This window comes from Collinsella sp. OM07-12 (genome assembly GCF_003438275.1).
Classification (GTDB): Bacteria; Actinomycetota; Coriobacteriia; order Coriobacteriales; family Coriobacteriaceae; genus Collinsella.
In genome coordinates this window covers 1-115,343 of the sequence record NZ_QSTQ01000005.1, presented here as the reverse complement: position 1 = coordinate 115,343, position 115,343 = coordinate 1, and the positions used below count along the sequence as shown (strand labels likewise).

General features: G+C 59.9%; 100 protein-coding genes, 6 tRNA genes and 2 pseudogenes (1 of these 108 running past the window's edge). 87 read left to right on the top strand and 21 right to left on the bottom strand.

Annotated features, from left to right (window positions below):
- The 16 genes from asnB to DXB98_RS02990 all read left to right on the top strand — a co-directional run.
- Nucleotides 1-1,226, top strand: the 3' portion of a protein-coding gene (asnB, locus tag DXB98_RS03065) for an asparagine synthase (glutamine-hydrolyzing) (protein WP_117743108.1). It extends 655 nt beyond the left edge of the window; only the last 1,226 of its 1,881 coding nucleotides appear in the window; its start codon lies beyond the left edge, outside the window; its stop codon occupies nt 1,224-1,226.
- Between the two features lie 112 nt (nt 1,227-1,338).
- Nucleotides 1,339-2,901, top strand: coding sequence for a Mur ligase family protein (locus DXB98_RS03060; RefSeq protein WP_117743107.1), 1,563 nt, complete (start codon nt 1,339-1,341; stop codon nt 2,899-2,901).
- A gap of 107 nt (nt 2,902-3,008) precedes the next feature.
- Nucleotides 3,009-3,920 (top strand): HAD family hydrolase, encoded by a 912-nt coding sequence (locus DXB98_RS03055; protein ID WP_117743106.1) that lies wholly within the window; start codon nt 3,009-3,011, stop codon nt 3,918-3,920.
- Between the two features lie 51 nt (nt 3,921-3,971).
- The gene (murI, locus tag DXB98_RS03050) at nt 3,972-4,856 is read left to right on the top strand and encodes a glutamate racemase (RefSeq protein WP_117743105.1); all 885 of its coding nucleotides are present in this window, start codon (nt 3,972-3,974) and stop codon (nt 4,854-4,856) included.
- A gap of 55 nt (nt 4,857-4,911) precedes the next feature.
- Nucleotides 4,912-5,637, top strand: coding sequence for a ribonuclease PH (gene rph / locus DXB98_RS03045; protein ID WP_117743104.1), 726 nt, complete (start codon nt 4,912-4,914; stop codon nt 5,635-5,637).
- A 143-nt stretch (nt 5,638-5,780) separates the two neighbouring features.
- Nucleotides 5,781-6,422, top strand: a complete 642-nt coding sequence (rdgB, locus tag DXB98_RS03040) for an RdgB/HAM1 family non-canonical purine NTP pyrophosphatase (protein ID WP_117743103.1) — start codon at nt 5,781-5,783, stop codon at nt 6,420-6,422.
- A gap of 3 nt (nt 6,423-6,425) precedes the next feature.
- Nucleotides 6,426-6,872, top strand: a complete 447-nt coding sequence (gene dtd / locus DXB98_RS03035; protein ID WP_117734288.1) for a D-aminoacyl-tRNA deacylase — start codon at nt 6,426-6,428, stop codon at nt 6,870-6,872.
- A 183-nt stretch (nt 6,873-7,055) separates the two neighbouring features.
- Nucleotides 7,056-7,352: a Veg family protein gene (locus tag DXB98_RS03030; protein ID WP_006234957.1), complete on the top strand. Its 297-nt coding sequence runs from the start codon at nt 7,056-7,058 to the stop codon at nt 7,350-7,352.
- 2 nt (nt 7,353-7,354) lie between these two features.
- A complete protein-coding gene (gene ispE / locus DXB98_RS03025; RefSeq protein WP_233505071.1) occupies nt 7,355-8,251 on the top strand; it encodes a 4-(cytidine 5'-diphospho)-2-C-methyl-D-erythritol kinase in 897 nt (298 codons plus the stop codon).
- A 49-nt stretch (nt 8,252-8,300) separates the two neighbouring features.
- A tRNA-Pro gene (locus DXB98_RS03020) sits at nt 8,301-8,377 on the top strand.
- 112 nt (nt 8,378-8,489) lie between these two features.
- The gene (tatA, locus tag DXB98_RS03015; protein WP_022094895.1) at nt 8,490-8,765 is read left to right on the top strand and encodes a twin-arginine translocase TatA/TatE family subunit; all 276 of its coding nucleotides are present in this window, start codon (nt 8,490-8,492) and stop codon (nt 8,763-8,765) included.
- Between the two features lie 106 nt (nt 8,766-8,871).
- The gene (gene greA / locus DXB98_RS03010) at nt 8,872-9,342 is read left to right on the top strand and encodes a transcription elongation factor GreA (protein WP_006234960.1); all 471 of its coding nucleotides are present in this window, start codon (nt 8,872-8,874) and stop codon (nt 9,340-9,342) included.
- Between the two features lie 79 nt (nt 9,343-9,421).
- On the top strand, nt 9,422-11,386 hold the full coding sequence (lysS, locus tag DXB98_RS03005) for a lysine--tRNA ligase (RefSeq protein WP_117743102.1): 1,965 nt from the start codon (nt 9,422-9,424) through the stop codon (nt 11,384-11,386).
- A gap of 566 nt (nt 11,387-11,952) precedes the next feature.
- A complete protein-coding gene (locus tag DXB98_RS03000) occupies nt 11,953-12,546 on the top strand; it encodes a DUF2798 domain-containing protein (protein WP_117743101.1) in 594 nt (197 codons plus the stop codon).
- Nucleotides 12,547-12,731: 185 nt separating this feature from the next.
- Nucleotides 12,732-15,374, top strand: a complete 2,643-nt coding sequence (locus DXB98_RS02995; RefSeq protein WP_117743100.1) for an ATP-dependent Clp protease ATP-binding subunit — start codon at nt 12,732-12,734, stop codon at nt 15,372-15,374.
- Between the two features lie 326 nt (nt 15,375-15,700).
- Nucleotides 15,701-17,158: an aminoacyl-histidine dipeptidase gene (locus tag DXB98_RS02990; protein WP_117743099.1), complete on the top strand. Its 1,458-nt coding sequence runs from the start codon at nt 15,701-15,703 to the stop codon at nt 17,156-17,158.
- Nucleotides 17,159-17,284: 126 nt separating this feature from the next.
- On the opposite strand, the gene DXB98_RS02985 is transcribed toward DXB98_RS02990, so the two are convergent.
- From DXB98_RS02985 to DXB98_RS02975, 3 genes are all read right to left on the bottom strand, one after another.
- Nucleotides 17,285-18,589, bottom strand: a complete 1,305-nt coding sequence (locus DXB98_RS02985) for a type II toxin-antitoxin system HipA family toxin (protein WP_117743098.1) — start codon at nt 18,587-18,589, stop codon at nt 17,285-17,287.
- A complete protein-coding gene (locus DXB98_RS02980; RefSeq protein WP_158553132.1) occupies nt 18,590-19,021 on the bottom strand; it encodes a helix-turn-helix domain-containing protein in 432 nt (143 codons plus the stop codon). It abuts the gene before it with no gap.
- A 124-nt stretch (nt 19,022-19,145) separates the two neighbouring features.
- The gene (locus tag DXB98_RS02975) at nt 19,146-19,724 is read right to left on the bottom strand and encodes a manganese efflux pump MntP family protein (protein WP_117743096.1); all 579 of its coding nucleotides are present in this window, start codon (nt 19,722-19,724) and stop codon (nt 19,146-19,148) included.
- A 248-nt stretch (nt 19,725-19,972) separates the two neighbouring features.
- On the opposite strand from DXB98_RS02975, the gene disA reads away from it, so the two are divergent.
- The 6 genes from disA (at nt 19,973) to DXB98_RS02945 (ending at nt 25,440) form a co-directional block, all read left to right on the top strand.
- Entirely contained in the window at nt 19,973-21,013 is a 1,041-nt protein-coding gene (gene disA / locus DXB98_RS02970; protein ID WP_369796797.1) for a DNA integrity scanning diadenylate cyclase DisA, read from the top strand.
- Nucleotides 21,013-21,741: a 2-C-methyl-D-erythritol 4-phosphate cytidylyltransferase gene (ispD, locus tag DXB98_RS02965; protein WP_117629251.1), complete on the top strand. Its 729-nt coding sequence runs from the start codon at nt 21,013-21,015 to the stop codon at nt 21,739-21,741. The genes disA and ispD overlap by 1 nt, the downstream gene beginning before the upstream one ends.
- Complete coding sequence (ispF, locus tag DXB98_RS02960; RefSeq protein WP_006234975.1) at nt 21,731-22,225, top strand: 2-C-methyl-D-erythritol 2,4-cyclodiphosphate synthase; 495 nt, start codon at nt 21,731-21,733, stop codon at nt 22,223-22,225. The genes ispD and ispF overlap by 11 nt, the downstream gene beginning before the upstream one ends.
- 3 nt (nt 22,226-22,228) lie before the next feature.
- Nucleotides 22,229-23,695, top strand: a complete 1,467-nt coding sequence (gene cysS / locus DXB98_RS02955) for a cysteine--tRNA ligase (protein ID WP_117743095.1) — start codon at nt 22,229-22,231, stop codon at nt 23,693-23,695.
- A gap of 143 nt (nt 23,696-23,838) precedes the next feature.
- On the top strand, nt 23,839-24,759 hold the full coding sequence (rlmB, locus tag DXB98_RS02950) for a 23S rRNA (guanosine(2251)-2'-O)-methyltransferase RlmB (RefSeq protein ID WP_117743094.1): 921 nt from the start codon (nt 23,839-23,841) through the stop codon (nt 24,757-24,759).
- Between the two features lie 3 nt (nt 24,760-24,762).
- Nucleotides 24,763-25,440 (top strand): NYN domain-containing protein, encoded by a 678-nt coding sequence (locus tag DXB98_RS02945; protein WP_006234978.1) that lies wholly within the window; start codon nt 24,763-24,765, stop codon nt 25,438-25,440.
- 27 nt (nt 25,441-25,467) lie between these two features.
- Here DXB98_RS02945 and DXB98_RS02940 read toward each other — a convergent pair whose 3' ends face one another.
- Nucleotides 25,468-26,808, bottom strand: a complete 1,341-nt coding sequence (locus DXB98_RS02940; protein ID WP_117743093.1) for a DNA-binding protein — start codon at nt 26,806-26,808, stop codon at nt 25,468-25,470.
- A 223-nt stretch (nt 26,809-27,031) separates the two neighbouring features.
- Here DXB98_RS02940 and DXB98_RS02935 point away from each other — a divergent pair.
- From DXB98_RS02935 to DXB98_RS02875, 13 genes and pseudogenes are all read left to right on the top strand, one after another.
- A tRNA-Thr gene (locus DXB98_RS02935) sits at nt 27,032-27,106 on the top strand.
- Nucleotides 27,107-27,676: 570 nt separating this feature from the next.
- Nucleotides 27,677-27,758: transfer RNA gene (locus tag DXB98_RS02930), tRNA-Tyr, on the top strand.
- 10 nt (nt 27,759-27,768) lie between these two features.
- A tRNA-Thr gene (locus DXB98_RS02925) sits at nt 27,769-27,844 on the top strand.
- Between the two features lie 3 nt (nt 27,845-27,847).
- A tRNA-Met gene (locus DXB98_RS02920) sits at nt 27,848-27,924 on the top strand.
- A gap of 96 nt (nt 27,925-28,020) precedes the next feature.
- Complete coding sequence (tuf, locus tag DXB98_RS02915; protein ID WP_117563790.1) at nt 28,021-29,211, top strand: elongation factor Tu; 1,191 nt, start codon at nt 28,021-28,023, stop codon at nt 29,209-29,211.
- A 279-nt stretch (nt 29,212-29,490) separates the two neighbouring features.
- On the top strand, nt 29,491-29,640 hold the full coding sequence (gene rpmG / locus DXB98_RS02910) for a 50S ribosomal protein L33 (RefSeq protein ID WP_102372646.1): 150 nt from the start codon (nt 29,491-29,493) through the stop codon (nt 29,638-29,640).
- Nucleotides 29,641-29,653: 13 nt separating this feature from the next.
- Nucleotides 29,654-29,729: transfer RNA gene (locus DXB98_RS02905), tRNA-Trp, on the top strand.
- 75 nt (nt 29,730-29,804) lie between these two features.
- A complete protein-coding gene (gene secE / locus DXB98_RS02900; protein WP_117583102.1) occupies nt 29,805-30,143 on the top strand; it encodes a preprotein translocase subunit SecE in 339 nt (112 codons plus the stop codon).
- 3 nt (nt 30,144-30,146) lie between these two features.
- Nucleotides 30,147-30,683: a transcription termination/antitermination protein NusG gene (nusG, locus tag DXB98_RS02895; RefSeq protein ID WP_099432095.1), complete on the top strand. Its 537-nt coding sequence runs from the start codon at nt 30,147-30,149 to the stop codon at nt 30,681-30,683.
- A 120-nt stretch (nt 30,684-30,803) separates the two neighbouring features.
- Nucleotides 30,804-31,232, top strand: a complete 429-nt coding sequence (rplK, locus tag DXB98_RS02890) for a 50S ribosomal protein L11 (RefSeq protein ID WP_022093893.1) — start codon at nt 30,804-30,806, stop codon at nt 31,230-31,232.
- A 117-nt stretch (nt 31,233-31,349) separates the two neighbouring features.
- Entirely contained in the window at nt 31,350-32,057 is a 708-nt protein-coding gene (gene rplA, locus DXB98_RS02885) for a 50S ribosomal protein L1 (RefSeq protein ID WP_117734301.1), read from the top strand.
- A gap of 435 nt (nt 32,058-32,492) precedes the next feature.
- Nucleotides 32,493-32,732, top strand: a complete 240-nt coding sequence (locus DXB98_RS02880) for a hypothetical protein (protein WP_233505070.1) — start codon at nt 32,493-32,495, stop codon at nt 32,730-32,732.
- 108 nt (nt 32,733-32,840) lie between these two features.
- A pseudogene (locus DXB98_RS02875) lies at nt 32,841-33,602 on the top strand (isocitrate/isopropylmalate family dehydrogenase).
- 49 nt (nt 33,603-33,651) lie between these two features.
- On the opposite strand, the gene DXB98_RS02870 reads toward DXB98_RS02875, so the two are convergent.
- The 10 genes from DXB98_RS02870 to DXB98_RS02825 form a co-directional block, all read right to left on the bottom strand.
- Complete coding sequence (locus DXB98_RS02870) at nt 33,652-34,362, bottom strand: metallophosphoesterase (protein WP_117743092.1); 711 nt, start codon at nt 34,360-34,362, stop codon at nt 33,652-33,654.
- The gene (locus DXB98_RS02865; RefSeq protein ID WP_117743091.1) at nt 34,359-36,275 is read right to left on the bottom strand and encodes a BMP family ABC transporter substrate-binding protein; all 1,917 of its coding nucleotides are present in this window, start codon (nt 36,273-36,275) and stop codon (nt 34,359-34,361) included. Before DXB98_RS02865 ends, DXB98_RS02870 begins: the two co-directional genes overlap by 4 nt.
- A gap of 93 nt (nt 36,276-36,368) precedes the next feature.
- Nucleotides 36,369-37,136: a mechanosensitive ion channel family protein gene (locus DXB98_RS02860; RefSeq protein ID WP_117743090.1), complete on the bottom strand. Its 768-nt coding sequence runs from the start codon at nt 37,134-37,136 to the stop codon at nt 36,369-36,371.
- 128 nt (nt 37,137-37,264) lie between these two features.
- Nucleotides 37,265-39,298, bottom strand: coding sequence for a bifunctional UDP-sugar hydrolase/5'-nucleotidase (locus DXB98_RS02855; protein WP_117743089.1), 2,034 nt, complete (start codon nt 39,296-39,298; stop codon nt 37,265-37,267).
- A 72-nt stretch (nt 39,299-39,370) separates the two neighbouring features.
- Complete coding sequence (locus tag DXB98_RS02850; RefSeq protein WP_117743088.1) at nt 39,371-40,165, bottom strand: ABC transporter ATP-binding protein; 795 nt, start codon at nt 40,163-40,165, stop codon at nt 39,371-39,373.
- Entirely contained in the window at nt 40,158-41,081 is a 924-nt protein-coding gene (locus DXB98_RS02845) for an ABC transporter permease (RefSeq protein ID WP_117743087.1), read from the bottom strand. The genes DXB98_RS02850 and DXB98_RS02845 overlap by 8 nt, the downstream gene beginning before the upstream one ends.
- Before the next feature lie 204 nt (nt 41,082-41,285).
- Nucleotides 41,286-42,266: an ABC transporter substrate-binding protein gene (locus tag DXB98_RS02840; RefSeq protein WP_117743086.1), complete on the bottom strand. Its 981-nt coding sequence runs from the start codon at nt 42,264-42,266 to the stop codon at nt 41,286-41,288.
- Nucleotides 42,267-42,426: 160 nt separating this feature from the next.
- Nucleotides 42,427-43,215 (bottom strand): hypothetical protein, encoded by a 789-nt coding sequence (locus DXB98_RS02835; protein ID WP_117743085.1) that lies wholly within the window; start codon nt 43,213-43,215, stop codon nt 42,427-42,429.
- 249 nt (nt 43,216-43,464) lie between these two features.
- Nucleotides 43,465-44,868 (bottom strand): asparagine--tRNA ligase, encoded by a 1,404-nt coding sequence (gene asnS / locus DXB98_RS02830; protein WP_117743084.1) that lies wholly within the window; start codon nt 44,866-44,868, stop codon nt 43,465-43,467.
- A 181-nt stretch (nt 44,869-45,049) separates the two neighbouring features.
- Complete coding sequence (locus DXB98_RS02825; protein WP_117743083.1) at nt 45,050-45,613, bottom strand: PTS glucose transporter subunit IIA; 564 nt, start codon at nt 45,611-45,613, stop codon at nt 45,050-45,052.
- Between the two features lie 248 nt (nt 45,614-45,861).
- Between DXB98_RS02825 and DXB98_RS02820 the strand changes: the two genes are divergently transcribed.
- Nucleotides 45,862-46,764: an alpha/beta hydrolase gene (locus DXB98_RS02820; protein ID WP_117743082.1), complete on the top strand. Its 903-nt coding sequence runs from the start codon at nt 45,862-45,864 to the stop codon at nt 46,762-46,764.
- Between the two features lie 113 nt (nt 46,765-46,877).
- Here DXB98_RS02820 and DXB98_RS02815 read toward each other — a convergent pair whose 3' ends face one another.
- Nucleotides 46,878-47,528: a GntR family transcriptional regulator gene (locus DXB98_RS02815; RefSeq protein ID WP_117635365.1), complete on the bottom strand. Its 651-nt coding sequence runs from the start codon at nt 47,526-47,528 to the stop codon at nt 46,878-46,880.
- Between the two features lie 254 nt (nt 47,529-47,782).
- Between DXB98_RS02815 and DXB98_RS02810 the strand changes: the two genes are divergently transcribed.
- The 6 genes from DXB98_RS02810 to DXB98_RS02785 all read left to right on the top strand — a co-directional run bounded on the left by DXB98_RS02810 (nt 47,783) and on the right by DXB98_RS02785 (nt 56,205).
- Complete coding sequence (locus tag DXB98_RS02810) at nt 47,783-48,559, top strand: dimethylarginine dimethylaminohydrolase family protein (protein ID WP_117635364.1); 777 nt, start codon at nt 47,783-47,785, stop codon at nt 48,557-48,559.
- A gap of 108 nt (nt 48,560-48,667) precedes the next feature.
- On the top strand, nt 48,668-50,131 hold the full coding sequence (locus DXB98_RS02805) for a basic amino acid/polyamine antiporter (RefSeq protein WP_117743081.1): 1,464 nt from the start codon (nt 48,668-48,670) through the stop codon (nt 50,129-50,131).
- A gap of 269 nt (nt 50,132-50,400) precedes the next feature.
- Complete coding sequence (gene feoB, locus DXB98_RS02800; protein ID WP_117743080.1) at nt 50,401-52,812, top strand: ferrous iron transport protein B; 2,412 nt, start codon at nt 50,401-50,403, stop codon at nt 52,810-52,812.
- Nucleotides 52,813-52,936: 124 nt separating this feature from the next.
- Complete coding sequence (locus DXB98_RS02795; RefSeq protein WP_117743079.1) at nt 52,937-54,133, top strand: MFS transporter; 1,197 nt, start codon at nt 52,937-52,939, stop codon at nt 54,131-54,133.
- Between the two features lie 128 nt (nt 54,134-54,261).
- Nucleotides 54,262-55,638 (top strand): alpha-amylase family glycosyl hydrolase, encoded by a 1,377-nt coding sequence (locus tag DXB98_RS02790; protein ID WP_117743078.1) that lies wholly within the window; start codon nt 54,262-54,264, stop codon nt 55,636-55,638.
- A gap of 3 nt (nt 55,639-55,641) precedes the next feature.
- Nucleotides 55,642-56,205, top strand: coding sequence for a uracil-DNA glycosylase family protein (locus DXB98_RS02785; RefSeq protein ID WP_117743077.1), 564 nt, complete (start codon nt 55,642-55,644; stop codon nt 56,203-56,205).
- Nucleotide 56,206: 1 nt separating this feature from the next.
- Here DXB98_RS02785 and DXB98_RS02780 read toward each other — a convergent pair whose 3' ends face one another.
- Nucleotides 56,207-56,869, bottom strand: coding sequence for a hypothetical protein (locus DXB98_RS02780; RefSeq protein ID WP_117743076.1), 663 nt, complete (start codon nt 56,867-56,869; stop codon nt 56,207-56,209).
- A gap of 93 nt (nt 56,870-56,962) precedes the next feature.
- Between DXB98_RS02780 and DXB98_RS02775 the strand changes: the two genes are divergently transcribed.
- The 27 genes from DXB98_RS02775 to DXB98_RS02645 all read left to right on the top strand — a co-directional run bounded on the left by DXB98_RS02775 (nt 56,963) and on the right by DXB98_RS02645 (nt 85,035).
- Nucleotides 56,963-58,099 (top strand): pyridoxal phosphate-dependent aminotransferase, encoded by a 1,137-nt coding sequence (locus DXB98_RS02775; RefSeq protein ID WP_117743075.1) that lies wholly within the window; start codon nt 56,963-56,965, stop codon nt 58,097-58,099.
- A 504-nt stretch (nt 58,100-58,603) separates the two neighbouring features.
- Nucleotides 58,604-59,125: a 50S ribosomal protein L10 gene (rplJ, locus tag DXB98_RS02770; protein WP_089572500.1), complete on the top strand. Its 522-nt coding sequence runs from the start codon at nt 58,604-58,606 to the stop codon at nt 59,123-59,125.
- Nucleotides 59,126-59,227: 102 nt separating this feature from the next.
- A complete protein-coding gene (gene rplL, locus DXB98_RS02765) occupies nt 59,228-59,605 on the top strand; it encodes a 50S ribosomal protein L7/L12 (protein WP_006235005.1) in 378 nt (125 codons plus the stop codon).
- A gap of 314 nt (nt 59,606-59,919) precedes the next feature.
- The gene (locus DXB98_RS02760; protein WP_117734321.1) at nt 59,920-60,828 is read left to right on the top strand and encodes a UTP--glucose-1-phosphate uridylyltransferase; all 909 of its coding nucleotides are present in this window, start codon (nt 59,920-59,922) and stop codon (nt 60,826-60,828) included.
- 370 nt (nt 60,829-61,198) lie between these two features.
- On the top strand, nt 61,199-64,627 hold the full coding sequence (locus DXB98_RS02755) for a DNA-directed RNA polymerase subunit beta (protein ID WP_233505072.1): 3,429 nt from the start codon (nt 61,199-61,201) through the stop codon (nt 64,625-64,627).
- A 6-nt stretch (nt 64,628-64,633) separates the two neighbouring features.
- Entirely contained in the window at nt 64,634-69,109 is a 4,476-nt protein-coding gene (locus tag DXB98_RS02750; protein ID WP_199407100.1) for a DNA-directed RNA polymerase subunit beta', read from the top strand.
- 438 nt (nt 69,110-69,547) lie between these two features.
- Nucleotides 69,548-69,925 (top strand): 30S ribosomal protein S12, encoded by a 378-nt coding sequence (gene rpsL / locus DXB98_RS02745; protein ID WP_006235012.1) that lies wholly within the window; start codon nt 69,548-69,550, stop codon nt 69,923-69,925.
- Between the two features lie 74 nt (nt 69,926-69,999).
- Nucleotides 70,000-70,473, top strand: a complete 474-nt coding sequence (rpsG, locus tag DXB98_RS02740) for a 30S ribosomal protein S7 (RefSeq protein WP_006235013.1) — start codon at nt 70,000-70,002, stop codon at nt 70,471-70,473.
- 20 nt (nt 70,474-70,493) lie between these two features.
- Nucleotides 70,494-72,593: an elongation factor G gene (gene fusA, locus DXB98_RS02735; RefSeq protein ID WP_117743072.1), complete on the top strand. Its 2,100-nt coding sequence runs from the start codon at nt 70,494-70,496 to the stop codon at nt 72,591-72,593.
- Nucleotides 72,594-72,653: 60 nt separating this feature from the next.
- Complete coding sequence (gene rpsJ, locus DXB98_RS02730; protein WP_022094184.1) at nt 72,654-72,962, top strand: 30S ribosomal protein S10; 309 nt, start codon at nt 72,654-72,656, stop codon at nt 72,960-72,962.
- A 139-nt stretch (nt 72,963-73,101) separates the two neighbouring features.
- Nucleotides 73,102-74,256, top strand: coding sequence for a cation diffusion facilitator family transporter (locus DXB98_RS02725; RefSeq protein ID WP_117743071.1), 1,155 nt, complete (start codon nt 73,102-73,104; stop codon nt 74,254-74,256).
- A 39-nt stretch (nt 74,257-74,295) separates the two neighbouring features.
- A complete protein-coding gene (locus tag DXB98_RS02720) occupies nt 74,296-74,922 on the top strand; it encodes a histidine phosphatase family protein (RefSeq protein ID WP_158553131.1) in 627 nt (208 codons plus the stop codon).
- A 456-nt stretch (nt 74,923-75,378) separates the two neighbouring features.
- Complete coding sequence (gene rplC, locus DXB98_RS02715) at nt 75,379-75,999, top strand: 50S ribosomal protein L3 (RefSeq protein WP_089572481.1); 621 nt, start codon at nt 75,379-75,381, stop codon at nt 75,997-75,999.
- Nucleotides 76,000-76,045: 46 nt separating this feature from the next.
- Nucleotides 76,046-76,672: a 50S ribosomal protein L4 gene (rplD, locus tag DXB98_RS02710; RefSeq protein WP_006235032.1), complete on the top strand. Its 627-nt coding sequence runs from the start codon at nt 76,046-76,048 to the stop codon at nt 76,670-76,672.
- Nucleotides 76,673-76,960, top strand: coding sequence for a 50S ribosomal protein L23 (gene rplW, locus DXB98_RS02705; protein WP_006235033.1), 288 nt, complete (start codon nt 76,673-76,675; stop codon nt 76,958-76,960).
- Nucleotides 76,961-77,139: 179 nt separating this feature from the next.
- Nucleotides 77,140-77,970 carry a 50S ribosomal protein L2 gene (rplB, locus tag DXB98_RS02700; protein WP_055250219.1) on the top strand — a complete coding sequence of 277 codons (831 nt, stop codon included), beginning with the start codon at nt 77,140-77,142 and terminating at the stop codon, nt 77,968-77,970.
- A gap of 32 nt (nt 77,971-78,002) precedes the next feature.
- Nucleotides 78,003-78,263, top strand: coding sequence for a 30S ribosomal protein S19 (gene rpsS, locus DXB98_RS02695; RefSeq protein WP_006235035.1), 261 nt, complete (start codon nt 78,003-78,005; stop codon nt 78,261-78,263).
- Nucleotides 78,264-78,277: 14 nt separating this feature from the next.
- The gene (gene rplV, locus DXB98_RS02690) at nt 78,278-78,649 is read left to right on the top strand and encodes a 50S ribosomal protein L22 (RefSeq protein ID WP_006235036.1); all 372 of its coding nucleotides are present in this window, start codon (nt 78,278-78,280) and stop codon (nt 78,647-78,649) included.
- Between the two features lie 6 nt (nt 78,650-78,655).
- Entirely contained in the window at nt 78,656-79,366 is a 711-nt protein-coding gene (gene rpsC / locus DXB98_RS02685) for a 30S ribosomal protein S3 (RefSeq protein ID WP_006235037.1), read from the top strand.
- Entirely contained in the window at nt 79,366-79,803 is a 438-nt protein-coding gene (rplP, locus tag DXB98_RS02680; RefSeq protein ID WP_117734329.1) for a 50S ribosomal protein L16, read from the top strand. The genes rpsC and rplP overlap by 1 nt, the downstream gene beginning before the upstream one ends.
- Entirely contained in the window at nt 79,803-80,018 is a 216-nt protein-coding gene (gene rpmC / locus DXB98_RS02675) for a 50S ribosomal protein L29 (protein ID WP_006235039.1), read from the top strand. The genes rplP and rpmC overlap by 1 nt, the downstream gene beginning before the upstream one ends.
- Before the next feature lie 16 nt (nt 80,019-80,034).
- Nucleotides 80,035-80,295, top strand: a complete 261-nt coding sequence (gene rpsQ, locus DXB98_RS02670; protein ID WP_117734330.1) for a 30S ribosomal protein S17 — start codon at nt 80,035-80,037, stop codon at nt 80,293-80,295.
- Between the two features lie 118 nt (nt 80,296-80,413).
- Nucleotides 80,414-80,782, top strand: a complete 369-nt coding sequence (gene rplN, locus DXB98_RS02665) for a 50S ribosomal protein L14 (protein WP_117743069.1) — start codon at nt 80,414-80,416, stop codon at nt 80,780-80,782.
- 13 nt (nt 80,783-80,795) lie between these two features.
- Complete coding sequence (rplX, locus tag DXB98_RS02660; RefSeq protein ID WP_099432059.1) at nt 80,796-81,101, top strand: 50S ribosomal protein L24; 306 nt, start codon at nt 80,796-80,798, stop codon at nt 81,099-81,101.
- 358 nt (nt 81,102-81,459) lie between these two features.
- Nucleotides 81,460-82,539, top strand: coding sequence for a Gfo/Idh/MocA family protein (locus DXB98_RS02655; protein WP_117743068.1), 1,080 nt, complete (start codon nt 81,460-81,462; stop codon nt 82,537-82,539).
- Between the two features lie 3 nt (nt 82,540-82,542).
- Nucleotides 82,543-83,289: a DeoR/GlpR family DNA-binding transcription regulator gene (locus tag DXB98_RS02650; RefSeq protein ID WP_117743067.1), complete on the top strand. Its 747-nt coding sequence runs from the start codon at nt 82,543-82,545 to the stop codon at nt 83,287-83,289.
- Between the two features lie 255 nt (nt 83,290-83,544).
- A complete protein-coding gene (locus tag DXB98_RS02645) occupies nt 83,545-85,035 on the top strand; it encodes a PTS fructose transporter subunit IIC (RefSeq protein WP_117743066.1) in 1,491 nt (496 codons plus the stop codon).
- Nucleotides 85,036-85,479: 444 nt separating this feature from the next.
- Here the strand turns inward: DXB98_RS02645 and DXB98_RS02640 are convergent, their stop codons facing one another.
- Together DXB98_RS02640 and DXB98_RS02635 are read right to left on the bottom strand one after the other, a co-directional pair.
- A complete protein-coding gene (locus tag DXB98_RS02640; RefSeq protein ID WP_226798422.1) occupies nt 85,480-86,139 on the bottom strand; it encodes an RluA family pseudouridine synthase in 660 nt (219 codons plus the stop codon).
- Between the two features lie 15 nt (nt 86,140-86,154).
- On the bottom strand, nt 86,155-88,650 hold the full coding sequence (locus tag DXB98_RS02635; protein ID WP_117743064.1) for a U32 family peptidase: 2,496 nt from the start codon (nt 88,648-88,650) through the stop codon (nt 86,155-86,157).
- 297 nt (nt 88,651-88,947) lie between these two features.
- Here DXB98_RS02635 and DXB98_RS02630 point away from each other — a divergent pair, with 297 nt between their 5' ends.
- Nucleotides 88,948-89,325, top strand: coding sequence for a RidA family protein (locus DXB98_RS02630; protein ID WP_117743063.1), 378 nt, complete (start codon nt 88,948-88,950; stop codon nt 89,323-89,325).
- Between the two features lie 220 nt (nt 89,326-89,545).
- Here DXB98_RS02630 and DXB98_RS02625 read toward each other — a convergent pair whose 3' ends face one another.
- On the bottom strand, nt 89,546-90,202 hold the full coding sequence (locus DXB98_RS02625; protein ID WP_233505069.1) for a transcriptional regulator: 657 nt from the start codon (nt 90,200-90,202) through the stop codon (nt 89,546-89,548).
- 580 nt (nt 90,203-90,782) lie between these two features.
- Here DXB98_RS02625 and DXB98_RS02620 point away from each other — a divergent pair.
- The 6 genes and pseudogenes from DXB98_RS02620 (at nt 90,783) to DXB98_RS10570 (ending at nt 98,147) form a co-directional block, all read left to right on the top strand.
- Nucleotides 90,783-91,688 carry a uracil-xanthine permease family protein gene (locus tag DXB98_RS02620; RefSeq protein ID WP_233505068.1) on the top strand — a complete coding sequence of 302 codons (906 nt, stop codon included), beginning with the start codon at nt 90,783-90,785 and terminating at the stop codon, nt 91,686-91,688.
- A gap of 195 nt (nt 91,689-91,883) precedes the next feature.
- Entirely contained in the window at nt 91,884-92,813 is a 930-nt protein-coding gene (locus DXB98_RS02615; protein ID WP_117743062.1) for an amidohydrolase family protein, read from the top strand.
- A gap of 148 nt (nt 92,814-92,961) precedes the next feature.
- Nucleotides 92,962-95,961: a putative selenate reductase subunit YgfK gene (gene ygfK / locus DXB98_RS02610; protein ID WP_117743061.1), complete on the top strand. Its 3,000-nt coding sequence runs from the start codon at nt 92,962-92,964 to the stop codon at nt 95,959-95,961.
- An 11-nt stretch (nt 95,962-95,972) separates the two neighbouring features.
- Nucleotides 95,973-96,452: a 4Fe-4S binding protein gene (locus DXB98_RS02605; RefSeq protein ID WP_117743060.1), complete on the top strand. Its 480-nt coding sequence runs from the start codon at nt 95,973-95,975 to the stop codon at nt 96,450-96,452.
- A gap of 12 nt (nt 96,453-96,464) precedes the next feature.
- Nucleotides 96,465-97,043 (top strand): annotated as a pseudogene (locus DXB98_RS10575) (molybdopterin cofactor-binding domain-containing protein); the annotation flags it as partial.
- Between the two features lie 30 nt (nt 97,044-97,073).
- Complete coding sequence (locus DXB98_RS10570) at nt 97,074-98,147, top strand: xanthine dehydrogenase family protein molybdopterin-binding subunit (protein ID WP_369831382.1); 1,074 nt, start codon at nt 97,074-97,076, stop codon at nt 98,145-98,147.
- Between the two features lie 209 nt (nt 98,148-98,356).
- On the opposite strand, the gene DXB98_RS02590 is transcribed toward DXB98_RS10570, so the two are convergent.
- Nucleotides 98,357-99,094, bottom strand: a complete 738-nt coding sequence (locus DXB98_RS02590; RefSeq protein ID WP_117734339.1) for an SDR family NAD(P)-dependent oxidoreductase — start codon at nt 99,092-99,094, stop codon at nt 98,357-98,359.
- 156 nt (nt 99,095-99,250) lie between these two features.
- Between DXB98_RS02590 and DXB98_RS02585 the strand changes: the two genes are divergently transcribed.
- The 5 genes from DXB98_RS02585 (at nt 99,251) to DXB98_RS02565 (ending at nt 103,446) form a co-directional block, all read left to right on the top strand.
- Nucleotides 99,251-99,871: a TetR/AcrR family transcriptional regulator gene (locus DXB98_RS02585; RefSeq protein ID WP_117743059.1), complete on the top strand. Its 621-nt coding sequence runs from the start codon at nt 99,251-99,253 to the stop codon at nt 99,869-99,871.
- Nucleotides 99,872-100,185: 314 nt separating this feature from the next.
- On the top strand, nt 100,186-101,565 hold the full coding sequence (locus DXB98_RS02580; protein ID WP_117743058.1) for an ATP-binding protein: 1,380 nt from the start codon (nt 100,186-100,188) through the stop codon (nt 101,563-101,565).
- Nucleotides 101,566-101,647: 82 nt separating this feature from the next.
- Nucleotides 101,648-101,824, top strand: a complete 177-nt coding sequence (locus DXB98_RS02575; protein ID WP_158553130.1) for a hypothetical protein — start codon at nt 101,648-101,650, stop codon at nt 101,822-101,824.
- A gap of 102 nt (nt 101,825-101,926) precedes the next feature.
- Entirely contained in the window at nt 101,927-102,538 is a 612-nt protein-coding gene (locus tag DXB98_RS02570) for an ATP-binding protein (RefSeq protein WP_233505067.1), read from the top strand.
- A gap of 143 nt (nt 102,539-102,681) precedes the next feature.
- Nucleotides 102,682-103,446, top strand: a complete 765-nt coding sequence (locus DXB98_RS02565) for an Abi family protein (protein ID WP_117743056.1) — start codon at nt 102,682-102,684, stop codon at nt 103,444-103,446.
- Nucleotides 103,447-104,012: 566 nt separating this feature from the next.
- Here DXB98_RS02565 and DXB98_RS02560 read toward each other — a convergent pair.
- Entirely contained in the window at nt 104,013-105,869 is a 1,857-nt protein-coding gene (locus DXB98_RS02560; RefSeq protein WP_117743055.1) for a hypothetical protein, read from the bottom strand.
- 309 nt (nt 105,870-106,178) lie between these two features.
- Between DXB98_RS02560 and DXB98_RS02555 the strand changes: the two genes are divergently transcribed.
- The 6 genes from DXB98_RS02555 to pglX are packed head-to-tail and all read left to right on the top strand — an operon-like array spanning nt 106,179 to nt 115,315.
- On the top strand, nt 106,179-106,382 hold the full coding sequence (locus DXB98_RS02555; RefSeq protein WP_117743054.1) for a YlcI/YnfO family protein: 204 nt from the start codon (nt 106,179-106,181) through the stop codon (nt 106,380-106,382).
- Nucleotides 106,372-106,980, top strand: a complete 609-nt coding sequence (locus DXB98_RS02550; RefSeq protein WP_117743053.1) for a DUF1819 family protein — start codon at nt 106,372-106,374, stop codon at nt 106,978-106,980. Before DXB98_RS02555 ends, DXB98_RS02550 begins: the two co-directional genes overlap by 11 nt.
- Complete coding sequence (locus DXB98_RS02545; RefSeq protein ID WP_117743052.1) at nt 106,977-107,582, top strand: DUF1788 domain-containing protein; 606 nt, start codon at nt 106,977-106,979, stop codon at nt 107,580-107,582. The genes DXB98_RS02550 and DXB98_RS02545 overlap by 4 nt, the downstream gene beginning before the upstream one ends.
- 11 nt (nt 107,583-107,593) lie before the next feature.
- Nucleotides 107,594-111,163 carry a BREX system P-loop protein BrxC gene (gene brxC, locus DXB98_RS02540; RefSeq protein ID WP_117743051.1) on the top strand — a complete coding sequence of 1,190 codons (3,570 nt, stop codon included), beginning with the start codon at nt 107,594-107,596 and terminating at the stop codon, nt 111,161-111,163.
- Nucleotides 111,164-111,168: 5 nt separating this feature from the next.
- Nucleotides 111,169-113,748: a BREX-1 system phosphatase PglZ type A gene (pglZ, locus tag DXB98_RS02535; protein WP_117743050.1), complete on the top strand. Its 2,580-nt coding sequence runs from the start codon at nt 111,169-111,171 to the stop codon at nt 113,746-113,748.
- A gap of 10 nt (nt 113,749-113,758) precedes the next feature.
- The gene (gene pglX / locus DXB98_RS02530; protein WP_117743049.1) at nt 113,759-115,315 is read left to right on the top strand and encodes a BREX-1 system adenine-specific DNA-methyltransferase PglX; all 1,557 of its coding nucleotides are present in this window, start codon (nt 113,759-113,761) and stop codon (nt 115,313-115,315) included.
- Nucleotides 115,316-115,343 lie beyond the last annotated feature (28 nt).

Here is a 115,343-nt window from a genome sequence, read left to right as displayed (position 1 = left end):
GCAAGATGAACATCGAGCGCTACTGGGATTGCGATTACTCTGCCGTCGAGAAGCCGTTCGAAGAGTATGTCGATGAGCTGGACGAAGTCGTGCACGAGAGCGTCGAGGCCCATCGCATCGCCGACGTCAAGGTCGCGTCGTTCCTCTCCGGTGGCGTCGACTCCAGCTACATCGCCGCTTGCCTCATGCCCGACAAGACCTTCTCGGTGGGCTTTGACTACAAGAACTTCAACGAGACCAACTACGCCAAGGAGCTTTCCGATAAGCTCGGCGTCGAAAACGTTCGCAAGATGATTACCGCCGACGAGTTCTTCGGTGCGCTCGAGGACATCCAGTATCACATGGACGAGCCGCAGTCCAACCTGTCTTCCGTGCCGCTGTGGTTCTTGGCCGAGATGGCCCGCAAGGACGTCACCGTCGTGCTTTCGGGCGAAGGCGCCGACGAGCTCTTTGGCGGCTACGCCTACTACGAGGACACGGTCCCGGTGCGCAAGTACAAAAAGATGGTGCCGCTGCCCATCCGTCGCGCGCTCGGTAACCTGGCGCTGCATATGCCGTACTTCAAGGGACATAACTTCCTGGTCAAGGGTGCCGAGATCCCCGAGAAGTCGTTCCTGGGACAGGCTCTGGTATGGCCGGAGCGCGAGGTCGACGGCGTGCTCAAGCCCGAGTACAACACCGGCGATGGCGCCTTCGAGCTTGCCGCTCCCATCTATGCGCGCGTGAAGGGTCAGCCCGAGCTGGTCAAGAAGCAGTACCTGGACATGAACATGTGGCTCCCGGGCGACATTCTGCTCAAGGCCGACAAGATGTGCATGGCGCACTCGCTGGAGCTGCGCGTGCCCTTCCTGGACCGCAAAGTCATGGAGTTCGCCGAGCACATTCCCGACCGCTACCGCATCAACGAGAACGGCAACAAACAGGTACTCCGCCACGCTGCCAACAAGTCGCTGCCCGATGAGTGGGCCACCCGTCCCAAGGTGGGCTTCCCGGTGCCGATTATCTACTGGCTGCGCGAGCAAAAGTGGTACGACTATGTCAAGGAGTACTTCACCGCGCCGTGGGCAAGCGAGTTCTTCGATACCGACGAGCTCATGCACCTACTCGATCTGCACTTTGCGGGCAAGGGCGATTTCCAGCGCAAGATCTATACGCCGCTCGTGTTCTTGGTGTGGTACAAGCGCTTCTTTATCGACGAGGACCAGCCCACTGTTCAGGCTGCCTAGCCTCGGCTTACGAACGCCTGCGCGTAACGGCTCCTCCGGGAGCCGTTTTTGCGTGGGTGCGTTTCAGTTACTATAAAAACCGTCCCTGCCAAATGGCTGAGAAAGGTGAAAGATGCACCATTCGGATTCCGCGACCGTGACCACGGTCGATACGCTTGCCAAGCTTCTCGATGTGTGCGGCGAGCTGCGCGCATCAGAGCAGGTTGACGAGCGTGCCGTGACCGGCTGCTCGTTTGATTCGCGCGCGGTCTCGGCAGGTGACGTGTTCTTCTGCAAAGGTGCTGCCTTTAAGCCCGCGTTTTTGAGCATGGCGCTCGATGCTGGCGCCGTCGCATTTGTGTGCGAGGAGTCGCTGGTCGAGTCTCTGGAGCCGCTGGCGAAGGAGAGCGGTGCTGCGATGCTGGTTGTTGATAGCGTCCGCACGGCCATGGCCCTGTTGCCGCCGGAGGTCTACGACCGTCCCGACCACGACGTCAAGATCGTGGGCATCACCGGCACCAAGGGAAAGACCACGGCCGCTTTTATGCTCCAGTCCATCATCAAGGCGGCGGGCGAGTCCTGCGGCATGATCGGCTCGGTGAGTACCGACGATGGTATCGAGTGCTACGAGAGCACCAATACTACGCCCGAGGCCCCCGAGGTCTGGCGCCATATCGCCAACTGCCGCACGTCCGGTCGCCAGTCCATGGTCATGGAGGTCTCGAGCCAGGCGCTCAAGTACCAGCGCGTCGAGAACCTGCCGTTTGACGTGGCGTGCTTCCTCAACATCGGCCGCGACCACATCTCGCCGATCGAGCACCCGACCTTCGAGGATTATTTTGAGAGCAAACTCAGGATCTTTGACCAGGCAAAGACCGCCGTGGTGAATCTGGGCACCGAAGAGGTCGACCGTGTGCTGGAGGCAGCGTCGACGGCCGAGCGCTTGGTGACCGTTGGCGTCGAGCATCCCGAGGCAAGCCTGTGGGCGAGCGACGTACGCATGGTCGGCTTTAGCATCGAGTTCAACTTGCATGGCCTGTGTGCCGACGAGTCCGAGGCGGGGGAGAAGGTCCTGCTGGGTATCGCGGGAGACTTTAACGTGGAGAACGCGCTGGTCGCTATCGCCGCTGCGCGCGAGATCGGCATCGGTATCGATGCCATCAAGAAGGGCCTCTCCAAACTGCGTGTGCCGGGCCGTATGGAGGTCGTGGAGTCGAAGGACGGCCGCGTGATCTGCGTCGTTGACTATGCGCACAACCAGCTTTCGTTCCGTTCGCTTTTCTCGTCGGTCAAGCGCGCGTTTCCCGCCAGCCCCGTCATTGCGCTGTTTGGCGCCGCCGGCGGCAAGGCTCAGGAGCGCCGCGAGCAATTGCCACGCGAGGCCGCACCATATTCCGACCTGATGATCTTTACGAACGAGGATCCAGCTCACGAGGACCCGATGAAGGTCTGTCGCGAGCTTGCCGAACATGTTCCCGACGATACGCCGAACAAGATCATCCTCGATCGCGAAGCCGCTGTGCATGCGGCGTTCAAGGCGGCGCGCGAGGAGTACGTCAACCCCGATGCTCCCACCATTGTCTTGCTGCTGGCAAAGGGTGACGAGGAGCTCATGCACGTGGGCGACGAATTCGTGCCCATCGAGAGCGACCTTTCGCTGGCCAATCGCCTGATCGATGTTACCCAGTTTGACTAATGAACCATGATGGCGGCGGCGCCCTGAGTACGCTGTCGCCATAAGCGTGTTCCCTCAATCAAAACATGCCGTCCAAGTCCAAACCCTTCTACGTAAACGGAGTAACCATGTCCCACAACACCCTGCCGACCGTTGCCGAGCTTTCGGGCGAGATGCGCGAGCGCTTGGCCAAGGTTAAGTACGTCTTTACCGACCTGGACGCCACCATGCTCGCGCCCGGCTCGTGCGTGCTGCGCGACAACGACGGCAACCCCTCGACCAAACTCGTCGAGGCCGTCGTGGCGCTCGCTCGCGCTGGTATTCAGGTGGTTCCTACCTCGGGCCGCAACCGTACCATGATCCACGAGGACGCGCGCGTGCTTGGCCTCAACTCCTACATTGGTGAGATGGGCGGCCTGGTCATGTACGACCTCAAAGCCAACGATTGGGAGTATCTGACCGGCGACATGCCTTACGACCCCGCCTGTGGCCTTACTCCGCACCAGGTGATCGAGCAGACCGGCGTGTGCGAGAAGATCCTTGCCCGCTGGCCGCACAAGATCGAGTACCACAACGACATGTCGACCGGCTACAAATACCGTGAGGTCACCGTCGGCATGCGCGGCGATGTGCCCGACGATGAGGTCCAGGCCATCCTGGACGAGGCCGGCTGCGGTCTGATCTGGGCTTGCAACGGCCATCTGACTCACCTGTCCAAGCCGACGACGCTCGAGCTCGATCGCGTCGAGGACGGCCGGGCATTCAACATCAATCCCGCGGGCCTCAACAAAGGCGTCGCTATTGCGCGCTTCTGCGAGCACCTAGGGATCGAGCGCGAGGAGACGTTGGCGCTCGGCGATTCCGAGTCCGACTTTTACATGGCCGATCACGTGGGCACGTTCTGCCTGGTCGAGAATGGCCTGACGAGCGCCGGCGCGCCCGAGTTCCTGGCTGCTTGCGAGAACGCTTTCGTTACGCGCGGCAAGATTGTCGACGGCTGGGTGGCAACGGCTGAGCTGCTTGTTGCGGCCCGTTCATAGCGCGACGCATCACGCGTGGCCGCATTTTTCGAGAGAGAATCTGGTGAGGTAATGTCCGATATCGAGAATCTGGCCGGGGACACGCGCCCCATCGGCGTGTTCGACTCGGGCCTGGGCGGCCTGACGGTCGCACGGGCAATTGCCACGGCGCTTCCGCACGAGTCTGTTTACTACTTTGGCGATACTAAGCGCTGCCCTTACGGCACTCGCACCGAGGATGAGGTGCGCTCGTTTGCGCTGCAGGCGGGGCGCTGGCTTTCGAGGCACGACGTCAAGATTATGGTCATCGCCTGCAACACGGCAACGGCCGCGGCGTTGCGTCTGGCCCAGCAGGTGCTCGACGTTCCTGTGATCGGCGTGATCGCGCCGGGCGCGCGTGCGGCCATCAACAGCACCCGCACGCGCCGCGTGGGCGTGCTTGCCACTAACCTCACCATCCGTTCGGGTGCCTACACGCGCGCCATCCAAGACCTGGATGCCGGCGTGGACGTGTACGGCTGCCCTGCCTCGAGTTTTGTCGAGGTCGTCGAGCACGAGCTCGCGTCGGGTGCGCACCTGCAGGAGCAGTGGCTCGAGAACGAGGATATCTTTGATACGCCTGCCGTGCGCGCGCTGGTCGGCGCCACGGTCGAGCCGCTGCACGATCGCGGCATCGATACCGTGGTGCTTGGATGCACGCATTTTCCGCTGCTGGTGGGGCCCATTCGCCATGCACTGGGGTCCGGGGTGCGCGTGGTGAGTTCTGCCGAGGAAACCACCCGCGAGCTGACCGATATCCTCACGCGCCGCGAGCAGCTGGCGGGCGACGCCGCCGAGCCGCAGCATCGTTTTGCCACGACGGCCGATAACATTGCTGAGTTTGCGGTGGCGGGCAGCTTTATCTTTGGACAGCCGCTCAAGAGCATAGAACATATCGATATCGATGAGCTGAAATAGATGTAAGGCCACCGACCAAAGGCTCACTTTCACCTTTTGCCGAAAGGATATTTCTATGGAGTACATGCAGGTCAACCGCGCCAACGGCCGCGCCGCCGATGAGCTGCGCCCCGTTAAGCTCACCCGTGGCGTCATGAAGCACGCCCGCGGCTCGTGTTTGGCCGAGTTCGGCGACACGCGCGTGCTGTGCGCCGCTACTATCGAGGAGGGCGTGCCGGGCTGGCGCAAGGGCGCCAAGGCCGGTTGGGTAACGGCGGAGTACGCCATGCTACCGGCATCGACCGGCAAGCGCTGCAAGCGCGAGCACGCCAACCGCAAAGGCCGCTCCATGGAGATCGAGCGCCTCATTGGCCGTAGCCTGCGTACCGTCGTCAACATGAAGGCGCTCGGCGAGTACACCGTCACCGTCGACTGCGACGTGATCCAGGCCGATGGTGGTACACGTACGGCAAGCATTACCGGCGCCTGGGTGGCGCTGCACGACGCCCTCGCCATGTGGGTCGAGGCAGGCAAGATCGAGCGCATCCCGCTTACCGGCCAGGTGGCTGCCATCTCCATGGGCGTTGTCGACGGCAATACGCTGCTTGACCTCGATTATTCCGAGGACAGCCATGCCGAGGTCGACATGAACCTCGTCGCCACCGACACCGGTGAGATGATCGAGCTCCAGGGCACCGGCGAGCAGGCGCCCTTCGACCGCAAACGCCTCAACGCCCTGCTCGACCTGGGCGACAAGGGTATCGCCGAGCTCATCGAGCTCCAGCGCCAAGCCCTCGCCTAACCTGCCAAAAAGGGACAGGTTTATTTTGGTAGGTTTTATCTGCGGAGACGTCTAGACACAAGACTGCCGTTGATTGAGAGGGGAGAGGCTAAGGTCCTCGCCGTCCTCAACACGGCATTGCTATAGAGACAAGGAGACCACTCATGGCACTTGAGAAGATCGACATCGACACCCTCGACCCGGCGGCGACCATCGTCGTGGCAACCGGAAACGCTCATAAGCTCACCGAGATCGAGGCCATTTTGGGCAAGGTCATGCCCGAGGTGCGCTTTGTGGCGCTCGGCCAGCTGGGCGATTTTGAGGACCCCGAGGAAAACGGCATGACGTTTTTGGAGAACGCCATCATCAAGGCGCAGGCTGCCGTCGAAGAGACGGGGCTCATGGCCATTGCCGACGATTCGGGCCTGGTCGTTGACGCGCTGGACGGTGAGCCCGGTGTGTATAGCGCGCGCTACGCGGGCGTTCACGGCGACGATGCCGCCAACAATGCCAAGCTGCTCGTTAACCTGGAAGGCGTGGCTGACGAGGACCGCACCGCGCGCTTTATGAGCGTCGTTGCGCTTATCGACACGGACGGTTTGGTCACCTATGGTGAGGGCGCCTGCGAGGGCGTTATCGCACACGAGGGCCGCGGCGATCACGGCTTTGGCTACGACCCGCTGTTCCTGCCGGTCGACACGCCGGGCAAGACCATGGCTGAGCTGACGGCGGACGAGAAGAACGCCATCAGTCATCGTTTCCACGCGCTTGAGCATCTGTCCGCCAAACTGACGGGCGAGGAGTAGGCTGTGCGTGCGGTGGTTCAGCGCGTGCTCAACGCCGGCGTGACGGTCGACGGCGAGTGCGTGGGCAAAATTGGGCGCGGCTATCTGGTGCTGCTGGGCGTGGGCCACGGCGACACGCGCGCCGAGGCCGATAAGCTGTGGGGCAAGCTCCGGGGCTTGCGCATTAACGAGGACGAGAACGGCAAGACCAACCTGGCACTTGCCGATGTCGACGGCGAGGTGCTCGTGGTGTCGCAGTTCACGCTGTTCGCCGATTGCCGTCACGGCCGCCGCCCATCGTTTACCGATGCAGGCGCCCCCGATGTCGCCAACGAGCTTTACGAGTACTTTTTGACGCTCGTTGCCCAAGATGTCGAGCACGTGGCACATGGCATCTTTGGCGCCGACATGAAGGTCGACCTGGTCAACGATGGCCCGTTCACCATCGTCCTGGACACGGACAACCTTTAGGTTACTCGGTTTTACCAAACCGCGTAACAACTGGTCATGCGAGGTTGTCGTCTGGTACGTATTTGGGACGGGGCTTATTTAGCTACTTGCGTGTGGTGGCAGCAGGGTGCTATAGTATTAGAGTTTTGTCTATCTTAGGGGTATTATCCCCTTTTTGAATTGCACCTTCTGGAGGCCCTGTTCATGGAAGAGATGGAAGTCAATCACGTCGACGACATCCACGAGAAGCTGACCGATATGGTGGGCGATCGCGTCAAGGTTAAGGCCAACATGGGCCGCACCCGCGTCGTCGAGCGCATGGGCACCATCAAGAGCGTCCACCCCGCCGTCTTTATCGTCGAGGTTGACGAGCGTCGCGGCCGCAAGTCGCGTCAGTCATATCAGTATATCGATGTCCTCACCGGTCAGGTTGAGCTGTTCGACCCCGAGAGCGGCGAGCATATCTTTACCCCGCTCGGCAATCAGCTCGAGGAGCATTAACGGTGACCGATCGGTCCCTGACTCTTTCCGCGCCGGCAAAGATTAACCTTTACCTGGGGGTTCATACCGAGCGCGATGACCGCGGCTACCACAGGGTCGATTCCCTGATGGCAGCCGTCGGTCTTTCCGATACCGTGACGGTCACGCCGGCACAGGCGCTGACCGTCCAGACGGTTCCGGCATCAGATTTTCCCATGCAAAAGAATACGGCGTATCGGGCTGCGGTTGCTATGGCCGAGCATTATGGTCGCGAGGCAAACATCTACGTGACGATTGAGAAGCACATTCCATTGTGCGCCGGCTTGGGCGGCCCCTCGACGGATGCGGCCGCGGTCATTGTCGCCTTGGCGGAGCTCTGGGGAATTGATCGCACCGATTCCACGCTCGACGACATTGCACGGGGCATTGGTGCTGACGTCCCGTTCTTTTTGCACGCGAGCCCTGCGTTCTACGTGGGTGGGGGAGACGTGCTGGCAACCGAGTACCCCGTGCTGCCCGCGACACCCGTCGTGCTGGTCAAGCCGCGGGAGGCGAGCGTTTCGACAATTGAAGCCTATCGACGTTTTGACGAGGCCCCGGTGCCTGCGGACAAGCCCGGCGCGATGGCTTCTGCCTTGCGTGCTGGTGATGCCGAGACGGCATATGCGCTCATCCATAACAACCTGGGTGTCATTTCCGCACAGATGGAGCCGCAGATTCAAACGGTTCTCGATTGGCTGCATAAACAGGACGGCGCCGTTGCTGTAGATGTGTGCGGATCGGGCGCCTGCTCGTTTGCCATTTGCGACACCGCCGCCACGGCCGAAAGGCTTGCCGGCGCTGCCCAGCAAAATGGCTGGTGGGCCTGCGCAACGGAGCTCATTTCCAACACGGTTCAGATCGACGCGCCAAAGAAATAAAAAATTATCTAGCACGTGGCGGAAATCTTTGTTACTATAGTCGAGCTAACGGGTTGTGGCTCAGTTTGGTAGAGCACTGCGTTCGGGACGCAGGGGTCGCTGGTTCAAATCCAGTCAACCCGACCAGAGCATGAGGAGGGACCGCTTCTTGCGGTCCCTTTTTTTAGCTATTGTTGTGATACCGCGATACCCGCGGTATACTCATTCGAGCTTGTCTCGCTGTATTGTGGAGGTCTACATGTTTGGACTGAGGGCTCCTGAGCTCATCATTATTCTCGTCGTTGTCCTGATTATCTTCGGGCCCAAGAACCTGCCGAAGCTCGGCAAGTCCCTCGGCTCTACCGTCAAGAATATCCGCGAGGGTATGGAGGGCGACGATAAGGCCGAGACCAAGCAGGCCGAGGAGGTCGTGGTCGAGCAGTCCGAGGAGGACAAGGAGATCGCTGAGCTCGAGGCCAAGCTCGCTGCTGCCAAGAAGAAGCAGGCAGAGGACAGCGACGCGGACGCAGAGTAGTTCCATCCCTTTGGGGTGAGCACCTGACCGGCTTGCCCGCAGGCTAGCCGGTCTTTTTTGTTTTGTTGACAGTTGATTGTTTGATCAGAGTTGGGGAGATATCCGTATGGACGCAAGCCAGATCGTACTGACCGCTGAGGGCCGCCAGAAGCTCGTCGAGGAGCTCGCTTGGCGTGAGGGCGATTACGCCAAGGAGATCGTCGAGGACATCAAGGAAGCCCGCGCGTTCGGCGACCTTTCGGAGAACTCCGAGTACGATGCCGCCAAGGACAAGCAGGCCCAGAACGCCGCTCGTATTGCCGAGATCCAGGCCATCCTCGCCAACGCTCAGGTTGCTGCCACCACGGGCGATCTGACCGTCTCCATCGGTTCCACCGTTTCTCTGATTGATCCCAACGGTGAGGTCATGGAAGTCACGCTCGTCGGTACCACCGAGACCAACTCGCTCGAGCACAAGATTTCCAACGAGTCTCCGGTTGGCCATGCCATCATCGGTCACGGCGAGGGCGACTCCGTCGAGGTCGTTACGCCTTCCGGCAAGACTCGCGTCTACACCATCGCCAAGATCGCACGCTAGACCACGGTCCCGCGTAAAGCTATGTTTTCGCTCCCTGGGACCGAATCCTGGGGAGCGTTTTAATTTGAGGAGCTAACTTATGGCAGAGAACCAGAACGCCGCCGATCAGGCATCGACGCTCAACGACGAGCGCGCCACCCGCCTGGCCAAGCGCGCCGCCCTGTTCGAGGCGGGCCAGAACCCTTATCCCGAGCACTCTGAGCTTGAGGACTACGTCGCCGATATCGAGGCTAAGTACGCCGGGCTTGCCGATGGCGAGGACACCGAGGACGTCGTGAAGATCGCCGGCCGCGTGGTCGCCAAGCGCGGTCAGGGCAAGATCATGTTCATCGTCGTGCGCGATGCGACTGCCGAGATTCAGCTGTTCTGTCGCATCAACGACATGGACGAGGCTACCTGGAATACGCTCAAGGCCCTCGACCTAGGTGACATCCTGGGCGTGACCGGCGTGGTCGTGCGCACTCAGCGCGGCCAGCTTTCCGTTGCCCCAAAGAGCGCGACCCTGCTTTCCAAGGCCGTTCGCCCGCTGCCCGAGAAGTTCCACGGTCTTTCCGACAAGGAGACCCGCTATCGTCAGCGCTATGTTGACCTGATCGCCAACGACGACGTTCGCGAGACCTTCCGCAAGCGCTCACAGATTCTCTCCACCTTCCGCCGCTTTATGGAAGCCGACGGCTACATGGAGGTCGAGACCCCGATCCTGCAGACCATCCAGGGCGGCGCCACGGCTAAGCCGTTCATTACCCACTTCAACGCGCTCGATCAGGAGTGCTACCTGCGTATTGCCACCGAGCTCCACCTCAAGCGCTGCATCGTCGGTGGTTTTGAGCGCGTGTTCGAGATCGGCCGCATCTTCCGTAACGAGGGCATGGACCTTACCCACAACCCCGAGTTCACCACGATGGAGGCCTACCGTGCCTTCTCAGACCTCGAGGGCATGAAGGCGCTCGCCCAGGGTGTCATTAAGGCGGCTAACAAGGCCATCGGCAACCCCGAGGTCATCGAGTACCAGGGCCAGACCATCGACCTTTCTGGTGAGTGGGCCAGCCGTCCCATGACCGACATCGTCTCCGACGTGCTCGGCAAGCAGGTCACCATCGACACGCCGGTCGAGGAGCTTGCTGCCGCCGCGCGCGAGAAGGGCCTGGAGATCAAGCCCGAGTGGACTGCCGGCAAGATTATCGCCGAGATCTACGATGAGCTGGGCGAGGACACCATCGTCAACCCGACCTTCGTGTGCGATTACCCCATCGAGGTCAGCCCGCTCGCTAAGCGTTTTGAGGACGACCCGCGTTTGACTCACCGCTTTGAGCTGGTCATCGCCGGCCACGAGTACGCCAACGCATTCTCCGAGCTCAACGACCCGGTCGACCAGGCTGAGCGCTTTGCTGCCCAGATGGCCGAGAAGGCCGGCGGCGACGATGAGGCTATGGAGTATGACGAGGACTACGTGCGCGCCCTCGAGTACGGTATGCCTCCCGCGGGCGGCATCGGCATCGGTATCGACCGCGTGGTCATGCTGCTTACCAACCAGGCTTCCATCCGCGACGTGCTGCTGTTCCCGCACATGAAGCCCGAGAAGGGTTTCCAGTCCGGTGCCGCTGCTGCCAAGGCTGCCGAGGCCGGCAACGCCGCGAGCCCGTTTGTCAAGCCGCTCAAGCCCACGGTTGATTATTCCAAGATTGCCGTTGAGCCGCTGTTTGAGGAGTTCGTCGACTTTGATACCTTCTCCAAGAGCGACTTCCGCGCCGTGAAGGTCAAGGCATGCGAGGCCGTCAAGAAGTCCAAGAAGCTGCTGAACTTTACGCTCGACGACGGCACCGGCACCGACCGTACCATCCTCTCCGGCATTCATGGCTACTATGAGCCCGAGGACCTGGTCGGTAAGACGCTGCTCGCCATCACCAATCTGCCTCCGCGCAAGATGATGGGCATCCCCAGCTGCGGCATGCTCATCAGTGCCATCCACGAGGAGGAGGGCGAGGAGCGCCTCAACCTGATCCAGCTCGACGCCTCCATCCCCGCCGGCGCAAAGATGTATTAAGAGTTACGCGGTTCTACGAACCGCGTAATCAGTTGACGCTACGCGCCACCCAGGGCGACAATTTGTCATTCAAAAGGCAAGGCATGACCAGAAGGTCTATGCCTTGCCTTTTTCATGCCAACTTGTTCGTCCTGGACGTCGCTCGCTGTTGGTCCCATTACATTGGCGTTGCCATTGTTGTTGAGTAGTCGTTGGGGACGTTCTTAAACGACTGGTTATTTAAGAACGTCCAACGACTACAACGCACGAGAGTGGATAATCTCCCACTTTTGGCGCGTATGCGGACTTAAAACGGGAGATTATCCACTCTCGTGGAATGGGTGTCCGATAATCCACGCTCGTTGGGCCGATGCGGGCGCATCTGCCGTCCTGCGCGAATGACTCGGCATCTTCATAAACCCAACGCTTACGAAGCGCATGCGTTTCGTGCTAGGCTGGTTCCACCACATAAGTAGTCGCAGACGCACGTAACACGGGCGGGCGAGATGAAGTCCCAACAGCTCCATCTCGCCCGCCCGTTTTTGTTGGCGGCGCCGCGACGCAACACAGAGAGGAATCTGCCCTTTATGCCTATCAACAAACGAGAGAGCTTGCTGTTCACCTTTATCATGTGCTTTTGCATGGCGCTCTGGATGAGCATCTACAACGTTGCCCTGCAGAATGGGGCCATCAACGGCGAGGTTGTTGCCGCCGCGTGGCTCGGCTTCCCCGTTGCCTACATTTTTACCATGTGCTGCGACTGGTTTGTTGCCAGCCCCCTTGCCAAGGGTTTCGCCTTTAAATTCCTGGTCACGCCAGGCAAGAGCTCGCCGCTTGCCATGACGCTCGCCGTTAGCTCCTGCATGGTCGTTCCTATGGTCATCATCATGTCGCTCTACGGTGCGTGTGAGGGCCTGTTCCACATGCCCGGCGGCCCGCTCGCCAACCTGCAGATGCTGCCGATGATGTGGCTCATCAACATCCCGCGCAACTTTGTCATGGCCCTGCCTTGGAATCTGCTGGTGGCCGGCCCGGTTGCTCGCTATGTCTTCCGTCGAGCCTTCCCCATGGGCACGGTTTTTGAGGAGCAGCATATGGAGCTCGTGCGTATGCCGGGCGCTCCCGCTGCCGATGCAGTCAATGACGTTGCCGAGAGCATGGACGTTGAGCCCGTCTGCTAGACAGCAGCGCAAAACCAAACCGCCAAGCGGACCAGAGCGATTCCTTTTTTGTAGACGTTGTCGCGCGGCTACGGGTGGGAAAGGTCCCAACGGTTAACATATACTCCATATGGGTAAAGAGACCAAAGCGCCGCCACGAGTGGCGCTTTGCGTTTGAAAAACTAGCTCGTCTAAGAGGAACTAGCATGTTAGACCGTTTTACCGATCGCGCGCGCAAGGTCATGTCCATGGCCAAGCAGGAGGCGCTCGATCTTCATTCAAATAAGGTGGGTACCGAGCATCTGCTGCTCGCGCTTGCCAAGGAGGACGAGGGCATTGCCGCCGAGGCACTGCGCTCGCTCGATATCTCCTACGATGACATCATGGATACCCTCAAAGAGGTCCAGACCACGGTTCCCGAGCCCAGCGAGGAGACCGAGGCTGCCAAGCTCGCCTTTACGCCGCTCGTCATCAGCGTGATGGAGCGTTCATTCCGCGTGGCGCGTGAGAACAACCAGACCTACGTGTCGACCGAGCACTTGCTGATCGGCATCGTCGAAGAGGGCAACGGCATGGCCATGGACATCCTCATGCGCCTGGGCGTGTCGTCTGCTTCCATCAAGAAGGCCATCGAGAAGCTTACCGCCAAGGACCAGGACAAGAAGCGCCCGCTCGCTGGCGCCGGTGCCGGGCGTCCCGGTGCGGGTCTGCCGTTCTTTAGCGGCTCGGACGCCTCACAGCAAAAGGGGAGCGGCACCGACACGCTCAAGCAGTTCGCCACCAACCTCACACAGAAGGCGCGCGACGGCAAGCTCGATCCGGTGATTGGTCGCGAAAAAGAAGTCCAGCGCATGATGGAGATCCTTTCGCGCCGCACCAAGAACAACCCGCTTATCCTGGGCGACCCCGGCGTGGGCAAGACGGCCATCGTCGAGGGCCTGGCACAGCAGATCGCCGCCGGTAACGTGCCCGAGAACCTTATGAACCAGAACATCTGGACGCTCGACCTGCCGGGCCTTGTTGCGGGTGCTAAATATCGCGGTGAGTTTGAGGAGCGCCTCAAGAACGTGATCCAGGAGGCGACCGAAGCCGACGACGTCATCCTGTTTATCGACGAGATGCACACCATCATCGGTGCCGGCTCCGCCGAGGGCTCCATCGACGCGAGCTCCATGCTCAAGCCCGTGCTTGCGCGCGGTGCCTTCCAGATTATCGGCGCCACCACGGCCGAGGAATTCCGCAAGTACCTCACCAAGGACCCGGCCTTCGAGCGTCGCTTCCAGACTATCGATGTCGAGGAGCCGAGCGTTGAGGACACGGTTAAGATTCTGACCGCGCTCAAGCCGCGCTACGAGGAGCACCACCATGTGCGCTATACGCAGGGTGCTATCGAGGCCGCCGCGAACCTTTCCAACCGCTACATCCAGGATCGCTTCCTGCCCGATAAGGCCATCGACCTCATCGACGAGGCCGGTGCCCGCGCTCGCATCGCCGCGAATCGCGCGCCCGAGCCGGTGCGCGAGGCCGAGCATCGCATCGAGGAGCTCAAGGCTGCCGCACAGGAGGCCACGGAGAGCGACGACATGAACAAGGCCGCCGAGATCACCGAGCAGCAGAAGGCTGCCGAGATTGAACTCGCCGAGGCCAAGGCTGCCTGGACCGCCGAGCTCGACGCCAGCCCGCTCACCATCGACGTGAGTCAGATTGCCGACATTGTGTCCGTGACTTCGGGCGTACCGGTTTCCTCGCTCACCGAGAGCGAGAGCCGTCGCCTGCTGCAGACCGAAAGCGTGCTCAAGACTCGCATCATCGGCCAGGATGAGGCAGTCGAGGCCGTCGCCAAGGCAGTGCGCCGCAGCCGTTCGCCGCTCAAGGACCCGCGTCGCCCCGGCGGCAGCTTTATCTTCCTGGGTCCCACCGGCACGGGCAAGACCGAGCTCGCCAAGACGCTCGCCGAGTACCTCTTTGGCAGCAAGGACGCGCTCATCAGCTTTGACATGTCGGAGTTCGGTAGCGAGTTCGAGGTCTCCAAGCTCATCGGTAGCCCTCCGGGTTACGTGGGCCATGACGAGGGCGGCCAGCTCACCAAGGCCGTGCGCCGTCACCCGTACTCGGTTGTGCTGTTCGACGAGATCGAGAAGGCGCACCCCGACATCTTCAACATTCTGTTGCAGGTGCTGGAGGAGGGTCGTCTGACCGATAGCCAGGGCAAGACGGTCGACTTCCGCAACACGGTGATCATCATGACGTCCAACGTGGGCGCCCGCGAGATCGCACAGGATGCGAGCGTTGGCTTTGGCACCACCGGCGAGCAGGGTCTCACGTCGAGTGAGATCAAGGGCCGCGCGATGGGCGAGCTCAAGCGCCTGTTCCGCCCCGAGCTGCTCAACCGTATCGACGACATTGTGGTGTTCCAGAAGCTCTCGGGCGAGAATCTCACCAAGATCGCGCACCTGCTGGTGGACGATCTGCGCCAGCGTCTGATCGCAAACGGCATGAACATCAAGCTCACCGATGCGGCCTACGACAAGATCGTGGCCGAGGGCACTGACCTCACCAACGGCGCACGTCCGCTGCGCCGTGCTATTCAAAAGCTCATCGAGGACCCGCTGTCCGAGGAGCTTCTGGCCGGCGAGTGGGGCGAGGGCGATACCGTCCTGTGCGACGTGGCCGATGGCAAGTTTGTCTTTAGCCACGGCAGGGGCGAGATCCCGGCACCGCGTCCGGCGGGCACGCTCGGTGGCGATTCCGCCCCGGCGGCACCGCACATCGGCAACGCCGCGCCTGTGAGCAGTGGCGTGAGCTCGGGCCCCGGCGGCATGATGCAAGCCGGTTCCGGCGCGCTGTAGGGCGTAACAAAAACCTCGTGTCCACGAGGGCGTTCCAAAGGAGCGCCCTTTTTCTGTTGGAAAGGCCCCTTCGTTCAAGGTAAATCTCATTAAACATACCAACGGCGTATGCATAAACGCTGATCAAGTGTTGAGGTTGATTGAAGGCTCCAACGTCCCTTTGGCACTGCCCGTCTAAGATGCTTTATCTTGATAAAGTGGCGTTTCCTCACCGTTAGCCGATGATGCAAGGGCGCTCGGCGTTTTCGACTGGTTTATGCACGCAAAGTCTGGGAATATACAAGTCGCATATCTTACTGTCTAACCAGTTGCGCCAAGGAGGCACCATGGACTACAAGATTACCGGCTACGAGCCCGCCCAGCTGTTCCATTTCTTTGAGGAGGTCAGCGCGATCCCCCGCGGGTCTGGCAACGAGAAGGGCATCAGCGATTTCCTGGTTGCGTTTGCCAAGGAGCGCGGCCTCGATGTGTATCAGGACGAGGTCTACAACGTCATCATTCGCAAGCCCGCATCTGCCGGCGCCGAGAATGCCCCGACCGTGATGCTGCAGGGCCACATCGATATGGTGTGCGACAAGTTGGGTTCCGTTGAGCACGACTTTACGACCGATGGAATCGACCTGGTCGTCAAGGATGGCGTCCTCACCGCCAACGGTACCACCCTGGGTGCCGACAACGGTATCGCCGTCGCTCTGATGCTCACTGTTCTCGATGACGATTCGATCGTTCACCCCGCCCTCGAGTGCGTATTCACCACCGACGAGGAGACTGGCCTGGTCGGCGCCGAGACGCTCGACAAGTCCCAGATTAGCGCCCGCACCATGATTAACCTTGACTCCGAGGAAGAGGGCGTTGCTACCGTCAGCTGCGCCGGCGGCGTCGTCGTTACCTACACCTGCCCGATCGCGCGCGAGCACAAGACCGGTAGTACCCTCACGCTCGACATCTCCGGCCTGCTGGGCGGTCACTCCGGCGGCGATATCCACCTGGAGCGCGGCAACGGCAACCTCATCATGGCTCGCATCATCGACCGCCTGATGGTTGCCGGCGAGCCTGCCATCGTTAGCTTTAACGGCGGCACCAAGGACAACGCCATCAACCGTGAGTGCAAGGCTGTTCTGGTCTATGCCGACCACGCTGCCGCCGAGACCTCGGCCCAGATCGCCCGTGGCATCATCGCCGACGTTACCGCCGAGCTCGAGGTCTTCGACCCCGGCTTTACCTGCACCGTCGAGATTGCCGATGACGCCGAGGTCGAGGCCATGGACCAGAAGTCCGCGCTTGCCCTCATTCGCGCTCTGCGTCTTGCCCCCAATGGTGTGATCCGCCGCAACGTCGCCACCGACGGCTCCGTCGAGGTTTCCTCCAACATCGGCGTGGTTGCCACCTCTGACGACCAGGTCAAGATCATGCTGTCCCCGCGCTCCTCGATCACCTCGCTGCAGAACGAGTTCAAGGACCGCCTGCAGACGCTGGCCGATGTCTTGGGTTTCGACGCCAAGTTTGAGTTCGAATATCCCGGCTGGAGCTATGCCGAGCATTCGCCGGTCCGCGACGTCTTTGTCGAGAGCTATCGCGAGCTCTTTGGCTCCGAGTTGCGCATCGAGTCCATTCACGCCGGCCTTGAGTGCGGCCTGTTTGCCGAGGCCCTGCACGGCCTGGACGCCATCGCCGTGGGCCCGACGCTCTCCGATGTCCACACCCCGGACGAGAGCATGGAGCTCGCTTCTGCCGAGCGCTTCTACGAGCTGCTCATCGACGTGCTCAAGCGCCTCGCCGCGTAAAGGTTGCGCTAGCAGCAGTCCGAGCCACGTGCTAGCGGATTGCAAATGACAATACGAGAGGGGGCACCCGAGCTTTTGCGACGGGTGCCCCCTCTCTTCTTTTGGGAAATGGGAAATTGCGGGCGTCTAGCCAATATCCGCCTTGATGAGGTCGAGGGTGCGCTGGCAGTTTTCGCGGACGGGGCCGAGCATATGCTCGCGCAGGTCCGCCATGCCGGGCAGGTCGGCGTATTCGTCCATGACCTCTTCCATGCAAATGGGTACCTCGTAGGCGAGGTCCATCATGGTCGCAAAGCAAAACTTCTCAGATAGCCCGGCATCGGTGAGCGCCGTCTCCAGCGCGGGGTCGCCCATACCGTGGTATCGGCGGATAGCACCTGGACCGATGCGCCCCACACGATTTTCGCCGCCAACGCTCATAGCAAGGCGTGCCCGACGTCGCATGCTCTCATACGCCAAGCCCGATGCGACATCGTACATGGGTGCGAGCGCCGCGTTTGTGCCTTTGCCAAGGACGAGCGAGTAGTTTTTAGCGTGTGCGTTAGGCGCTCCGATAATGGCGTTATAGAACAACATATAGGTAAAAAGCACAAGATTCATGTGGTGGGGGACTGTTTTAATCAGTCGTTCTTGGATGTCTCGTGTGGTTGGTCCTCCGTCGGCGGTGTATTTCTGGCTTGGCAATACACCGAGCGCCTGGCAAAAGTCCTCCTGATGCAGCCTTTCGATATTTCCGCTGCTATTGACCATTCTGTCGTACCGTTCAACGACGAGCGCGGCTTCGTCTTCAAATGTGCAATAGGAGACGTCGGCAGTTGGAATGCCAACACGCCGAGCCGTTTTCATGCAGACGAATTCGTTTAAGGCCTGATGTTTGAACCCAACGACACCATTTTTGAAGATATGGGTAGTGGGGGATGACCCTAGACATTCGCACCATTGGCCATCATGCCAAGCTAGTGCAAATTTGCCTTGATTGCCGCCCAGGGACCAGCTTTCGTTGGAGCCCATCCATGTCTCTCTTTCGTCATCGCGAATTGCTTTGAGCTTATGAGCGATTTGAGAATTGGTAAGCGGGCGGTATGCGGAGACCCTGCCACGGACGGCGTCTAATTGATCGGTTCGACAAAACTGAACGGCCCCCGCGCAGTCAAGACCGATATGGCACAAGAGGGCGACGGGGTTGTTGGATGCAACGTCATGCTCGGCGGCAATAGCGCGACGCTGCTCTTGACTGTCGGGCAAAAGGCCAAATAGGAACGGGCGGACGATGTTATGGCCATACGTGCGATTGGAAAGCGGCATTGTTAGCGATAGCGGTGCTCCGCGATAGGTTGGGGCGTATACAAAGCTGCAGAGTCCATGCTCGTCTTGCCGGAGAGTGCCTGCGATTTCGCCACAAATGAGGGTCGCAAGCTCCATCTCTGCCATTTATTTCACAACCTTACAGCCAAAGGAGAGGTCTGAAGTGTCGGAAAGGCCTTGCTCGGCTGCGATTTGGGCCAGCAAGGCACCATAGGAAGATGGCGTTCCTTGTCGGGCGGGTCGTCTGCCTACACTTGGCTTGGGCAGGGCATTCGAGTTCGCGATAGGGAGGTCCGCTATCGTCGTCGGATGTTTAAAGGGTGATGCGATTGGGTCGTTATCGCTTTGCACAAAGAGACTTATGCCGAGTGCGTTAAAGACGGTCAGCAGCTTGTCGAGTCGAATGCCAGTGGCGTCGCCCAGCTCGAGCGATGCGAGCAGGCGCTCCGAAACACCGGCCTTTTTGGCGAGGGCGGCACGGGTGAGACCCTGAGCCTCGCGTGCCTGGCGCACGTAGATGCCAGCTTGGCGCGGTGTGGTGATGGGAAAGGTATCCACGGCGATCTCCTAACATGCAGACTTTTGCATATCAGTATGACATGCAAAAGTCTGCACGAAAAGGCATTATGTAAAACTCTGCATGAGACCTCTACATTGACGTTGAGCTTATGAGAGGCGTTTTTTATATCGCGAGAATCCCCAGATGCTCAAGCAAGATCTTAAGCCCGATGAAGATGAGCACGACGCCACCCACGATGGTGGCAGGCTTTTCGTAGCGCGCGCCAAAGGTGTGGCCGATCGCTACGCCGGCGACGGAGAAGATAAAGGTCGTGATGCCGATGAGCGACACGGCGGGCATGATGTCGACCGAGAGCGCGGCAAATGAGATGCCTACGGCTAGGGCGTCGATTGAGGTGGCGATGGCGAGGATCAGGTACTCGCCCAGGTCAATCTTTTCGGCATCCTTGCCGTCGCCTTCATCCTCGTCCTCGGTAAATGCCTCCCACAGCATTTTGCCGCCAATGAAGGCGAGCAGGATAAAGGCGATCCAGTGGTCGATGGGGCCGATGATGCCCATGAATTGACTGCCAAGCGCCCATCCGATTACGGGCATGCCGGCCTGAAAACCGCCAAAGAACAGGCCGAGCACCACGGCGACCTTAAGGTTGATCTTTTTCATGCCGAGACCCTTGCAGATGGATACGGCAAAGGCGTCCATCGAAAGGCCAACGGCGAGCAACACGAGCTCTGCGAGTCCCATAGTCTGGCTCCATCTCTGCGGGCGAACCCGATTACGCGACTACTCCCTCATTTATATGAGACCCAATGCTATCACATGAGCAGTCAAAGGAGCCCCGTCCCAAATGAGCTACCTAAGCTGTGTTCGCTCATTCTGTAAGCATCGGATTTCGCGAGCGCCGCGGGGACAAACCGTGAGAAACTATTTAGCGTTTATGGAGCGTATACGATGGGAGCGATGCCTTGGATAAGAACGAGCTGCAAAAGCGTATGGAACAGGCTATTCGCCTGACGGCACCTGGCCAGCCGATCCGCACCGCCCTCGATATGATCATCGCCGGTCACCTTGGTGCCCTCATTTGCGTCGGCGATACTGAAAACGTGCTCGCCGCCGGCAACGACGGCTTCCCGCTCAACATTTCGTTCACCTCGAACCGTCTGTTCGAACTCTCCAAGATGGACGGCGCCATCGTTATCGACGGCGACCTCACCCAGATTCTGCGCGCCAACTTCCATCTCAATCCCGATCCCTCGCTCGCCACGAGTGAGACGGGCATGCGTCACCGTACTGCCGCTCGCATGTCGGTGCTCACCGATGCCATCGTGATCTCGGTCTCGGCCCGTCGTGCCGTCGTCAACGTGTACGTCCACGGCAAGAGTTACGAGATCCAGCCCGTCACCACCATCATGAGCTCGGTCAACCAGCTCGTCGCCACGCTTCAGACCACCCGTCAGTCGCTCGACCGCTCCTTGCTGCGCCTGACGGCCCTTGAGCTCGACGACTACGTCACGCTCGCCGACATCACCGGCATCTTCTCGAGCTTCGAGATCATGCAGCAGGCAAAGACCGAGCTTAAGGATTGCATCGTCAAGCTGGGCAACCAGGGCAAGCTCGTGCAGATGCAGCTCGAGCAGCTCGCGGGCTCCAGCATGGATACCGAATACGACTTGATGATCCGCGACTACGCAAGCGATTCCTCTGAGGCCAACGCCGAGAAGATCCGCGCCGAGCTGAGCCGCATGACGCCTAAGGACCTGTCCGACCCGCAGCACGTGGCGGCAGTTCTGGGCTATGACGACCTGGACGAGGATTCCGTCATGACGCCGCTGGGCCTGCGCACGCTTTCGCGCGTGTCCGTCGTGCGCGACGGCGTGGCAGAGAAGATCGTCGACGAGTATGGCTCGCTGCAGGAGCTCATGGACGACATCAGCGAGGACCCGGAGCGCCTGGGCGACTTTGGCGTCAACAACCCTGCCATTCTTGCGGACTCGCTGTACCGCATGAAGGGCACCAAACAGGGGAACGCATAATGGCGCCCGTATGCGCCGTGGTCGTTGCCGGCGGCAGCGGCCAGCGCTTTGGAAATCCCGGCGGCAAGCAGCTCGTTAACGTGGCGGGCCGTCCGCTCATGAGCTGGTCCATCCGCGCGTTCGATCGTAGCGACAAGGTCGGCCACATCGTGGTGGTGTGCCCTGCCGAGCGCCGCGCCGAGATGCGCCGCCTGGCCATCGATCCGTTTGACTATGACACGCCCATCAGCTTCGCCGATGCCGGCGATACCCGTCAGGATTCCACCCGTGCCGGCGTGCATGCGGTTCCGGCGGGTTTCGAATATGTCGCCATCCACGACGGCGCCCGTCCGCTCATCACGACCGAGGCCATCGATCATGCGATCGACGTGCTTGTGGGCGACCGCTCGCTCGACGGTGTCGTATGCGGTCAGCCCGCGATCGACACGCTCAAGATCGTCGACGGCGACAATATCGTCGAGACGCCGCCGCGTGAGCTCTACTGGGCCGCGCAGACACCGCAGATCTTTAGCGTCGACGCCATGAAGCGCGCCCACACCGCAGCTATCGCCGAGGGCTTTATCGGGACCGACGATTCTTCGCTGGTCGAGCGCATGGGCGGGCGCGTCCGCTGTGTCCAGAGCCCGCGCGATAACCTTAAGGTGACGGTGCCCGAGGACCTGCGTCCCGTAACCGCGATTCTGCTTGGCCGCATGGCCGAGGGAGAGGACCTTCCCCATGTTCAGTAACCTGCGCATTGGCCACGGCTACGACGTCCACCGTTTGGTGGAGGGGCGTCGATGTATCATCGGCGGGGTCGACATCCCCTACGAGCGCGGCCTGCTGGGCCACTCGGATGCCGATGTGCTTGCACACGCGCTGGCAGACGCCATTCTGGGAGCCTGCCGCGGGGGAGACATCGGCAAGCTATTCCCCGACACCGATCCCGCCTACGAGGGTGCCGATTCGATGGTGCTGCTCGCTCGCGTGATGGACTATGCGCGCGAGCTGGGCTTTGAGTTTGTCGATGCCGATTGCACCATTGCCTGTCAACAACCTAAGATCACCCCGCACCGCGATGCCATGCGCGCCAACCTTGCCCATGCCCTGGGCGTTGACGTCGAAAACGTGGGCGTCGCCGCCACTACGACCGAAAAGCTCGGTTGGGAAGGCCAAGGCGAGGGAATCGGCGCCTGGGCCGTCTGCCTGCTACAGAAAACCGTTAAGGAGTAACGAATGCGTATCTACAACAGCGCTACCCATAAAAAGGAAGAGTTCAAGCCCATCGAGTCCGGCAAGGTCCGCATGTATGTGTGCGGCCCCACGGTCTACGACAACATCCACATCGGCAATGCCCGCACGTTCATCAGCTTTGACGTGATTCGTCGCTGGCTCATCGCGAGCGGCTACGAGGTCACGTTCGCCCAGAACCTCACCGATGTCGACGACAAAATCATCAAGCGCGCCAACGAGCAGGGCCGTACGGCTGTCGAGGTCGCGACGGAGTTCTCCGACAAGTTCATCGGCGTCATGCGTGCCGCCAACGTGCTCGATCCCGATGTGCGCCCCCGCGCCACCAAGGAGATCGGCCCCATGATCGCCATGATCAAGACGCTCATCGAGCAGGGCCATGCCTACGCAGCCGATAACGGCGATGTGTACTTTGCCGTGCGCAGCGATCCCAGCTACGGTCAGGTCTCGGGCCGCAACATCGATGACCTTATGGTTGGCGCGCGCATCGAGGAGAACGAGGACAAGAACGACCCGCTCGACTTTGCCCTGTGGAAGGCCGCCAAGCCCGGCGAGCCCAGCTGGCCGAGCCCTTGGGGCGAGGGCCGTCCTGGTTGGCACACCGAGTGCGCCGCCATGGTGCATCGCTACCTGGGCACTCCGATCGACATCCACGGCGGCGGCTCCGACCTTGCCTTCCCGCATCACGAGAACGAGTGCGCCCAGGCCACCTGCGCCTGGCACCAGGGCTTCTCCAACACCTGGATGCACACAGGCATGCTGCTGGTAGACGGCGAGAAGATGTCCAAGTCGCTCGGCAACTTCTTTACGCTGGCCGAGGTCCTCGAGCAGCACTCCGCTGCCGCTCTGCGCCTGCTGATGTTGCAGACGAGCTATCGCTCGCCGCTCGACTTTTCTTGGGAGCGCCTGGAGGGTGCCGAAAACTCGCTCACGCGTATCGCCGGTACGGTCGAGAACCTGCGCTGGGCCGCGAACCATGCGACGGCCGATGCCGATGAGGCAGCATCCGAGGCGTTTGCCGCCAAGGCCGCCGAGACCCGCGCCACCTTTAAGGAGTGCATGGACGACGACTTTAACACCGCCGGCGCCATGGGTGCCGTCTTTGGCTTTGTGACCGAGTGCAACCAGTACCTGGAGCAAGCGGGCGACGCTGCCGACAAGACCGCTGCCCTGGCCGCCGCCGATACGCTGGTCGAGCTGCTCGATACGTTTGGCGTTGAGCTCCCCGAGCCCAAGGTCGAGCTGCCGCTGGGTCTGCTAGGCGTTGCCGCCGGCTTGGTCGCCTACACGGGCGACGACGTGGACGAGGCCGCTGCCAAGATTCTCGAGGCCCGCGCCGAGGCCCGCGCCGACAAGAACTGGGATCTGGCCGACGCCATCCGTGACCAGCTCAAGGACCTCGGGCTGACGATCGAGGATACTGCCGCGGGCACTCGTATTAAGAGTCTCTAGTATTTGTCGACCGCTCGAGGTGCGGCAGATTGCCTTGAAAGAGGAGGGCATAGACCTGGTGGTCATGCCCGACGATTGAAAGGCAAGGTGCCGTGGCTCGGACGGTCGATTCTTGTTCGTTATCTATTTAAGGAGGCCGTTTTATGGCCGACAATCGCAAGCGTGCGTCTCGTGGCGGCAAGCAGGCTGCTTCTGGCTCGCGTCCGATTCGCCGCAATGACCGCACTGCCGCGTCCAAGGGTCAGCGCGAGCGCTCCCAAGCCCAGACTGCGCGTTCGCAGCGCGAGCGTGGCCGCGATGCTGTCCAGGCTCCCAAGGGTGAGTTCATCGAGGGCCGCCGTGCTGCCGCCGAGGCTCTGCGCACCGGTTTTCCCGTCAAGTGTGCGCTGATTGCCGAGGGTGGGGAGCGCGATGCCGCCCTATCGCGTCTGGTCGATGACCTCAACGCCGCGGGCGTCCGCATTAAGTACGTGTCGCGCGCACAGCTCGATGCGCTGTCGAGCCACGGCGCTCACCAGGGCATTGCGCTCGAGGTGGGCAACTTTCCCTACGCCGACGTTGCCGACATTCTCGACCGCGCGGGCGAGGGTCCTGCGCTCGTTGTCGTGCTCGACCATGTGACCGATGACGGCAACTTTGGTGCCATCGTGCGTTCCGCCGAGGTTGTGGGCGCGGCCGGCGTCATCATCGCCAACAAGCGCGCCGCCGGCGTGACCGTGGGCAGCTACAAGACTTCAGCCGGCGCCGTCATGCATCTGTCTATCGCGCAAGTGCCCAACATCGCCCGTGCGCTCGACGATCTTAAAGCCGCCGGCTTTTGGGTGGGCGGTGCCTCCGAGCACGCCGAGGGCAGCTGCTGGGACGCTCCCTTCGAGGGCCGCGTGGCACTTGTCATGGGTTCGGAGGGTGACGGCATCTCGCGCCTGGTGCTCGAGAAGTGCGACTTTTTGACCAAGCTCCCCCAGCGCGGTATGACCGAGAGCCTCAATGTGGCCCAGGCGACCACCGCGCTGTGCTTTGAGTGGCTGCGCCGCAACGCCGGTGAGCTCATGGGGGAGGAGTAGCGCATGTCCAAAAAGAACCGTGCCAAGTCCAAGGCCAAGCGCTTTGGCGAGGGCTCGGCCAAGCCGATTGTTTCGGCCGCGACCTACGGCGTGGGCGGCAATGCGTTTGCGCAGGCTATCGCCGACCCAGTCTCGACGGTGCACTCCAACAAGCCCGAGCTGCTGGTGGTCGACGGCTACAACGTGATTCACTGCACGCCGCGCTACGAAAAGCTTGTCTACGACCATTCCGACGATCCGTATTCCAGCGACGTTCACGATATGGCGCGCACCGCCCTCATCAACGACGTTGCCGCGTTTGCCCAAGGCCGCTATGAGGCTGTGATCGTCTTTGACGGCGCGGGAAACATCTCCAGCGAGCGCCCCAACCTGCCTGCTCGCGGCGTGCGCATCGAGTTCTCGCCGACGGGCGTATCGGCCGATACCGTGGTGCAGAAGCTCTGCATCGAGGCACGCGAGGAAGGCCGCGCGTGCTCAGTGGTATCGAGCGACGGCACGATCCAAGCCGTCGTCATGGGCAAGGGCGTCACGCGCATCTCGAGCCGCATGCTGGTGGACGAGATCAAGCAGATCGATAACGACGTTCACGAGGCAGAGGAAGCCCCGCAGATCAAGATGACCCTGGGCAGTCGTTTGAGTCCCGATGCCCTGGCCAAGCTCAAGGCCCTGCGCGGGAGGTAGGGGAGCTGACGGCGCGACGCTGTCTCGCTAATTCCATTCAGCGATGTCGATCATTCTTTCGAGGCGCCACGTTAGCGCCTCTTTTAGATATGGCAGCCTTGCCGTGAGCGCGTCGTTTCTGGACAGAATTTCGATTGCCTCGTCAACGAAGCCTTCGAGTTTGTCGCCGTCAAACCAGTCCATGTCCTCGACGAGCAACATCTGTTTGGCGGGGCTTGAATGAAATTGTGCGCTGGTAAAACTGTGCTCTCCTGCCCTAAGCTCATCTAGAGATATGTTGCACCAGAGCGATGAGCCCGAATCGAAGATGGGGGCAGGTCTGCTGGCTAGCGTGTTTACGTTTCGCACAAGGCCAAAGTTACGCCAATGACGGTCATAGTTGGCGATGATGCCGTCGCACACGATCATGCGGTCAAGGGCATCCTTGACGCCTGTTACCCCGAGCTTCTCGCAGCTTGCTACATATCGCTCGTAGTCGGTTAGTCTTTCATCTGCGTTTGCGTACTGGTTTACATAGAACGCAGGGACATACTCTTCTTCATCAGTTAAGAAGACATCGCATATGCTCAGGGCGGAAGTGCTCGTGCCCTCGAGCGAGTAAGGCACATAATCGCAGGCGTTTAGGATGCGACGGTGAAGTGCAGTCGCCACCAGCTCGTTATAAGGTTCCTGGTTTAGATGCGCACCTGCCTTGTGGAGAATTCGACGGCCATCCTCGCATGTCCAGTACTTTTGAAGATTGCCGTCCGAGGTGTTGTCGGGCTTTGCGGCAGCTGCCTTGCCCTCTGGTGCGAAGGGCGCGATGCTGAGAGAGACATCGTCAAAAGCATTATTGAAGAAATTGATATCTTCCCACGCGAGACCGGAGTCTTGGGGCCTAATCCAATACTGGTCGGATAAGGAGAGGCCAAGATTTCGCTGTACGAGTTCATCGGGAACATCGACTGCGGCTTCTGCAAGCAGGGAGGCTAGCCCAATGCGTGCGAGCGGGATACCGCGGCCGCGCCACCAAGCGCGGAAAGAGTCGAGCGATACGGGGCTATTAGGGCCAAATACCCCAATAGGGGCGTGGGCGTAATCGACGTCGGCGCCGATGTGGGTGAAGTCTTTTCGCGATGTGTTGTAGACCAGCTGAGCGACTTCGTACGTGCGGTTCATGAGGGTGAATACGATCTCGCTCTTACCGTGGCCGCGGCGGGGACGTCCCCCCGTTTTGATCACGGAGCGGAGTCGCGTGTCGACGCTGTCTTTGTCGATGAACCATACACCAGAAGCCTTGCGGGCGGTCAGCGCGCCGTTCTTAATGAGCTCCTGCACCCTGCGCGGGGTGATGCCGAGCAGCTCGGCTGCTTCCTTTGTAGTCAACATCGCGAAACCCTTCGCCAGAACGAATAGTTTTATAGAACCAATTGTAATTAAAACTATTCGTTCTGACGAATGGTTTTAAGATTGAAGGCGCGCTGACAGAAATGAACGGGCCCGGTACGTGTTGTTGCTGGATTTTGCATATTTGTATAACGCCGTGCGGCCTGTTGCGCCCCGTCCGCAATTCCATTATTCTTAACAGGCTTCGCGCGAAAGCGCCAAGTGTGCCAGTGTGGCGCAATGGTAGCGCAACTGATTTGTAATCAGTGGGTTGCAGGTTCGATTCCTGTCACTGGCTCCATGAGAGTTTCGGGCTCTGTTCCCTTGTGGAGCAGGGCCCGTTTCTTTTTTTGTTGATAAGTATCGGGCAAAGCGTCCGTCTCGTCCCCCAATTAGTCTCAATCTGTAACACCAAGACGGTTTAATCGTTTCTAACTGTTACAGAATGAGACGTGAGCTGGGGTCTCTGCGTAATATCTCAATCTGTAACAGATAGGGGAGAAAATGTTCTCTAGATGTTACAGATCGAGACAAAGGCCGGACCGGCTCCAGTCATCCACGCTCGGTCAAGCCAGAGAAGCGCGATCTCGACCTATATATAGGTGCAAATAAGTCGTTATCGAAGTTCGATCCTGAAGGTGTACTCCACTACACCAAAGTGTTGCCTCGGGAAATGTCACCAGCGTAGCGAAATTCACCGTCCTTCATATCTAAACCCAACAAAATCGCAGGTCACAGGTATATAGATACGCCCGGCACCGTGTATCTAGAGGTTTTCGTTGACAGCCCGCAAGGTTGCATCGTATTATCTTTTTCGTTCGCGGGGGCGGCGGTCCAAAAGACCAAAGAACCTGCGGATACTTGAACGATTGGGAGTTTGCCCGAGTGGTTAATGGGGACGGGCTGTAAACCCGTTGGCTCTGCCTACATAGGTTCGAATCCTATAGCTCCCACCCGTCAAGTGCCTGTATAGCTCAGTCGGTAGAGCACTTCGTTGGTAACGAAGAGGTCACCAGTTCAAGTCTGGTTGCAGGCTCCATCCGGCGGTGTAGCTCAGTTGGTTAGAGCACACGGTTCATACCCGTGGCGTCACTGGTTCGAATCCAGTCACCGCTACCATAGGTAACACGGTGGCTTCTCAATAGTATGTTGAGAGGCCACTATGGTATAAAGGCAAAGTCCCGTCCGGGGACGACCTGTTAAGAGGAGGGTTTTATGGCCAAAGAGAAGTTTGAGCGCACTAAGCCGCATGTTAACATCGGCACCATTGGTCACGTCGACCACGGCAAGACCACGCTGACCGCTGCCATCACCAAGGTTCTCTCCGAGACCGAGGGCTGCAAGGCTGACTTCACTGCGTTCGAGAACATCGACAAGGCTCCCGAGGAGCGCGAGCGCGGCATTACGATCTCCGTCTCCCACGTCGAGTACGAGACTGCTGCCCGTCACTACGCTCACGTTGACTGCCCGGGCCACGCTGACTACGTCAAGAACATGATCTCCGGTGCTGCTCAGATGGACGGCGCTATCCTGGTCATCGCCGCTACCGACGGCCCCATGGCTCAGACCCGCGAGCACATCCTGCTCGCCCGTCAGGTCGGCGTTCCTTACATCGTCGTTTTCCTGAACAAGTGCGACATGGTTGACGATGACGAGCTCATCGACCTCGTCGAGATGGAGACCCGTGAGCTCCTCTCCGAGTACGATTTCCCCGGCGACGACATCCCCGTCATCCGTGGTTCCGCTCTGGGCGCTCTCGAGGGCGACGCCAAGTGGATGGACGCTATCCGCGAGCTCATGAACGCCGTCGACGAGTACATCCCGACGCCTGCTCGTAACAACGACCTCCCCTTCCTGATGGCCGTTGAGGACGTTATGACCATCTCCGGCCGTGGTACCGTTGCTACCGGCCGTGTCGAGCGCGGTGAGCTCAAGCTCAACGAGCCCGTCGAGATCGTCGGCATCAAGGACACCCAGAACACCGTCGTTACCGGTATCGAGATGTTCCGTAAGTCCATGGACTTCTGCGAGGCTGGCGACAACGTCGGTCTGCTGCTCCGCGGCATCAAGCGCGAGGACATCGAGCGCGGCCAGGTTCTCTGCAAGCCCGGTTCGGTTACCCCGCACACCAAGTTCACCGGCGAGATCTACGTTCTGACCAAGGAGGAGGGTGGCCGTCACACCCCGTTCTTCGATGGTTATCGTCCTCAGTTCTACTTCCGTACCACCGACGTTACCGGTACGGTCAAGCTTCCCGAGGGTACCGAGATGGCTATGCCTGGTGACCACATCACCATCGAGGGCGACCTCATCCACCCGATCGCCATGGAGGAGGGCCTGCGCTTCGCTATCCGCGAGGGTGGCCACACCGTCGGTTCGGGCATCGTCTCCACGATCATTGAGTAAATTAGCTCTCTGATATAGCTGACTTAGAGAACCCGGCACTTATATGGGTGCCGGGTTCTTTTCTGCAATGGACATTGAGTCGTTGCTGGTGTCGAGAGGATCGATAATGGTCCTGGGTACACCGTCGATTAGCTCTCGCTGGCTTCATTGATGTGTTCCAAATATGAATGGATCCACCGAGAACCAATTGACTCGAGGTTTTCGTTGACAGCCCTTACGTAGAGCTGATAAAGTACCATCTCGTGCCCGTACGGGGCGGAAATGAAAGGTTCAGGATACATGCGTACTCTAGTTACTCTTGCGTGCACTGAGTGCAAGCGCCGCAACTATACGACCACCAAGAACAAGGCGAACATGCCTGATCGTATGGAGATCAAGAAGTATTGCCCCTGGTGCCGTCACCACACGCTGCACAAAGAGACTCGCTAGTCTCTAGTCACATACGCCAGTAGTTCAATTGGTAGAGCATCGGTCTCCAAAACCGAGTGTTGAGGGTTCGAGTCCTTCCTGGCGTGCCAGTCATTATTCCGTAAGCTCCCATTGGGGGCTTACGGTTTACTCATGTATAAGCGCATTGCGCGGAGGTAACCCAAATGGCCAACAAGAAGAACAAGAAGAAGGCTCAGCAGCCGGCACCTGCCAACAACGCTGCCGCCAACTCCAAGGTTGAGGCCAAGAAGGCCGTTGCCAAGAAGAACGAGAAGGCTGCGAAGTCCAAGAAGAACGAGAAGCCTGGCTTCTTCGCCCGCACCAAGAAGTATTTCGCTTCGGTCAAGTCCGAGATGAAGCGCGTCACGTGGCCCGATAAGAAGGAGCTCGTGAACTACTCGGTCGTCGTTTGCGCTTCTCTGATCGTCGTCGGCGTCGTCATCGCTCTGCTCGATGCTGGCTTTGGCGAGGCTCTTGCTCTGTTTTCTGGATTGAGGGGCTAAACCATGTCTAAGCGTTGGTACGTCGTTCACACTTACTCTGGATACGAGAACCGCGTTAAGTCTGATCTCGAGCATCGTATCGAGACTATGGGCATGCAGGACCGTATCTTTGATATCGAGATTCCTATGGAGCGCGTCACTGAGATTAAAGAGGGTGGCAAGCGCGAGACCAAGGATTCCAAGATTTTCCCGGGTTATGTTCTGGTCCGCATGGAGATGGATGACGATGCATGGACGTGCGTTCGCAACACGCCCGGCGTTACCGGTTTCCTGGGCGGCAACGGCAAGCCCGCTCCGCTTTCCCGCGACGAGTACAATAAGATGACTCGTCGTCCCGGTAAGGGCGATTCGCCCAAGCGTACCTCGGTTGATATTGAGGTCGGCACGTCCGTCCGCGTCACCGATGGCCCGCTTACCGACTTTGATGGCAAAGTCTCCGAGGTTAACACCGAGGCTGGCAAGCTCAAGGTCACGCTGATGATCTTTGGCCGCGAGACGCCGGTCGAGCTCGACTTTAACCAGGTCGCTGTCATCGCTTAAGTTTTCGTCCGTTCGCGCGAGCGTGCTTCTTCTGTGACTGCTCATCTCAGGAGTGCTTCTAACACGTGCGTGCTTACGATATAGCAAGTACTTCACACTCGTGATTCGAAAGGAATGACCATGGCTGAGAAGAAGGTTGCCAACGTCATTAAGCTCCAGATTCCTGCTGGTGCCGCTAACCCCGCTCCTCCCGTCGGCCCCGCCCTGGGCGCTGCTGGCGTGAACATCATGCAGTTCTGCCAGGCCTTTAACGCCGAGACGCAGGACAAGAAGGGCGACATCATCCCCGTTGAGATCTCTGTCTACGAGGATAAGTCCTTCTCCTTCATCACCAAGACCCCGCCGGCGGCTCACCTCATCAAGAAGGAGCTGAACCTCAAGTCTGGTTCCGCTAAGCCCCAGGCCGACAAGGTTGGTCAGCTCTCCCAGGAGCAGCTCACCAAGATCGCCGAGATCAAGATGCCGGACCTCAATGCCAACGACATTGACGCCGCCAAGAAGATCATCGCCGGTACCGCCCGCTCCATGGGCGTCACCATCGCTGAGTAGCGATTTCTTTAGGTAATGACGGGTGTTCCGACCGGGGCGCCCGTTATATGTGTGCAATAGGGCACACGATACGATGTGGGAGGGCTCACGCCCGTTTAACCACAGGAGGTAATGCACATGGCTAAGCATGGTAAGAGCTATAACGCCGCTGCCGAGAAGATCGACCGCGCCACGCTCTACACCCCCCTTCAGGCTGCCAAGCTCATCAAGGAGCTCGACACCGCCAAGTTCGACGAGACCATCGAGGCCCACTTCCGTCTGGGCATCGATACTCGTAAGGCTGACCAGAACATCCGTGGTTCCATCTCCCTGCCCCACGGCACCGGCAAGACCGTTCGTGTTGCCGTCTTCGCCGAGGGCGAGAAGGCCCGCGAGGCCGAGGCTGCCGGCGCCGACATCATCGGTTCCGACGAGCTCGTCGCCCAGATCCAGAAGGGCGAGATCAACTTCGACGCCGCTATTGCTACGCCGAACATGATGGCCAAGGTTGGCCGCATCGGTAAGATCCTTGGTCCCCGTGGCCTCATGCCGAACCCCAAACTCGGCACCGTGACCATGGACGTCGCCAAGATGGTCTCCGAGCTCAAGGCTGGCCGCGTTGAGTACCGCGCCGACCGCTACGGCATCTGCCACGTGCCCCTGGGCAAGAAGTCCTTCTCTGAGCAGCAGCTCGTTGAGAACTACGCTGCCCTGTACACCGAGATCCTGCGCGTCAAGCCCTCTTCTGCTAAGGGCAAGTACGTCAAGTCCATCTCCGTGTCTTCCACCATGGGCCCTGGCGTCAAGGTCGATCCCGCTGTCCAGCGTGACTTCCTGGCTGAGTAACTTTTAGTTACTGCCTGAGTAAAGCAAGCATTGCTAAAGGAACCCGGTTCTGCCTCGTGCAGGACCGGGTTCTTTGCTATCTCGGGACAAAACCACCACAAAGGGGACAGGCACCTTCGTGGTGCTTTTGCCTCGGTTGCTCCAAAATCCCCACTTCGCGTCGTTTCGACTGTGTTGCACTTTAGCGCGATGTAGTGAATGCCTGAGGCTGAAAGGAGCCAGACATGTTCTGTAACACGCAGCAGCTCCTAGGCCTAGCGCTACTAGATGGGATAGCGCGCTAGGGTTGCAATCTCGCTATAACGATGAGTTGTACCCGGGTGCGCTATCGTCCGCTGCTTTTGGGCGTGATGAGCGACACGGGTATTTTTCTATCTTGGGGCACTCCATCTCTCCTGAAAGCCATCTGTATCTCAGGCCTATCAGGAGGAAATCATGAGTCGCAAAATCGCAATCTTTGACACTACGCTGCGCGACGGGGAGCAGCCTCCCGGCGTCAGCATGAATACTGAGGGAAATATCGTTATCGCACGTCAGCTGGTGCGCATGAACGTCGATGTGATCGAGGCGGGCTTTCCCATCTCGAGCCCCGGCGATTTTCGCTCGGTGCAGGAGATTGGCAAGATCGCGGGCGACCGGTGCACGGTATGGAGTCTCACCCGTGCGGTCGACTAGGATATCGAAGTGACCGCAGAAGCCCTCAAGACGGCTCAGAGGCCCCGTATCCATACCGGCCTGGGGTAAGCCCCAGCCATCTGCGCGACAAGCTCCATATGACCGAGGATGAGGCTAGCATCAGTCGGTGGCCCTAAGTGGGATTCGACCGATCCGGCGGCCCAACGCCGCGAGCTTACCGGCGGCATTTACTTTGGCAAGCACGATCGTTTCTACGACGAGGACGGCGCGGGCGCTAATGGCGCTGCGGGCCAGCGTGCGGTCGATGTGATGGAGTACCGCGAGTTCGAGGTGGAGCGCATTGCCCGTCAAGCGTTCGAAGCGGCCCGCAAGCGTCGCGGTGACGTGACGAGTGTGGATAAGCGCAACGTGCTGGAGACGAGCCGCATGTGGCGCGAGGTCGTGCATCGCGTGCATGATGAAGAGTGCCCCGATGTGCAGCTCGAAGACCTGCTCGTCGATAACGCCACTATGCAGCTCATCAACCGACCGGGCGACTTTGACGTCGTAGTTACGGAGAACATGTTCGGTGACATTCTCTCCGACGAGGCTGCATAAATTACGGGCTCGCTCGGCATGCTCGCCTCTGCTTCGCTGGGCGACGGCGTTTCGCTGTTCGAGCCGAGCGCTGGCAGCGCGCCCGATATCGCAGGGCTCAGTATTGCTAATCCGCTCGCACAGATCCTGTCGGCGGCAATGCTGCTCACGTACGCGCTCGACATGGGCGAGCAGGCCGTCTTAGTCGAAAATGCCGTGGCCCATGTGCTCGACGAAGATTGGCGTACCCGCGACATCGCCGACGCCAACACCCCTGCTGATAAGATTCTCCGCACCGCTCAGATGGGCGATAAGGTCATCGCCGCCCTATAGCGTCGAGAGTCCGGAACCACCACAAAGGTGCCTGTCCCCTTTGTGGTGGTTACCAGGGGGTTCTGGCGGTTGAGGACTCGATGGCCTCGTGGCGCTTGAGTTCGCGGCGCATGGTTTGCGAATTGAGCCAGGCTGCCTGCCAGCCACGGATGGGGTAGCGCGCTTCGTCCAGCTCAAACTGCGTATAACCGCAGGCGTTGATGATTGTTGCCCCGCATGCATGCCGACGCTCACGCTGAAAGTTGGGACCGTAGCATTGGTGCACATGCCCGTGCACCATATAGTCGGGATTCCAGGATTCGAGCGCTGCGTTAAAGCATTCGAATCCTCGATGCGGTAGATCATCCAGATCGCCCACGCCGGCGGCGGGTGCATGGGTGAGCAAGATGTCGCAGCCGCCGACCATCCTCACTTTGCGGGACAGCTTGCGCATGCGCTTGGCCATCTCGCGCTCAGTGTACATGTTGGCACCGTCTCGATAGCGCATGGAGCCGCCAAGACCCGCAATACGGACGCCGCGATACACGTACACGGTGTCTTCGACACAGATGCAGCCGCCCGGTGCATGACGTGCGTAGCGGTCATCGTGGTTGCCGCGGACGTAGATGAGCGGTTTGTTGATGACCGTGACCAAAAACTCAAGATAGTCCGGGTCCAGGTCGCCGGCAGACAGAATCAGGTCGACACCCTCAAAGCGCTCCTTGCGAAAGCACTCCCAAAGGCATCGTTCTTCGGTATCTGCTATGGCAAGGATCTTCATAGGGCGGTAACCCCCGGCTCATCGTCGAGCTGCGGAATGGTGCCCACCACGTTGTCCGCCAGCCAATTCATCTCGACAATCTGCGTGCTCGGCAGTGGGGGAAAGCCCTCAATCTGTACCACGCCGTCTTGGCTATGGAGCTCGCCGCCAAATGGATTGATGGAGCCCTCGACGATGCCATTGCGGAGTAGCTGAACAAGCTTGCGCGTCTGGTAGGGTAGGCCAGGAGCATAACGGATGTCGATAACACCTGAGCTCATGCCGTACCAGTAGTTGACGGCGCGAACCTGGCTGTCGTCACTGGTCTCATCCCAGGTGCCATGCAGCAGGCTTCGCACGATAAGCTCGTAGTATCGGCCCCAGTTCCATACCGGCATGGCAATGCCGACAGCCTTGCCATCGACCAGACAGTGGAGTCCGTATGCCGTGGGGTCTTCGAGTGACTTTGACATGTCGGCGCCGGTCATGACGCTCACACCTTCGCGGCACATGGCCTCGGCAAGGCCTCCGGCGGGCACATCGCCCCAGGTCAGGATAATTTGCGCACGGGGGTCGAGCAGCGAGGCGCCAATCGCAAAGGCGTTGATCTCGCTGAGCGCGCCCGAGGCGAAGACCGACGCGTGGTAACCGATGCGGTGGTTGTCCGCCATGCTGGCGGCAAGGGCGCCCAAGAGAAATTTGGCCTCGTACATCTTGCCAAAGTACGAACGGACGCTTTGGTGGGGAAGGCCGATAGAGCAGTTGAGGAATCGCACCTGAGGATACTCGACGGCAGCCCTGAGCGTGTATTCCATCAGGCGGTGCGAGGTCGAGAAAATGACGTTTGCTCCATGTATGACAGCCGTTTCCACGGCGGCGTAGAACACGTCCGGATCGTGGCAGTTTTCGAACGCCTCGGTGCGCACGATGCCGCCAAAGTGCTCGTCAAGATATTGGCGCCCTTGATCGTGCAGGCTGTCCCAGCTCGATGTCGCACAGGGGAATTCGTGGATAAAGGCGATGCGCAGGGGATTGGTCGCCGAGTAGACGGTCTTGCCCATAAAGAAGTTGAGCACGCCGGAGGTGGACTTGGCGGGCGCCTCTTCCTCATCGACGCTCGGCGCTTCGACAAGATCGACCTTGTCCTCGTCATTTTTGCCGGCAATGACCAGCTCGCGCCAAATCTTGCACAGACGGTTTACGACGATGTCCGTCGGCGTATCCAGTAGACGGTCTTGGTTGTACACATTGAGGTAGACGAGCATGGCGTCGGCGGGCGTAATGTCCAGATGGTCGCCGCCGGCGCGCAGGTAGGCGCGTTTAAAGAGTAGGAAGGTGTGGCGCAGGTAATCGACCTTTTTCTGTGGCCACTTTTCGACAAGGTCCTGGCCGAGCATCTTGGCGAGCGTCTCGTAGCTTCCCTCGCGCGAGAACTCGATCTCGTATAGGGGGCAGACGCGCCAAAACGCGCAGAACTCGCCGTACAGGCGGCTTTCGACGGAATCCCATGTGCCGGGGTAGAGACGGGTGACCTTGGCGGAAACCGTCGGGGCGTCCAGGAATTTGAGGACACTGACGCGCTTGTTGCCCTCTTGGACGTAAAACCGATGCATGAACTCGGTTACGATGACGGGATCGCGATAGCCCTCGGTCACCTGGATGTCGTAGAGGTTGGACCACTTGCGGGCGAACTCGGTGCTAAACGGCAGCAGGGGCATAAAGTTGCACGAAAAGGCGGACTGGCGGCCCTTGGTAACCGTACCGACGACCATTTCGAGCGGAATATCCCGCAGGCCGACGTTCTCTCGCTGACCTAAGGGGAGCTGAGCAACCAGGCTATCGAGGTCCGTAAGGTACGGGTGCTCGCTTTGGCTGATGGCGCGACGGCGTCCCTGCTCGCCGCGCTTGCGTGCTTGACGATAGGCCTCTTCCATGGTGTCTACTCCCTTAGTCGTTTAAACAACTATATATACCATGGTACCACGAATGAAAACCACCACAAAGGTGCCTGTCCCCTTTGTGGTGGTTTAGGCAATGATGGGGGCGATGGCGCGGATGCAGGCGTCGGCAGCGGTGAAAGTGGTGCTGTCGTCGCTGACGATAAAGATGATCTTTCCTTTGATGCCAAAGTCGCCGATCTCGCTAAAGAGCACGTAGGGCTCCTTGTCAAAGCCCGAGATGGGCGAGACGGCCGTTTTGGTTGCGCTCGTGAGCTCGTCTGCCAGCGCGTCAAGGGAAGCCCATTTAGACGTGTCCTTTACGGCGACGGGCACGGTCACGCGCCCAAAGGGCATCAGATGCACGAGTGTGTTCTTGGAGATGTTGGAGTTGGGCACAATGATGGTCTGTCCACAGGCATCTTCGATGGTCGTGTGGCGCCAGGTGATGTCTTGGACCACGCCGGATACGCCGCCGACCTCGATATTGTCGCCGGGTTTGATGATGCCCATAAACGTCACCTGCATGCCGCCGATAAGGTTTGAGAGCGTGTCCTGAAAGCCGAGTGAGATGGCGATGCCGCCGACGCCAAGAGCGGCGACGAGTGCGTTTGCGTTGATGCCAAAACAGTTGTCGAGGATAAAGCTGCCGCCGATCATCCAGATGACGGCGCGCGCGATGTTGATGAAGATGCTCGATGAAGGGAGCGGGTTATCGTCGCGGTTAAGCAGGTGGTGCAGGGTCTTGGACGCGACTTTGGCGGCAACGGCGGTGCCGATGGCCAAGATGCCGGCCCAGATGATGTTGTGGACCCATCGTTGTGCAAAGAAATGAAGAATTGGCTCAAACAATTCCATGTAGGGAAACCTCCTCATGATCGTCCAACCATGATACCCACCAAGAAGCCCGTCCGATCAAATTCTGACGGGCTTCTGTGCTCGATATAAGGTTTGCACGGCGGGGCTGCAAGGCCCGGCGGTGTAGCTTAGCGTCGACGCTTCCAGATAATACCGAGAATGATGATGACGATGCCGCCGATGAGGCATGCGCCGACCATAGCCAGCGTGCGGTCTCCCGTTGCGGCGAGCTTACCGGTCGTCTTCTTGGTGATGACCTTCGTGGTCGTCGTATCCGTCTGAGGCGAGGGCTCAGGCGTCGGGGCCGGTGTGGGCGTGGGGTCCACGGCGGCGGAGCCAAAGCTGATGGTGCCCGCGAGCGAGGCAATCTTGCTCTCCCAGCTGTTCTGCCCGATCAGCGCCCTTAGTGCTGACTCGCAGGTACCCCACTCGGTGTGCTTGGTGGCGTTTGCGAAGGTGGGGAAGTCGGTCGTGTTGGTGATGATGTAGTTGTTGGTGGCGACGGTATAGGTCTTGGCGGGGTCGAGCGTGCTGCCATCCTTGGTGAGTGTGGCGCTCACGATGCGCTTGCCTTCGGACTGCGTCCAATCGATTGTCACGTTGATGCCGCCGAAGGAAAGGACACTGCCGGAGTCGTCGCGCCACTTGTACATGTCTTGCGCCTCCTGCTCGGTGTGGCCGGACGCCACGTAGGCTTGCTGAAGCTCGTAGCTGTGATTGCACTCGTCACTGATCTGCAGCGAGTGCTCGAGCGCTGCCAGGAAGTCCGCACCGGTCATGGTCCAGGTCTCCACGGTGTTGCCGTAGGGCGAGATAGCGATGACGTTGCCGGCGGTCACATCGCCCGCCGCGATGCCGCCGCGGATGCCGCCCGCGTTCTCGATGGCAAGGTCTGCGCCCGTCAGGTCAAGATAGGAGCCGCAGATCACATGTCCGATGGTCTGGGTCTTGGTGGTGTCGCCCTTCTTGCTGGGACGGAAATCGGTGGTGCGCACCATTTCCCAACCATGCGTGCCTGCGGCGTCCTCGCCGTAGAAATAATTGGTAGAGCTCGTGCCGAGCACCTCGCTCGATGCGGCGCTAAAGGCATCGTAGAGCGGCTTGATCTTGTTGTTGTGGACCTCATCAAGGATGCTCTGATAGTAGGTGGAGCCCTTGTTGGGGTCGGTCAAAAGAACGTTTACGTCCTTGGCGGTATAGAGCTTCTCGTCGCTTTTGCCTGCGTATACCGCCACCGTGTCATCGTCGGTGCTTTCGGTGCCCTTGGTGTCGTACTCGTAGGGGACGGAAAGCAGTCCCACCTCGGCAAAGGCACTGCCCGCCTCGACAACGTGGATTGTCTTGCCGTCGGCTCCCGTCACCTTCTCGTTAAGGTTGATGTGCTCGTGGCCTGCGATAAGGGCATCGACGCCACGGAGCCGCGTGGCAAAGGTCTTGGCGTCGAGCGTGTGCGCGATACACACAACAACATCGCAGCCCTCCTTGCGCAGCTGCTCCGCCTCGGCATTGATGGCGTTCGCGGCACTCGAGAAGCTGGTGCCCGCGACCAGGTCCGCGCGCAGCGAGGAACCTAGCGACTCATCCATGGCTCCGACGACGCCGACCTTAATCTTGTAGTTAAACGTGGAACTGTTCTCGCCGTCCTTCCAAGTGCGGTTGAGCGTCTTGGTGATGCTCGAGCTCCATACGCCGTTCGAGGACGTTGCATTCGCGCAAAGCATGGCGAAGGGCGTGCCGGTGGTGCTGTGGCCGGTCATGGCGCGGAGCTTGTCCGCGCCGTAGCTCCAGTCGTGGTTGCCCGGCGTGGTCGCGTCGTAGCCGTCGGCATAGAAGGTGTCCATGAGCTCGGCGATGCTTTTGCCTTCGCTCATGGTGGCGAAGGACTGTCCATGGAAGGTGTCACCCGCATCGAGCAGAAGATCGGGGGCGTTGCCCTGGGCGCTATAGAGGACTGCCAGTCCGTCAAAGCCCACAGTGCCGGTGCCCTTGCTTGCGTTGTAGCTGTACTTGTAGCTGCCGTGGATATCGTTGGTGTGCATGACGGTCACGGAGTCGTTGATCGCCTGGGGCAGATTGCTCGCAAGGGCGAGGCTGGGTGCGCCAGTGAACACGCCGGCAAGCAGCGCGGCGGTTAACGCAAGGCGGGGGACGAATCTTTTCATGGCAGTCTCCTTAGTCCTTAACAAAAACCACCACAAAGGTGCCTGTCCCCTTTGTGGTGGTTTTCTAAGTCGTTAGCTTAGCAGCATGCGGTCGTTGGCGAGCTCGCCGCCCGAGACCTCCTCGAACTTCTGCAGCAGGTCGGCCACGGTGAGCGACTTTTTCTCGTTACCTGCCACATCGTAGATCACGTGGCCCTCGTGCATCATTATCAGACGGTTGCCCAGACGGATGGCGTCGTTCATGTTGTGTGTGACCATGAGCGTGGTCAGGTGGTTCTCGTCGACGATTTCCTCGGTCAGGTTGAGCACCTTCGATGCCGTCTTGGGGTCGAGGGCCGCCGTGTGCTCGTCGAGCAGCAGCAGGCGCGGCTTGGTGAGCGTGGCCATCAACAGGGTGAGTGCCTGGCGCTGGCCACCCGAGAGCAGGCCGACCTTAGCGTTGAGGCGCGTATCCAGACCAAGGTCCAGACGCTTGAGCAGCTCAACGTACTCGTCCTTCTCGGCCTTGGTGACGCCCCACGAAAGACCGCGATGCTGGCCGCGGCGCTTGGCGAGGGCCAGGTTCTCGGCGATCTGCATGTCGGCTGCGGTGCCGCGCATGGGATCCTGGAACACGCGGCCCAGGTACTTGGCGCGCTGCGACTCGCTCAGGCGCGAGATATCGGTGCCGTCGAGCTCGATAACGCCCGAATCGAGCGGATACACGCCGGCGATCATGTTGAGCAGCGTGGACTTGCCGGCGCCGTTGCCGCCAATCACGGTTACAAAGTCGCCGTCGTTAAGGGTGAGGTCGACACCGGTGAGCGCGCGCTTCTCGGTGACGGTGCCCTTGTTAAAGGTCTTCTTGACGTGTGAGAGCTTAAGCATCAGCCTCATCTCCCTTCGTGTAGGAGCTGCGGAGCTTATATCGCTCCCAAACCACGGGCACGCACAGGGCCACGGCCACGATTACGGCGGAGAGCAGCTTCATGTCGTTGGCGTCCATGCCCAGCTGCAGCACGATGGCGCGGATAAGGAAGTACACCACGGAGCCAAAGACGGCGGAGGCAAGACGGACGCTAAACTGCGTGAGTCCGCCGGGCAGCAGGCGACCGAGCACTTCGCCGATGACGATGGCGGCAAGGCCGATAACGATGGCGCCTGTGCCCATGCCAATGTCGGCATACTTTTGGCTCTGGCAGATAAGCGCACCCGAAAGGCCGATGAGGGCGTTGGAGAGCACGAGAGCGATCATCTTGGTGGAGTTGGTGTTAACGCCCAAGGCGCGGATCATGTACTCGTTGTTGCCGGTGGCGCGCAGCGCGGAGCCGATCTCGGTACCAAAGAACCAGTACAGGATGGCAACGATGGCCACGGCGAGCAGGATGCCCAAGATGATGGCAACGGTGGACTGCGGCAGACCGGTCATATTGCTGACGGCCGAGAACACGGTGCCCTTGGCAAGGATGGGCGTGTTGGATTTGCCCATGATGCGCAGGTTGACGGACCACAGGCTAATTTGGGTGAGGATTCCAGCGAGGATCGCGGGAATCTCGAAGACGGTGGTCAGAATGCCCGTGACCGCGCCCGCGATGGCGCCGGCGCACATGCCGGCCAGCACGGCGAGCAGCGGGTCGACGTTATTGTTGACGATGAGTACGGCGCAGACACAGCCGCCGAGGGCAAAGCTGCCGTCGCAGGTCATATCGGGGATGTCGAGCAGGCGGAACGTGATAAACACGCCAAGCACCATAATGCCCCAGAGGACGCCCTGCGAAACGGCGCCCTGCAATGCAATGAGCATGCTTCATACCTCCTAGGATAGGGTGGACACGTGAGTCACCATGATAGCGGTAACAATGTATAAAAGAGCTGCGGACGGTTGTTTTGTCTCATCCGAAACAAGCAGGGCGAACGCCGGTCTTTAGCGTTCGCCCCAAGGACTCAGATATTGAATAACGCAGCTATGGCGCGAGAACGAACCCTAGATGTGTTACGGCGCATGGTGCTACTCGTCCAGGGCGGAAAGGTCGATGCCCAGCGCCTCGGCCATCTCGTCGTTCTTGACGACGACCAAGTCCTTGCTCGAGAGGTGCTCGACAGCCATATCCTCGGGCTTGGCCTCGCCCTTCAGGATCTTAACGGCCATCTCGCCCGCGGCATAGCCCAGGTCCTCATAGTTGATGGAGAGGGTGAACAGACCGCCGGCCTTGCACATGCCCTCCTCGCCGGTAACGAAGGGGAGCTTGTTCTCCTTGCAGATCTGACCGACCTGCGAAGCGCCCGCGGCGATGGTGTTGTCGGTGGGGGAGTAGAGCGCGTCGACCTTGCCCACGGCGGACTCGACGACGGACTGGATCTCGTTGGAGCTCGAGACGGTGAAGTCGGTGTACTCCAGGCCAAGCTTGTCGAGTTCCTTCTTGGCGGCCTTGATTTGGACGTCGGAGTTGGACTCGGCGGTGCAGTAGAGCAGGCCGACCTTCTTTACGTCGGGCAGGACCTTCTGCATCATCTCGAGTTGCTCGGCGACCGGGGTAAGGTCGGAGGCGCCGGTGACGTTGGTGCCGGGCCTGTCGTTGTCCTGGACCAGGCCGGAGGCGGCGTAGTCGGTGATGGCGCAGCCCACGATGGGGATATCCGCCGTGGCACCGGCAGCAGCCTGTGCGGCGGGCGTGGCGATGGCGTAGATCAGGTCGACGCCATCGCCCACGAACTTGTCGGCGATGGACTTACACGTGGACTGGTCGTTCTGGGCGTTCTTCTGGTCGATCTTGACCTTAAGGCCGCTTTTCTTGATGGCCTTGACAAAGCCGTTGTTGGCGGCATCGAGTGCGGAGTGCTCGGTGAGCTGCAGAACGCCGATGGTGTAGTCGGAACCGGCGGCAGCAGAGCCGGAACCAGAGTTGCCGCCGCATCCGGCGAGCGGGGCGAGCGCGAGCAGGCCGGCGGAGACCAGAAGGCTCCTGCGGCTGATGGTGATGTCCTTCATATCATTACCCCCAGTATAAAAATGGCTGGAAACACTGCACTGGGACAAAGTGCAAGTGGAACTATAGTAACGCCGATGTCCATTTTTACAACAGCCTGGCGGGTTTTTTAATACAGAACCGGATAGGCGGTACGGGTAGTCGAATGGGTGACGGAGATGCTTATGCGGCGGAAACGGCGTCATCATCCTCGTCCAGGGCGGCAAAGAGTTTCTTGCCGTCAAGGAGGCGCGTGCTGACGTTTCTCATACGGGTGATCTCGACGGTGCGCAGCGTATCGTCGGTGCCTCGGGCGTCGTAGACCGTTCCCAGCAGATACGAGATGCCATCGCGCTGCCTGATGGCAAAGGGTCGGAGCGTCATCCGCACCGCTTCGGTTTCGCCACGGGCGAGGGTACTCGAGATATCAAAGCTGACGGTCGTTCCGTGGTCGATGGCCTGCTCGATGAGCTCGCACGTGTCGATGCGCTTGATGGGCGTGCGTGTTGCCTTGGTAGCCTTGCTGCTTGCGCTTGGAGCGGGTTCGGGTGTATCGAGGTAGTCGCGAACGTCGGCACTCGCCATGGCAACTAAATGCTGCGCCATGCTCTTGCGGATAGCGATAGGCGTGGAGCGGTTGCGCATGACCATGCCGTGGAGCCGGATGATCTCTTCGTCGGTGAGCGGGCGGGTAAGAAGTTTGTAGCCCACGCCGCGTTTGTAGTCGATTTCGTATCCGGCGTGACGAAGCGCGGATATCGAGGTGTAGATGCTGCGCCGCGCCGCCGAGATGGGCATGCGGGTGGGGTCATCGGGATGGGCGAGGTGCTCGATTAACTCATCGGAAAGCAATGCCTTGTCTTCGCCGGTGTTTTCGCTCAAGAGCTGCAGGATGCGCACGGCGCGATAGGCCGCCATCGAGGCGGCGCCTCTGGTCGTGGTCTCATAGTTTTCAACAACGGCTTCGGTCATAACGCCCACGTCCTTTCCATTTTGGGTGGCGACGGTACGGAGCCTAGGACGCGGGGCTTGCCTAGGGGCGCAAGGCGCTCTGGGCGGTCGGTAGTTGTCGGCAAGCGGCGGGTCGAGTTTTCAACAGCCCTGCTCAACTAACCAAAAACTTGCCAAAAGCTTGACGGATGCTGTTGAAAAAAGCGCCCCTCGGCTTGCCGAGAGGCGCTGACGCGATGTGCTGTAACGCGCTGGGTGGCGCTGTGGCGATTAGAAGTCGGCGTTGCCCACGGTACGCGGGTGCGGCAGGACGTCGCGGATGTTGCCCACGCCGGTGAGGTACATCACCAAGCGCTCGAAGCCCAGACCGTAGCCGGCGTGCTTGCAGGAACCGTAGCGGCGCAGGTCAAGGTAGTACTTGTACTGCTCGGGATTCATACCCAGGTCCTTGATGCGGGCCTCGAGCAGATCCAGGCGCTCCTCGCGCTGGGAGCCGCCGATAATCTCGCCGATACCGGGAACCAGGCAGTCGGCGGCGGCGACGGTCTTGCCGTCCTCGTTCATGCGCATGTAGAACGCCTTGATCTCGGCCGGGTAGTCGGTTACGAAGGTCGGGCGCTTAAAGTGCTCTTCGGTCAGGAAACGCTCGTGCTCGGTCTGCAGGTCGATGCCCCAGCTGACGGGGTAGTCGAACTGGTGACCCGCGGCGACTGCCTGCTCCAGGATCTCGACGGCCTCGGTGTAGGTAACGCGGGCAAAGTCGGAGTTTGCCACGTGGTTCAGGCGCTCGACCAGGCCCTTGTCCACAAACTTGTTGAGCATGTTGAGCTCGTCGGGGCAGGTGGCCATAACGTCCTTAAGGACGTACTTGAGCATGGCCTCGGCGTTATCCATGTAGTCGTTAAGGTCGGCAAAGGCCATCTCGGGCTCGATCATCCAAAACTCGGCGGCGTGACGCGTGGTGTTGGAGTTTTCGGCGCGGAAGGTGGGGCCAAAGGTGTACACGTCGCCAAAGGCCATGGCAAAGTTCTCGGCATTGAGCTGACCGGACACGGTGAGGCTCGCATGCTTACCAAAGAAGTCCTGGCTCCAGTCGACCTCGCCGGACTCGGTGAGGGGCGGATTTTTGGGGTCGAGCGTGGTCACGCGGAACATCTCGCCGGCACCCTCGCAGTCACTCGTGGTGATGATGGGGGTGTTGACGTAGACAAAGCCCTGCTCCTGGAAGAACCGGTGGATGGCGGCAGCCGCGACAGAGCGGATGCGGAACACGGCGCGGAACAGGTTAGTGCGCGGGCGCAGGTGCTGCTGGGTGCGCAGGAACTCGACGGTTGCGCGCTTCTTCTGCAGCGGGTAATCCGGGGCGCTGACGCCCTCGATCTCGATGGAGGTGGCAGAAAGCTCGAAGGGCTGGGGCGCATCGGGGGTCAGCTTGACGGTGCCAGTGCAAATGAGTGCGGCCGAGACGTTTTGGTGGGCGATCTCGTCGTAGTTGTCGAGCGCCTCGCGGTTCATGACGACCTGCAGGTCGCGGAAGCAGCTGCCGTCGTTGAGCGTAACAAAGCCAAAGTTCTTCATGTCGCGGACGGACTTGACCCAGCCGGCGACAGTGACGGTCTGGCCGCCGAGCGACTCGGCATCGGCATAGAGCTGCGCGATTTTGGTGCGGTTCACGTATCCTCCCATAGCGGTTGAATGATAATTATCCATACAGTTCGATATTCTAGCAGCTCGGCTCATTTGGGCTATACAGATAAGGCATTGGCGGGATGGTTTTTCAAACGAAAAGCGCCCGCGGCCAAATGGTCGCGGGCGCTTGACGAGGTGCCTTTTGGCTGTGTGGCACGGGGCCTGGCTACTTGGTCTTGGCTACCAGCAGCGGGTCGCCAAGCTTGACGAGCGGGTTGCCGCCGATAAGCGTTCCAGACTCGCCGACATGGTCGATGCTCTTAAGACGATCGAGCTCGGAGACGATGACGGTCACGATGTCCTCGTGACCGGCGGCCTTAATAGCCTCGCGGTCGAAGCTGATGAGCGGCTGGCCTGCCTTGACCACATCGCCCATCTCGACAAAGCGGGCAAAACCCTTGCCGTTCATTTCCACGGTGCCCAGGCCAACATGGATGAACACGCGAAGACCGTCCTCGGTGATCATGCCGATGGAGTGGTTGGTGACGGTGGTGGCGCCGATGCGGCCGTTGGCGGGCGCATAGATGGTGCCGGTGATGGGCTCGATGCCATAGCCCTGACCGAGCATGCCCGCGGCGATGGTCTCGTCGGGAACCTCGTCCAGATTGACGAGTACGCCGTTGACAGGGGCATAGATGACGCCTTCGCGGGTAGCGAAGCTTGCTGAGGGCGGAACGGACGCCTCGCCCGACGAAGTGAACGTGGACTTGAGCGAATCGAGCAGACCCATAGTTGCCTCCAACGTATCAAGCGCGCCTGTTGCACGCGTGTAATGTAGCCGGAAACGTTACGCATGTGTTTCCCGGCACGGTCAGCGTCCCTATTTTACGCTGTGAAACGATAGTGCTGAGCTGGGATTATGTGATATATCAGTTGAAAGGGAACTTATTGCGGGAGTGTTTCTGCGCCGTGGGTCCAACTGGGGTACGCTTGAGGACGAAAAAATAGTGCGCACGAATTGCGCGAAGGGAGCACCAATTGATTATCGAGAGTCATGCGCTGTGGGGCGAGGAGCCGACTGAGGAATATCCGGCGACGTTTACCTATTTGGGCGCCGAGCCGCTGCCCGATAAGCCTAATGGTCGTCGCCCGGCAGTGATTATCTGCGGTGGAGGCGCGTTTACGCACATCGCTCCGCATGAGCAAGATCCGGTGGCGTTTGCGTTTTTGGATTACGGGTACCAGGCTTTTGTGCTCAACTATGTGACAAGCGGCACGGGCGACGTGAGTTTTCCGCACCCGCAGGCCGATCTTGCCAAGATGGTCGCCACGGTGCGCGCTAATGCCGACGAATGGCATGTCGACCCCAAGCGCGTGTGCGTCGTGGGCTTTTCGGCGGGCGGCATGCTCTGCGCCTCGTTAGCAACGCAGTGGAAGACCGGTCCCTTTGCGGCGCTTGCCGGGGTGCGTCCGGATGATATTCGCCCCGACGCCGTGGTGCTGGGCTATCCATTGCTCGACCTTGCCTATGTGCGCGACACGCAGACGCGCGATCCGCGCATTGACCTGCGCGTGCCCAAGACGGGCGGCAAGACGGGACGTGATTTGCTTAACGACTACCTGTCGATGGTGACGGGCGGTGAGGCAACCGACGAACACTTGGCCGACATCTGCCCCACCACGCATGTTTCGCGCCAGATGCCGCCGACCTTTGTGTGGGGCGTGTCCGACGACAAGACGGCGCCGATCGCGCAGGTCTACCCGTTTGCGCAGCGCATGGCCGAGGAGGGCGTCGCATGCGAGATGCACGTCTTTGACCAGGGCGGCCACGGCCTTTCGCTCGGCAACGCCAACACCGCAGTCGACAACGAGGACAAGCAGGTGGCGGTCCGTCCTTGGATTCGTCTAGCCTTCCGCTTCCTCGAGCGTCACGGGTTTTAGACCGCGCAGCACGAGAGTGGATAATCTCCCATTTTTTGGTCTGCTTTTCGACAAAAATGGGAGATTATCCACTCTCGTGAGGTGGACATTTGAAAGCTACCTTTGTTGCTTTTCTACCAAACGGTGAACTGGGCGTTGTCCGTGTTCCAATGGACATCGCGAACGTAGTCTCGCACGCCCACTGCATCTCGCGCTTCGAACAGCTCAAGAATATGAGCATGCTCGGCATTGGCTATGCCCAGGAGTTTGCACGCCGTCTCCTGGTCGACGGTCTCGTAATCGCGCTTGATAAAACAGCGTTCGAGTTGCGAAATCATGTCGCGTAGACGGTCGTTGCCGCAGCGGTTAAAGTACGTCAGGTGAAAGTCTCGCTGAATGTCGTCGTACTTTCGGATAAGACCGCCCTGGATCGCAAGGTCCATGGACCCAACCAAAAACTTTAGCTGCATGATGTCCTCTTCGGTCAGGAGGGGGCAGGCGAGATATGCTGCCTGCCCGTCGAGCGGCCCCATAATCTCAAAGACCTCAACGGCATTTTGCTGATCGAATCCACGGACGCGGAATCCGCGGCGGGGGAGATTGTCCAGATAGCCATCGCTTGCTAGCTGGATGAGCGCCTCGCGAACCGGCGTGCGCGAAACGCCCATGGCATCGCAGATCGCTTGCTCGCTCACGCGGTCGCCGGCCGAAAGCTCGCCGGCGTCTATACGACTCGAAATGTAGTCGTATACATGGTCCTTCAAGGGCCTTCTGAGTGTTTCCATGAACTTATAACCCTTAACTGTATATTTTCAATTCTTAATACGTTTCGCTTGAATAGGCTAATTGAATTATAGAACGACCAGCTAAATCGCGCTACTTAATCAGAAGAAGCAAAAAAACGCTTACCGAGAAAAACCTACCGCCCAGGATTGTATACAATATACAAAACAGCAAAGACACCCTAAGATAAAGCCACCGGAAGGAAGGCGGGCGCGAGGAAGTCCGCCCTCTACTAAGAGATCCAAGGAGGATCATCATGACCAAGTTCAGCCACGTCATTATCCGTCGTCCCGGCAAGTCCCTGAGCAATGGCATCACGAGCGCTCCCGAGCTTGGCCAGCCCATCTACGAGCGCGCTATCGAGGAGCATTACGATTACGAGCACGCACTCGAGCAGTGCGGCGTTGACGTGTCGGTGCTGCCGGCTCTCGAGCAGTATCCCGACAGCTGCTTCGTCGAGGATCCGGCCGTTATCACTCGCTGCGGCGCCATCATTACCAACCCCGGCGCCGACAGCCGTAATGGCGAGAAGGACGAGATCGAGCCGGTCGTCCGTCGCTTCTTTGACGACGAGCATGTGAAGCACATCGTTTCCCCCGGCACGCTCGACGGCGGCGACGTCATGATGGTCGGCGACCACTTCTACGTCGGTCGCTCCGCTCGCACCAACGAAGAGGGTATCCGCCAGTTCTGCGAGATTCTCGAGGGCTGGGGCCTCGAGGGCTCCGAGGTGCCGCTGGAGGAGGTCCTGCACCTCAAGACGGGCGTCAACTACATCGAGGACAACAACATGCTCGTCTCCGGTGAGTTTATCGATAAGCCCGACTTTGCCCAGTACAACAAGATCGTCGTGCCCGAGGACGAGGCTTACGGCGCCAACTGCATCTGGGTCAACGGTACGGTCATCGTTGCCGAGGGCTATCCGACCGTGCTCAAGGCCGTGCAGGATCTGGGCTACAAGACGCTTGTTGTCGATACCTCCGAGTACCGCAAGGTCGACGGCGGCCTCTCCTGCCTGTCCCTGCGCTTCTAATGCGGTCGCTGTACTAGCTTAATGATCGCTTGACCGATGGCCCGGCACCCGATTCGGGACGTCCGGGCCATCTTTATGCGGTCGTCTGATGGAGGGGGTGCACATATAATGGCCTCTAAAACTCGTAACGACGAGATGATCGACCCCAATGGTCTTGATCTTTTCCGTCTGACCATGATGGTTATCACCGCGAGCATTTGCGGCGGTATCTTTTCTCTTGCCGGCGATATGGCGGCAGGCGGAGCCAATACCGGCGCGGTCATTATCTCGTGGGGAATTTGCTTTATTGGCGTCTTTGCGCTGATGATGGTGTTCAACGGTCTGTCTCAGGCTCGTCCTGACCTGACCGGCGGCATCTATGCATATGCTGCGGCCGGCTTTGGCGATTACATTGGATTCAACTCCGCTTGGGGCTACTGGATCAGCGCGTGCCTTTCCAACGTGAGCTTTGCGCTCTTGCTGTTTAGCGCGCTGGGCTATTTCTTCCCTGCGTTTGGCGCGGGTAACAACCTGCTTTCTATCGTCTGCGCCAGCGTGTTTTTGTGGTTCCTTACCGCCCTTGTGCTTCGTGGCGTTAAGGAGGCTGCGGGCATTAACACGATCGTCACGTTGGCGAAGCTGGTGCCGCTGGGGCTCTTTGTGCTGAGTATCGTGCTCCTGGGTAAGTTCAACGTCGATATCTTTATGGACAACTTCTGGGGAGAGCCGGCTGGTCCTGGCTTTGGCGAGCAGGTTGTCTCGACCATGATCGCCCTTGTCTGGGTTTTCACGGGCATCGAGGGCGCTGTCGTTATCTCGGGCCGTGCAAAGTACGTGCGTGACGTCGGCCGCTCGACGGCGCTCGGATTTGCGGCTGTATTCACGCTGTATCTGATCATCTCGATGCTGTCGCTCGGCATTATGCCGCGCGAGGAGATGGCACAGCTTGCAACGCCCTCCATGGCGGGAATTCTCGAGTGCGCAATCGGTCCGGTTGGTGCTGCCATCGTAAACCTTGGCGTTATCCTTTCGTTGGTCGGCGCGCTGCTGGGCTATGTCATCATTGCGTCCGAGACGCCGTTCGAGGCGGCGCGCCAGGGATCCTTCCCTCTGGCGTTTGCCAAGACGAACAAGCACGACGCCCCGGTGGTAACGGTTCTCGTGAGCTCCGGCATCACGCAGCTCTTCTTGATCGTGTCGTATGTGGCGGCGAGCACCTACCAGTTCTTCTATAGCTGCGCAGTCAACACGATTCTGGTTCCGTATGTCTGCTCGGCTGCCTATTACATGGTGATTGGCTGGAAGAACGAGCATCTGGACGGGCCGCATGCGCCCAGCGTCGGCAAAGCCCGCTTCTTCGGTACGCTCGGCTTCATCTACACATTGTTCCTGGTGTGGTCGACGGGTCTTCAGGGCGTTATGATCACGACGATTCTTTTTGCTCCGGCCATTCCCGTTTATATGCTGGGCGAGCGAGGCCGCGGTAAACCGGTGCTTCCGCATCTGCACGACAAGCTGATCGCAGCGGTGGTCATTGTCGTGGCAATCATTTCGCTGTATCTGCACTTTGCCGGCATTGCGCCGATAGTCTAAGACTGCGGCAAGCTTCATCGCTTGGCAAGCCGGCGGAGGCATCGCGTGCCGGTGCCGTTCGGTAATCCATAACTGACGTGGGCCTCTGTAACGTGCTTCTGTGAGTGCCCACCAGGCCCGCGCGGGTGACATTAGTTGCTTGCGCGGGCTTTTGCTGCTTGGGTGCAATGGGGGCAGCTTAGCTTGCACCGATCTGTTGATTGAACGTCGTTGTGTGTTCGCGCTATCATGCATGGTTAAAATTGGTTAGCCATGGCAAACGGTTAGCCATGGTGAACATAAATACAAAGCCCTGTGGGCGCCGGGGGAGGAACACGGACGTGAGACTCGATACACTCGAGATTGGAAAGGACGCCGTTGTCGCATCGGTGGCATCGGACGATCAGGCACTCCGACAGCATATTTTGGACATGGGTCTAACGCCGGGCACCGAAGTCACCATGATGAAGTACGCCCCTATGGGCGATCCGCTCGAGATCCGTCTGCGTGGCTACGAGCTGACGCTGCGCAAGGACGATGCCGCTCGCATTGAGCTCGTGGGCATCCACGACACCGATACGGGTCCGCGCGTGAACGCCGCTATTGGCACAACGGAGCACCCGGCCCTCGGCGAGGGAACGTATTCGCCCCGCGCGGCAAAGACGGCCGTGCCCGAGGGCGCGCCGCTGCACTTTGCCCTCGCCGGCAACCAAAACTGCGGCAAGACCACGCTGTTCAACCAACTGACGGGCTCCAACCAGCACGTCGGTAACTTTCCCGGCGTGACGGTCGACCGCAAAGACGGCACCATCCGCAACCATCCCGAGGCGAGCGTTACCGACCTGCCCGGCATTTACTCCCTGTCGCCGTACACGGGCGAAGAGATTGTGAGCCGTCAATTTATCCTGGACGAGCATCCCGACGCCATCATCGACATCATCGACGCTACTAATATTGAACGCAACCTGTACCTAACGCTGCAGCTTATGGAGCTCGATCGCCCCATGGTCATCGCGCTCAACATGATGGACGAGGTGACGGCCAACGGCGGCGCCGTGGACGTCAACCTGCTCGAGAGCCTGTTGGGCGTGCCTGTTGTCCCCATTAGCGCTGCCCGCAACGAGGGCATCGGCGAGTTGGTGGATCATGCCTTGCACGTGGCGCGGTTCCGCGAGCGTCCCGGCCGCCTGGACTTTTGCGCGCCCGATGGCCCGGACGGCGGAGCCCTGCACCGCTGCATCCACGGTATCGCCAACCTTATCGAGGACCATGCCGTGACGGCGCATATCCCGGTGCGTTTTGCGGCGACCAAGCTGGTTGAGGGCGACGAGTTGGTGACGGAGGCGCTTCACCTGGACCGCAACGAGCTCGACGCCATCGAGCACATTATTTCCCAGATGGAGGGCGAGGCCGGCACCGACCGCCTGTCCGCGCTGGCCGATATGCGCTTTAGCTTTATCGGCGACGTGTGCGGGCGCTGCGTCGTCAAGCCGCACGAGAGCCGCGAGCACGTACGCTCCGTCAAGATCGACCGCATCCTGACGGGTCGCTACACGGCCATTCCGGCGTTCCTGGTGATCATGGGCCTCGTCTTTTGGCTGACGTTTGGCGTGATCGGCGCAGCGCTGCAGGGACTCTTGGAGGACGGCATCGCTGCCATCATCGCTTCGGCCGATGCGGGCCTCAAAGCGTTCGGCACCAACGACGTGGTGCGCTCGCTGGCTGTCGACGGCGTGCTCACAGGCGTGGGCAGCGTGCTCACCTTCCTGCCGATCATCGTCGTGCTCTTCTTGTTCCTCTCCATTTTGGAGGACTCGGGCTACATGGCGCGCGTGGCCTTTGTCATGGATAAGGTGCTGCGCCGCTTTGGCCTGTCGGGCCGCAGCTTTGTGCCCATGCTCGTCGGTTTTGGCTGCACCGTGCCGGCTATCATGTCGACCCGCACGTTGCCGTCCGAGCACGACCGCAAGATGACCGTCATGCTCACGCCGTTCATGAGCTGCTCGGCCAAGTTGCCGGTCTACGGCCTGCTGTGCGGGGCGTTTTTCCCGCAGGCGACGGTTCCTGCTATGGTCTCGCTCTATCTGATCGGCATTGTGGTCGGCTGCGTCGCGGCTTTGGTGCTCAACCGCACGGCATTTAAGGGCGACCCGGTGCCGTTTATCATGGAGCTTCCCAATTACCGCCTACCGAGCGTTAAGACGACGGTGATGCTGGCATGGGATAAGGCCAAGGACTTTATCACCAAGGCCTTTACCATCATCTTTGCCGCCACCGTGGTCATCTGGTTCCTCCAGACGTTCGACATTCGCTTTAACGTGGTTGCCGACCAGTCGCAAAGCCTCCTTGCGGGCCTTGGTAGCATTATCGCTCCGCTGCTGGCGCCGCTCGGCTTTGGCGACTGGCGTGCATCCACGGCGCTCGTCACCGGACTTATTGCCAAAGAGAGTGTCATTTCGACCCTCACCGTGCTTTTGGGTGCAACCTCGCCCGCGGCACTGTCGACCATGTTTTCGCCGTTTACCGCTTACGTGTTCCTGGTCTTTACGTTGCTGTACCCGCCGTGTGTGGCGGCAATCGGTGCCGTCAAGAGCGAACTGGGTGCGCGCTACGCCGTGGCCGTGTTCGCGTTCCAAGTGACAGTCGCCTGGATCGTGGCGTTTGTCGTGCATTCGGCAGGCATATTACTGGGGTTGGCTTAGCTATTAATTGATGGCGCAACCTCTGTGTATTGAGTTGATTGCGGCCCCGCATCAATACTGACGGATGCGGGGCCGTTGCTATATAATCGCCCACCGCCCAAGACAATCGGAGAGGTTTTCCTATATGGCTCAAACAAAGCAAGATGGCATCTCGCTCAAGCAGTGGCTCCCGCTTATCGGGCTCGCCTGTTGCGCGTTCGTGTTCAACACGTCGGAGTTTATGCCCATCGGCCTTCTGACTGATATCGCCGCGTCGTTCTCGCTCACCGAGGCCCAAGCCGGCATCATGATTTCGGTCTATGCCTGGGGCGTCATGCTGCTGTCGCTGCCACTCATGGTGTTTGCCTCGCGCTTTGAGTTCAAGTGGATGCTGCTCGGCGTGCTCGCCGTGTTTTCTCTGGGTCAGTTCCTGTCTGCTGTGGCACCGACATATCCCATCCTGGTCTGTGCGCGCCTGGTGGTCGCTTGCGCACATGCCGTGTTCTGGTCGGTCGCCTCGATTATGGCCTCGCGCCTGGTTGACGCCCGCCACGGGGCGCTCGCCATCAGCATGATCGCCACGGGCTCGTCTATCGCGCAGATTTTCGGCCTGCCCCTCGGTCGTGCCATCGGCCTGGCCGTGGGCTGGCGCATGACGTTTGCCGTGGTCGGGGCCTTCTCTGCCGCCGCGGTGGTGTACCAGGCCGCGGTGTTCCCGGCCATGCCGGCGGGTGAGCGCTTTACCGTTAAGCAGCTGCCCGAGCTGCTCAAGAACCCGTTCCTGATTGCGCTCTACGCGGTCACGGTCTTTATGGCGACCGGCTACTACGCGGGTTACAGCTATATCGAGCCGTTCCTGGCACAGGTCGCGCACGTCGACGCAGGCGCCATCACCATGACGCTGACGGCGTTTGGCTGCTCCGGTCTGGTGGGCAGCTGGCTGTTCGGCCGACTGTTCGATGGGCACCGGTTCCCGTTCTTGGCTATTACGCTCTCCGGCGTGCCGGCGGCCCTGCTGCTCATGGGTTCGGCCGCATCGTTGCTCGCGGCAGTGCTTGCCGTCTGCGCGCTATGGGGCTGCTGCGCCACGGCCTTCAATGTGGCGTTCCAGGCCGAGCTCATCAAGTACACGCCGGCGGATTCGTCGGCTGTCGCCATGTCGATCTTCTCGGGCCTGTTCAACCTGGGTATTGGTACGGGCACGGCGATTGGTGGCGCCGTGGTGTCGGGCCCGGGCATCGCTTGGATCGGCTACGCGGGCGGCACGATTGCCGTCGTGGGCGTCATCCTCGCCATCACCGTGCTGTTCCCGGCCATACGCCGCGCAAAGCCTGTCGCCTAACCACACCCCCTCATCAGTTGCGGCGGAATGCGGACTGGATTGGGTAGCTAAAAAAGCCCCGTCCCAAATTAGCTACCCTGCTGGGCATACAATGGATGTCGTTGTGTTGAGCTTACCGGGAGGCTGTTATGTGGGCATACGAGACGACGTTCTATCAGATCTATCCGCTGGGCTTTTGCGGGGCTCCGCGCGAAAACGCCGCGCCTGTTGCCGAGGATGAGCTCTTCCAAGCTGCCGGTACCGCGCCCAATCCCGATGCCCCCATCATGAAAATCGCCCAATGGGCCGATTACCTGCAGGAGTTCGGTATCGGTGCCGTGTTGATCAACCCTCCGCTTGAGTCCGATGGCCATGGCTACGATACGCGCAGCCTGCGCCATATCGACCGCCGCCTGGGTGGAGATGCCGACTTTGCCGCCGTGTGCGAGACGCTGCATGCCCATGGCATACGCGTGGTGCTCGATGCCGTCTTTAACCATGTGGGCCGCGGCTTCTGGGCATTCCGCGACGTGCAGGAGCGCAAGTGGGATTCGCCCTACAAGGATTGGTTCCACATCAGTTTTGACGGCGATTCCTGCTATGGCGACGGCTTTTGGTATGAGGGCTGGGAGGGCCATTTTGAGCTCGTGAAGCTCAACCTGCAAAATCCTGCCGTAGTCGATTACCTGCTCGAGTCTGTGCGCCGTTGGGCCGATGACTTTGGCATCGACGGCCTGCGCCTGGACGTCGCCTACATGCTCGACCGCGACTTTATGCGCCGCCTGCGCTCCTTTACCCGCGAGCTCAAGCCCGACTTTGTACTGATCGGCGAGACGCTCCACGGCGACTACAACCAGATCGTCAACGACGAGATGCTCGACTCCTGCACCAACTACGAGTGCTACAAGGGCCTGTATTCCAGCTTTAACTCAGTCAATATGTTCGAGATCGCCCATTCGCTGCATCGCCAGTTTGGCGGCGACCCGTGGTGCATCTACCGCGGCAAACACCTGCTGTCGTTTGTCGACAACCACGACGTGCCGCGTCTGGCCAGCATCCTCACCGACAAGTCGTGCCTGCGTCCCGCCTATGGCATGCTCTTTGGCATGCCGGGAATCCCGTGCGTCTACTATGGCAGCGAGTGGGGAATTGCTGGCGAAAAGGGCGGCCCCGATGGCGACTGGGCGCTGCGACCTGCGCTCAATGCGCCTGCGCCCAACGAGCTGACGGCGTTCATCACGCAGCTCGCGCACCTTCGTTCGGCCGACGACGCGGCGGCACGCGCTCTCAACTACGGCGCGTACCGTAACGTGGTGATTCAAAACAAGCAGCTGCTGTTCGAGCGTGCCTGCGACGACGCCACGGTGCTCGTGTCGGTGAATGCCGTGGACGAGACCTATTCCTTTACAGCCGGCGAGCTCAACGGGTCCTTTGTCGACCTGCTTGCCGACGACGCGCCCACGGTCGAGCTGGCGGGCACGCTTGAGCTTGCGCCCTACGAGGTGCGTTATCTGTTGAGGGCCTAGCCCATGCCAGTGTCTGACGAGGGCTATCAACATATTGAGCATGGGTTTGAGCCCGTGTTCGACCGGCACTCGCGCGTTTTGGTGCTCGGGTCGTTCCCCTCGGTGCTTTCGCGCGCCAATGCCTTTTACTATGGCAACCCTCAGAACCGCTTTTGGCGCGTGATAGCGGCATGCCTCGGTGCGCCTGTGCCACCCAATGAGGGCGATCCTTTGGCGGACGGTACGCCGGCGACACTCGACGCCTCGATTGCCGCCAAGCGATTCATGCTCCTCGACGGCGGCGTAGCCCTGTGGGATGTGATCGAGAGCTGCGATATCAAGGGCTCGAGTGACGCTAGTATTCGTAACGTCGTGCCGGCACACATCGAGCTCATCACCAGCAACGTGTCCATTGAGCAGGTAATATGCAACGGTGGCACGGCGGGGCGCCTCTACAAGCGCTATCTACAGGAGCGGACGGGCCTGCCCGCTGTCATATTGCCGTCAACAAGTCCCGCTAACGCGGCCTGGCGCCTGGATCGCCTCGTTGAGTGCTGGCGCGAGGCCGTTGACTGGGGTGCTCGATAATTTAGATAGTTGATTGAGCACGGGTGCCGAGACGTTTGATGATGGCGTGCCAGATTGGCGTGGGCACGGCGGGCTTGGCGAAAACCACGCCATCTGCTGTGACATCCCCGGTGTCGCCGCCGCCGAGTCGTTGGGCGTGCTCAACCGAGCAGCCCATGCGCACGGCGCCTACCAGCTTATCCATCGCTTCGGAAAACGGCCGTCGCAGAAGTCCCATGCGTGGGGAATGGTGAAGCGCCGCGATGCCGCTGCCGGCACAGATGACAACGCCGCCGCACCACGTTAGCCTACGGAGTTCGCAAGCTTGGCGCAGGCACTCGATATACCGGTGCGCCTCCTCGGTGCGCCCACAGGTGGCTTGAACGACGACATAGACGCGCGTTCCCGTATTGCCAAAGCGATCGAGTGCTTGTTGAGCGGCGGATGCCGCCTCATCGTTGGGCTTATCCGTAATCGCGAGCACAATGCCATCGACGGCGGCATCGGCGTCATTCGCCTTCAAGTCGACCGGGCGGGGGAGCGCGGTGCCGGAAAGCCGGGCATAGGCCGCGATGGCATCCTGCAGGTCCCAGAGCAAAAACTCAAGATCGGCGCTATTGGGAATACTGACGTATGCAATCTTCTGCAGTGTTTTGGGCTTATTGCCCTGCGGATCTGTCTCCATGCCGCCTCCTTTCCGGTTGGTTTCCGTTTAGGTTACACCGTCTGGTGACGCTTCGCCGCGCTATCCTAGTGCAACCCTTACGAAAGGAACGCCATGCGTCTGCCCATGAATACCTCGCTTGCCACGCTCAAACCCTCCGGCATCCGTCGGATAAACGCGCTCGCTGCCCAGCACCCGGGGTGCATCGCGCTCGCGCTCGGCGAGCCCGATTTTCCCACGCCCGATGTGATTAGCGCCGAGGTGACCGCCGCACTGGGCCGCGGCGACACGCACTATCCGCCCAACAACGGTCGTCCCGCCCTGCGCGAGGCGCTGTCTGCCTACATGGGAGACGCGGGTCTTACGTTTTCGGCCGACGAGGTCATCCTGACCGACGGCGCGACCGAGGCCCTGTCGGCAACATTCATGGCCATGCTCAATCCCGGCGACGAGGTCATTATCCCCACGCCGGCCTTTGGCCTGTACGAGAGCATCGTCGTGGCCAACCACGCCAAAGCAGTCTTTTTGGATACAGAGCCCGCACAGTTTCAGATTGACGAGCACGCGCTTCGTGCCTGCGTGACGCCGGCGACCAAGGCCATCGTCATCTGCTCGCCCAACAATCCAACGGGCTGCATCCTCAACGCGGCCTCGCTCGACGCCGTGGCACGCGTGGCGGAGCAGACGGGCATCTACGTGGTCTGCGACGACGTATACAACCGCCTGGTCTATGTGGATGGCTACGAGCGGTTTGCCCAGCGACACCCGGAGCTGCGTAATCAGACGGTGGTCATCGAGAGCTTTTCCAAACCCTGGGCCATGACCGGCTGGCGCTTGGGCTGGCTCGCAGCCGCAGCCCCCGTCATCGCCGAGATCGCAAAAGCTCATCAATACTTAGTATCGAGTGCCGTCTCCTTCGAAATGGACGCCGCAACCAGAGCCCTCACCGTCGACCCAACCCCCATGCTCGAAGTCTACCGAGTCCGCCGCGAGCGCGTACTCGCAGCCTTGGACGCCATGGGCCTCGACGCAGTAGAACCAGCAGGAGCCTTCTACGCCTTCCCCAGCATTAAACAATTCGGCCTAACAAGCGAAGACTTCTGCATCAAAGCCATCAAAGAAGCCAACGTAGCCCTAGTCCCAGGCGACTGTTTCGGCTGCGAAGGCCACATCCGCCTAAGCTACTGCGTAAGCGACGAAAACCTAGACAAAGGCCTAAATCGCCTGTCCGCCTTCATTTCGACTTTGTAGTCCTCAGGGATGCAACACATCAGCCCACCGACATAAGGGTTATGCGTGGGGCGCGTCGCTCAACGGACACGAGGATTCGCAGCAAAGGCAACGTAGCTCCGGCCGGGAGGGGCAGGGCGAGTTTTCCGTAGATTCCGCACGAGCCGAAGGCCACTTAATGTGGCCTTCGTGCGAGCCCAGGACTTGACCGAGCGGAAAACTCGCCCTGCCCCTCCCGGTCGGAGCGTATGCAGGGTTTGTGTACGAATCCTCGCGTCCGTTGACCGACGCCGGGGTCCCCGCCATAATACTTTCGGTTCACGCACGAATCCGCTGCCAGAGACAGCCGGTGCAAACGGGCTTCGCCCGCAAGCTTAATGGGATATCCCGCCAGCCGAGGTGGTCGAGTAGATATGTCTTCTCGCCCCCGTCGCTCATGCAGCGCGGGGGCTTTCTTTTTGGACATGCCCCCGTCACGTCCTTGTGGCGGACCGTGCCCGGAAAGAATTCGAGGAGGGGTAATTCATGCCCCAGCAGTACAAAATCGACAAGGTTGCAGAGATCGAGTCCCGTATCGCCGAGAACGCCGGTCTGTTCGTCGTCAACTACAACGGTCTGACGGTTAAGCAGGCTCAGGAGCTGCGTCATCAGCTTCGCGAGTGCGGCGCCGAGATGAAGGTCTACAAGAACAACCTGGTCAAGATCGCTCTCAAGAACCAGGAGCAGCCCGAGCTCGACGAGATCCTCGCCGGCCCCGTCGCTTATGTGTTCTACGAGACCGAGCCGGTCGAGGCCGCTAAGGCCCTCAAGGACTTCTCTGCTAAGTCCAAGGGCGTCCTTGAGATCAAGGGCGGTATCTCCGACGGCAAGGCCGTTTCCGCTGATGATGTTAAGGCTATCGCCGAGCTGCCCACCAAGGATCAGCTTCTCGGCCAGATCGCCGGTCTCATCTCCGGTTTCGCTCGCGACATCGCTGTCTGCGTCAACGGCGTTTCCTCTGGTCTCGCTCGTTCGATCCAGCAGGTTTCCGAGCAGAAGGCAGCCTAGTCGCTGTTTTCACCCGCGGCGGCAACGCCGCACCCCTGGCGCATTCGCGCTGTGTTTTAACTGATCTCCGTGCACAGACACGGAAACCGAAAGGACTTAGAAATGGCTAAGCTTACCACCGATGAGATCATCGATGCTCTTAAGGAAATGACCCTTCTCGAGGCTTCCGAGCTCGTCAAGGCTATCGAGGACACCTTCGGCGTTTCCGCCGCTGCTCCTGCTGCCGTTGTCGCCGCTCCCGCTGCTGGCGCTGCTGAGGCCGAGGAGAAGACCGAGTTTGACGTCGTGCTCGAGGGCTTCGGCGACAACAAGATCCAGGTCATCAAGGCCGTCCGTGAGCTCACCAACCTTGGCCTGAAGGAGGCCAAGGAGGTCGTCGAGGGCGCTCCCAAGGCTGTTCTCGAGGGTGCCAAGAAGGAGGACGCCGAGGCTGCCAAGGAGAAGCTCGAGGCCGCTGGCGCTGCTGTCACCCTCAAGTAATCAGGCTTTCTCGCCAGATTTCTTTGCAGACGGGGTTCGCATTGCGAACCCCGTCTTTTTTGTTTTTCGGTCCCTCGACATCGGTTGCTCAAACTGCCATGTTCTGTGATTTGCGTCGTATCGGGTGCCCTGCCGTTGGACAATAAAATTGCACCATTCGAGCAATAATTTGCGTTGACCTGCTGAAGAATTGTCTCTGCCTTGTAGCGACATATAGTTCCAGCGGTAAGATGCTTGGGTATCGCAATTTGGTCTGCGGCTGTGTGCCGCACGCATGGGGCGCTTTTGCGCCTGCGAAAGGATCTTTGAATAACATGAAGGCAATCATCCCCGCCGCCGGTCTTGGCACGCGTTTTCTGCCTGGCACCAAGTGCACGCCCAAAGAGATGCTGCCGGTGCTCGACAAGCCCGTCATTCAGTACGTCGTCGAGGAGGCGCTCGAGCCCGAGGAGGTCGACGATGCCATCATCGTTACCTCGCCCGGCAAGCCCGAGCTGCTGAGCTACTTCCAGCCCGATCGCTCGCTCGAGAACCTGCTGCGCGAGCGCGGCAAGAACGCCTATGCCGATGCCGTAGCCCACGCTGGCGGTATGCCGGTCGATTTCCGTTATCAGTACGAGCCCAAGGGCCTCGGCCATGCTATCCGCTCTGCTGCCGACGCCGTGGCAGGGGAGAACTTCCTTGTTCTTCTGGGCGACTACGTTGTGCCCAACCGCGACATCTGCGACAAGATGCTCGCCGTCTCCAAGGAGCACGGTGGCGCTTCGGTTATCGCCGTCGCTGCTTGCTCGCCCGAGGAGGTCAGCCGCTACGGCGTGATCGCCGGTGAGCGCGTCGGTTCGCTCGAGGGTGCCGAGGACGTTGCCGATGCTGAGCCGGGCGCTGTCTGGCGTATCGGCGGTCTGGTCGAGAAGCCCGCCCCCGAGGCGGCTCCGTCCAACCTGTACATCGTCGGCCGCTACCTGCTGAGCCCGCTGGTCATGGACCTGCTTGCCGACCAGCAGGCCGGTAAGGGTGGCGAGATCCAGCTGACCGACGCCATGGCCCGTTCGCTCGACCGCGAGGCAATGTATGCCGTCGTCATCGACCCGCTGTCGGGCTACGACACCGGCACTCCCTCTGGCTGGATGGCAACCAACGCCCTCATGGCAGCAAGCGACCCCCGCTTTGCCGATGCCTTCTGGGACGCCATCGACGAGCGCGGCGGTCTTAAGCGCAACTAGCACGTGCCACGGGTGCGGACTTCGGTTCGCACCCGTTTTTTGTTCGCGGGCCATGTAAGCCGTTGCGGGAGGCCGTCGTTGTCCTGCAGGGGAGTGTGTGTTCACAGAAAATATATGAACGCATGTTCGATACAACACCATCTACCTGCTCGTTTTCTGTTGAAAAACTTTGCTACTCCAAAAACTCAATCGCGTCAAGGCTTTTCTTGCCCAACGGTCGGTACCTGATAAACTATTAGGTTGCGATAACTGGCGAAGCTATGCCTCGCCAACCCACCGAGCATTTCCGTGAAGGAGGAAAAACCTGGTGACCTACGCATACACTGCCACTGAGCGCAAGCGCGTCAGCTTCGGGAAAATCCCGGAGGCCATGGAGCTCCCCAACCTTATCTCTGTTCAAAGGGAATCCTTTGAGCGTTTTAAGGACGAGGGCCTTCGTGAGGCGTTCAAGGAATCCAGCCCCATCCAGAGCCAGAACCATGTTCTCGAGGTTACCTTCGGCGAGCATCAGTTCGGCGACCCCGCGCACACTGTCGAGGAGTGCCGCGAGAAGGATATGACCTATCAGGCCCCGCTTCTGACCGACGTCCGTCTCACCAACAAGGAGACCGGCGAGATCAAGGAGCAGCTCGTCTTCATGGGCGACTTCCCCATGATGACCGATCAGGGCACCTTCATCATCAACGGTACCGAGCGCATCGTCGTCTCCCAGCTCGTTCGGTCCCCGGGCGTGTACTACAGCTCCGAGATGGATTCGGGCAAGCAGATCTACAAGGCCCAGATCATTCCGTCCCGCGGTGCCTGGCTTGAGTTTGAGGTCGACAAGCGCGATCAGCTCATGGTCTCCATCGACCGTAAGCGCAAGCAGAGCGCCACGATGTTCCTGCGCGCCCTTGGCATCGCCGTCACCAACGACGACATCATCGAGCTGCTCGGCAACTCCGATGTGATCAAGCGCACCCTGGAGCGCGACACCGCCCTCACTCGCGAGGACGCCCTCATCGAGATCTACCGTCGCCTGCGCCCGGGCGAGCCTCCCACCGTGGACGCTTCCCGCAGCCTGCTCGAGGGCCTGCTCTTCAACCCGCAGCGCTACGATCTGGCCCGCGTCGGTCGTTACAAGGTCAACAAGAAGCTCAACCTCACCACCGAGGAAGAGGTCACGGTGCTCACCGACGAGGATATCGTCGCGACGCTGCGCTACCTGCTGTCCCTCGCTGCCGGCGAGCAGGGCTTCAAGGTCGACGACATCGACCACTTTGGCAACCGCCGCATCCGCACCGTCGGCGAGCTCGTCGCCAACCAGTTCCGTATCGGCATGAGCCGTATGGAGCGCGTCGTCCGTGAGCGCATGAGCTCCCAGGACATCGACGAGATCACCCCGCAGTCGCTCGTCAACATCCGCCCGATCGTGGCCTCCATCAAGGAGTTCTTCGGTTCCTCGCAGCTCTCGCAGTTCATGGACCAGGCGAACCCCCTGACCGGTCTGACCCACAAGCGCCGTCTGTCCGCACTCGGCCCTGGCGGTCTTGCCGGCCACAAGTCGGGCTCCAGCCGCCGCACCAACGTGCCGACGGCCGTCCGCGACGTTCACAACTCGCACTACAGCCGCATGTGCCCGATCGAGACCCCCGAAGGCCCCAACATTGGCCTGATCGGCTCGCTTGCCCTCTACGCCCGCGTCAACGAGTACGGCTTCATCGAGGCTCCGTTCCGTCGCGTCGAGAACGGCGTTGCCACCGACCAGATCGACTGGATGACCGCTGACGAGGAAGAGAAGCACGTCATCGCGCCGGCCAACACGCCGCTCGATCCCAAGACCAACGAGTTCATCACAACCGATGCCGAGGGCAAGATCGTTCGTCCGCACACCGTGATCGCCCGTACCCGCGACTTCGACGGCTCCTTCGGTGCTCCCGCCGACGTGCCCGTCGAGGACGTCGACTACATGGACGTCTCGCCGCGTCAGATGCTCTCCGTCGCAGCCACGCTGATTCCGTTCCTGGAGCACGACGACGCCAAGCGTACGCTGATGGGCGCCAACATGCAGCGTCAGGCCGTGCCGCTGGTTCACCCTGCCGCTCCCTATGTCGGTACCGGCATGGAGCGTCGCGCCGCCCTGGACTCCGGCGAGGTCACCCTGGCCAAGAACGCCGGCGAGGTCATCTTTGCCGACGCCGCCAAGATCATCGTCAAGCATGCCGGCGGCATGGACGAGTATCACCTGGCCAAGTACCAGCGCTCCAACCAGTCCACCTGCATCAACCACCGTCCGCTCGTGCGTGTCGGTGACACCGTTGAGCAGGGCGAGCCCCTGGCTGACGGTCCTTCGACCGATCATGGCGAGCTCGCACTGGGTCAGAACCTCACTGTGGCCTACATGCCGTGGGAAGGCTTCAACTACGAGGACGGTATCGTCGTGTCCGAGCGCCTGGTGGCCGAGGACCTGCTGACGACCATCAACATCACCCGTCACGAGATCGACGCCCGCGACACCAAGCTCGGCCCCGAGGAGATTACCCGCGAGATCCCGAACCTCTCCGAGGACATGCTTGCCAACCTCGACGAGGACGGCATCATCCGCATCGGTGCCGAGGTCGGCCCTGGCGACATCCTGGTCGGCAAGGTCACGCCTAAGGGCGAGAGCGCTCTGACCGCCGAGGAGCGCCTGCTGCGCGCCATCTTCGGTGCCAAGGCCCACGACGTCCGCGACACCTCCCTCAAGATGCCTCACGGCGCTTACGGCCGCGTCATCGACGTCGTCCGCTTTAGCCGCGAGAACGGCGACGACCTGGCTCCCGGCGTCAACGAGCAGGTGCGCGTCTACGTCGCCCAGCGTCGTAAGATCCAGCAGGGCGATAAGATCGCCGGCCGCCACGGCAACAAGGGTGTTATCTGTAACGTTCTGCCGGTCGAGGACATGCCCTACATGGCTGACGGTACCCCGATCGACGTTATCCTCAACCCGCTGGGCGTTCCTTCGCGTATGAACGTCGGCCAGCTGCTCGAGTGCCACCTTGGCTGGGCTGCTGCCTGCGGTTGGGATACCGAGCAGGCCGACTCCGACAAGTATGTCCCCGGCCCGTTCTTCACCGCGACGCCCGTCTTCGACGGCGCCAAGGAGGACGAGATCGCCGAGGTCATCCGTCGTGCCAACAAGAACATGCTCAACAAGGCCACCGCTGCCTTTGGCGATCACATGCGCCCCGAGTTCGTCACCCAGCTTGACGAGCGCGGCAAGACCCGCCTGTTCGACGGCCGCACCGGCGAGGAGTTCCGCGAGCCCATTACCGTTGGTACGTCCTACATCCTCAAGCTCGGCCACATGGTCGACGACAAGATCCACGCTCGTTCGACAGGCCCTTACAGCCTGGTTACCCAGCAGCCTCTGGGCGGCAAGGCTCAGTTCGGCGGCCAGCGCTTCGGCGAGATGGAAGTTTGGGCACTGTACGCTTACGGTGCTTCCAACGTCCTGCAGGAGATCCTGACCGTCAAATCCGACGATACCGTGGGCCGCGTCAAGACCTACGAGTCCATCGTCAAGGGCGAGAACGTTCCTGTCCCGGGTATCCCCGAGTCCTTCAAGGTTCTCGTTAAGGAGATTCGCTCCCTCGCGCTGGACATCGAGCCCATGCACGATGCCGACGAGGACGCCTCCGCCCCTGTGACCGCCGAGGAGACCTCTGCTCTCGACGACCTGGCTGCGCTCGCTGGCATTGACGCCGACGTCGAGGCCCAGGATGCCGAGACCGCCGAGGCACCCGAGGCCGTCGCCGCCACGACCACTGATAAGGAGTAGTTGACTGTGGCAGATTTCGAAGCTACTGATTTTGACTCGGTAAAGATCTCCCTTGCCTCCGCCGACCAGATCCGTTCCTGGTCGCACGGTGAGGTCAAGAAGCCGGAGACCATCAATTACCGTACCCTCAAGCCCGAGAAGGACGGCCTGTTCTGCGAGAAGATCTTCGGTCCCGCCAAGGACTGGGAGTGCTCCTGCGGCAAGTACAAGGGCATCCGCTTTAAGGGCATCGTCTGCGAGCGCTGCGGCGTCGAGGTCACCTCGGCCAAGGTGCGTCGCGACCGCATGGGCCACATCGAGCTCGCCGCTCCGGTGTCCCACATCTGGTACTTCAAGAGCCCCACGAGCTTCCCGATGAGCCGTATGCTCGACATCAAGTCCAAGGACCTCGAGAAGGTTCTGTACTTTGCCAGCTACATCATCACCGAGGTTGACTACGAGGCTCGCGAGGCCGACGCCGACGACCTGCGCGAGGAGCTCGCTGCCGATCTGGAAGAGATCGATGCCGAGTGCGCCCGCCAGATCGAGTCCCTCAAGGAGCAGGGCGACCCCGAGAACTTTGACGAGTTCTCCGACGAGGAACCGCTGACCCCCGAGGAGATCGCCTCTGGCATCGTCGACATCGAGGAAGAGTGCAAGGACGAGAAGCAGCTCCGCACGGACGCCTTCAACGCCTTCATGAAGCTCACCGAGCGCGACCTTATCTCCGATGAGCCGCTGTTCCGCGAGATGACCCGCTACTACTCCATGTACTTCAAGGGTGGCATGGGTGCCGAGGCCGTCCGCGACCTGCTCGCTGCCATCGACCTTCCTTCCGAGGCCGAGAAGCTCAAGGCCATCATCGCCGACGAGGATTCCCAGAAGCAGAAGCGCGAGAAGGCCGTTAAGCGCCTCGAGGTCGTTGACGCCTTCCTGAAGGGCGGCAACAGCCCCGCGAACATGATCCTGGACGTCATCCCGGTCATTCCGCCCGATCTGCGCCCGATGGTCCAGCTCGACGGCGGCCGCTTCGCTGCGTCCGACCTCAACGACCTGTATCGTCGCGTGATCAACCGTAACAACCGACTCAAGCGCCTGCTCGACCTGGACGCCCCCGCGATCATCGTGAACAACGAGAAGCGCATGCTCCAGGAGTCCGTGGACGCCCTGTTCGACAACGGCCGTCGTGGTCGCCCGGTCTCTGGCCGTGGCGGTCGCCCGCTCAAGTCGCTCGCCGAGGCCCTCAAGGGCAAGCAGGGTCGTTTCCGTCAGAACCTGCTGGGTAAGCGTGTCGACTACTCCGGCCGTTCGGTTATCGTTACCGACCCCAAGCTGCTGCTGCACCAGTGCGGTCTGCCTAAGACCATGGCGCTGGAGCTCTTCAAGCCCTTCGTCATGAAGCGCCTGGTCGAGCTCGGCAAGGTCGAGAACATCAAGGGCGCCAAGCGCGCTATCGACCGCGGTGCCACCTTTGTGTGGGACATCCTCGAAGAGGTCATCGACGGCCGCGTCGTGCTGCTCAACCGTGCACCGACTCTGCACCGTCTGTCCATCCAGGCCTTTGAGCCGGTGCTGGTCGAGGGCAAGGCTATCCACCTGCACCCGCTGGTCTGCTCGCCCTTCAACGCCGACTTCGACGGCGACCAGATGTCTGTCCACGTGCCGCTGTCCAGCCAGGCTCAGGCCGAAGCTCGCGTGCTCATGCTCTCTGCGAACAACCTGCGCTCGCCGGCATCCGGCAAGCCGGTCAACATTCCCTCGCAGGACATGATTATCGGTGTCTACTACCTCACCCAGGTTCGCGACGGCCTGCCGGGCGAGAACCACGTGTTCTCGAGCTTCGACGACGCGCTGCACGCCTATGACTGCCGCTCCGAGGTCGACATGCAGGCCAAGATTCAGGTCCGCGTGTCCGCCGAGAACGCCAATGTCATCAACGAGGACGGCACCCGTATCTTCCGCGTTAAGAACGGCAAGAACGAGTTCGTCGACTACGACGTCACCGGCAACAAGACCGCGCGCTTCGAGACCTCTATCGGCCGCATCATCTTCAACCGCCAGTGCCTGCCCGAAGACTACGAGTTCATGAACTACAAGATGGTCAAGGGCGACGTGGCCAAGCTGGTTGCAGACTGCTGCGATCGCTACCCCGAGGCCAAGGTCGGTCCGATCCTCGACGCCATCAAGTACTCCGGCTTCCACTACGCTACCCGCGCCGGCCTCACCATCTCGGTGTGGGACGCTCTCATCCCTGCCGAGAAGCAGGAGCTGCTCGACCGCGCCCAGGCCAACGTCGACCAGATCAACGAGTACTTCGAGGAGGGCTTCATCAACGAGACGGAGCGCCACATCGAAGTCGTTAACGAGTGGACCGCTTGTACCGATAAGGTTGCAGCGCTCATGCTCGACATGTTCGACGAGGAGAACCCGCTGTACATGATGGCCGACTCCGGCGCTCGTGGTTCTAAGACCCAGCTGCGTCAGCTCGGCGGCATGCGTGGCCTGATGGCAGACATGTCCGGCGAGACGATCGACCTTCCCATTAAGGCGAACTTCCGCGAGGGCCTGCTGCCACTCGAGTACTTCATTTCGACTTACGGCGCCCGTAAGGGCCTGGTCGATACCGCATCCCACACCTCGGACTCTGGTTACCTGACCCGTCGTCTGGTCGACGTGGCCCAGGACGTCATCGTCCGCGAGGAGGACTGCGGTACGCACGAGGGCGTTACCTACAACCTCATCATCCCCGGCACCACCGACCTCAACACCGACCTCGTCGGCCGTTGCTTCATCCAGGACGTCGTGGCTCCCGATGGCACCGTGCTCTTTGAGCAGGACGGCTACATCGAGAAGGTTGCCGACATCCAGAAGATGGTCGATGCGGGCCTCAAGAAGGTCAAGCTCCGCGCGCTGCTCACCTGCCGCTCCAAGTACGGCGTGTGCCAGAAGTGCTACGGTTGGGATCTTTCCACCCGTCGTCCGGTCGCCATCGGTACTGCCGTTGGCATTATTGCCGCCCAGTCCATCGGCGAGCCCGGTACGCAGCTTACGATGCGTACCATTCACTCCGGCGGCGTCGCTGGCGTCGACGATATTACGCAGGGTCTGCCTACGGTCAGCCGTATGTTCGATATCGTCGGCAACGTCAACGAGAAGATTCTGGGTCGCGAGGCCGAGCTGGCTCCGTACTCCGGCCACCTCTCGATTAAGCCCGAGAAGTCCGAGTACGTGCTGACGCTCACCGACTCCGAGGATCACACCCGTGTTCTCGACGAGCGTCGCGTCCCCGCTTCGGTGCGCTTCATGCCCGAGATCGAGGACGGCTGCGAGGTTCGCGCCGGCGACCAGATCACCAAGGGCTTCGTCAACTTCCGCAACCTGCGCAAGCTGACCGACATCGAGTCGACGATGCACACCTTCGTCGAGAGCGTCAAAGACGTCTACACCAGCCAGGGCGTCGACCTGAACGACAAGCACATCGAGGTGCTCGCACGTCAGATGCTGCGTCGCGTTCAAATTACCAACCCCGGCGACTCCAAGTACCTGCTTGGTCAGTACGTCGACCGCTATGAGTTCGCCGACGAGGTTGAGCGCGTTGCCCGCCTGGGCGGTCAGGCTCCCGTGGCCGAGCCCGTCATCCTGGGTACGCTCAAGGTCGCGTCCAACATCGACTCCTGGCTGTCGAGCGCTTCGTTCATCCGTACCGCTGGCGTCCTTACCGAGGCTGCCATCGAGGGCAAGGTCGACCACCTGCTCGACCTTAAGTCCAACGTCATCGTCGGTAAGAAGATCCCGGCTGGTACCGGCCTCAAGCCGTACGCCAACGCCAAGCTGACGTATCGCACGGCCGACGGCTACGTGGACATCGACGGCCCGGCTTCGCCCAACGCCAAGTCGCTGCCCGAGTGGGCTCCTGTGGAGCTCAAGGACCTGGACGAGCAGCTCCCGCAGCAGCTCGACTGGGCCGGCTACGATGAGTTCGGTGGTGCTGACGGTTCGTTCACCCGCAACGGCCACACCATCTCCGCCGAGAAAGCTCGCCTGTACCTGTTCGACGACCTGGGCGTGTCGCAGCGCTGGACCAACAAGTTCAGCGAGGTCGGCATCGAGACGGTCGGCGACTTGGTCGGCAAGTCCGAGGAGGATCTGCTGCGCATCGATGGTATCGGTGCCAAGGCGATCGAGGAGCTCCGTGACGGTCTGGAGGCCCACGACCTGCTCTACATCCTCGAGAACAACGACGACGTCGCCGACGAGGAAGACCTCTCGCAGCTGCTGCAGATGGTCTTTAGCCCCGACGGTCCGGACGACATCCTGCTGGGCACCTCCGCTCCGACGCATCACGCCGACGACGAGGAGGAGCTCCTGGGCGCTCCGATCGACGACAAGAAGGCTCCCGCCAACGGTGCCATCAACGAGGACATGGCTTCCCTCGACGAGCTGCTCAACCAGCTCGTAGACACCGATGACGCCGAAGAGGCCAAGGACAACGACGAGGAGTAATTTCCTAGTACGTTAACCGCCCTTCCAAAGACCCGCTTCCCAACAGGGGAGCGGGTCTTTTTTGGTGAGGAACGTTGCCCCGACGAGCACGTCGGATTCCCGGAACGGGCGGCCCGCTGTTTAAGTTTGTCGCGAGTTCCGCACGCAAAGGAAAGCACTTAATGTGCTTTCCGTCTTGCGCAGGACTGTAGAGCAGCAAACTTAAACAGCGGGCCGCCCGGACCGGGAGTCCACCCCCGCGCACAGGAGGGGATTCCGTTTGTGTAGGCTTTGCGGAAATGTGCCAATTTTGGGATACGCCCGGCGGCGTGGTCTGTTGACGGCACAGCTAACGCCACGTATCCTATCGAACTGCGTGTTTCGTAGGGGGATGCTGACCCCTCGATTCAAGCCGTTGCACTTTACAGAAAGCTGGAATCATTCGAGAAGGAGTACGCTTTGCCTACTATTAACCAGCTGGTTCGCCAGGGCCGCCGTTCCGTGCCCAAGAAGTCCAAGAACGCTGCTCTGCAGCACAACTCCCAGAAGCGTGGCGTGTGCACCCGCGTCTTCACCACGAGCCCCAAGAAGCCGAACTCGGCTCTTCGTAAGGTTGCCCGTGTTCGCCTCGTCAACGGCATCGAAGTTACCGCTTACATCCCGGGTGAGGGCCACAACCTGCAGGAGCACTCCATCGTGCTCGTCCGTGGCGGTCGTGTCCGTGACCTCCCTGGTGTCCGTTATCACGTCATCCGTGGCGCCTATGACGCTGCTCCGGTCCAGAACCGTATGCAGGCCCGTTCCAAGTACGGTGCTAAGCGCCCCAAGGCCAAATAAGCCAGATAACGTTTTGATACTTTCGCCGTGTGCCGTCTTGAGCGCCGCACGGTAGACACTTAAGGAGATTTCACATGCCGCGTCGTGCAGCAGCTAATCGTCGTGAGGTTCAGCCTGACGCCGTTTACAACAACCGCCTGGTGACTCAGCTCATCAACAAGGTCCTTCTTGACGGCAAGAAGGCCACCGCTGAGCGCATCGTTTACACCGCTTTCGAGATCGTTGCCGAGAAGTCCGAGGGCGGCGACGCTCTCGCTACCTTCAAGAAGGCTATGGACAACGTCAAGCCCACGCTCGAGGTTAAGCCCAAGCGTGTCGGTGGCGCTACCTATCAGGTCCCGATGGAGGTCAACTCCCGTCGTTCCACCGCTCTGGGTATCCGCTGGATCGTCAACTTCTCCCGCGCTCGCAAGGAGAAGACCATGGCCGAGCGTCTCGCTAACGAGATCCTCGACGCCTCCAACGGCCTGGGTGCTTCCGTCAAGAAGCGTGAGGACGTCTTCAAGATGGCCGAGGCCAACCGTGCGTTCTCTCACTATCGTTGGTAAGTTTAAGGTAAGGAACTAACATGGCTAAGCCTAAGTACAAGCTTTCCGATACCCGTAACATCGGCATCATGGCTCACATCGATGCTGGTAAGACCACCACGACCGAGCGTATTCTTTACTACACCGGTAAGACCCACAAGATCGGTGAGGTCCATGAGGGCGCTGCCACCATGGACTGGATGGTTCAGGAGCAGGAGCGCGGCGTAACCATTACCTCCGCTGCTACTACGTGCTTCTGGAACAAGGACGGTAAGGACTACCGCATCCAGATCATCGACACCCCGGGCCACGTTGACTTCACCGCCGAGGTCGAGCGCTGCCTGCGCGTCCTCGATGGCGCTGTCGCCGTCTTCGACGCCGTTGCCGGCGTTCAGCCCCAGTCTGAGACCGTTTGGCGTCAGGCTTCTACCTTCAACGTCCCCCGCATCGCCTTCATCAACAAGTATGACCGCGTGGGCGCTGACTTCTTCAACGCTATCGAGACCATGAAGGATCGTCTCGACGCTAACGCCGTGGCCGCTCAGGTCCCGATGGGCGCCGAGGACAACTTCTGGGGCGTCATCGACCTCGTCACCATGACCGCTTGGGACTTTAAGGCCGACGAGAAGGGCATGACCTACCCCGAGCCGATGGACGAGATCCCGGCTGAGTTCGCTGACATCGTTGCCACCAAGCGCGAGGAGCTCCTCGACGCCGCTGCCAGCTTTGATGACGAGCTCATGGAGAAGATCCTCATGGAGGAGGACTTCACCGTCGAGGAGCTCAAGGCCGCTCTGCGCAAGGGCGTTCTGGCCAACGAGCTCAACCTCGTCTTCGTGGGTTCCGCCTACAAGAACAAGGGCGTTCAGGAGCTGCTCGACGCTGTTGTCGACTACCTGCCCAGCCCGCTCGACGTCAAGGCCGTCACCGGTACCGATCCGGACACCGGCGAGGAGATCGAGCGTCATCCTGACTTCGACGAGCCCTTCTCCGGCCTGGTCTTCAAGATCATGACCGACCCGTTCGTCGGTAAGCTCACCTACGTCCGCGTTTACTCCGGTCGTGCCGAGTCCGGCTCCTACGTTGTCAACGCTTCCAACGGTCAGCGCGAGCGCCTCGGCCGCATCCTCGAGATGAACGCCGCCGAGCGTATCGACCGTGATGACGCTGCTGCCGGCGACATCGTCGCTTGCGTCGGCTTCAAGAACTCCACCACCGGTGACACCCTGTGCACCGAGGGCAAGGAGATCGTCCTCGAGAAGATCGAGTTCGCTAAGCCCGTTATCGACGTTGCCATTGAGCCCAAGACCAAGGCCGAGCAGGACAAGATGTCCCTGGCTCTGACCAAGCTCGCCGAGGAGGACCCGACCTTTACGGTGTCCACCAACCACGAGACCGGCCAGACCATCATCGCCGGCATGGGCGAGCTGCACCTCGAGATCATCGTCGACCGTCTGCTCCGCGAGTTTAAGGTTGACGCTAACGTCGGTAAGCCCCAGGTTGCCTACCGCGAGACCGCTGGTCACGACGTCGAGAAGGCTGAGGGCAAGTTCGTCCGTCAGTCCGGCGGTCGCGGTCAGTACGGCCACGCCGTCATCAAGCTCGAGAAGATGGAGGAGGGCTTCGGCTACGAGTTCGTCAACGCTATCGTCGGCGGCGTCGTGCCCAAGGAGTACATCCCGTCCATCGACAAGGGCATCCAGGAGGCCCTGAACACCGGTGTTATCGCCGGCTTCCCGGTCCTCGACGTTAAGGTCACCCTGTTCGACGGTTCTTACCACGAGGTCGACTCCTCCGAGGCCGCCTTCAAGATCGCCGGTTCCATGGCTATCAAGGACGCTCTCAAGAAGTCTGACCCGCAGCTGCTCGAGCCGATCATGGCTGTTGAGGTCGAGACCCCCGAGCAGTACATGGGCGACGTTATGGGCAACCTCTCCGGTCGCCGCGGCAAGATCGAGGGCATGGAAGATCGCAAGAACAGCAAGCTCATCCGTGCCAAGGTGCCGCTGGGCGAGATGTTCGGTTACGCTACCGACCTTCGCTCCCAGACCCAGGGCCGTGCATCCTACACGATGCAGTTCGACTCTTATGAGCCCGCGCCCAAGTCCATCGTGGACGAGGTCATGAGCAAGAACGCCTAAGTTCGAGCTCCCTGTTACGTAATCCGCGAGAACATCTCTCGCACTCTTTGGAGGTTTAAGTTGGCTACCCAGAAGATCCGCATTCGCCTCAAGGGCTATGATCACGAGGTCGTCGATCAGTCCGCGAAGCTCATCGTCGAGACCGCTCAGAAGACCGGTGCTCGCGTTTCCGGTCCTGTCCCCCTGCCCACCGAGCGCAACCTGTACACGGTCATCCGCTCGCCGCACGTGAACAAGGACTCCCGTGAGCAGTTCGAGATGCGCACCCACAAGCGCCTCATCGACATCCTCGACCCCACCTCGGGCACCGTTGATTCGCTCATGCGTCTCGACCTTCCCGCTGGTGTCGATATCGACATCAAGCTCTAAGCTTTTTGCTCGATCGCACGATTGATAAGGCCGCAGCCCTTTGGGTTGCGGCCTTTTTGTATCGATGCTGTAAAGGGTCTACACTACTGAGCTATTCGACAAACGGGTGTATGAGTAACGCTGTTGGGGGCAGGTAAAGATGGTCGAGTGGATTGTTAAACGAGCACAAGGTGACCGTGCGCGCGTGGGCACGTTGACGGGCGTGGTGTGCATTATCGCCAATGTGGCACTTTGCGCTGCAAAGGGCGTAATTGGCGTGCTGTCGGGGTCGGTTTCAATCGTGGCGGACGCCATGAACAACCTGTCCGACGCCAGCTCAAACATCGTGAGCGTGCTTGGCTTTAAGCTGGCGAGTAAGCCGGCGGACCCTGAGCATCCTTACGGACATGGACGCTACGAGTATCTCTCGGGCCTGGTCGTGGCGGCGCTCGTGCTGCTCATCGGCCTTGAGCTAATCAAATCCTCGGTTGAACGCATCATCCATCCCGAGCCAGTTGAGTTCTCGCTTGCCCTGGTTGCGGTCCTGCTGCTTTCGATGGTCATTAAGCTGTGGATGGCGGCCCTCAACCAAAAGCTCGGCGACCGTATTGAGTCCGAGACGCTGCATGCGACGGCTCAGGATTCCAAGAACGATGTTCTTGCCACGGGTGCTGTGCTGGCATGTGCGATTGTTTCTCAGGTGACGTATGTCAATCTTGATGCCTGGGTCGGCCTTGCCGTTGGCGCCTATATTGGCTGGAGCGGCTTTGAGCTTATCCAAGATACGGTGAGCCCGCTTTTGGGCCAGGCACCAGACCCCAAACTGGTCAAGCATATCCGTGGCAAGATCATGAGTTATCCCGGTGTTTTGGGCGTGCATGACCTGATGGTTCACGATTACGGTCCGGGCAGGAAGTTTGCGAGCGCCCACGCCGAGATGGCAGCTGAGGTCAGTCCACTAGAGAGCCATGACACGCTCGATAACATCGAACAGTCGTTTAAGGACGAAGACGGCATGATCGTCACGCTCCATTACGACCCCATCGTGACCGACGACCCCAAGGTGGCGAGCATGCGTTTGTGCATTAACGCTATGGCTCAACAGATCGATAGCCGCCTTTCGATTCACGACTTGCGCTGCGTGCCGGGCCCTACGCACACCAACGTGATCTTTGACTGCGTGCGTCCCTCGGATCTGCAGATGAGTGCCGAAGACGTAAAGCACACGCTGGCCCAGAGGGTCGAATCCGAATATCCTAAGTCGATTGCCAAGATTACGATTGACGAAGACTACGTAGGTCATGCCCACGAGTAGGGCTGTGTCGGCAAAGTAATGTATGCAGAAGGGGAGAACATGAAGAGGCTGTATCTGCTCCGCCATGGCCAGACGGAATTCAACGTCAAAAAGCTGGTCCAGGGCCGCTGTGATTCACCGTTGACCGACCTAGGCCGCAAACAAGCGGGAATGGCGGCCGCATGGCTCAAGGGCCACGACGTCGTCCCCGACAAAGTGGTCTCATCGCCCTTAGGCCGAGCTATGGACACGGCAAGTCTCGTCGCAACCGAACTCCTCGGCCCGGACGCAGCCGTCGAACCCTGCGAAGGCATCATCGAGCGCAGCTACGGTACCTTCGAAGAAGGCCCCCACGACGCCCTGCCCACCGACGTCTGGGATCCGGGCGAGGATTTGGTCCCCTTTGGAGGAGAGGGAAGCAAAGCGTTGCAAGAACGCATGGTAGCCACCCTCACCAATCTCATAAGCGCCGAGGATATCGAGACCCTCCTAGCAGTAAGCCACGGCAGCGCCAGCCGCCAATTCATCAAGGCCGCAGCCCCAGAGGGCTTTGAGCTCCCAGCAAAACTCCCCAACTGTGCCATCATGATCTTCGATTTCGATGAGGCGAAGCCACAAGCAGAAGGCGAGCCAATGCAATGCAAGTTCACCCTCCAGCAAATAGTGGACCCCCAACAAGGTAATTAGCTGAGCGAGCAGGGTTAAGCAGACATCAACGTGTCGTCTCCCGAGCTTTGGCGGAGGGGCGGGCCCGAGACTAATTAAGGTTGTCGCGAGTTCCGCACGAACAGGAGAGCACTTAATGTGCTCTCCGTCGTGAGCAGGACTGTAGAGCAGCAACCTTAATTAGTCTCGGGCCCGCCCCTCCGCCAAAGCCCAGGCGACTCCACGCACTTTACCTGCGTAAACAATGTGAGTGAAATATGAATCTCGATGGATACGCCCGCAGCCGTGTATACTAAACAGCTGTGTGAAACCAGGGGAGTATTCTGGCTGGACAAAATGCCTGCTTAATAGGGTTGTCAGGTAGTTCGGGCACAATACAAGGCTGGGGAGCACGTTGTGTAAGTAGTGGTCCTCTAGGGGCGTACGCTCGGTGGTGTACGCATTGTCCCAAGACCACGCGAGAGTTGGGATCATATCTTGATCAGCATGATTCTCGGCCGCAAGATTGGCATGACCCAGGTTTGGGACGAGAACGACAACGTCGTTCCCGTCACGGTCATCCAGGCTGGCCCCTGCGCTGTCTCGCAGGTTAAAACTCAGGCAACCGACGGCTATGACGCCGTCCAGATCGGTTTCGGCGACATCAAGGCCAAGAACGTGAACAAGCCCATGGCTGGTCACTTCGCCAAGGCTGGCGTCGAGCCTGTCCGCTTCCTTCGTGAGGTCCGCGTCGAGAACGGCGAGGAGCACAAGGTCGGCGAGGTCGTTACCGTCGCTGATTTCGCCGATGTCGAGAAGGTCGACGTCATCGGCACCTCCAAGGGTAAGGGCTTCCAGGGTCGCATCAAGCGCTGGGGTCAGCGCCGCGGTCCTATGACGCATGGTTCTCACTTCCAGCGTCACCCCGGTTCTATCGGTCAGTGCGCCTATCCTGCGCGCGTCCTCAAGGGCGTCAAGATGGCCGGTCACATGGGTAACGAGCGCGTTACCGTCAAGAACCTTTCCGTTGTCCGCATCGATGCCGAGCAGAACCTCATCTTGGTCAAGGGCGCTGTCCCGGGTGCCAAGAATGGTCTCGTCGCCATCCGTATGGCCTAAGGGCCCAGCCCATTTAGCCCAGCGTCATACCAAGGAGAACACTTAAATGGCAAAGTTTGAAGTAAAGAACAGCGAGGGCAAGAAGGTCGCCGAGGCCGAGCTCGCCGCTGAGGTGTACGGCATCGAGCCGAACATCCACGTTATGCACCACATCGTCAAGTGCCAGATGGCCTCTTGGCGTCAGGGCACCCAGTCTGCTAAGGGTCGCTCTGAGGTTTCCGGTGGCGGCAAGAAGCCTTGGCGTCAGAAGGGTACTGGCCGTGCCCGCCAGGGTTCCATCCGTGCTGCCCAGTGGCGTCACGGTGGCGTCGTCTTCGCCCCCAAGCCCCGTTCCTACGCTAAGCGCATGAACAACAAGGAGGTCAAGCTGGCTATGCGCTCCGCGCTGTCCGCCAAGCTGGCCGATGGCGAGCTCGTGCTCGTCGACGACTACGGCTTCGAGAAGCCTTCCACCAAGGCTGCCGTCGCCATGCTCAAGGCTCTCGGCCTTGAGGGCAAGCGTCTGACCATCATCGTTCGCGATGAGGACGTCAACGCCTACCTGTCGTTCCGCAACATTCCCAAGACGTTCATCATCACCGCCGACGAGGCCAACACCTACGACCTCGTCAACAACAACGCCGTGCTGATGCCCGCCGACATCGCCGCTCACTTCGGGGAGGTGCTTGCATAAATGACCGCCCACGAGATCATCATCCGTCCGATCGTGTCCGAGCGTTCCTTCTCCGGCATGGAGCAGAACAAGTACACGTTCGAGGTCGCCAAGGATGCTAACAAGTATCAGATCAAGGACGCTGTCGAGGAGATCTTCGGCGTCAAGGTCGTTCGCGTGAACACCCTGACGGTCAAGCCCAAGACCAAGCGCGTGCGCTATGTCGCCGGCAAGACCCGTTCTTGGAAGAAGGCCATCGTCACGCTGGCCGAGGGCGACACCATCGAGGTCTTTGGCAACCAGGCCTAAGACTCGCTGCTGTTGAGTGAGCTCATGCCTCCCAAATAGGGGAGGCGAGAGCTCAAGGTTTTGGGCGTATAAAATGGACACGCCCGGAACCGTGTATACGTCCGGTGTCATCGCACCCGAGGCAGAACCTCGAATCCCTGTCTGCGATGGCTAACGGATTCCTATTGAAAGGGATTGTAATGGCTGTAAAGCACCTTAAGCCGACCTCCGCTGGTAGGCGTTGGCAGACGATCTCCGACTTCTCCGAGATCACCTGCACCAAGCCCGAGAAGTCTCTTCTCGAGCCCCTGCCCAAGAAGGCCGGTCGTAACAACAACGGTCGCATCACCACCCGCCACCAGGGCGGCGGCGTGAAGCGTCGTTACCGCGTGATCGACTTCAAGCGCAACAAGGACGGCGTGCCCGCCAAGGTTGCCACGATCGAGTACGATCCGAACCGTTCCGCTCGCATCGCTCTGCTGCACTACGCTGACGGTGAGAAGCGCTACATCCTGGCCCCCAAGGGCCTCGAGGTCGGTCAGACCATCATGTCCGGTTCTGACGCCGACATCAAGCCGGGCAACGCTCTGCCCCTCGCCGACATCCCCGTCGGTACGCTCATCCACGCCGTCGAGTTCCAGCCGGGCAAGGGCGCTGCTATCGCCCGTTCCGCCGGTAACTCCTGTCAGCTGATGGGTAAGGAGGGCAAGTACGCTATCGTCCGTATGCCTTCCTCCGAGATGCGCCGCATCCTCGTTACCTGCCGCGCCACCGTCGGTGAGGTCGGCAACGCCGATCACGCCAACATCGTCATCGGCAAGGCCGGCCGTAAGCGTCACATGAACGTGCGCCCGACCGTCCGCGGTACCGTCATGAACCCTGTCGACCACCCGCACGGCGGTGGCGAGGGCAAGAACCACACCTCTGGTCGTCCCTCTGTTACCCCCTGGGGTAAGCCGACGAAGGGCCTTCGTACGCGCAAGAAGAAGAAGGTCTCGAACCAGCACATCATTCGTCGCCGTAAGAAGTAATTTCGGATACCGAGTTTTAGGAGAAAGCACTTATGAGCAGAAGTCTCAAAAAGGGCCCGTTCGTGGAGACTCGCCTTCTCTCGCGTATCACCGCGATGAACGAGGCTGGCAAGAAGGACGTCGTGAAGACCTGGTCCCGCGCGTCCACCATCTTCCCCGAGATGGTTGGTCACACCATCGCCGTCCACGACGGCCGCAAACATGTGCCCGTGTATGTTACCGAGTCCATGGTTGGTCACAAGCTCGGCGAGTTCGCGCCGACTCGTACGTTCCGTGGCCACAAGGCCAAATAGGGGGTTAACCGTAAATGGCAACTAAGTCTATTGAAACTGAGGCCACCGAGGTTCGCGCCGTCGCTAAGTACGTGCGTGTTTCCCCCAGCAAGGCCCGCCTGGTGGTCGATTTGATCCGCCGCAAGCCTGTCGCTCAGGCCTTCGACATCCTCCACTTCTGCGACCGCGCCGTCGCCGTGGATGTCGAGAAGGTTCTCCGTTCCGCCGTTGCGAACGCCGAGAACAACAACGGTCTGCGTGCCGACAACCTGGTTGTCGCCGCTGCCTATGTTGACGAGGGTCCGACGCTTAAGCGCATCCGTCCCCGCGCCAAGGGATCCGCTTCTCGTATTCTGAAGCGTACTTCCCACATCACCGTCGTCGTTGCTCCTCGAAAGGAGGCGTAAAGCTGTATGGGTCAGAAAGTCTACCCCACCGGCTTCCGTCTTGGGATTACCGAGAACTGGCGCTCCCGCTGGTTCGCAGAGAAGGATTACGCTAAGACCCTCGGTAACGATCTCGAGATCCGCAAGTACCTCGAGAAGCGTCTTTCCCGCGCAGCTGTCTCCCGCGTCGAGATCGAGCGCGCTGGCGACAAGGTGAAGGTCATCATCCTCACCGCTCGCCCCGGCGTTGTCATCGGTAAGAAGGGTGCCGAGATCGATACCCTCCGCACCGAGCTCGAGAAGGTCGCTGGCGTCTCCAAGGGCCAGCTCTCCGTCGACGTTGTCGAGATCAAGCGCCCCGAGCTCGACGCCAACCTCGTTGCTCAGTCTATCGCCGAGCAGCTCGAGGGCCGCGTTGCCTTCCGTCGCGCTATGCGCAAGGCTGTCCAGTCCGCCCGCAAGGCCGGCGCCAAGGGCATCCGTATCCAGTGCTCTGGTCGTCTCGGCGGTGCCGAGATGGGTCGTCGTGAGTGGTACCGTGAGGGTCGCGTGCCTCTGCACACCCTCCGTGCCAAGATCGACTACGGCACGGCTGTCGCCAGCACCACCATGGGCGCTTGCGGCGTGAAGGTCTGGATCTACCTGGGCGAGAAGCTCCCGGGCCAGCCTGTTCCCAACCCTGCACTCGAGGGCTCTTCCCGTCCTCGTCGTCGTAACTCCGAGAGGAGGGGTCAGTAGTGCTTGCCCCTAAGCGTATTCTTCACCGCAAGGTGCAGCGTGGCTCCATGAAGGGCCAGGCCAAGGGTAATACCGAGCTGCATTTCGGCGAGTTCGGTATCCAGGCTCTCGAGGCCCATTGGATCACCAACCGTCAGATCGAGGCTGCTCGTATTGCCATGACCCGCTACATGAAGCGTGGCGGTCGTGTCTACATCACGATCTTCCCCGATAAGCCCATCACCAAGAAGCCTGCGGAGACCCGCATGGGCTCCGGTAAGGGTAACCCCGAGGAGTGGGTGGCCGTCGTCAAGCCCGGCCGCATTATGTTCGAGGTCAAGGGCGTGCCCGAGGAGGTCGCTCGCGAGGCTCTGCGTCTGGCGCAGCACAAGCTCCCCATCAAGACCAAGATCGTCGCTAAGCCTGCCGCTAAAGAGACGGCCGAGGAGGAGAACTAATGAAGCCCGCAGAGATTCGTGAGCTCTCGGACGCTCAGCTCGTTGAGAAGCTGAAGGAAATGCGCGCCGAGCTCTTTAACCTTCGTTTCCAGATGGCCACCAGCCAGCTGGACAACACCGCTCGCGTTAACACCGTGAAGAAGGACATTGCTCGTGTCCTCACGGAGCAGCGTGCCCGCGAGATCGCAGCGGAGAAGTCCGCTGTCGCCGAGTAGGACCTAAGGAGAGAACATGACTGATTCGCGTAACACGCGTAAGGTCCGTACGGGTGTCGTTACCTCTGTCTCCGGTGCCAAGACCATCGTCGTCACCATCACCGAGCGCAAGCGTCACCCCAAGTACGGCAAGATGATGACCACCTCCAAGAAGCTGCACGCTCATGACGAGGAGTGCACGGCTGGCGTGGGCGATACTGTCCGCGTTATGGAGACCCGTCCTATGTCCAAGATGAAGCGTTGGCGCCTCATCGAGGTCGTCGAGCGCGCTAAATAAGCAGTCGCTCTTACGACTTGTACGTTTCCGAAGATGTGCGTATGCCTGGCTTGCATACCACGGGCCGTATAAAGGCTGCGCACCTCTCTTCGGTTCTTAGTTCGGAGGAACATCTACCATGATTCAGATGCAAACCATGCTGAACGTCGCCGACAACTCCGGCGCTCGCAAGATTCGCTGCATCAAGGTGCTTGGCGGTTCCAAGCGTCGTTATGCAGGCATCGGCGATGTGTTCATCGGTGCTGTCCAGGAGGCTAACCCTGGCGCCAACGTCAAGAAGAAGGACGTTGTCCGTTGCGTCGTCGTTCGCACCGTTAAGGAGATCCGCCGCAAGGATGGCTCCTACATTCGCTTTGATGACAACGCCTGCGTCGTCATCAACAACGATGGTTCGCCCGTCGGCACCCGTATCTTCGGGCCCGTCGCTCGCGAGCTTCGTGACAAGAAGTACATGAAGATCGTCTCGCTCGCTCCCGAGACCCTGTAGTTAGGGGAGATATATGTATATCAAGAAGGGCGATAAGGTCCAGGTTCTCTCTGGTAAGGATCGCGGCAAGCAGGGCGTTATCCTGCGTGCTCTCCCCGCCGAGAACAAGGTCGTTGTCGAGGGCGTTTCGGTCGTTAAGAAGGCCGTCAAGCCCAACGCTGCCAACCAGCAGGGCGGCATCGTTTCGCAGGAGGCTCCCATCGACGCCTCCAACGTCAATCTCGTTTGCCCCGAGTGTGGTAAGGTTACCCGCGTCGGTCACGAGAAGGACGGCAAGAACAAGCTGCGCGTCTGCAAGAAGTGCGGCCACAAGTTCTAAGCTGCCCGCAACATCAAGTTGCTAGCAAAGGCCCGGATGCCCCACGGCACCCGGGCCTTTTTTGATCCCCACTCATTGGGGACATACTTAAATGAGTTACTCATTGGGGACAGACTTACATGAGTACCCTAACTGGGTAAGCATAAATGAGCGGGTCGTGCTGTATAAATTGCTTGTGTGCGCGTTTATGCGCGTTAGATTGCGTTTAATTACGCACCTATGCGTATATATGTGCCGTTTACGGGGCAATAATGACCGTTTAGCGGTGAGATACGCAAAAACGCGCACAGACGCGCGTGTTTGTGCGAATATAGAGCTGTCAGAAATGCAAGACGTTCTATGACACAGGAGACACATAATGGCAGATTCTAAGCAGGCTCCACTCGACGCCGCGGCAGCCGCCAAAGCAGCATTTGCTTCGGTCCAGGACAAGCCGTTCCCTAACGACATCTTTACGGCTCCCGAGCTCCGTTGGGCTGTGATCGGTTGCGGCGTTATTGCCAACCAGATGGCTCAGTCCCTTGCCCTGGCCGGCCGCAAGCTTACGGGCGTTGCCAACCGCACGCTCACCAAGGCTCAGACTTTTGCCGACCAGTACGGCGTCGAGAAGGTCTATGACACGGTTGAGGATCTCTACGCCGATCCTGACATCGACGCCGTCTACATCACCACCCCGCACAACACCCATATCACCTATCTGCGCGCCGCCCTGGCGGCCGGCAAGCACGTTCTCTGCGAGAAGGCCATCACGCTCAACTCCGCCGAGCTCGATGAGGCCCGCGCCATTGCCGCCGAACACAACGTGGTCCTTATGGACGCTACCACGGTGCTCCACATGCCTTTGTATCAAGAGCTGCGCCGCCGCATGGATGCCGGCGAGTTTGGCCGCATGAACCTCGCTCAGCTCAACTTTGGTAGCTACAAGGAGTACGGCGATCTGACCAACCGTTTCTACAACCGCAACCTCGCCGGCGGTGCCATGCTCGATATTGGCGTATACGCCCTGTCCGTCATGCGCCTGTTTATGGCGAGCCAGCCCGTCGAGGTCGTGTCTCTGGGTAACACCTGCGAGACCGGCGTGGACGTTGCAGGCGGCATCGTCTGCCGCAATGCCGAGCAGCAGCTGGGCGTCGTGAGCCTTACGCTCCACTCCAAGCAGCCAAAGCGCTCGGTTATCAGCTTTGACAATTGCTATGTCGAGGTCAACGAGTATCCGCGCGCCGATCACGCGACGATCGTTTGGACCGCGGACGGTCGTCGCGAGGAGGTCGCCGCGGGCACCGAGGCTTATGCCCTGTGCTACGAGATGGCTGACCTCGAGCAGGCCGTCGCCGGCGACGATTCCAAGCGTGAGCTTCTGGATTATGCTTCTGATGTGATGGAGCTCATGACCAAGCTCCGCGCCGATTGGGGAGTCGTCTACCCCGAGGAGGAGTAAGCGATGCTTGCGGAAGATAGGCTCAATACGATTGTGTCGATGGTGCAGCAGGCTGGCTCGGTAACGGTGCCCGAGCTTGCCGATGCCCTGGGCGTGACGGCCTCTACCATTCGACGCGACCTACAGACGCTCGACCGAGCGCACCGCATCGCCAAGGTGCACGGTGGCGCGACAAGTCTTGAGCGCGCGCACGTGACGCGCGACCTAACGATCAGTGAGCGCAGTGATCTCCATAACGACGACAAGGAGCGTATCTGCGCCCGCGCCGCGGCGCTCGTGGAGCCCGAGAGCTTTGTGTACATCGATTCGGGTTCGACAACGCTCAGACTCATCGAGCATCTTCCGCATCTCGAATCGGTCACCTATGTGACTGATTCCGTGCTCCATGCTCAGCATCTCGCTGTGCGCGGCATGCGCACCGTGGTGCTGGGCGGCGAGCTTAAACCCGAGACCGAGGCGCTCGTTGGCCCCGATGCTCTGGCAACCCTAGACCGCTACAACTTTAACTGCGGCTTTTGGGGTTCTAACGGCATTGCCGCCGAGCAGGGCTTTACGACGCCCGATATCGAGGAAGCGCAGGTCAAGCGTATCTCGATGCGCCATACAGCCAAACGCTTCGTAATCTCGGACGCCAGTAAGTTTGGCATGGTGGCTCCCGTAAAATTTGCGGACTTCCGTGACGCAACGGTTATCACTGCGGGCGAGGTGCCCGCCAAGTACCAGACGATGGAAAACGTCATCACGGTTTAGCAACGGGGCGAAGTAAGGCCAAAACCACCAAAAAGGTGCCTGTCCCCATTCTGGTGGTTCCGATGGCCCCGTCGGGCATGATTTCCCAGTACCCCTGTTTCCATACGACGTGATCATGCCCGCCGGGGCCATCGTATAGATATCGCTTAAAAGCGCCGTCACTTCGGTGCTATCAATCACTCAAACACAAGGTAATACGCAGGTTGTGACCCTCAGAAGGGGAGGGCTGGGCCTGCTTGTGCAAAAGGAGGAAACATGTCAGCTGCAAACGAGAAGGTGGGGGGCGGCACTTACGATGTCGTTGCCATCACGGCATGTCCAACGGGCATTGCTCACACATTTATGGCGGCCAAAGGGTTGGAAGACCAGGCAGCCAAGATGGGCGTGAGCATTAAGGTCGAGACTCAGGGTTCGGGCGGCGCTAAAAATGTACTGACCGCGGCAGACATCGCTGGTGCCAAGGGTGTCATCATTGCGGCGGATAAAAATGTCGAGCTCGATCGCTTCGATGGCAAGTCGGTTTACTCCTGTGCGGTGACGCGTGGCATTAATGACGCCGAGGAACTTATCAATATTGCGCTTGCGGGCAATGCGCCTATTCATCATGTGTCCGGCGGCGCCGCGGTACAGGCGGCTGCCGAGGGCGAATCCGAGGGTTTGGGCCGCAGGGTCTATAAGGACCTGATGAACGGCGTTTCGCACATGCTCCCCTTTGTTGTTGGCGGCGGCATCCTCATGGCGCTTTCGTTCTTGCTGGACCAGGCGGGGCTGGGCACGAGCGCATACGGCCACAGCACTCCGGTCGCGGCCTTCTTTAACCTTGCGGGCAACCAGGCGTTCAACTTTATGCTCCCCATCCTTGCGGGCTATATTGCCATGTCCATTGCTGACCGTCCGGGCTTGGCCGCGGGCTTTGTGGGTGGCTGGATTGCAAAACAGGGCTTTACGTTGGGCTATCTCACCACGGCAATGGATGCCGATGCCCAGGCTCAGCTTGTCTCTGCTGGCTTTTTGGGCGCGCTGCTGGTCGGTTTTGCCGCCGGCATTATCGTCAATGCGCTCAAGAAGGCTGCAAGCGTGCTACCCGAGTCGCTCGACGGTATCAAGCCCATGCTCATCTACCCCGTGCTGGGCATTCTCTTTACGAGTCTCTTTATGATGGCCGTTAACCCGATTATGGGCGTTATCAACACCGCCATTAGCGGCGCGCTCAACGGTCTTTCGGGCACGAGCATCGTTCTTTTGGGCATTATCTGCGCCGGCATGCAGGCGACCGACATGGGTGGTCCCATCAACAAGGCCGCATATGTCTTTGGCACCGCGGCCCTTGCCGAGCAAACGCTGCAGGGCAATATGATCATGGCTGCCGTCATGGCGGGCGGTATGGTACCGCCGCTGGTCATCGCGCTCTCCACGACGTTCTTTAAGAACCGCTGGACCGAGGCCGATCGCAAGGCAGGCCTGGTGAACTACATCATGGGTCTGTCGTTTATCACCGAGGGTGCCATTCCCTTTGCCGCGGCCGATCCGCTTCGCGTGTTGCCCGCCTGCATCCTGGGATCTGCGACCGCCGGCGGTCTGTCGATGCTCTTTGGTTGCGCGAGCCCCGCTCCGCACGGTGGCGCCTGGGTTATCGCGGTCATCACGAACCCGGTGCAGTACCTGTTGGCCCTTGCTATCGGCGCTGTGGTCGGCTGCTTGGTTCTGAGCTTCCTTAAGAAGCCTCTCGACAAGGCTACCGAGTAGCGGGAGCGGAAGGGTCTTGCCAATGGAAAGGCGGCAACGTCCACCAGGGACGTTGCCGCCTTTTGCTGTTTGGGGATTTGTCTCGATCTGTAACAGGAAGAGAGGGATATGGGTTCCAGATGTTACAAGCTAAGATATTTTTCCTGGTGGTCCCATAACGTCTCAATCTGTAACAGGAAGGCCAAAATGCGGGCTCCAGATGTTACAGATTGAGATGATTTCTCCGGTGGGATCCGAATATCTCAATCTGTAACATCTTGGGCCGATTTTGCCGAGTTATTGTTACAGATTGAGATTTTCTCTTGAGGGGGATTCGAATGTCTCGATCTGTAACAGATAGACCGAAAAATGGGTTCTAACTGTTACAGATCGAGACGTTTTGGGACCGCGGCTGAGCCATTGCGGCAAAACCACCACAAAGGTGCCTGTCCCCATTGTGGTGGTTTAGGGCTCCCAGGGGCAGGGGGCCTCGATGTGGATGTGCTCGCCGGTTACGGGATGCGTGAAGGACACGCTGTGGGCGTGGAGCATAAGGCCGCAGGGACGCGGCGTGCCGTAGAGCTCGTCGCCTACCAGGGGATGACGCTCGCTCGCCAGATGCACACGGATTTGGTGTTTGCGTCCGGTGAGCAGCTCGACATCGATATACGAACGCGTGGGCAGGCCGCGGCGGCTCTTAAGGCGCTTGAGCACCTTGACGCGCGTCTGAGAGGGCTTGCCGCTGGCGCCGACGCGCATCTTTCGGCTGTCGTGACGGTCGCGGGCGATGGGCTTGTCGATGAGCTTTTCGTTCCAGTCGATCTTGCCCTCGGCGAGCGCCAGGTAGTGCTTTTCGAAAGCGTGGTCGATGACCATCTGGTCAAAGGCGGGCTGCGTCTGCTTGTCGAGCGAGAACAGCACCACGCCGGTGGTGTCGCGGTCCAGGCGGTTGAGCGGCTGCATGTCGGTCGCGGCAAAGCCGTCGCCCATCGCCAGCAGCAGGTCGCTGGCGTAGTCGGTGAGCGTGCGCTCGCCGGTGCCGTCGCCGTGGACGATCATGCCGGCGGGCTTGTCGATGGCCATGAGCCAAGCGTCGCAGTAGAGGACTTGAGGTTCTTCGTTCACGTGTAAGCCTTTCGGTTAGCTGATTCCCACAAACATGCAGCCCGAGGTCGCCCCGCGTAGGCGGGCGGCGGGCTTGCGGCCGGCTTGTGCTGCCTCGACGGCGCGACGGACGCGCGCGACGGCGCGGCCCACCTCGTCGACATCCAGAAGTGTCCCGTCGACCATAAGACGGCGCACGCCGGCATCGAGCAGCTGCGGCACCTGCGGCGTGAGGTCGATGGGGTAGGCGTCGTACAGGCGCGAGCGGCCGTGAATGTCGGTGCGCACGGGCATGACCTTGCCATCGATGTTCTTGAGCGAGAGCTTGCGGGCACGCAGGCGGCAGTTGGCGCAATCGTGGATGCACCCGTTGGCAACCTGCAGAATGCAGTGCTCGCTCGTCATAACGCGCGGGCGGCCGAACACGGTGATGCCCAAGGCTGCAGGCGCGGCGGTGCCAAGCGAGACGATCTCGTCGAGTGTGATCTCGGGCGAGAGCCAAAACGCGCCGGCTCCGCGCTCGGCAAGTGCCTCCATGCAAGGCACGTTGTGCACGGGCAGGCAAGAGCGGACCTCCGCCGTGGCGCCAACCTGGGCGGCCAGGGCAAGCTCAGAGATGTTGCCAATAGCGATCGTGGCACCGGCAACAACCCACGGGTCAATGCGCGCGTGGTCAACGGCGCGGCAGACCTCGTCGAGTACGGGCACGATACCCTGCTCAAATGCATCGGTGGGGGAGAGCCCGGCCGCATCGAGTACGTCGGTGGTCATGTAGATGCGCGTTGCGCCCTCCGCGCGGGCTGCCTCGGCAGCCTCGAGCGTGGTGACGGTGGCGCAGATTTGCGGCTCATCACGGTAGTGTGCGGGCGCGGGGCGGGAATCATTGGTTACAATCGCCGGCAGCTCGAGCGTGCGGGCACGCTCCTCATACGGCGCCAGAATGGCCTCCTCCAGCGCCTTGCAGGCGGCGGTGCGCACCTTGTGCACAGCGGAGAAGCCCATGCCGCAGCCCTCATCGAGTGCCACATCAAAGCTCGCGGCCTCAAAGGGCGAGGAACCCATGCGGCCCACATGCTCTACCAGATCGGACGCCTCGACGGCGCGGGTCTTGGCGGCCTCGACGGTAAAGCCCGTGGCGGTAGCGGTGAGCGCGGGGTCGTCGCAACAAGTAAGCGTGACGGTAAACGGTTCGCCCAGACGCGCCACGACGGTAACATCCACGGCGCGGCGGCGCAGCACGTCGCGCTTGAGCGCGGCACCAGCAGCGTCAATGGCACGCTGGCTTCGAATCACGCGCACACGGCACCCTTCGGGCATGCTGCGAGGCACACGGCACTCGATGACGTCGCCGGCGGCGGCATCATCGGCGGCGATGGTGGTCAGGAACTGGTCGAACTCATCGTCGTGACGAAGCTCCAACAGATCGCCCTTGCCGACGGGCTCAAACAGCTCAATGCGGGCGATGGCGGCGCGGCGACGGCGGTCGTCGGGCTTAAGGCCGCGCACGTCGCGATTTGCCAGACGACTGCCCAGTACCGTGCCCACGATCTGGCCGCGGTTGTTGGAGCGCTCGTAGCTCATCATCTCGTCGCCCGAGGTGCCATCCTGGTAGGCATGCGTAAAGTCGCGGTTAAAGCAGCGCTTGAGCTGGCGCTGGCGAGCGGCTTGTTCGTCCTTGGGGGTCGAAACATCGGCCAGCATATCGTCAATTTGATGACGATACACATCGACGATGGAATACACGTAATCGGGGGCCTTCATGCGGCCTTCGAGCTTGAGCGACGCGGCACCGGCGTCATACAGGCGGCGCACGAGCTGCGAGGTGTTGGTGTCGCGCGGGCACAGCGCGCGCTCGCGCCCGGCAGGGGAGAGCGTGCGGCCGCCCTCGTCGATCAGCTCGTAGGGCAGGCGGCAGGGCTGGGCACACATACCGCGGTTGGCCGAGCGGCCCGCCATGGCAAAGCTCGAGAGCAGGCACAGGCCCGAGTAGCAAAAGCAGATGGCGCCGTGGCTAAAGACCTCGAGGTCGACATCGGGCGCGGCGTCGTGGATAGCGGCGATCTCGTCGATGGAGAGCTCACGCGAGAGGGTTACGCGGTCGGCGCCCTGCTCGCGGCACCAGATGGTTCCGCGGTCGTCATGGATATTCGCCTGGGTCGAGATGTGCGTCTCGATGCTCGGCATGGTGCGCTTGACCTCAAAGAACAGGCCCCAGTCCTGGATGATAAAGGCATCGGCGCCCAGCGTGGAGCAGCGATGGATGAGCTGCAGCGCATCATCCATTTCGGACTGCTTGATGACGATGTTCACCGTGACGTAGACGCGCGAACCGGCCAGGTGCGCGGCGCGGCAAGCCTGTTCAAAGGCCTCGTCGGTAAAGTTGGTCGCCTTGCGGCGGGCATTGAAGCTGCCCATGCCGCAGTAGATGGCATCGGCCCCGGCGGCGAGTGCGGCGGCAAAGGGCTCCGGGCCTCCGGCTGGGGCCAAAAGCTCGGGCCTGCGGTTGGTGGTTCGGCTGGCGGTTGCGGTCATATCCTGCCTTTCAAAATGCTCAGATACTCAAAAGTATAGTGGCGCCGCCGCGGCAGGAGATGCCCGTGGCCCAAGCGGGATAAAGTCTTCAGCAGCTTGGGGCTTCTGTCCCAGAAGAGAACCGTTCGGCGGTTCGGAGAAACCGTTAGGCAATAAATCTTTCTCGCACAATAATAAAATTCTTGCACAGCGCGAAAACCTTGGTTACTATCCAATCAAGCGCGGCATTCAGACCGAATTGTGCCTCCCGGTATGAATGCCGCGCTCCCGTTCCCTTTTGCTTGTAAGGAGAAGAGCATGAGCAAGAGCGTTGTTTCTTCTGATAACGCACCGGCCGCCATCGGCCCGTATTCCCCCGGTATCCAGACCGGCAACATGGTGTTCCTGTCCGGCCAGCTGGGCATTGACCCTGCGACCGGCAAGATGCCCGAGGGTGTCGAGGCCCAGGCCAAGCAGTCTCTCGCTAACGTTGAGGCCCTGCTGACCGCTGCCGGCGCCACGTTTGCCGATGTCGTCAAGACCACGGTCTACCTGGCCGACATTGCCGACTTCGCTGCTGTGAACGAGATCTACGCCTCCAAGTTCGAGGCTCCGTTCCCCGCGCGCAGCGCCTTCCAGGTTGCTGCCCTTCCGGCTGGCGGTCTCGTTGAGATCGAGGTCATCGCCGCTCTCTAAGATGTAGGCGAAAACAAGCCATGACATGCAAAAGAACCCTGCAGCGCGTGCGAAGCTGCAGGGTTCTTTGTGTCAGGGGTAGTCTTTTTGGGACGGGGCTATTTTAGCTACCCCTACATGCAAGATTGATTTTACTTGCGGCTCATCGAGATCACGGGCAGAGGGAGGGTAGCTAAAATAGCCCCGTCCCAAAAAGACTACCCGCGCTCCATTCTGCTCGTTAGCCCTTCTTGCGGACCTTTTGCAGGTAGCGGTATACGCTGGGCTCAGAGATGCCCAGCGCGGAGGCGGCGCAGGCCACGGCGCCCTTGAGCATAAACACGCCGTTGCCGTTGAGATGGCGGATAACATCGACGCGGTCGGCTTGGCCGAGCGAAGAAACTTCCATTCCGCGGCTTTCGAGCAACTCGGAAATACTGCGGTCGATGAGCTCCTGTGTGGACTCCGAAAGGCTTTCGACCTCGATAGACGCGGGCTCCGTGCGCGTCGGCGCCGCGTCGAAGCACGCCATGAGCTGCTGTGCCATGGCGTTGATGGAACGCACGGTCGAGAGGTCGGTGTTGACGCAGAGCATACCGACGATCTCGTCATTCTCGCGGATAAAGTACGTCGCTGACTCCAACGTCTTGCCGCCAGCACCGCGCCCCTCGTAGCCCGTGATAAATGGCAGGTCGCGATACTTGGCGTCGTGCATGATCTTGAGTGCCAGATCGGTGGCGGGACCGCCGACCTTGCGGCCGCTCACGATGCCGTTGCGGATATCGACGATGGCGTGGTCGGGATCCGAGAAATCGTGCAGCACGATTTCGCTGTTCTTACCGAGTACCTGCTCCAAGAAATCGACCATCGGCAAATAGCGACGTACGGTCTCGTTCACGGGCAACTCCTTTGGGTTCTATCGAAGTGTTCATAACAGTTTTTCTCATGGTAACACGCTGCCCATCATCTCGCATATCCGCAGGTACATTGCGTAATACAGACGAACGGTAGGATTTTGGCGGTAAGCAGTCGACCAAAAGAAAAGTTAGATGTTATTTTGACCAGACACTTTTTGACCTGCGGAAATGCGTTTTCTCAGCTGAAGAATAGTCTGATAACAAAAAATTATTATTGAGAATGAGAATCCACTTTAATGCGATATGCAACGAAGGCACAACCTCAACCCCGCACTGCGTCACAATAGAGCGTTAGATGCGAAAACAACTATTTCGAGGATTGGTGGTCAAATGACCCAGGAGACGGTTACGAACGGCACTGAAGTCCTGTTCACTCGTGAAGGCATGCCTCCCGTTAAGGCTTTAGCTTTGGTGCGCTGCTGGGCGGCGAGATCGTCGGCGGCGCCGTTGTGGTCCTCTTTGGTCTGGCCTACAGCAAGATCAAGTAGCTGTTCCCGCCCGTCGTGACCGGTACGGTCATCTTCTCCATTGGCGTCTCTCTATCCCACGGCCGTCAAGTATATGGCCGGCGGTATGGGCACGCCGCTGTGGGGCACTCCGCAGGCCTGGTGCGTCGCTCTTATCACCTTCGCCGTGGTCTTTGCGCTCGCCAACTTTGGCAAGGGCACGCTCAAGCTGGGCTCCGTGTTCTTTGGCATGATCGTTGGCATGATCGTCTCCATCCCCTTTGGCATGATCGACTTCTCCAGCGTCGCCACCGCTCAGGTCTTCGCCCTTCCCAAGCTCATGCCCTACGCGCTTGAGTTTGATCCCGAGGTCTGCATTACCCTCGCCGTCGTGTTCCCCATGGTTGCCATCCAGGTTATCGGTGACGTCTCCGCCGCCTGCCTGGGCTCCATCGACCGTATGCCCACCGAGCGCGAGCTCTCCGGCGCTATCGTGTCCCAGGGCCTCACTTCTATGGTCGGCGGCCTGCTGGGCGGTCTTCCCACCAGCGCCCTTGGCCAGAACGTGGGCATCATCTGCTCCAACAAGGTCGTCAACAAGTGGGTCTTTGTGATCATCGCAGCCGTCTTTGCCATCGCCGGCCTGTTTCCGCAGCTCTCTGCCGTCCTTTCCGCTATCCCGCAGCCCGTCATCGGCGGCGCGACCGTCGGCGTCTTTGGCACCATCACCATGAACGGCGTGCGCATGTTCACCCGCGAGGGCCTCACGCAGCGCACCACCACCATCGTCGGCACCTCCGTTGTCTTTGGCCTGGGTATCTGGATGGCCAGCGGTTGCCTTGCCGGCGAGGGCATGCCCACCTGGGTGTCCACCGTCATCGGCTCCAACGCCGTGACCCCCACCGCCATCATGGCCATCGTGCTCAACCTGATCCTTCCGCAGACGCCGGTCGTGGCTCAGCACATCGATGCTGCCAAGGACGCTGCCGTGGACCTGGTCCTGCCCGAGAGCAAGAAGTAACCAATTCGGTGCTATTCGTTGGCGGACGTATCGCCTCGTCCGCCGACGCCATGCGGCGATAGGCCGCACTTCAAAGGGTTTGTCCCTTTGGTGAAGCGTTGACGGGAGAGGGCCCGTTTCCGGTGTAGGCCGGCGCTTCGCACTCCGCCATGTCAGAGGTGTCAAACCCCGCCCCCGATGTTGAAGGGAGCATCCATGCTTCTGGTCGCTAACGGTTCCGTCTTTACCCGCAACGCTCAGACCCCGTTCATTCCAAACGGTGCGGTCGCCATTGACGGAGATACGATCGTCGAAGTGGGCCCCGAGTGCGAGCTCAAGGCCAAGTACCCGGATGCCGAGTACGTCGACGCCCAGGGCAACCTCATCATGCCCGGACTTATCAACTGCCACACCCACATCTACTCGGGTCTGGCCCGCGGCCTTGCCATTAAGGGCTGCAACTCCACCAACTTCCTGGAGAATCTTGAGCAGCAGTGGTGGAAGATCGACGACAACCTGACGCTCGACGGCACCAAGGCCAGCGCCTATGCCACGATCCAGGATTCCATCCGCGATGGCGTCGCCACGATCTTCGATCACCATGCGAGCTTCTGCGAGATCCCGGGAAGCCTCTTTACCATTAAGGATGCAGCTCAGGAGCTGGGCATGCGTTCGTGCCTGTGCTACGAGGTCTCCGATCGCCGCGGCCAGGAAAAATGCGACCAGGCCATTGCCGAGAACGCCGAATTTGCCCAGTGGGCCGCCAAGGAGCGTCGCGATAACGACAACCACATGATCGCCGCCATGCCCAACGTGGGCTGGTGCGAGGCTATGACCATGCTGTTCGAGAACAACGCCAAGATGGCCAGCAAGTACTTCGATCGCAAGCTCGGTGTGCTTGAGGCCGGCGCTGCCGCCGACGTCATCGTCATGGACTACAAGCCCTTTACGCCGCTGAGCGAGGAGAACATCGACGGCCACATGCTCTTTGGCATGATGGGCAAAAACTGCCGCACCACCATCATCAACGGCCGCGTCCTGTACAAGGATCGCGAGTTTGTCGGTATTGATGAGGACAAGATCAACGCGTGGATCATGGCTGAGTCCAAGAAGCTCTGGAGCACGCTCAACGATCGCGCCTACTAATTACAAGTAGATTCACGCGCGTCGGATGTTTCGCCGCATCCGACGCGCGTATAGGCGGCCTCCGCGGGGTCGCCGGCGCTGTGCTAGCGCTACACCGTATTTGCGCCCGCCGCGCGGTCTCGCCGGGCGTTACAGAGAGGAGCTCATTATGAGCGACATCATGAGGCCGATCCCGTTTTCGCAGCTGATGAACTGGATCATCGAGGAGCACAAGACCCAGGACGCCATCTTTGGCGTGCGCAAGATGGTCACGACCAACCAGGGGGGCGCGCTTCCCATTTTTGACGAGTGCATCGAGACCCCGTTTGGCCCGGCCGCCGGTCCCAATACGCAGCTGGCCCAGAACATCGTGGCATCCTACGTGGCCGGTTCTCGTTTCTTTGAGCTCAAGACCGTTCAGGTGATGGATGGCGAGGAGCTCTCCAAGTGTGTGAACAAACCCTGCATTGTGGCGCAGGACGAGTGCTACAACTGCGAGTGGTCGACCGAGCTCGAGGTTCCGCAGGCCTTTGCCGAGTACGTGAAGGCATGGTTTGCCTGCCACCTGATCGCTCGCGAGTACGGCCTGGGAAGCCCGGACGGCTTTGTCTTCAACATGTCCGTGGGTTATGACCTCGAGGGTATTAAGAGCCCCAAGGTCGACGCCTACATCGAGGGCATGAAGGACGCCAGCGGCTCTGACGTCTGGAACGAGTGCCGCACATGGGCGCTCGCCAACCTGGACAAATTTGAGCATGTCGATGCCGCGTTTGTCGAGTCCATCCCGGCGCGTGTCTCCAACTCCATTACCGAGTCCACGCTGCATGGTTGCCCGCCGGCGGAGATCGAGCGCATCGCGACCTATCTGATCACCGAGAAGGGCCTCAACTCCTACATCAAGTGCAACCCCACGCTGCTGGGCTATGAGTTTGCACGTCAGCGCCTCAACGAGCTGGGCTTTGACTATATCGTCTTCGATGACACGCACTTTCGCGAGGACCTGCAGTGGGCCGATGCCGTGCCTATGTTCGAGCGCCTGATTGCCCTGTGCGCCGAGCGCGGCCTGGAGTTTGGCGTCAAGCTGACCAACACGTTCCCCGTCGATGTGACGAGGAACGAGCTGCCCTCCACCGAGATGTACATGTCGGGCCGTTCGCTGTTCTCGCTGACCATCGAGGCCGTCTGCCGCATTACCGAGCAGTTCGATGGCAAGCTGCGCATCAGCTACTCCGGCGGTGCCACGGTCTACAACATCCGTGCCCTGTATGACGCCGGCATTTGGCCCGTCACCCTGGCGACTGACGTGCTCAAGCCCGGTGGCTACGAGCGCTTTAGCCAGATCGCCGGCGAGTTTACCGATCTGGACGGCAAGCCGTTCGCGGGCGTCTCTCTCGACGCCGTGACCGCGATTCAGACAGATTCGCTCACCAACCCGCTCTACAAGAAGCCGCTGCGCCCGCTACCCGACCGCAAGGTCGCCGGCAAGAGCCCGCTTTCCGACTGCTTTACCACGCCGTGCCGCACGAGCTGCCCCATCCAGCAGGATATTCCCGCCTACCTGGCGGCTGTTGACGAGGGCCGCTACGAGGACGCGCTTAACATCATCATCGAGCGCAACGCCCTGCCGTTCATTACCGGTACCATCTGCCCGCATTCCTGCGGCCGTTCCTGCGAGCGTGCGTTCTACGAGCCCGAGGGCGCCCAGATCCGCGCCAGCAAGCTCAAGGCCGCCCGCGAGGCCATGACCGCCGTGCTGCCCAAGCTGCGCGCCCAGGCCATCGCCAACGACGGCGAGCGCAACGTTGCCGTTATCGGCGGCGGCCCTGCCGGTCTGGCGACGGCGTTCTTCCTGACGCGTGCCGGCGTGCCCGTCACCATCTTTGAGGCCCGCGACTCGCTCGGCGGCGTGGTCCGTCACGTGATCCCCGAGTTCCGTATCGCCAGCGACGATATCTACCACGACGCCGAGCTCTGCCTGGCCTTTGGCGCCAAGGTGCAGCTCAACGCTCGCATGGATTCCATCGACGAGCTCAAGGCCCGGGGCTTCACCGACGTGGTCGTGGCCACCGCCGCCTGGATGCCCGGCTCTGCGGGCTTGGGCGAGGGCGCCGAACTCGACGTGCTGGAGTTCCTCGAGGCCGCCAAGAAGGGCGAGAAGCTCGAGCTGGGCGAGGACGTCGTGGTCATTGGCGCCGGCAACACCGCCATGGATGCTGCCCACGTGGCCAAGCGCCTGGCAGGCGTGAAGAACGTGCGCCTGGTGTATCGCCGCACCAAGAAGCAGATGCCCGCCGACGAGGAAGAGTTCGATCTTGCTCTTGCCGACGGCGTTGAGTTCTGCGAGTTGCTGGCGTCCAAGGCGCTCAACGGCGCCGTGCTGACCTGCGATGTTATGGAGCTTGGCGAGCCGGATGCAAGCGGCCGTCGCAGCCCCGTCGCCACGGGCGAAACTGTTGAGCTTCCCGCCACCACGGTGGTCTGCGCCGTGGGCGAGGGCATCGATGCCAGCCTGTACGATGCCGCGGGCGTCGAGCACGACCGTCGCGGCCGCCTTGCCGCCACCTCCACCGGCGTCGAGGGCGTCTGGGCTGCCGGCGACTGCCGCCGCGGTCCGGCCACCGTGGTCGAGACTATCGTCGATGCCGCCGAGGTTGCCCGTGCCATCGCCGGTGTGGACTTTAACAGGTACGCCGACTGCAACGAGCAGGCCGGTCGCGAGGACACCTGCTACGAGCGCAAGGGGTTGCTGTGCCGCGACAAGTGCAACTGCACCAAGACTCGCTGCCTGGGCTGCGGCTCGGTGTGCGAGGTCTGCTGCGACGTGTGCCCCAACCGCGCCAACGTGGCCATTAAGGTGCCGGGCCTGGCCAAGCATCAGGTCGTACATGTCGACGGAATGTGCAACGAGTGCGGCAACTGCGCCGTGTTCTGCCCCTACCAGGAGGGTCGTCCCTATAAGGACAAGCTCACCCTGTTCTGGAGCGAGCAGGACATGGAGAACTCCGAGAACGAGGGCTTCCTGGCCGTGGACGAGGACCACTTTAAGGTCCGCGTCGCCGGTACGGTCCGCACCGTCTCGGTCGATGCCGTCAACACCGGTCTGCCCGAGGCCGTCCGCCTGACCATCAAGGCCGTGCGCGACAGCTATCCGTACCTCCTTAAGAAATAGGCGAGTCTCTTATGGCCAAATCCATTCAACATAACGTGGCCTACGCCGCCTGCGGAAGCGGTTGCGCCTCCGCAGGCGGCGACGCCCGCTGCAGCGAAGGCTGCATTGGCTGCGGCGCCTGCGTCACGGCCTGCCCCCACGGCGCCATTGCACTGGTCGATGGCATCGCCCGCGTGGATCGCTCCAAGTGCACGGGCTGCGGCCTGTGCGGCATGGCGTGCCTGCAGCGCGTGATCGCCTTCGTCCCCGGCTACCAGAACATCCTGGTGCGCTGCAACAACACCGATAAGGGCGCCATCGCCCGCAAGATCTGCGACACGAGCTGCATCGATTGCGGCATGTGCGCCAAAAAGTGCCCTGCCGGCGCAATCCGCATCGAGGACAACTGCGCCCATATCGACGGTGTGGACTGCCTGTCGTGCGGCATGTGCGCCGTCGTCTGCCCGCATGGCGCCATCCACGATCGCACCGGCATCGCCGCCGGCGTGTAGAAGGGAATAACCATGGCACAGGAATTCACTTTTACCGTTAACGGCGTCGAGCGCACGACGACCCAAAACAAACCGTTGCTGCGCTATCTGCGCGACGACCTGCATATCCATTCCGCCAAGGACGGCTGCTCCGAAGGCGCTTGCGGCACCTGCACCATCCATGTGGACGGTGCGGCCGTCAAGGCGTGCGTGCTGACCACCGCGCTTGCTGCCTATAAGCTCCAGCGTCCTGTGAAGTGCAAGCTCACGCGTGCCGAGTCGCTCGCTTTCCATCCCAAGCGTCACGCCATGGACGGCACCTTTACACTTGGCTGCGACGCCGAGGGCAACTTTACCGGCCTGGACTGCGAGATCAACTTTGACACCGGCGCCTACGCGTCGCTGTGCGGCCCGGTGCTCGAGCGCGCCTGAACGCATGCCGTCGGCCCCTACAAGTACCAGAACACCGACATTCGCGGCTTTGGCTACTACACCAACAACCCGCCCGCCGGCGCGTACCGCGGCTTTGGCGTTTGCCAGTCCGAGTTTGCGCTCGAGTGCCTGATCGACCTGCTGGCAGAGAAGGTCGGCCTGGATCCGTGGGAGATTCGTTACCGAAACGCTATCGAGCCGGGCGAGGTTTTGCCCAACGGCCAGATTGCCGACTGCTCCACGGCGCTTAAGGAGACGCTGCTCGAGGTCAAGGATGCCTACTATGCGCATCCCGGACACGCCTGCATTGCCTGCGCCATGAAGAACGCTGGCGTGGGCGTGGGCCTGCCCGATGCCGGCCGCTGCAAGATTCGCGTCGAGAACGGCGTGGCTGTGGTCTACGCCGCCACGTCCGACATCGGCCAGGGCTGCAACACCGTCTTTTTGCAGGACGTTGCCGAGGCATGTGGCCTGCCGCTTCACTGCATTGCCAACGGCGAGTGCTCCACCGAGAACGCTCCCGACTCCGGCACCACGCCTGGCTCGCGACAGACGGTCGTGACTGGCGAGGCCGTGCGCGGTGCCGCCTTCCTGCTGCGCGATGCCATGCTTGACATCGAGGCCGGCAAGTCTGCGCCCGCCGCTCCCGTGAATGCGCATGGCGACGGCGTCAAGATCGAGTACGACGACGGTCGCGCCTATCAGCTGCACACGCAGGAGCTCGTCGCCGGCCAGGGTATGCATCCTCAGAATCCCGCGGCCGCTATCAAGGCGCTCGAGGGATGTGAGTTTGGCTACGTGTACCTGGAGCCGACCGACAAGCTGGGTGCGGATGTTCCCAACCCCAAGAGCCACATCTGCTACGGCTTTGCCACACATGTGGTCATTCTGGATGATGACGGCCGCGTGAGCGAGGTCTATGCCGCGCACGATTCCGGCAAGGTGGTCAACCCCATCTCCATCCATGGTCAGATCGAAGGTGGCGTGCTCATGGGTATGGGCTATGCGCTTACCGAGGCCTGGCCGCTCAAGGACTGCGTACCCCAGGCAAGGTACGGTACGCTTGGGCTGTTCCGTGCGCCCGAGATTCCGGATATCCACGCCATCTACGTGGAGAAGGACGAGCTGCTGCCCGTGGCATACGGCGGCAAGGGCATCGGCGAGATCGCAACGATCCCCACGGCGCCCGCCGTGCAGAACGCCTATCGCGCGTTTGATGGCAAGCTGCGTCCGGATCTGCCCATGGTGGATACGCCCTACAGCCGCGTCCGTCACCGCGGCTAGGGTAGAGCGCGGACGGCCATTGCTGACAGATCGTCCGCGCTCAACATCAACTGTATATGCCGTGCCTTCCATCGCCCCTCGGTCACAACAAAAGCCCGACCCCTCTTTCGAAGGGCCGGGCAGGAGGCATTGGATTTATATGAGGCAGAACCAAAAAACCGCCGCATCGCTCAATCGCCCAAGCGCCGCGGTGTGTGCGGCAACCATGTCTAGGCGGTCATGCCACCGTCGACGATGAGCTGCGTTCCCGTTACGTAGCTGGAATCATCGCTCGCAAAGAACACGGCGACCGTGCCAATCTCACGCGGCTCTCCGCCGCGACCCATGGGAATCTTTGCCAGCGTGTATTGGGTGAATTCGCCGTCGCGCGGCATCATCTCGGAGAAGATCGTTCCGGGACAGATGGCGTTGACGCGAATGCCCTTGGGAGCGAGCTCCGCGCCCATCGAGCGAGTGAACGAGAGCGTGGCAGCCTTGCTGGCGCCGTAGCTGCTCATACCGGGGCAACCGCCAAGGCCGCCGATGCTTGCGACGTTGACGATTGCGCCGCCGTCCGTCATGGCTTTGACGGCAAGCTGCGTGGCATAGACGTAGCTGTGAAGGTTGAGGGCCATCACGCGGTCGAAATCGTTGGCGATGTCCATGGTCTCGACCTGGAAGTTAGTCATCATGCCGGCGTTGTTGACCAAGATATCGAGTTTGCCATACGCCTCGATGGTCGCGGAAAAGAGCATATCGACATCCTGCTCGTTTGTCATATCCGCCTGCACAAAGGTCGCGTCATGCCCAGCATCGCGGAGCTCCTTTTCGAATGCCTCGCCCTTTTCGCGGCGTCGACCGCAGAAAACGACCTTGGCACCTTCCTCGCAATAGCACCAGACGACACCCTGGCCAATGCCCGACGTCGCGCCCGTGACGATTGCGACCTTTCCATCAAGTTTACCCATCTGTTCCCTCCGTTATGTTGCGAATTACGGTATCAAAACCGCTGATAAACTAAGTTTGGTCTATTTCATTCGGCATTACTAGGGGATAAAATATCCAAAAGTGTTCATAAGAGAACACATAATTAACCATCATTCATTTTGCGAAGCCGGTAATCCATGAATCGCTCGAGGAAAGCATACTTAGAGGCGCTTGTCGAGTTACTGCGAACAAAGTCGTATTCCAAGATAACGGCGAGTGACATCATCCGTCGTAGCGGCTACGGACGCACGGGTTTCTACCGTCAGTTCTCGGACAAAAATGCGCTCGCCGCCGCGCTCGTCAAAGAGCATACCGCGATGTATGCTCGAATCCTCGCGAACGATCTGCGCGATTCGCAGTGCAACATGGAGGACATGGTGCGGCATATCCTCGAACACGTAATGCAGCATCGAGCGGAGTATCATGCCATTCTGTCGTCGCAGATTCCTGGGCACGGCTTCGATGAGTTCTGTGTGTGCGCGCTCGTCGATTTTCGCATTATGGCGAACGCTCGCCCCAACTGCTCCGATGCCGAGCTCGACTATGACCTGTTCTACTATGCGACCACGCGCCAGTTCGCGGATTATCTGCGCTACTGGGATGCTCACGGATATGAGCCAGCTGCACCACAAATGGCCAAGTGCATCGCAGGGGTGATTGACCACTTGTCGCCGGGGGACGCCTTGCGTTTTGAGAATTCGGATGGCGCGGAGAGTAGGGGAGACGTTGGGTTGATCTCGTTTGCCGAGCTGTCCTAAATTAGTGCCGCGGGTAAAATAAGGTCGACGGCAGCCCAAGTGGTGGAAAGCTGGGCGACGCCGTTACTTAGATCAAGGGGTCAATGCCTTAACGGCGTCGACCCCTCTTCTTTTTCTTCGAACGCTGCTTGAGTGCCTTGGAAAGTCCGACAAGCGCTCGTAGGGCGGATTTGCCCCGGTGCTTCCGGGAAATTCCACGTGTGGCGGGGCGCCGCCTCTTTCGCATGCGTGCCGATTGCCATATTACGTTATAGTTAGCTATATTATAGGAAGGTATAATATAGCTAACTATAACGTAAAGGAAGGGAGGCCCTATGTTTATCGGAAGAACAGCGGAAATGTCCGAGCTCAATCGACTGTATGACGCGGGTTCATTTGAGATGCCTGTGATTTACGGCCGTCGTCGTGTGGGTAAAACGCGTCTTATCACAGAGTTCATCCAAGGCAAGAAGGCTATTTACTTTCAAGCTCGTCGTACTAACGCAGAGGCAAACCTGCACGGCTTTAGCCAGGCGATACTTGCGGGCTCGGTTGGTGCTGCGGGTGTGTCGTTTCGTAGTTTTGACGAGGCATTCGATGCGTTAGCCACCATGGCCCGCGCGGAACGTTTGATTGTCGTGATTGACGAGTATCCCTATCTCGCTCAATCAAATCCCGAGATTAGCTCGTTGCTGCAAGACAAGATTGATCACTTGTACAAAGAGACCAAGCTCATGCTGATTCTATGCGGCTCGTCTCTTTCGTTTATGGAGGAACAGGTGTTGGGCTACGAGAGCCCACTATACGGTAGGCGTACGGCCCAGTTTAAGATCATGCCGCTCGATTTTACGACGACCCTCGGCCTGTGGCACGACATGGATCGCGAAGACGCTGCGGTTTGCTATGGCATGACGGGCGGCATTCCCGCGTATATCGAGAAAGTCGATTCCGCCGCATCGCTCAAGGACAACATCAGACGTCTATTCCTTACCCCTACGGGCTATCTCTTTGAGGAGCCGAGCAACTTGCTTTTGCAAGAGTGCCGTAATCCCGAGCAGTATGATGCGATCGTGCAAGCAATTGCTCAGGGGCGCTCGAGAATCTCGGAGGTTGCGAGCTCTACGGGAATTCCTGCAAGCAATGTAAAGAGCTATGTGGATAAGCTGGCGTCGCTTGGAATTGTCGAGCGCGAGCTGCCCCTAAACGAGACGAGCAATAAGCGAGCCGTGTATCTGCTGAGCGACCAGATGTTTAGGTTCTGGTACAAGTTTGTGCCGCAGAACATCGGGCTGATTCAAAACGATATGGCCGAGATGGCGTACAAGCGCATTGAGCCGTACTTATCGGATTACATGGGCACGGTCTTTGAGCTTATATGCAGGCAGTACGTGTACGAACTTGCGCGGGCGGGCCAGCTCGACGTGGTCCCTGCGACCGTTGGACGCTGGTGGGGGACGGATAATCGCACGCATACGCAGGAAGAAATCGACTTGATTGTTGATGATGGTGATGGCGCTGCGCTGTTTGCGGAATGCAAATGGCGCAATGAGCCGGTGAGCGAAGACGTGCTGCAAAAGCTCGTGCATCGAAGCGAGCTCTTTAGGCGGCAACAAAAAAGCTACGTGATCTTCTCGAAGCGTGGCTTTACGCAAGGATGTCAGGAAGCTGCGAAGAGCAGGGGAGATACCAAGCTGATTTCGTTTGCCGAGATGTGAGGGCGGAGATAACTAAGCGCGCTCTGATGTGATGCTCGGAATGGGTCTCGCTTTCCGGATCGCCCTTCAAGCGGAAGCTCATATGTTCAAGAAATGGGAGGCAGCTCATCGCGAGCTGGGGCCTTTTGTTTGGAGCGGAGGCAGCATCCCGGAATTCGGGCAATCCGGTGGTCAGGGGTTGAGCGAGCGTCGCGCCAAGGATGCCAAGCGTAAAACCTTCAATAAAAATAGCGTAAAAACTGCATCCGACATGGCGTAAAAACTACATTGAAAGTAGCGTAAAAACAGCATTGAGAATGGCGTAATTTCGCATATCGCATGATCGCCCGAGCTTGCACACGGCCTTTTGCGAGCTCTTGCCATGAACGAGAGCCAGGCTGTCACGTACAAGACGCTCATAAAGGGCGCCTCGTACGGTGAGGCGGGCCCCGACGAGAGGACCATCGCTGCGTACTTGGACCTCTTCAACAGGCTCAAGCTGACCGAGGACCTGTGCGGATGGGAGCCGCCCATGCGCTCGAAGGCCCGCGTTCGCGTGCGCCCCAAGCGCTACTTCTGCGACCCGTCACTTGCGGCGGCGTTGCTGGGGGCTACCCCTGAGCGGCTGCTTGGCGATATGCAAACGCTGGGGATGCTCTTTGAGAACCTCGTTCTGCGCGACGTGCGCGTGTTCCTTTCCACCTACGGCGGTGTCGACAACAGTGTCCATTATTTCCGAGATGAGAAGGGCCTTGAGGTCGATCTGATCGTTGAGCACGACGGGCGCTGGGGAGCCATCGAAGTCAAGCTGAGTGATGCGAAAGCAGACGATGGAGCGAGAAATCTCAAGGCGCTGGAGAGGAAAGTGCTCTCCAATCCTGCCGCCCAGAACGCCGCGCCGGCGTTTTTGGCGGTCGTGGTTGGAAAGGGGAGCATTGCCTACACACGCGACGACGGCGTGGCGGTGATCCCCATGGCGGCACTTGGGGCGTAGTGGTCTTGTGGGCGTGCCGTGCTTCCTTTACCGAAAATCCATTTGTTTATTCTGCCGTCAATGGGTATACTTCGAATCGATGGCCCCGGGAATGACCTCTGATTCAAGTCACCGGGGCTCAATTTGTGTTTATAGGAGCTTTCTTGTCTGACGAGCGCAACAACTACCAGACGATGAAGTGCGCGGCTCAAGGGCGCCGTGATGCGACAACGCGCCTATGGGCCGAGAAATGGCTTTCGGCTGAACGGCTTTTCCCGTATCTCGAAGAATGCAATGGAGACATCGACAAGGCTCTAGAGCTCTACGAGTGGAACGCCTCTCTAGGCCAGTTCCTTATGCGCGACATATCTCATTTTGAAGTGGCGCTGCGCAACGCCTACAACGACATTATGGAGTCCCGCTGGGATGGCGAGGAACATTGGCTTCTCGACGATGCTTCTCCCGCGCGTAGGCCCGTGCTGAGGAAGTCTGCCAGCGGAATGCTCGACTCGAATCGCATTAATCGAAAGACTATCGATGCTGCTGCGAGTAGCTTGCCGAGTGGCTTTACGACCGGAAGCCTGGTTGCCGGCCTCACGCTCGGCTTTTGGGTGCACTTGGCAGACCGCAGTCGTGAAGCGGTGATTTGGAGATCAGGCCTCTATCTTGCGTGGCCAAAGGGAACAAAGCGAGCCGAACTTCAGGAAAAGCTCTACGGGATACTGCGCGTGCGAAATCGCGTAGCCCATAACGAGCGGCTCTTCGACCCTAAGCGTGATGAACTTTCGCCTAGGAAGGTAGATGCTGATGCCGTGAGCCTGTTCGGGCAGCTTTGTCCTGAGGCGGCGGACTTTCTGTATGGTGATCATGACCTGCCTTTGGACGCGTTTCTTGCGGATTATCCCGCGCCTGTGAAGGTTGAGTTGTAGCGGCTGCTGGGTTTTTGGCTGCGGATCAGAGGCAGCTTTCGCCTTAGGACGCCTGCGTCTATTTGCGTGCCGTTTTCATAAGCCGTATTACCGTGAGGCTAAATTGCCAAAGATGCCGCTAGTGGGTTTGTGGGGCCAACTATTTTATTTATCCTCAAGTTTCATATGGACATATAGGGAGCCATCCTCGCGTGAATTTAACACATCGAGTGTGTGGGTATGAATGGGCTGGTTTTCTTGTTCTACTGTTTCGCTTGGTGTCCTTTGGGCCTGCGCCGATGCGTCTGCGGCTCCAATGCTGCGAGCTGTCTAATTTGGAACTTGTGAGTTCCGAATTAGACGGCTACTGATGCAGCTTGAGCTTGGAATGGGCGTTGAATAATTCTTAGAGAAATGCTTCGAGTTGGTGAAAGTGGAGCTGTAGCAGAGGCTTCCGCGCCCTGGGGGATGGGCGAGCGAGCTCAGACGCGCCTTTCCGGTAAGTGCCCCGAGCTGGGTGACCTGCTGCTGAAGCTGAAGGCGGAGGGGAGGTGGGAGGCACTCTCCGCCCATGCTGGTGCGGCGCCTTACTGCCTGGCAGTTCCTGATGTTGGCAGGTGGCTGCCGCAGTGGCCTATTACGATTAACTGTGCCTCGTCATCAAAACAAAAGTGCAGACGGAACGGATCGCGGCGGTTGCGACCGTTGCCCTTAATGTGCGGCAGGATGCAAACCTGCTTACCGTTGTAAGTGCGTTGGCGGAGCCGCATGAGCTCGGTGTCGTTTTTGGTCAGCTTGGTCTCGGTCGGCGCGGCGTCAAACGAGGTCTGATTTCTAAACTCGCTATAGAGGTCTCCGGCCGTTGGGCGCTCCCCAAACTTGAGTTGCCACATAACGGTCGCTACGGATTTAAGGATCTGCCATTCCTCGTCAAGATCGGCAAAATCATAGCGGCGTGCCGAGTCGTATGCCTCGGGCAAAACGAAAATGCGCGAGGGCCAGAGATTCGCGGCAAACTTAAGCTCGTCCCCAAGGGTGCGCGGAAATGCCTCGAGCCCCTCGACGAAACATGCTTCCGCTCTGAGTGCGGCTACCTGCTTTTCTGAGCGGTCGGCTCGCTCCAGCGCCTCTTGGAGTCGATACTTTAAGTTGGCGATCGTGTTCTCGGATTCATCCAGCTCGAGCAGGCTGTTTTCCAGTTGCTCAATACGCTGCTCATACGCGGCGTTGCTGTTGGCGTAATCGCTGGCCAGCCCCTCCCAGAGCTGTCTGTCGGCAGTCTCTTTTGACAACAACTCTTTAAGATTGTCCATGGCCTCTTGGCTGTACGAGGCGGCAAGCGCTTCGGTGCGTTTTGCTTCGGCTACGGCTTCATTCTCTGCGTGGCGTTTCATTTCTGCCATGCGGCTGCGTAGCGCCCCGATTGATTGACGCGATTTGTACCAGGCAATATCGCTCGTGTCTACAATATCGCCCCTGCCGCGCAAGAACGAGCGTCCCAGGCTCCGGTTAAGTATCGTGGATGTCTTGTTGCCGTACTCGCTCAGCCTATCGCGCCTGATGCAGAGGTGTCGACGGGCGTCTTCTTCGTCAGACAGATTGATGTTCGGTTGGTAAATACGAAGTGACGACTTGGGGCAGTTGTATCGATAGGCGGGCGTATCGTAGAGAAAAAGATTGAACAGCTTTGATTTGAGCCGACCATCAGATTCGTCGGCGGCAAACACGTTGGCTAGGCCCATAAGGTTATTGGCGAGCTTGCCAGGATCTTTGACGGGATATCGACCAGTATCATCGCTGGTTATTAGAATCAGAGGGAGCTCGCGCTGGCTGCTCAGAAGGTTGTCGGAAAACTCGATGTCAAAGTTATCAAACGTCAGACGCGTGCACGATGTGTTGACGACTGTTTCTCCAACGCATGCCTGATGATTGGGAAGCGAAAACAGAACCTTTGCGATGCGGGGAATATTGAGGTCCGGTTCTGGCAGTGGCCAGCCCACATAATCGGGCAGGGTCGCATAGGTGACCTTGATATTGACCAGACATGAGTCGTCCTTGGCGGTCTCGAGACCAATACAGGTGTGCCAGTGACGAAACGGATAGTGACTGTCGGGCTCGTCATATTCAAAGGCCCAAGCGACGGGAATCCTGCCTCGCTTGTCATCAAAGGCTGCGCGAGTGCAAATGCTCACGCGGCTGCCCGTGGTCATGCCTCCAGAATAGCCAACGGGATAGCTGAGGTTTCCAAATATAAAATCGGAGGCGATGTTTTTATTGCTCGACAAAAACTCAAAGGCACTCTGCTCATGACGCTTGCGCTGCTCTTTATCGCGCACCCAGGTGTAGATCTGACGATATGCATCGACGATTGAGGGCGTGGTGGTCGAATAGGGCGAAAGCCTGAACTTTGCTCGGTAATGAATCTGCTCGTTTTCGGACCGCATGTTAGCCTCGCTTGCCTGTTGGCGATATTGACCTGTAATGCTCAAGTGTAGGCGTTTGAGTAAAGTTCACGCATCGAACAGCGGGCGTTAGGTGCCAAAGCGTCTGTAAGCGTGCTAAATAGCATCGGCGACGCGGGGTGACCATAAGGTATTCACGCTATTCGCAGCATTGTTGAGCAACAAACCGCGCGAGGTAAAAACGGGTCCATTTACAGAAAAGGCGATGACATCGCAGGCCTGTTGCAAGACAATAGAAATCGATTTTTTACTAACAATGTATTGCATATCGCAAACATGGGGATGGTCAACATGGGTTATGCCGACTTGCTGCGCAAAGATGCAAGCGCCACGGATATTCGCGAGTTTCTCGTGAGTGGCGAACAGACCGCAATAACTGTGCGCATCCCCGATACGTTGCGTGACGCCGCTAAGGAAGCCGCTTCTCTGAAGGGCACAAGCTTAAGTGCATACGTTCGCGAATGTTTAATCAAGGAGCTTACGAATGACAGGTAATGAACGACAGAAGTACAGTCTCTCCTTTACGAGCATTGGTGCCCGCAGGCTCGAGACTGCTGAGGTCGCGAGGGCTTTTGTTGAGACTTCTGATTGGGCAGAGGTTAGGCGTCGCATAGTCGAGGACGACATTATCAGCCTCAACAAAGAAAGCACTCGCAAGCGTGTCGGTGCCGAGATCATTAAGCGACTCAAGATGCTTGACGCAGATGAACTGGCATTTTTGGCCGATGCCATCGACGACGACCAGCTCGCCATGACATGGCTCGCCATCTGCCGTACCTACCAGGTCTTGTATTCGTTCTCGACTGACGTCGTTGCCGCGCGCTTTTCCAATATGGTGCCCGATGTGCCCCGAACGGCATGGGCCGCTTTTGTAGATGAGCAGTCTGTCGATCATCCCGAACTTTCACGCCTCACCGAAAAGTCGCTCAAACAACTCGAGTTCAGAGCATTCGGGATGCTCCGCGAGTGCCGCCTCCTCGACAACGCGGGCAACATCACCCCGCTCTATCCCTCACTCCGTTTTGCGGACCTCATTCGCGAGCGCGCTCCGCAGGATATCGAGCTGTTTCCGAAAGCAGGTGTTTTGCTGTGACCAAAAAGTTCGAACACATCGGATCGCCCGAAGCGCGCGCTTTCATTGTTGAGCGTCTCTCCGACGATGCGCTACTCGGTCGCAAGGGCTATACGATGCGACAGTCGACGTATGTTTTGCCGTATCCGCCTGCACAAAGATCGTATGCTCGAGATCTCGTGGCTGCTATCTGCTCCGATGACCTGCCAAATAGGGGCGTCCGCGCTGTACAGGTGAACCTTTACGACGTCGTTCTCGACTATCTGGATTCCGAGGATATGTGGGAGCTTCTTTGTGAGGCCGAGCAAACCGCCACGCGCGACGAACTCATCATGATGCTCCAGGACACCATTAGCGTTAGCGGCGTCATCAAGCCTGCCGTCGAGGCAGCTATCGACGATTCCGGGTGCGACATTGCGTTCATCACGGGCGTTGGAGAGACGTTTCCCTTTGTCCGCACACATACGTTGCTCGGCGAAATCGAGACGGATAAACCCGTCGTGTTGGTGTTCCCTGGCGAATATCGCCAGAACGCCGACGGCTCGACCTCGCTGGACATATTGAACATCCCGTCCGAAGCAAATGGCGGCTACTACCGCGCGACGAACGTGTTTGACCTTTAGGGGGCAACTCTATGAAATACGAGTATATGTACGAAAAGCCGATCGACAGGCCGATCGATGCCGTTGTGAAGGCCTCTAGCGTTGAGCATCTTGCTAATGAACTCGACGAGTACGTGATTACTCCCGAACTTGCCGGTCACCTTAACCGTTTCTTTGATGAGTACAACGATCCCGATGCCACTGGTAATGGCGCATGGATTGCGGGCTTCTTCGGCAGTGGCAAATCTCACATGCTCAAGATTCTCGCGGTGCTTTTGGAGGACCAAGAGGTCGCCGGCAAACATGCCGTTGACTACATCCTGCCTAAGCTCGAGGACGACCCTGCCCTGCAGGGCGCCATGGAAGTGGCCCGCACCCGCCATCCGAGCGAGTCGATCCTCTTCAACATCGACATCATCGCGCCCAACCAGGGTCGCACCGAGGCGGGAGGTCTCCTTGCCGCCTTCATCAAGGTGTTCAACCACCATTGCGGCTATTTTGACGGCGACCAACAGCATATCGCCAAAATGGAATATGACCTCGATCGAGAGGGATTGCTGGACGCATTCAAGGCGAGAATCGAGGCGGCAACCGGAAAACCGTGGGAAGACGTCCGCAAGGCGGCGCTCCTTTACGGTACCAAGATCACCGCGGCTTTCGACGAGGTGTGCGGAAATGAGCCCGGAACCAACGGCAACGTCGTAAGCTACTACCAGCAGACCTACAAGCCTGACATCCACGCCTTTGCGCTGCGCGTAAAAGAATACATCGACGCGCATGGACCCGGGTTCCGCTTGAACTTCTTCGTCGACGAGGCCGGCCAGTACATCGCCAAGGATTCAAACTTGATGACCAATCTGCAATCCGTTGCAGAGGAACTCGCCACCGTGTGCGACGGCGCTTCATGGGTGGTTGTCACCAGCCAGGAGAACATGGAGGACACCATCGGACAGATGACCGACAGGTCCGCCAACGACTTCTCTAAGATCCAGGCGCGGTTCAAGGTCAAGATGCAGCTCACGTCCAAGGACGCCAAGGAGGTCATCAAACAGCGTCTTCTGGCCAAGAGCCGCGATGCCCTCCCCGCCCTGGGCGCAATGTACGACAGGTACAAGGACGACTTCCCGGTGCTCTTTGACTTCGCCGATGGTTCGAAGCGCTATGTGGGCTACAAGGATGAGGACGATTTTGTAGGCACGTACCCCTTTGTGCCCTATCAGTTTGACCTGTTCATCACTGCAATGCGTGGCCTTTCCGACTACAATGCCTTCACGGGCAAGCACCATTCTACGGGAGCCCGCTCCATGCTCGGCGTGTTTCAGGAGGTCGGCGTCGAACTCAACCACGGTGACGGCTCGACGGAGGGCCAGGATCTGGCAACGTTCGACTCAATGTTCGAAGGGTTGCGCAACTCGTTAATGAGCGAGGTCTATGGTGCCATCAGCATCGCCGAGACAAACCTTGCTGACATGCCCATGGCAATCCGCGTCCTCAAGGCACTGCTGCTCGTCAAATACTGCAAGGACTTTAAGGCAACGCCGGGAAACCTGCGCGTGCTCCTGTATGGCTCTTTCAAGCAGAACACGGCAACGCTCGAGCAGGAGATTAAGGATGCGCTTGCCGAGCTTGAACGACAGCTCTACATACGTCGTAATCCCAACTCGAACATCTATGAGTACCTTACCGACGATGAGAAAGAGATCGAGACGGTAATCCGTACGACGGAGATTCAGACCTCGGATGTACGCGACATGATTGGCGATGCGTTTAAGGATATCGTTGGCGCCTCGCGCGCAAGCTACGAGAATGGTTCCTTCTCGCATGCCTTCCCATACAATCTTAAGGTGAACGGCGACGCCATCGGACGTTCGGGCAACGACCTGACTGTTGACATTGTGACCGATGCTCCATCCGGTATCGTGGATGTTCCAACCTCTGGCCCCAAGACGCTCGCGGTTGTGTTGCACAATCCCAATGCGTTTCTCAACGATGTCGCCTTGTTCGTAAAGACAAATAAGTACGTAAACCAGGCGAGTGGTTCGAACGAGATTCGCAACGCGATAATCGCCGACAAGAGGGCAGTACTCAACGCGCAGTCGCGTAAACTCCGCGCCGATTTAGATGAGCTGATCGGAGAGGCGCGTTTTTATGTTTCTGGAGTCAACATTACCGACTCTGTGAGTGGTTCGGGCAAGGTCGCCATCGAGTGTGCCGTGGGCGAACTTGTGCGGCGCAGCTACACGGGCTTGCAACAAATTGTGCAGAACTACACCGACAGAGACGTTTACAACAGCTGTCTGCCGGCCCAATCGATGATCGACCTCCCTCTTCCCGAGTATGCCCAGACGGTACTTAGCTGGATCGGCATCGTGGGTCCGGGCTACGCGGTAACCGTCGGCGGCGATGGCACGTCGAGCCTGATGGCGCACTTTACGAAGGATGAGTACGGATGGCCCGACGTTGCCGTTCGCAATGCAGTGGCGACGCTCTACGCCGCCGGACGTGTCGAGATTCGTAAGGCGGGATCGCTCCTCGAGGGCACCGCTCTCGCGCAGGCGCTCAAAGTTGGTCGCGATATGGATAAACTTGTCGTTGCCAAGGTCGAGGCCGTGTCTCCCGAGCGTCTTGCATCGATTAAGAGCTCGTTTAGAAAGCTCGTGGGCACCAATCCCGTTGGCGGCGATGCCAAGTCCATCGCAGGCGAGATGGTGACCTATCTCGAGCAGGAAGTTCCAGCGTTCCGCGCTGCCGAGGGACGAGCCTCGACTTATCCATTCGCCACCGAATTTACCGGGAAACTTAACAAGCTTAACGCTGCGCTTGGCGCGGTGAATGCTGATTGGAAATGGCTCGTCGACCAGTTTCCCGAGAAGGCTGACGCCCTCGCGGAGGACAAGGTAGACCTGTCGAGTATGAAGCAGTTTATTGAAGGCTCGCCGCTCGCTGTTAAGTGGAATGAGGTCAAGGGGTTCGGCGAAACCGGCCTTGCCGAGATGCGTGACCTTGGCATCGACATTACCTCCGACCTCGAGGGGGCGCTTGCGGTCGTGAACGACCCTCAGTGTTATAAATCGCGCGATATCCCTCGCGCTGCGAGTGATGTCAGGCGGGCGAAGAGCGAGATTGACCGTGCTAGGGAGAGCTTAAGGTCCGACGTTGCTAAGGAGCTCGACGATTATCGCGCTTCGTTTGAGAGCGCGTATGACATGGATGCGGTGCCAGAGGAAGCGCGTCTCTCGCTTGCTGAGATTTTCGATCAAGCAGCGGCGAGACTCGCCGAAGAGCAGTCATCGCTGCGCATACGGACTTTCCTTGAGTCGTTTAAGGATGCCAAGGCGGCAAGCATAGTTTCCCTGCTCAATCCACCTGCGGCCGCTTCTGCGCACACGCAAGAAAACGACGAGTCTGACGGGGAAGCCACTGGGTCGCAGCCCGAGCCCGCCCGGACTCAAGCGCCCATGACCTGTGCGTTGAGCTCGCTACGTGCGGGGGCTTATGGTAAACCGACCATCAAGAGTAGGCAGGATGTCGACGACTATCTCGAGGCGCTGCGCGCTGAGCTCGAGGCCAAGGTCGACGACGGAATCATCGTTACGAGGTAGGAACTGTGGACATCGACGTTCATGAAATCGAGGACAGGATCAAGGGCCAGTTCAGCCTTGGTCATGCGACGCTGTTCTGGGAGGACGAGTCCGGCGAGTACGCCGAGACTGTCGCCTCTTTAGATTTGGACGGCGGCGCTATCCTCGACGCGACCGGTGCGGAACTTGCATGCAAGCGGACGATCCTTCGCGAGCGACCTGCCCATAATCTTGTTGTTTATCGTTCGGGTGCAAAGCCGCGTTTTCAGGATGACTTTCTATACGACATAAAGCTCGCTGCCACGCCCTTCACTTGCAAGATGGAAGGTATCTGGGCGAGCGAATGCGGCGTTCCTATGGCCCTTGCCGACGCACTCGCCGAACATGGGCGCTTCTTCAACTCAAAGGAGCGTCGCAAGGCCCTCGCAGCAAGCGTGCTAAGTAAGAGTGACGACCGTTCTCTTCGTTTGGCGATGCTCGCCGCGTGCGTAGGTTCGAGGGCGGAGATTCCTCGCGATGCCGTGCGTGATGTGGTGAAGAAGCTCCTCGCCGAGCTTGGGCGCGGGCAGGATAGGACGTTGCGAGTCATTTGCGAGTGCGGGCTTGTCATAACGCTTTGGTCCGAGATCTTTGAAGTAGTGGGATATGCCGCGCCCACGGGTGAAGACCCGACCCTCGAAGACCTTGCTCTCAAGATGCTCAAGGCGCGCTGTGCCGATCTCATTTGTGACAGTGCGCCGCTCAAGGCGGATGCCGCGCGAATACTCGCTGACCTTGCCGCTAGCAGACGCACCAGCGATTCATATGACTCACTGGCACGCGAATACTCCGACGCCGTCGTTTCATCGGTGGGCACTGACAAGCGTTCTATGGAGTCTGTCGGCACCAACGATGCTCTGGCAGTCTTCGATGACTGGATTATTACGGATATGCTTGGACGTGCTCTCGACGGCACACTGCACGCGGCTGATGCCCAAAACGAGCTAAACGTACGCCTGCATACTCACTGGTTTGAGGACTATGTCCACCAGTATGAGGCTCTGGCTGCTGCAGTCACGACGCTCGAGGGAATCGAGGCATATAAGACGGAATGCACCGCGGCGACAACCGAGAAGGATATCTTCGACGTGTACTGCGCCAATTGGTACCGCATCGACGAGGGATACCGTTGCTTTGTGAATGCCATGCGCAATACGACCGCCCAGTTTAGGAGGAGGGCCAACGAGCTTGTGTCCAAGGTCGATGACGCCTATGGCAAGTTTCTCGTTGACTTGACCGATCGCTGGCAACTGCATCTTATGGATTCGGGGGTCTATCCGCCCTCGACTATTCCCTCGCAGTCGGGATTCTTCTACGAGAAAGTCGAGAAAGAACTCCCGATGGCCGAGAAGGGCAAGCGTCTGGGCGTTATCGTTTCCGATGCGATGCGCTACGAGGTTGGTGCCGACCTTTCGACTTGTATCGCCGGCGGAGCCTTGTCTTCGGGACGTACCCTCGTGAGTGCGAGCTGCGAGGGAATGGCCTGCATGCTGCCGAGTTATACCCAGCTGGGTATGGCGGCACTACTTCCTGAAGGGACTATGGAGGTCGACTTGGCTACGGCAAACGTGTTGAAGGGTGGCGATGCTACCGATGGGCTCGCCAATCGTCAAAAGGTCGTAGAGGCAGCGATTCCCGGTGCCATGCTCATCCAGGCGTCAAAAGTCCTTGAAGAGGGTTTGCCCAATGTCGAGGGCGCTCCGCTCGTGATGGTCTACCATAACGCGATTGACAAGCGCGGTGACTCTCGCGACACCGAGGGCGAGGTCTTCGCAGCATGCGAAGATGCAATCACCCAGGTGATGAAGATTGCTGGTGAGCTTCTGCGCGCGGGATGCGGCAAGGTCCTCGTGACCGCCGATCACGGTTTTCTCTATCAAGATGGCCAAGTCGAAGAGTATAACTTTGCCGCGGCGGACGGTCTTACCGATCTTGCCCATGCTTCCGGTCACAATCTTAGCCACGGCAGAAGATATGCCATGGGCTTGACGCTGCCAAAGAGCGACGTTCTAATTGAATACTCTTCAGCGCAACTTTCGCTTGGTGGCGAGGGACGGTTCGCCTTCCCTCGGGGTATTACACGCTTGCGTTTGCGCGGCAGTGGCGCACGCTATGTCCACGGCGGTGTTTCTCCGCAAGAGAATGTCGTTCCGGTGGTAACCATAAAACGAGTCGACGCTCGTCAGACGGCGGAGTGCACGGGGGTTCAGGGTTTCCTTTGCGGAAGGCCCGCCATTACCGGCTCAACGGTGACCCTCGACGTATACCAAACGGAGCCGTGCTCCGAGAAGGTGAATCCGCTGACCGTGCGCGTCGGTCTCTACGACCCCGATGACGTGAGCCGCCTCCTTTGCGCAGAGGTGCAAACGCTCGAGCTCGCGAGCGTTTCACAGAGTTCTGAGGAGCGTAAGACCCGCGTCACGCTCCACGTGACCGACGACGTGGATGACTGCGTCGCCGCGGTGCTCAGGATAAGCGCGCGCGTGGGAAACACCAACCAGTTCGACGCCGAGTGGGAGCAGCGGCTCTCCGTGAACCGCGCGTTCGGCAACGACTTCGACTTCTAGGACGGCAGACATGGACTCCAACAAGATAAAGAATCTGGCCTTCGGCGCCCGCGACGCATTGCGCGCCGAGGTCGCCGCGAGGATCGACGCCGTCCTGGAGCCCGGCAGCCCCGAGCGGCTCGACCTGCCCGAGAAGGTCAGGAGGCTCGAGGCCGCCATCGACGACAAGGGCATGGACGCCGTCGTCGAGTCGACGGCGTACACTTGGTTCAACCGCCTGTGTGCGCTGCGCTTCATGGACGCGAAGGGCTACACGCCCGTCCCCGTGGTGACGCCGCGCCCGGGCGCGACCCAGCCCGCGATCCTCGCTGACGCCGCCCAGGGCGTCTTCGACCCCGACTTCGGCTTCTCGCGCCTGGTGCGCGACCGCGTGCAGAGCGTCCTCGCCGGTGGCAGCGGCTCCGGCGCGAACCGCACCGAGGCGGCCTACGGCGAGCTGCTGGTCGCGGTGTGCGACCACTACGCCGCAGCGATGCCCTACCTGTTCGGAGAGGCGGCGGCGTCGAGCCTCGTCATGCCGCAGGGCCTCCTCGCCGAGGGCTCGATCCTGCGCCGCATCGTCGAGGACATGGATGACGATGAGTGCGAGACCGTCGAGGTGCTGGGCTGGCTCTACCAGTTCTACGTGGCGGAACGCAAGGCGGAGTACAACGACAGCGACCGCAAGGCGACCGCGGACGACATCGCGCCCGCCACGCAGCTGTTCACGCCCGACTGGATCGTCAAATACCTCGTGGAGAACTCCCTCGGGCGCCTCTGGATGCTCAACAATCCGGGCTCGGCGCTCGCGAACAAGATGGACTACTACATAGCCCCCGAGGGCGAGACCGAGGACTTCATCAAGGTCTACTCGCCCGAGGAGCTGACGCTGTGCGACCCGGCATGCGGATCGGGCCATATCCTCGTGTACGCCTTCGACCTGCTCTTCGAGATCTACCAGGAGGAGGGCTACTTCCCGGAGGACATCCCGGCGCTCATCCTGCAGAGCAACCTCTTCGGCATGGAGATCGACGGCCGCGCCGCCGAGATCGCCAAGTTCGCGCTCGAGATGAAGGCGCGCGAGAAGGACCCCGATTTCTTCGAGAAGCATATCGATGCGAACGTTACGGTGCTCGAGTCCGTCGCGTTTGAGCCTGGCGCGCTCGCGGGCGCGGGCCCGATTGCGGGCGCGGCTGATCTTCTCGACGCATTCGAGCACATGACCGAGGTCGGCAGCCTCTACGTGCCCGCTCCCGGCGACATGGCGGCGGTGGACAACGCCATCGCGAGCTTCAGCGGGGACGACCTGCTGGGCGCCGGCGTGCTCAAGAAGCTCCGAACGATGAAGAACGTGCTCGAGGCGCTGTCACGCAGGGTTGACTGCGTGGTCGCTAATCCACCGTATTTGGGCAATAGTCACTTCAACGACTGCATGAGTGCTTGGATTAAAAGGGAATATCCGGAAGAGAAGAGCGATCTCTGTACTTGTTTCATTAAACGAGGGTTTAGCATAGCTAAGGCTAAGGGCTATTCGAGTATGGTGACGATGCATTCTTGGATGTTTTTAAGTAGTTATTTAACAGTCTAGGAAACGGGTGATGGATCCGGCCCCGACA

Bases quoted from the DNA above. Each gene is read 5' to 3' on its own strand.
- DXB98_RS03060 (WP_117743107.1), top strand. From the start codon at position 1,339: ATGCACCATTCGGATTCCGCGACCGTGACCACGGTCGATACGCTTGCC.
- DXB98_RS03055 (WP_117743106.1), top strand. From the start codon at position 3,009: ATGTCCCACAACACCCTGCCGACCGTTGCCGAGCTTTCGGGCGAGATG.
- murI (WP_117743105.1), top strand. From the start codon at position 3,972: ATGTCCGATATCGAGAATCTGGCCGGGGACACGCGCCCCATCGGCGTG.
- rph (WP_117743104.1), top strand. From the start codon at position 4,912: ATGGAGTACATGCAGGTCAACCGCGCCAACGGCCGCGCCGCCGATGAG.
- rdgB (WP_117743103.1), top strand. From the start codon at position 5,781: ATGGCACTTGAGAAGATCGACATCGACACCCTCGACCCGGCGGCGACC.
- DXB98_RS03030 (WP_006234957.1), top strand. From the start codon at position 7,056: ATGGAAGAGATGGAAGTCAATCACGTCGACGACATCCACGAGAAGCTG.
- tatA (WP_022094895.1), top strand. From the start codon at position 8,490: ATGTTTGGACTGAGGGCTCCTGAGCTCATCATTATTCTCGTCGTTGTC.
- greA (WP_006234960.1), top strand. From the start codon at position 8,872: ATGGACGCAAGCCAGATCGTACTGACCGCTGAGGGCCGCCAGAAGCTC.
- lysS (WP_117743102.1), top strand. From the start codon at position 9,422: ATGGCAGAGAACCAGAACGCCGCCGATCAGGCATCGACGCTCAACGAC.
- DXB98_RS03000 (WP_117743101.1), top strand. From the start codon at position 11,953: ATGCCTATCAACAAACGAGAGAGCTTGCTGTTCACCTTTATCATGTGC.
- DXB98_RS02995 (WP_117743100.1), top strand. From the start codon at position 12,732: ATGTTAGACCGTTTTACCGATCGCGCGCGCAAGGTCATGTCCATGGCC.
- DXB98_RS02990 (WP_117743099.1), top strand. From the start codon at position 15,701: ATGGACTACAAGATTACCGGCTACGAGCCCGCCCAGCTGTTCCATTTC.
- DXB98_RS02985 (WP_117743098.1), bottom strand. From the start codon at position 18,589: ATGGCAGAGATGGAGCTTGCGACCCTCATTTGTGGCGAAATCGCAGGC.
- DXB98_RS02975 (WP_117743096.1), bottom strand. From the start codon at position 19,724: ATGGGACTCGCAGAGCTCGTGTTGCTCGCCGTTGGCCTTTCGATGGAC.
- disA (WP_369796797.1), top strand. From the start codon at position 19,973: ATGGAACAGGCTATTCGCCTGACGGCACCTGGCCAGCCGATCCGCACC.
- ispD (WP_117629251.1), top strand. From the start codon at position 21,013: ATGGCGCCCGTATGCGCCGTGGTCGTTGCCGGCGGCAGCGGCCAGCGC.
- ispF (WP_006234975.1), top strand. From the start codon at position 21,731: ATGTTCAGTAACCTGCGCATTGGCCACGGCTACGACGTCCACCGTTTG.
- cysS (WP_117743095.1), top strand. From the start codon at position 22,229: ATGCGTATCTACAACAGCGCTACCCATAAAAAGGAAGAGTTCAAGCCC.
- rlmB (WP_117743094.1), top strand. From the start codon at position 23,839: ATGGCCGACAATCGCAAGCGTGCGTCTCGTGGCGGCAAGCAGGCTGCT.
- DXB98_RS02945 (WP_006234978.1), top strand. From the start codon at position 24,763: ATGTCCAAAAAGAACCGTGCCAAGTCCAAGGCCAAGCGCTTTGGCGAG.
- DXB98_RS02940 (WP_117743093.1), bottom strand. From the start codon at position 26,808: ATGTTGACTACAAAGGAAGCAGCCGAGCTGCTCGGCATCACCCCGCGC.
- tuf (WP_117563790.1), top strand. From the start codon at position 28,021: ATGGCCAAAGAGAAGTTTGAGCGCACTAAGCCGCATGTTAACATCGGC.
- rpmG (WP_102372646.1), top strand. From the start codon at position 29,491: ATGCGTACTCTAGTTACTCTTGCGTGCACTGAGTGCAAGCGCCGCAAC.
- secE (WP_117583102.1), top strand. From the start codon at position 29,805: ATGGCCAACAAGAAGAACAAGAAGAAGGCTCAGCAGCCGGCACCTGCC.
- nusG (WP_099432095.1), top strand. From the start codon at position 30,147: ATGTCTAAGCGTTGGTACGTCGTTCACACTTACTCTGGATACGAGAAC.
- rplK (WP_022093893.1), top strand. From the start codon at position 30,804: ATGGCTGAGAAGAAGGTTGCCAACGTCATTAAGCTCCAGATTCCTGCT.
- rplA (WP_117734301.1), top strand. From the start codon at position 31,350: ATGGCTAAGCATGGTAAGAGCTATAACGCCGCTGCCGAGAAGATCGAC.
- DXB98_RS02880 (WP_233505070.1), top strand. From the start codon at position 32,493: ATGAGTCGCAAAATCGCAATCTTTGACACTACGCTGCGCGACGGGGAG.
- DXB98_RS02870 (WP_117743092.1), bottom strand. From the start codon at position 34,362: ATGAAGATCCTTGCCATAGCAGATACCGAAGAACGATGCCTTTGGGAG.
- DXB98_RS02865 (WP_117743091.1), bottom strand. From the start codon at position 36,275: ATGGAAGAGGCCTATCGTCAAGCACGCAAGCGCGGCGAGCAGGGACGC.
- DXB98_RS02860 (WP_117743090.1), bottom strand. From the start codon at position 37,136: ATGGAATTGTTTGAGCCAATTCTTCATTTCTTTGCACAACGATGGGTC.
- DXB98_RS02855 (WP_117743089.1), bottom strand. From the start codon at position 39,298: ATGAAAAGATTCGTCCCCCGCCTTGCGTTAACCGCCGCGCTGCTTGCC.
- DXB98_RS02850 (WP_117743088.1), bottom strand. From the start codon at position 40,165: ATGCTTAAGCTCTCACACGTCAAGAAGACCTTTAACAAGGGCACCGTC.
- DXB98_RS02845 (WP_117743087.1), bottom strand. From the start codon at position 41,081: ATGCTCATTGCATTGCAGGGCGCCGTTTCGCAGGGCGTCCTCTGGGGC.
- DXB98_RS02840 (WP_117743086.1), bottom strand. From the start codon at position 42,266: ATGAAGGACATCACCATCAGCCGCAGGAGCCTTCTGGTCTCCGCCGGC.
- DXB98_RS02835 (WP_117743085.1), bottom strand. From the start codon at position 43,215: ATGACCGAAGCCGTTGTTGAAAACTATGAGACCACGACCAGAGGCGCC.
- DXB98_RS02825 (WP_117743083.1), bottom strand. From the start codon at position 45,613: ATGGGTCTGCTCGATTCGCTCAAGTCCACGTTCACTTCGTCGGGCGAG.
- DXB98_RS02815 (WP_117635365.1), bottom strand. From the start codon at position 47,528: ATGGAAACACTCAGAAGGCCCTTGAAGGACCATGTATACGACTACATT.
- DXB98_RS02810 (WP_117635364.1), top strand. From the start codon at position 47,783: ATGACCAAGTTCAGCCACGTCATTATCCGTCGTCCCGGCAAGTCCCTG.
- DXB98_RS02805 (WP_117743081.1), top strand. From the start codon at position 48,668: ATGGCCTCTAAAACTCGTAACGACGAGATGATCGACCCCAATGGTCTT.
- feoB (WP_117743080.1), top strand. From the start codon at position 50,401: ATGGTGAACATAAATACAAAGCCCTGTGGGCGCCGGGGGAGGAACACG.
- DXB98_RS02795 (WP_117743079.1), top strand. From the start codon at position 52,937: ATGGCTCAAACAAAGCAAGATGGCATCTCGCTCAAGCAGTGGCTCCCG.
- DXB98_RS02790 (WP_117743078.1), top strand. From the start codon at position 54,262: ATGTGGGCATACGAGACGACGTTCTATCAGATCTATCCGCTGGGCTTT.
- DXB98_RS02785 (WP_117743077.1), top strand. From the start codon at position 55,642: ATGCCAGTGTCTGACGAGGGCTATCAACATATTGAGCATGGGTTTGAG.
- DXB98_RS02780 (WP_117743076.1), bottom strand. From the start codon at position 56,869: ATGGAGACAGATCCGCAGGGCAATAAGCCCAAAACACTGCAGAAGATT.
- DXB98_RS02775 (WP_117743075.1), top strand. From the start codon at position 56,963: ATGCGTCTGCCCATGAATACCTCGCTTGCCACGCTCAAACCCTCCGGC.
- rplJ (WP_089572500.1), top strand. From the start codon at position 58,604: ATGCCCCAGCAGTACAAAATCGACAAGGTTGCAGAGATCGAGTCCCGT.
- rplL (WP_006235005.1), top strand. From the start codon at position 59,228: ATGGCTAAGCTTACCACCGATGAGATCATCGATGCTCTTAAGGAAATG.
- DXB98_RS02760 (WP_117734321.1), top strand. From the start codon at position 59,920: ATGAAGGCAATCATCCCCGCCGCCGGTCTTGGCACGCGTTTTCTGCCT.
- DXB98_RS02755 (WP_233505072.1), top strand. From the start codon at position 61,199: ATGGAGCTCCCCAACCTTATCTCTGTTCAAAGGGAATCCTTTGAGCGT.
- rpsG (WP_006235013.1), top strand. From the start codon at position 70,000: ATGCCGCGTCGTGCAGCAGCTAATCGTCGTGAGGTTCAGCCTGACGCC.
- fusA (WP_117743072.1), top strand. From the start codon at position 70,494: ATGGCTAAGCCTAAGTACAAGCTTTCCGATACCCGTAACATCGGCATC.
- DXB98_RS02725 (WP_117743071.1), top strand. From the start codon at position 73,102: ATGGTCGAGTGGATTGTTAAACGAGCACAAGGTGACCGTGCGCGCGTG.
- DXB98_RS02720 (WP_158553131.1), top strand. From the start codon at position 74,296: ATGAAGAGGCTGTATCTGCTCCGCCATGGCCAGACGGAATTCAACGTC.
- rplD (WP_006235032.1), top strand. From the start codon at position 76,046: ATGGCAAAGTTTGAAGTAAAGAACAGCGAGGGCAAGAAGGTCGCCGAG.
- rplW (WP_006235033.1), top strand. From the start codon at position 76,673: ATGACCGCCCACGAGATCATCATCCGTCCGATCGTGTCCGAGCGTTCC.
- rplB (WP_055250219.1), top strand. From the start codon at position 77,140: ATGGCTGTAAAGCACCTTAAGCCGACCTCCGCTGGTAGGCGTTGGCAG.
- rpsS (WP_006235035.1), top strand. From the start codon at position 78,003: ATGAGCAGAAGTCTCAAAAAGGGCCCGTTCGTGGAGACTCGCCTTCTC.
- rplV (WP_006235036.1), top strand. From the start codon at position 78,278: ATGGCAACTAAGTCTATTGAAACTGAGGCCACCGAGGTTCGCGCCGTC.
- rpsC (WP_006235037.1), top strand. From the start codon at position 78,656: ATGGGTCAGAAAGTCTACCCCACCGGCTTCCGTCTTGGGATTACCGAG.
- rpmC (WP_006235039.1), top strand. From the start codon at position 79,803: ATGAAGCCCGCAGAGATTCGTGAGCTCTCGGACGCTCAGCTCGTTGAG.
- rpsQ (WP_117734330.1), top strand. From the start codon at position 80,035: ATGACTGATTCGCGTAACACGCGTAAGGTCCGTACGGGTGTCGTTACC.
- rplN (WP_117743069.1), top strand. From the start codon at position 80,414: ATGATTCAGATGCAAACCATGCTGAACGTCGCCGACAACTCCGGCGCT.
- rplX (WP_099432059.1), top strand. From the start codon at position 80,796: ATGTATATCAAGAAGGGCGATAAGGTCCAGGTTCTCTCTGGTAAGGAT.
- DXB98_RS02655 (WP_117743068.1), top strand. From the start codon at position 81,460: ATGGCAGATTCTAAGCAGGCTCCACTCGACGCCGCGGCAGCCGCCAAA.
- DXB98_RS02650 (WP_117743067.1), top strand. From the start codon at position 82,543: ATGCTTGCGGAAGATAGGCTCAATACGATTGTGTCGATGGTGCAGCAG.
- DXB98_RS02645 (WP_117743066.1), top strand. From the start codon at position 83,545: ATGTCAGCTGCAAACGAGAAGGTGGGGGGCGGCACTTACGATGTCGTT.
- DXB98_RS02635 (WP_117743064.1), bottom strand. From the start codon at position 88,650: ATGACCGCAACCGCCAGCCGAACCACCAACCGCAGGCCCGAGCTTTTG.
- DXB98_RS02630 (WP_117743063.1), top strand. From the start codon at position 88,948: ATGAGCAAGAGCGTTGTTTCTTCTGATAACGCACCGGCCGCCATCGGC.
- DXB98_RS02620 (WP_233505068.1), top strand. From the start codon at position 90,783: ATGGCCGGCGGTATGGGCACGCCGCTGTGGGGCACTCCGCAGGCCTGG.
- DXB98_RS02615 (WP_117743062.1), top strand. From the start codon at position 91,884: ATGCTTCTGGTCGCTAACGGTTCCGTCTTTACCCGCAACGCTCAGACC.
- ygfK (WP_117743061.1), top strand. From the start codon at position 92,962: ATGAGCGACATCATGAGGCCGATCCCGTTTTCGCAGCTGATGAACTGG.
- DXB98_RS02605 (WP_117743060.1), top strand. From the start codon at position 95,973: ATGGCCAAATCCATTCAACATAACGTGGCCTACGCCGCCTGCGGAAGC.
- DXB98_RS02590 (WP_117734339.1), bottom strand. From the start codon at position 99,094: ATGGGTAAACTTGATGGAAAGGTCGCAATCGTCACGGGCGCGACGTCG.
- DXB98_RS02585 (WP_117743059.1), top strand. From the start codon at position 99,251: ATGAATCGCTCGAGGAAAGCATACTTAGAGGCGCTTGTCGAGTTACTG.
- DXB98_RS02580 (WP_117743058.1), top strand. From the start codon at position 100,186: ATGTTTATCGGAAGAACAGCGGAAATGTCCGAGCTCAATCGACTGTAT.
- DXB98_RS02575 (WP_158553130.1), top strand. From the start codon at position 101,648: ATGTTCAAGAAATGGGAGGCAGCTCATCGCGAGCTGGGGCCTTTTGTT.
- DXB98_RS02570 (WP_233505067.1), top strand. From the start codon at position 101,927: ATGAACGAGAGCCAGGCTGTCACGTACAAGACGCTCATAAAGGGCGCC.
- DXB98_RS02560 (WP_117743055.1), bottom strand. From the start codon at position 105,869: ATGCGGTCCGAAAACGAGCAGATTCATTACCGAGCAAAGTTCAGGCTT.
- DXB98_RS02555 (WP_117743054.1), top strand. From the start codon at position 106,179: ATGGGTTATGCCGACTTGCTGCGCAAAGATGCAAGCGCCACGGATATT.
- DXB98_RS02550 (WP_117743053.1), top strand. From the start codon at position 106,372: ATGACAGGTAATGAACGACAGAAGTACAGTCTCTCCTTTACGAGCATT.
- brxC (WP_117743051.1), top strand. From the start codon at position 107,594: ATGAAATACGAGTATATGTACGAAAAGCCGATCGACAGGCCGATCGAT.
- pglX (WP_117743049.1), top strand. From the start codon at position 113,759: ATGGACTCCAACAAGATAAAGAATCTGGCCTTCGGCGCCCGCGACGCA.